The organism is Amycolatopsis nivea (genome assembly GCF_004522235.1).
Lineage (GTDB): Bacteria > Actinomycetota > Actinomycetes > Mycobacteriales > Pseudonocardiaceae > Amycolatopsis > Amycolatopsis nivea.
In genome coordinates this window covers 168,080-281,389 of sequence record NZ_SDLT01000001.1, presented here as the reverse complement: position 1 = coordinate 281,389, position 113,310 = coordinate 168,080, and the positions used below count along the sequence as shown (strand labels likewise).

Below are 113,310 nucleotides of genomic sequence, written 5' to 3'. Positions count from 1 at the left end.
CGCGTACCGCCGGGCGCCGCTGACCACCTCGGCGGTGTAGTGCAGCACCGGCGCCGCGACGACGTCCACCACCACTTCCCCGGTGCCCGGCACCGGCTCCGCGACCTCCTCGACCGACAACGGGCGCCCGAATTCCCTGAGCACAGCAGCCTTCACCGAATCCTCCTTCGTCCCGCCCCCATCGTCGACACAAACGGGAAGGGCAGCCAGGAGTCCGTCGCTACCAGGATGGTTCGTCCGTTTCGCACGAGTTGAACAGGCTAGGTTTATCAGTCTAGGCTGTCGATTGTGGCGGACCGGACGATCGACACCCAGGCACGGCACGGCGGGCGCTACAAGTGGGTCGCGCTCTCCAACACGACGCTCGGCGTGCTGATGTCGGCGCTGGACGGGTCGATCGTGATCATCTCGCTGCCGGCGATCTTCCGCGGCATCGGGCTCGACCCGCTGGCCCCGGCCAACATCGGCTACCTGCTGTGGATGATCCTCGGCTACCTGCTGGTGTCCGCGGTCCTGGTGGTGACGCTCGGGCGGCTCGGCGACATGTTCGGCCGCGTCCGGATGTACAACATCGGGTTCGTGATCTTCAGCGCCGCCTCGGTGGCGCTGTCGTTCGACCCGTTCCACGCGGGCGGCGGGGCGCTGTGGCTGATCGGCTGGCGGGTGGTGCAGGCCGTCGGCGGCGCGATGCTCACCGCGAACTCCGCCGCGATCCTCACCGACGCCTTCCCGCGCGAACAGCGCGGAATGGCCTTGGGCGTCAACCAGATCACCGCGCTGGCCGGGCAGTTCCTCGGCCTGGTCGCGGGCGGGCTGCTGGCCGAACTCGACTGGCGCGCGGTGTTCTGGGTGAGCGTGCCGTTCGGCATTTTCGGCACCGTCTGGTCGATCCGCAGCCTGCGCGAGATCAGCACGCCGCAACGGTCGCGGATCGACTGGGGCGGCAACGTGACCTTCGCGCTCGGCACCGCGGTCATCCTCGCCTCGATCACCTACGGCATCCAGCCCTACGGCGGCGCGGCCACCGGCTGGGGCAACCCGTGGGTGCTCGGCGGGCTCGGCGCCGGGATCGCGCTGCTGGCGGGGTTCTGCGTGATCGAGACCAGGGTGCCGTCGCCGATGTTCCAGCTGTCGCTGTTCCGCATCCGCGCGTTCACCGCCGGCAACCTCGCCGCGCTGCTCACCGCGATCGCGCGCGGCGGGATGCAGTTCATGCTGATCATCTGGCTGCAGGGGATCTGGCTCCCGCTGCACGGCTACGACTACGAGCAGACCCCGCTGTGGGCCGGGATCTACCTGCTGCCGCTCACCGCCGGGTTCCTGATCGCGGGCCCGGTGTCCGGATTCCTCTCCGACCGGTTCGGCGCGCGGCTGTTCTCCACCGGCGGCCTGCTGCTGGTCGCCGGGTCCTTTCTCGGGCTGCTCGCGCTGCCGGTGGACTTCAGCTACCCGGCGTTCGCGCTGCTGCTCGTGCTGAGCGGGATCGGCCAGGGCATGTTCTCCGCGCCGAACACCTCGGCGATCATGAGCAGCGTGCCGGACCACCAGCGCGGCGTCGCGTCCGGCATGCGCTCGACGTTCCAGAACTCCGGGACGTCGCTGTCCATCGGCGTGTTCTTCTCGCTCATGATCGCCGGGCTGGCCGGGTCGCTGCCCGCGACGCTCACCGGCGGGCTGCAGGCGCACGGCGTCCCGGCGGACGTCGCCGCGAACATCGCCCAGCTGCCGCCGGTGAGCACCCTCTTCGCCGCGTTCCTGGGCAGCAACCCGGTGGCGCACCTGGTCGGCCCCGGCGTGCTCGGCCAGCTCTCCCCCGCCGATTCCGCCGCACTGACCGGCAAGGAGTTCTTCCCCACCCTCATTTCCGGGCCGTTCCACGACGGACTGGTCACCGTGTTCGTCGCGGCCGCGGTGATGGCGCTGGTCGCCGCGCTGGCGTCCGCGTCGCGAGGGAAGCGGTACTTCCACCAGGACTAGGTCAGTCCATCGTGAGCACGATCTTGCCGTGGATGTTGCCCGCCTGATAGGTCCGCATCGCTTCGGCGGCTTCGGCGAGCGGGAAGGTCGCCATGATGCGATGCGTCAGCTCGCCTTTCGCGTACAGGCCCGCCAACCGCGCGAGGCGAACCGCCGAGCGGTCGTTCACGGTGAGCTTGATGCCCAGCTCGTCGGCGCGGTCGTGCTCGACCAGGGTGAGAATCCGGGACCGGTCCTCGATGAGGTCCAATGTGTACTCCAGCGCGCCGCCGCCGACCCCGTCGATCGCCGCCGTGACGCCGTGCGGAGCCACCCGTTCGACGAAATCCTCGCTGTAGGCAAGGGGAATCGCCCCGAGCGCCCGCACCTGCTCGTGCCACGCCGGACGCGCGACGCCGAGCACCTTCGCGCCACGCAACCGGGACAGTTGCACCGCCATCGCCCCGACGGAGCCTGCCGCGCCGTGCACCAGCACCGTGTCGCCGGGACCGACGTTGATCCGCTCGATCGCGATCTCAGCCGTCTGCGCCGCCGCAGTGAACGCACCCGCGACCTCCCACGGCATCTCCGGTGGCTTGGGCACCACCTGGTCCGCTCCGGCGACGACCAGTTCCTGATACGCGCCCAGCCGCCCGAAGCCGAGCACCTCGCCGCCCGCCGCGAACCCTTCGACGCCTTCCCCGACCTCGTCGACGATTCCGGCGAACTCGTTGCCCGGCACGGTGAACGCGCCCGGTTCCGGCACCGGGATGAGCCCCGCGAGCACCGCGATGTCGAACGCCTGCACCCCCGCCGCCTTCGCCCGGATCCGGACCTCCCCCGGCCCGGGACGCGGTTCCGCCACCTCCTCCAGCCGCAGCACTTCCGGCCCGCCCAGTTCGCGGAACCCCATCGCCTTGCTCATCGCCGCCTCCAGCGCTCGTGTCGATCACCGCCAGTGTTCGACATCAAGCGGACTTGACGTCAAGCCGCGGGGTCGACCGGCGCCGCGCGATGGGCTAGGTTGATCAGCGATGACTACCGGGACGGCCTCGCGCCACTCACGGATCGGCTACCCGGCGCTCTCCTGAGCGCCGCGCGGGCCCCGCCTGCTTCGTCGTGTTGACAGCCACCTCAACCGACGACAGGAGAATTCATGCCCGACAAGACTTTGCGGATCCCCACCCCTGACGGCCAGGCCGACGCGTTCGCCGCGTTCCCCGCCGACGGCGGGCCACACCCCGGCGTGCTGATGTACGCCGACGGCTTCGGGATCCGGCCCGCAATCCGGGAGATGGCCCGAGAACTGGCCGGACACGGCTATTACGTGCTCGTGCCCAACTACTTCTACCGGCACGGCCCGGCGCCAGTGCTCGAACTTCCGGAGTTCATCGGAGCGGAGGAGCGTCCCGGGGTTTTCGCTCGCGTGCTGCCCATGATCGAAGCGCACACCCCCGAACTGGTCCTTCGCGACGCCGCCGCTTATCTCGAATTCCTCGCCGCCCAGCCCGAAGTCAGCGCGGGGCCGGTCGGGGTCACCGGCTATTGCATCGGCGGCCTTCTCGCGGTTCGCACCGCCGCGGCCCATCCGGATCAGGTGGCCGCCGTCGCCGGATTCCACGCCCCGGTCGGCGCGGCCGGGCCGGACGTCTTCTCCCGGATCACCGCGGAAGCGCACTTCGGCCACGCCGCATCGGATCTGACGCCGGAAACTCTCGCCGAACTCAACCGCGCGCTCGATGCCGCAGGGGTCAGTTGCACGTCCGAGATCTACCCCGGCACGGTCCACGGCTTCACCATGGCCGACACCGACACGTTCGATCCCGCCGCGCTGCGGCAGCACTGGGAAAGCCTGGTGCCGCTCCTCGGACGCGCCTTGCCCCGCGGCTGAGGGCCTTGAACAGCTGACCCGGCGCACCGGTCTGGATCACGACCGGGCGCCGGGTCCGGCCGCTACTCGACCCACCACCAGCCGTCGCCGACCTCGACGGTGGGACGGAGGGCGCAGCCCAGGCCGTCGTCGAGGTAGTCGTGCGAGTCGATCACCACGCCGGGCATGTACTTCTCCGGGGAACCGTCGAAGTGCGCGTATCCGGCCGAGCACGCGAGAAACCCCTTCCAGACGCGGATATACCACACCCGCGGGCCGTTCCCGGTGTCGATCGACAAGACGTCTTCGGGCAACGGCTCGGTCGGCACGCGGTGTTCGGCATCGCGCAGCACGGCGGCGTACTCCGACCGGTGCATCGCGTACCAGGTCGTGGCATGGAAGTGCACCCAGTTGACACAGACCATCAGCGCGATCGCCGCAGCGGTGGCCACTGCCCACCCGGCCGTGCCGCGCCGGCCCAGCCTGCGCGTCGCCATCCGCGCGCTGACCGCGGTCCCGATCGCGGCGAGCAGCCACGCCGGAGCGAGGTACAGGATCTCGGGCAACGGAATAGCCCGGCCGAGACCGACGGCGAAGTACTTCACCGCGGCCAAGGGCAGCCAGCAACACCCGAAAACGACTGCAGCCCGCACCAAACCCGGTCTTCGATTTTCCTCGGAACTCCCCACGATCCCTGGACGGGCGACCGGCCGATCGGTTGCGCTACTCCGAGGACGGCGTGTACAGCGCGCCGAGGAACTCCACCAGCAGCCGCTCCCGCAACGCTTCCGGCGCGGCCGCCAGCAGCGCGTTGACCGGAGCCATCCGCCCCGGCAACCCGCCACCGCCGGTCAGGCCCGCCGCGGCGAACAGGCCACCGAACTGCTCAGACGTCAGCCACGTGCCGCGCCGCACGATGAACTAGTCGCGCGACGGCGTGTACAGCGCGCCCAGAAACTCCACCAACAGCCGCTCCCGCAACGCTTCCGGCGCAGCCGCCAGCAACGCGTTGATCGACGCCATCCGCTCCGGCAACCCACCGCCACCGGTCAGACCCGCCGCAGCGAGCAGCCCACCGAACTGCTCAGACGTCAATGTTTCCGGATCCAACGCGGCCACGAACGCGGCGACGTCCGGATCGACCCGCACCGGGCCTTGCGTCCGCGCCGCCTCGACCGAGGCCGTCAGATCGGCGAGGAATTCCGGCTCGCTGCCGTGGTTCGCGGCGGTGACGGTGAGGTGCAGGTTCAGCGGAGAAGTCCCGTGCGCGAACTGCGGCTGGACGTACCAGCCGCGTACCTTCATCTCGTCGGCGACGGTGAACAGGTCGAAGCCGTCCGAGCCGGTGAACGCGACCAGCGTCGACACCGGCTCGCCCAGCACGCGCAGGCCCGGAATCGAAGCCACGCCAGCACGAATCCGTCCGACGGCTTCCCGCGTCCGCGAGGCCAGTTGGAGGTAACCGTCGTCGCCGAGGTGGTGCACGACGGCCCACGCGGCGGCGAGCGGACCGCCGGAGCGGGTGCTCTGCAGCGTCGGGTTGAGCATCGTGTAGCCGGGCCAGGCGGCGCTTGCGAAGTAGTGAGTGCGCCGGAGTTCCGCCGACGCGTGCAACAGGACGGAGACGCCCTTGGCGCAGTAGGCGTATTTGTGCAGGTCCACGGAAATGCTGGTGACGCCCGGAACGCGGAAGTCGAACGGCGGCAAGTCCGCGCCCAGCTTCGCGAAGTACGGCAGCACCCAGCCGCCGATGCACGCGTCCACGTGCATGCGCACCCCGCGTGCCGAAGCGGCGGCGGCGATCTCCTCGATCGGGTCGACGACACCGTGCGCGTACGACGGCGCGCTCGCCACGACGAGCACGGTGGAGTCGTCGATGGCCGCGGTCATCGCCGCCGGGTCCGCGCGGAAGGTTTCCGGATCGACCGGCACCACGATCTTCCGCACGCCAAACAGATGCGCGGCCTTGTGGAACGCGGCGTGCGCGGTTTCCGGGAGCACGATCGACGGCGCAGCGAGGTCCGGCCGCGCCTCGCGGGCGGCGAGGACCGCCAGCAGACACGATTCGGTGCCGCCGGACGTCACCGTGCCGGCCGTCTCCGGCGTCCCGCCGAGCAGTCCGGCCGCGCGGGCGACCAGGTCGTTCTCCATCCGCAGCAGGCTGGGGAACGCGGTCGGGTCGAGTCCGTTGGCGGAGCTGGCCAGCGCGTGCGCGGCGGCGGCGATTTCGTCCACTTCGGACAGTCCGCTGTCGTACACGTAGGCGAGCGTGCGGCCGCCGTGCGTCGGCAGGTCGCCGGAGCGGAGTTCGCGCAGCCGCGCCAGTACGTCGTTCACGCCTGCTTCTCCAGGACCGAACGGCGCAGCAGCGGGATGCCGAGCGCGATCAGCACCGCGGGCAGCACCGACGCGCCGATCACGATGGCGGTGATCGCCGAATGCGGCTGCGGGACGGCGGTCGTGCCGGTGCTCGACACGTAGCTCCCGCCCTGCAGTACGAGCCCGAACAATCCCGGCCCGAGCGCGAGCCCGAGCGTTTCGGACGCGGTCCACACGCCGGCCGTCACGCCCGCCCTGGTCTCGCCGGTCCGCTCCTCCTCGGCGCTGATCAGGTCCGGCAGGATCGCCAGCGGGAACACCGAAATGCCCGCGTAGCCGACACCGGCGAGCGCGACGAACACCAGCGTCGCGGCGAACGGGAGCCGGTCGGCGAAGTACATCGCCACCAGGCCGACGAAGAACGACGTGGTGGCGATCCGGAAGCCGGCGAGCTTGCCCCAGCGCGCGCCCACCCGCGGCCACAGCGGCATCGTGACGAGCGCAGGCCCGACGAAGCCGACGAACAGGTAGGTGCGGTAACTCGGGTCGCCGAGGACGTGCTGCGCGAAGTACGGGATCGCGGCCAGCACGGTGCCGATGCCGAGCGCCTGGATGAAGTAGACGCCCATCAGCCACCGGAACGAACGCCACTGCGCGATGGTGCGCGCCAATTCCTTGAGCCGCACCGTGTTGGGCCGCAGCGAGCCGACCGGCGCGCCCTTCAGGCCGAAGTAGACGCCGAGCGTGGCGGCCAGGATGATCACCGCCATCACCAGGCCCATCACCCGGTAGCCCGCCACGCCGGGCAGCAGGTCGGTGATCGCCGGGGCGCCGCCGCCGGACACCAGCACCGCGACCGCCAGCACGCCGATCCGGACGCTGGTGAGCTTCGTGCGTTCCTCGGCGGAATCGGTCAGCTCGGCCGGAAGCGCGTTGAACGGCACCTGGAAGAACGCGTACGCGGTGGCGCACAGGAAGAACATCACGACGACGTACGTCGCGTCCCACACCGGCGTGCCGAAGCCGGGATGCGCGAACAAGGCGAAGAACAGGATCGCGACGCCGATCCCGCCGCGCAGCAGGAAGCGCCGCCTGCTGCCGGTGCGCGCGAGGTCGGCGTCGGACAGCCGCCCGGCGACCGGGTTGAAAACCACGTCCCACGCCTTGGGCACGAACACGATGATCCCGGCCGCCGCGGCGGGCACCGCCATGGTGTCGGTCAGGTACGGGAGCAGGAGCAGCCCGGGCACCGTGCCGAACCCGCCGGTGACGAAGGAGCCGAGCGAGTAGCGGAATCTCGTGCGGCGGGACAGCGACGCCAAAGGTCCTCCTCCAAGGCGGAACGACGAACGCATGCCTAATGGATCTTCGCCGGTTCCGGGTAGTGGTCGGGAGGAATCGTGCCACCGTCGTGATGCACTGGCCGTACCGGGCCGACTACCGCCTCGTGAGCGGGGTGCCGCTTCTGACCGGCCTCGCCGCTCACGACCTTCTCTCGTCAGGACAGCGCTTTCGCCGCCTTCGCCAGCGACCCGGCGTCCCCGCGCAGCAGCAGCGTCGTCACCACCGTCGCTTCCCACGCTGCCAGCTCTTCGCGGATCTTCTCCGCGGGGCCGATCAGCGACGTGTCCTCGACCAGCGAAGTCGGGATCGCCTTGACCGCTTCTTCCTTCCGCCCCGCCAGGTACAGCTCCTGCACCTTGTCCGCCACGTCCGCGTAGCCGAGCCGGGCGAACACGTCGTGGTGGAAGTTCACGCTCTTCGCGCCCATCCCGCCGATGTACAGCGCCAGCGCCGGCTTGATGAAGCTCGCCGCCTCCTCGACGTCGTCGTGCACGATCACCGGCACCGACGCGGCGACCTCGAACCCGTCCAGGCCGCTCCGCCGCGCGCCCGGGCGGGCGAAGCCCTCCTCCAGCGCGGCCCGGTAGAAGCCGTCGGACTTGGGCGAGAAGAACAGCGGCAGCCAGCCGTCGCAGATCTCCGCGGCCAGCGCGACGTTCTTCGGGCCTTCGGCGGCGAGGTAGATCGGCAGGTCGGCGCGCAGCGGGTGCACGGTCGGCTTGAGCGGTTTGCCCAGTCCGGTCCCGCCCTTGAGCGGCAGCTGGAAGAACTGCCCGTCGAGGGTCACCGGTTCCTCGCGGGCCAGCACCTTGCGCACGATCTCGACGTACTCGCGCGTGCGCGCCAGCGGCTTCGGATACGGCTGCCCGTACCAGCCCTCCACCACCTGCGGCCCGGACGCGCCCAGCCCGAGCACGAACCGGCCGCCGGACAGGTGGTCCATGGTCAGCGCGCTCATCGCGGTCGCGGTCGGGGTGCGCGCGGACATCTGCACGATGTTGGTGCCGAGCTTGATCCGGTTGGTCGCCGCGCCGACCCAGGCCAGCGGGGTGAACGCGTCCGACCCGTACGCCTCGGCCGACCACACCGAGTCGAATCCGAGCCGTTCGGCTTCGAGCACGGTCTCCTGCGCGCCCGGGATCGGCCCGCTCCCCCAGTACCCGAGGTGAAAGCCCAGCTTCATCAAGCCCTCCTGATCTCGAAGCCCGTGCAGGGCTCCTTCCGGGAACCAGAGTCCCGGAAGGAGTCCTTCACGGCACGTCCGGCGAGTAGTGCTCCGGTTTCCCGCGCTCGGCGAGCGGGGGAAGATTGCGGCGCGGGGTTTCGACCGGCGGCGTCCCCGGGGCCAGTTCGCCGCGGGCGCGCCGCCAGCCCGCCCGTGCCCGCGGATGGTAGCGGCGGTCGTGCGGAAGCAGCGAGAACGCCGCGTTGATCAGCTTGCCCACACGGCGGTGCCGGCGGGCGTCCCGTGCGGTCCAGCGGTAGCCGAGCAGGTCGCGCACTTCCTGGTCGTACAGCCCGACGGTCAGCCACACGAACTGTTTCGCGATGACCTTCGAGACCGGTTTCCACAGCGGATCCGGAAGCCACGGCAGGAACGGCGGTTTCGCGATGCCGCGGAGGTCGAGGACGTCGCGGGTGGCCTTGTTGTCCTCCAGCACCTCGGCGCACATGTGCTTCCAGTACCGCTGGAAGTCCTCCCACGATTCCGGCACCGGCCGCATCGTCATGTCGTACATCCGCCACCAGCGCACGTGCTCGTCGAACAGGGTGCGCTTCTCCTCTTCGCCGATGCCGCCCATGAAATGGTCGGCGATCAGGATGGTGCTGACGAAGAACGTCGAATGCGCCCAGTAGTACGTGTCCGGGTCGAGCGCGTGGTAGCGGCGGCCTTTCGCGTCCACGCCCTTGATCCGGTCGTGGTAACCGCGCACCTCCAGCGCCGTGCGGTGCGCGAGCGGGCCGTCGTAGACCACGCCGCCGATCGGGTACAGCGAACGGAACAGCCGCTGCCAGCGCTCCTCGAAGAACCTCGAATGCTCCTCGACGCCCGCGCCGAGGCCCGGGTGCATGTTCTGCATCGACCCGGCCCACAGCGCGATCAGCAGCCCGCGCCAGTCCCCGAAGTACTTCCAGGTCAGCGAGTCCGGTCCCAGCGGCTCCGGTGCGTCCCTCATCGCGGCTCCTCGGCGGGTCGGCGAAGTGACTACAGCTGTTGTCAGGTTAGGATGTGACAACATCTGTGGTCAACTCGGGACGGGAGCGGGGCATGCCGGGCCGCACGTGGGCGGGCACGACGCTGGACGACCGCAAGGCCCAGCGCCGGGCCCAGCTGCTGGCCGCCGGGCTCGACCTGCTGGGCGCGCAGGGCAGCGCGGCGGTGAGCGTCCGCGCGGTGTGCCGGTCGGCGAAACTGACCGAGCGGTACTTCTACGAAAGCTTCGCCGACCGGGAAAGCCTGGTCGCCGCTGTGTACGAGGACGTCGGAGACCAGGCGAGGAAAGCGTTGGCCGACGCGGTGTCCGGCGAAGCCGATCCGAGCCGCCGGGCCGAACGCGCCGTGACCGCTTTCGTGGAGCTGGTGCTGGACGACCCGCGCAAGGGCCGCGTGCTGCTGCTCGCGCCGCTGACCGATCCGGCGCTGACCCAGCGCGGCCTGCACCTGCTCCCGGCGTTCACCACGCTTGTCGGCGAACAGCTGTCGCGCGGCGACGAAACCGGCCGCCAGCTGGTGGCGATCGGTCTCGTCGGCGCGCTCAGCAACGTGTTCATCGCTTACCTCGACGGCACGCTGAAGGTGAGCCGCGAGCGTCTCGTCGAGCACTGCGTGCAGCTCGTGCTCGGCGCGGACGCTTTCGACCCGGGGGCTCACTGAGCGGCTGCCCGCTCGTCGCGCAGCCGCAGCGCGATGTCGATGATCATGTCCTCCTGGCCGCCGACGTAGCGTTCCTCGCCGACCTTGTACAAGATTTCGTGCGCCGGGACGCCGTAGCGCTCGGCGGCGCGTTCGGCGTGCAGCAGGAAGCTGGAGTACACGCCGGCGTAGCCCTGGATGATCGACGACCGGTCCATCACCGGCAGCCGGGTCAGGTACTTCTTCACCACGTTCTCCGCGGCTTCCATCAGCACGTCTTTGTCCACGCCGGTTTTGATGCCGAGCCGCTCGAACGTGGCCGCCAGGACCTCGGTCGGCGAGTTGCCCGCCCCCGCGCCGAGCGCGGCGAGCGAACCGTCGATCTGCCGGGCTCCCGCGCGGTACGCGAGCACCGAGTTGGCGACGCCGAAGCTCAGGTTCTGGTGCCCGTGGTAGCCCACCTGGGCATCGTCGCCGAGTTCCGCGACCAGCGCGGCGACCCGGTCGGACGCGTCGTCCAGGATCAGCGCGCCCGCGGAGTCCACGACGTACACGCACTGGCAGCCCGCGTCGGCCATGATCCGGGCCTGCTTCGCCAGGTCCTCCGGGGACGACATGTGCGACAGCATCAGGAAGCCGACGGTTTCCAGGCCGAGATCGCGGGCCGCGCCGAAGTGCTGGATGGACACGTCGGCCTCGGTGCAGTGGGTCGCGATCCGCACCGCGCCCGCGCCGAGGTCGGCCGCCGCGCGCAGGTCGGTGACCGTGCCTAGACCGGGCAGGAGGAGCACGGCGATCTTCGCCTGCTTCGCCTCGTCGACCGCGGCGGCGATCAGCTTTCGCTCGTCCACCAAGGAAAAGCCGTAGTTGAAGGTCGAGCCGCCGAGGCCGTCGCCGTGGGTCACCTCGATCAGCGAGATGCCCGCGTCGTCGAGCGCGCGGACGGTGTCGCGCACCTGCTTTTCGGTGAACTGGTGCGCCATGGCGTGGCTGCCGTCGCGCAGAGTGGTGTCGACCAGCCGGACGTCGGTGTTGTTCACGCGGCCACCTCCTGAGCGGCGAAGAGATCGCCGACGCGCGCGGCGGCGGCGGTCATGATGTCGAGGTTGCCCGCGTACTTGGGCAGGTAGTCGCCGTTGCCCGCGACCTCCAGGAAGACGCCCACGCGGGCCTTGCCGCTCCAGTCCGGCCGCGGCGGGTCGAACTGCGGGTCGGCCTTGAGCGTGTAGCCCGGCACGTACTGCTGGACGTCTTTCACCATGCGGTGCACGGATTCGCTGATCGCGTCGAAGTCGGCGTCCGGGTCGACCGCGCAGAACACCGTGTCGCGCATGATCATCGGCGGGTCCATCGGGTTGATGATGATGATCGCGCGGCCCTTGTCCGCGCCGCCGACCTTCTCGATCGCGTGCGAGGTGGTCTCGGTGAACTCGTCGATGTTCGCGCGCGTGCCCGGTCCGGCCGACCGCGACGACACCGACGCGACGATCTCCGCGTACGACACCGGCGTCACCCGCGAAACCGCGTGCACGATCGGGATGGTCGCCTGGCCGCCGCAGGTGATCATGTTGACGTTGCGGTCGGTCAGCTGGTCGGGCGGATTCACCGCCGGGCAGGTCAGCGGGCCGACCGCGGCGGGCGTCAGGTCGATCGCGCGGATGCCGGCCTCGGCGTACCGCGGCGCGTTGGCCTTGTGCGCCTTCGCCGACGTCGATTCGAATACCAGCTGCGGCAGTTCCGCGCGCGCCAGCAGCCAGTCGACGCCCTCGGCCGACGTCTCGAGCCCGAGCTTCGCGGCGCGGGCGAGCCCGTCCGACGCCGGGTCGACGCCCACCATGTAGCGCACTTCCACGTGCTCGCTGCGCTGGAGTTTTGCCAGCAAGTCCGTACCGATGTTGCCCGGGCCGACGATCGCGGCCGTCACCTTGCGTTCCGCCATGCCGCCACGGTGCTCGCCGGGATGGGGCACACTCAACCCATGCGTACCACTGGACGGAACGGCGACGGGCTCGTGACCGCACGGGTCGCCGCCGTGCTGGAAGCCTTCCGCCCCGGCGACGACGCGCTCGGCGTATCCGAGCTGGCGCGCCGGACCGGGCTGGCGAAGACGACCGTGCACCGGCTCGCCGGGCACCTGGCCGACACCGGCCTGCTGGAACGCGACGGCACCTCGGTCCGATTAGGACTGCGGCTCTTCGAGATCGGCCAGCTCGCGGTGCGCCGCCGCGGTCTGGTGGAGGCGGCGCGGCCGTACCTGGCGGATCTGCGGGAGGCCACGCGGAACACGGTGCATCTGGCGGTCCTGGAAGGCACCGAAGTGGTGTACCTGGACGTGCTGCGCGGTCCGGACGCACCGGATCTTCCCTCGCGCACCGGCGGACGGTTTCCCGCGCACGCGACCGGGGTCGGGAAGGCGATCCTGTCCTGCTCCCCCGACGACGTCGTGACGCGCGTAATCGACGCCGGGCTGCCCCGGGTCAGCCCGCGGACGATCACCGCGCCCGGATTGCTGCGCCGCCAATTGGCGCGGATCCGCGAGGACGGGATCGCCTTCGAGCGCGAGGAATCCGGCGTCGGCGTCGTCTGCGCGGCGAGCCCGCTGGTCGACGCGAACGGACTCGCCGTGGCCGCGGTGTCGATCTCCGGATGGGCAACGCGGATGCGCACCGAACGCGTCGCACCCGCGGTGCGGACGGTGGCACTGGCGTTGTCGCGGACGGTTTCCGAGACCTGATCAGCCCTTGCTCATCCGGAGGATCAACGCGACCGCATCCTCCGAATGGCCCTCCGGAGTCAGCACCTCCTGCAACAACAAACCACGAATCGCCGCGACGGCAACAGTCGCCATCGTCAGCGCATCCCTGGCACTCCGCCCCTCGCGTTCCGCGAGCGAAGCCAGCATCTTCGTCAGGTCGTCCAGCGACTCGACCAGCTCGCGGAAGTCCTCCGGCCGGTACGCCGCCAGCCCTGCGACATGAAAGAACCCGCGAACCCGAGACAGCTGCTCCGGGCGGGTATAGGTCCGCCAGATCGCCACGACGAACTCGTCGAAGGTGCTGTCGCGAGCCGTCTCGAACAGTGCCTCGTTGTCGCGGGTTCGCTGCGCCTTGAGCATCGCCGCCAGGACCCCCGGCAGCGATCCGAAGTGGTAGCGCAGCAGGGCATGACTGGTGTCGGCCCGGGCGGCGACCTCGCGCAGCGAGACCTCCGGTGAGGGAAGCGTCCCGTCGAAGGCGTCGAGAAGCCGCGCCAGAAGACGCTCGCGGGCGTCGCCCTGGGGTTCCGTGCTTGACAAGGTCACCTCCGCAGTTTATCCATTGGAAAAGAACGGTGCAACGGCGGAGGGACAGCTCGTGGGACGGTTTCAGGTAGTCGGCGCGACGGTCGTCGACGGGTCGGGGCGAGATCCCGCCGAGGTCACGGTCACGGTCGAAGACGGGGTGATCGCGGAGTCCGACGCGTCCGGCGAGCGCTTCGCTGCCGACGGGCTGACGATGACGCCCGGCCTGATCGACGCGCACGTCCACCTGGGGCTGTCGAGCCCGATCGAACCGCAGTTCGCGTTTCGGCTCAGTACCGCCGAGCTCGCGGCGGACATCTTCGCCACGGCCGGCGCGGCGCTCGACGCCGGGTTCACGACGGTCCGGGACACCGGCGGCATCGACGGCGGCGTCGTCACCACGATCGCCAAGGGGAAGGTCCGGGGGCCGCGCGTGCTGTCGTGCGGACCGGTTCAATGCCAGACCGGCGGCCACGGCTACTACGGAGCCGAATGGGAGCCGACCGAACGGTGGAGCGACCATCACATCCCGGGCCTGTGCGCCCTGTCCATGCAGTCGGGCAACGCGAACGAGCTGCGCAGCAACGTGCGCGAGGCCTTCCGTCGCGGAGCCTCTTTCTTGAAGCTTTGCGTGACCGGCGGGGTGGTCAGCTCGCATGACCAGCTGACCGACACCCAGTTCACCGGCGAAGAAATCGCTGTCGCGGTTCAAGAAGCCGCCGCGCGCGGCACCTACGTGACGGTTCACGCGCACAACAACGAAGGCATCCGGAACGCCGTCGAGGCCGGGGTGCGCTGCGTCGAGCACGGCACCGACATCGACGAGCCGACAGCCGCCTTGATGGCCGCGCACGACGTTGCCCTGGTGCCCACGTTCGCCGTCGTTGAACAACTGCTTCGAGACACCGCGAGCACTGGCCTCAACGAGTCGATCCGCGAGCGAGTGCTGGGCGTTCGCGAGCGGATGGCCGAGGCGCTCGCTGTCGCCAAGAAGGCCGGGCTGCGGATCGGGCTGGGGTCCGACCTCATCGGGCCGGCCCAGCACCACCGAGGCGAAGAACTCGCCTTGCGAGCCGGTCTGGAGACGCCGATGGATGCTCTCGTGGCAGCCACGAAAACCAACGCCGAGATCCTCGGCCTTGCCGGCGAAGTGGGAGTCATCGCTCCCGGCTTTCAGGCGGATTTCGTGCTCTGGAACGGAAATCCGCTCGAGAATCCGCAGCTTTTCTCCGACCCGGCCAACGCGATCGTCGTCGTCCAGGCCGGACGCGTAGTGAAGGACCTCCGATGAGCACCCTGTGGCACGGCTGCTTCGCCGACACCGAATACTTCGAAATGCGTTCCGGCAGCGGGTACGACTACGGCGTCTGGGTCACCACGCCGCCGGGCTACGACCCCGCCACGACGCGGGCACCGGCCGTCTACGTGCTCGACGGCAACTGGGCCGTGGGCCAGACCGCCCCGCTGATCGTCACGCAGGCGGATCCCATGCAGCAGATCCAGCCGTACCTGCAGGTCAGCGTCGGCTACGCGGGCGAGGACGCGCAGCATTGGGCGCGGCTGCGCAACCGCGACCTCGTGCCGCCCGGCGAACCCGTCGCCCCGGAATTCGTGGATGCCGTGGAGATGGGCGTCAGCACGGGCCGGATGACCCGCGAAGAGGCCGACGCCTACCTCGCCGAATTGCGCGACACCCGCGCCGACGCGTTCCTGGCCTTCCTCACCGAGGAACTCCACCCGCGCATCGAACGCGACTACGGCACGGCCGAGAGCGGTCACGGCCTCTTCGGCTACTCCTACGGCGGACTTTTCAGCCTCTACGCCTGGCTCAGCGGCTGCCCGCTCTTCGAGAGCGTCGGAGCGGGCAGCCCCGGCGTTATCGGTGAAGACAGTCAGGTTTTCGCCCAACTCCGCGAGCTTGGCGACCGGCGGCCCGCCGCCAAGCTGCACGTGACCGTCAACGACCGGGAGCTTTTCGGAGACCTGGCCGTCTACCAGAACCTCGCGAAACACGCGGCCACGTTCCTGCACCGCGTCACGTCGCCCGCCGTCACCAGCGAGGTCTTGCGCGAAACGCACGTGACCGGGTTGCAAGCGTCGTTCCTCAGCTACCTCAGGACGTGCCGGTCCCAGTAGCGGCGTGGACTGCGGGTCGCCGGGCTGCCCACGGCATCGCCTCTTCCAGGAACGCGGCGACCCGCAGCAGCAACGATTCCGAACACACCGGCCCGCCCAGCTGCACTCCGATCGGCAACCCCCGCGAGGACTCGCCCAGCGGAAGGCTGATCGCCGGAGCACCGATCAGGTTGAACAACGGCGTGAACGAGCAAACGTCGAAAAGCTGCTTCGTCCACTCGGCCGCGGTGAGATCCGCGTTCGCGTCCAGACGGCCCAGCGGCGGCGCCGGGGTGTTGATCGTCGGGGTCAGCAGCAGGTCGTATCCGGTGAAGAAGCGGCCTGCCTCCCGGGAAACGGCGTTCATCGCGCCCAACGCCGCGGTCAGTTCCATCGCGCTGATCGAACGGCCGTACTCGACGCACGCCCACGTGGTGCGTTCGAGATTCTCCGGACTCGCCGCGACCCCGGTCAGCTCTTCGATCCCGGCGACCGAACCGGCCAGGAATCCGGACCACAGCACCTGATTCGCGTGCAGGAACGCTTCCCAGTCGAAGACCGGCGTCGCGCGTTCGACGTGGTGGCCCGCCGCTTCGAGCACCTCGGCCACGGCTTCGACCGCGCGCGCCACCTCCGGGTCGACGTAGCTGCCCGCCCAGGATTCGGTGTGCAGGCCGATGCGCAGCCGTCCGGGATCGGCGCCGACCTCGTCGAGCCACGGGCGTGCGGGCGGGGCGAGGACGTACGGGTCGCCCGGATAGCTCACCGCGACCTCGTCCAGCAGGGCCGCGGTGTCCCGGACCGTCCGCGACACCGCGAGTTCGACCCCCATTCCGTACAACGGATCGGCGTAGTCCGGGCCGGTCGGCACCCGGCCGCGGCTGGGCTTCAGTCCGACCAGGCCGTTGCAGGCCGCGGGTACGCGGATCGAGCCGCCGCCGTCGTTGGCGTGCGCGATCGGGAGCGCCCCGGCCGCGACGAGGGCCGCTGACCCGCCGCTGGATCCGCCTGCGCTGTGCCCGGTGTTCCACGGATTGCGCGTCGAACCGTAGGCCAGCGCTTCGGAATTGCCGTTGAACCCCAGCTCCGGCGTGGTCGTGACCGCCAGCGTCGCCAGGCCCGCCGCGCGGAAGCGCTCCATCAGGTGAGTGTCCGCCGGCGGCACGATGCCTTGCCCGAGCATCCGCGTGCCCATCCGGGTCGGCACTCCGGCAGCGTGCAGCACGAGATCCTTGATCGCGAACGGGACTCCGGCGAACCGCCCGTCGGGCGAGTAGTCGAGCGGGCGCTCGAACGGGCCGTCGGCGACCGCGTTCAGCTCCGGATTCACCTTGCCGATCGCTTCGACCGCCAGCGCCGCGACCTCCTCGGCGGTGACCTCCCCGGAGGCGATGACCGCGGCCAGCGCGGTCGCGTCGAGGGCGGCGTATTCGTCAAGGTTCATCGAAGTCTCCTTCAGCCGGGGAACGGAAGGCTATGAGCGGGCGCGGGCGGCGGCATCGGCCGAAAAGCCGTTCCGTCGCCGCCGCGGATGTGCGTCCCGTTGACATCCGCGGCGGCGGCCGTTCATGCTCCGTCCGGCAGCGGAGGTGCGGAAATGACCGCGGATGTGCAGTGGTGGGCCCGGCTCGCCCGGGAAGTGCGCGCGGCGGGCCGCGGCGAACTGCCCGTCGAAACCCCGCTCCGCGCGGTGCGGGACAAACTCGGTTTCGCCTGCGTCGCGTTGGTGAGCGGCAGCAAACAGCACACCACGACGGTCAACCTCGGCTATCCCGCGGACATGCTCGGCTACCTGACCACGACCTACCGCTGGAAGTGCCCGATCCACCTGCGCGCGACCCGGCTGGGCCTGCCGTTGCGCTTCGTCGACATCCCGGAGGTCCACGAGACCAGGACGTACCGGGAAGGCATTCAGCCCTACGGTTTCCGCGAAGGCGTGACGCTGCCGCTCTCGCCCAGTTCAGGTCCGGAGCGCAGCTTCGTCGCGCTGAGTTCCCTTCACGATCGGCCGTTGGACGACGGATCCGTCCTCGCGCTCACGATGCTGTCTCATGATTTCGCCGCGCTGGCCGACCCCGGCGCGGAACCGGGCGATCCCGCGGCCGACGTCGTCCTGCTCGTCTCCCCGGGGAAGGTCGACGTGCGCTCGGCTGCGACGGAGTGCCTGCCGCTGAGCGAACACGAGGCCCGGCTCGCCGCGCGGTGCACCAAGGGCGAGCGGACCGGATTCCGCCATCGGGACGCGGACGGCGTCTGGTGGCAGGTGCTCGCCCGGATGCGCCGTCCGGACGGAGTGCTGCTGCGGATCTCCCGCCTGCCCGATCCCGGGCCGTTGACCGGGCGGGAGCTGGATGTCGTCGGGCTGGTCGCGCGCGGATGGTCGAACGAGCGGATCTCGGCGGCACTGGGGATCGCAGTTCGGACGGTGCGCAGCCACGTCGAGTCTTCGCTGGTGAAACTCGACTGCCCGAACCGGACCGCGCTGGCCCGGCACGCGCTCGAGCACGACCTCGACACGCTCGGCGCGCTGGAGGCCGCGCACCGCTGATTGTGTCACAATCCTTGCGCTCCCGATGGGGCCATGCTTCACTCCTCCTGCCCATGAATCGCACAAACGCCGATAGAGCACGAAGTTCACCGGCTCGCGATTGTGTACTGATCCCCGGCGGCCAGGAGGCAGCGGATGACCACGTTCGAACCCGAGCACCTGCCCCGGCGGGCGATCAAGCGGCGGCTGCCCCGACCCTCGGAGATCCGGCCGCTGCTCAAATTCCGGCAGCCCCGGTTCGACGTCCGCGAGCGCCGCCTCGCCACCGCGCACACCATCGACGACCTGCGCACCATCGCCCGCCGCCGCACGCCGCGGCCGGTTTTCGACTACGTCGACGGCGCGGCGGAGCAGGAAATCAGCCTGGGCCGGGCGCGGCGGGCCTTCGAAAACGTCGAGTTGCATCCGCGCGTGCTGCAGGACGTCACCGAGGTGGACCCGTCGACGTCTGTCCTCGGTGGACAGTCCGCGCTGCCGCTTGTGCTGGCACCGACCGGTTTCACCCGCATGATGCACCACGAGGGCGAGATCGCCGTCGCCCGCGCAGCCGCCCGCGCCGGGATCCCGTACGTGCTCTCGACAATGGGCACCACCGACCTCGAAGACGTCCGCGTCAGCGCACCGTCCGCGCGGCAGTGGTTCCAGCTCTATCTCTGGAAAGACCGCGCCGCGAGCGAAGCACTGGTCGAACGCGCAGCTCAGGCCGGGTACGAGGCGCTCGTTCTCACGGTCGACACCCCGATCGGCGGGGCGCGGATGCGCGATGTCCGGAATGGACTGACGATCCCGCCGACGCTGACCGTCCGCACCCTCGCCGGGATCGCGGTCCGGCCGTCCTGGTGGATGAACCTGCTGACCACCGAACCGTTGCAATTCGCCGCGTTGAACAACTTCGACGGCACCGTCGAGGAACTGATCGGCACGATGTTCGACCCGTCGCTGACCGTCGACGACCTGCGGTGGCTGCGCGGGCTGTGGCCGGGAAAGCTGATCGTCAAAGGGATTCAGAGCGTCGCGGACGCCAAGGAGATGGCCGCTTGCGGCGTCGACGCCCTGGTGCTCTCGAACCACGGCGGCCGCCAGCTCGACCGCGCGCCGACCCCGCTCGAACTGCTGCCGCGCGTCGTGGACGCCGTCGGAGACGACTGCGAGGTCATCCTCGACACCGGCGTCCGGACCGGCGCGGACCTCGTTGCCGCACGGGCGCTGGGCGCGTCGGCGGCGATGGTCGGCCGGGCCTACCTGTACGGCCTGATGGCGGCCGGAGAGCAAGGTGTCGAGCGCGCGATCGAGATCCTCCGCGCCGAGTACGTGCGGACGTTGCGGCTTCTCGGCGTCAAGCGCACCGACGAGATCACCGCGGAACACGCCTCTCTGCGGCTGCCCGCCCGGATTTGACGGCGGGCTCGGCTAAGATCGGCAGTCGCTGTGGGAAGTTCTGCTGAAACGAGTGGCGAAGTGCGCGAACAGGCGGGCAGTACGCCGGGAAGCATCGCGCAAGCCCTCCGCGACGACCTCCTGGACGGCCTCCTCGAGCCCGGGACGCGGCTCACCGAGGAATCGCTGAGCGCCCGCTTCGGCGCCGGACGGCATTCGGTGCGGTCCGGCCTGCAGACGCTGGTGTCCGAGGGCCTCCTCGAGCACCAGCGCAACAAGGGGATCGTCGTCCCCGCAGTGACGACCGAACGCATCGACGCGATGTGCTCGTACCGCTCCATCCTCGAACTCGGCGCACTCCGGCTGGCTCTGCTGCAGAACGCGAACTTCGACGCAGTGGACGAAGCGGTGCGGCGACTCGAAGCGATGACCGCGGAAACACCGTGGCGACACGTGATCGAGGCACACAGCGCGGTCCACACGGAAATCGTGAAGGCCAGCGGAAACCCTCGCGTGCTCGCCGCGCACCGGGCCTGCGAGAACGAACTGAACTGCATGCTCGCGACGATCCGCGCCGAGTCCTCCGCCGCCCACCTGGCGACGACGCACCGGCACCTCGTCGACCAGCTCCGCATCGGCGGCCAGACCGCCCTGAAGGCCTTGGAGGACGACCTCGAACTCGGCGGCCGCGCGATGATGCACCTCGCGCTGCGCCGCCGGAACGAGGTTCCCCACCTGCTTCCGTGAGCGTTCTTGCCGGGCCCCGGCTCCCCTACAGAGCAGCCACCGCCCGCTCCCCCGGCACCGCCCGAACCGCCACCGGTCCCGCGTCCAGCAACCCGCGCCGAGCCAGCTCCGGCCGCACCCCCTCGCCGAACCAGTACGCCTCCTCCAGATGCGGATACCCGGACAGCACGAACTCCGAGACCCCGGCCTCGCGGTACTCCTCGATCAAGTCCGCGATCTCCGCATAACTCCCCACAAGCGCCGTCCCCGCACCGCCGCGCACCAGGCCGATCCCGGCCCACAGCGCCGGATGGATCTCCAGCTCCCGCGCCGTCGTCCCGGCCCGGCCGCCGTGCAGCGCGACCATCCGCCGCTGCCCCACCGACTCGCTCGCCGCCAGCTGCGACTGCGCCTTCGCGATCTGCTCCGGGCTCAACGCGTCCAGCAGCTTCTGCGCCTCCGCCCAAGCCTCCGCCGACGTGTCGCGTGCGATCGTGTGCAGCCGGACGCCGAACCGGACCGTGCGCCCCTGCTGCTCAGCCAGTTCCCGCACCTTGCCGATCTTCTCCGCGACCTGCGCGGGCGGTTCGCCCCAGGTCAGGTAGACGTCGGCGTGCCGCGCGGCGACCGGGAGCGCCGCCGACGACGAACCGCCGAAGTACAGCGGCGGCACCGGGTCCGGCGCGGCGAGCGTCGTGGCTCCTTCGACGCGCAGGTGGTCGCCGGCGAAGTCGAACGGTTTGCCCGACCACACGCCGCGCACGATCGACAAGAACTCGTCGGTCCGGGCGTACCGGGCGTCGTGGTCGTGCCAGTCGCCGAACCGGCGCTGTTCGACCGCGTCGCCGCCGGTCACGATGTTCAGCAGGACCCGGCCGCCGGACAGCCGCTGGAAGGTGCCGGCCATCTGCGCGGCGAGCGTCGGCGAGATGACGCCCGGCCGGAACGCGACGAGGAACTTCAGCCTGCTCGTTTCGCGGATCAGCGCGGCGGTGGTCAGCCAGGCGTCCTCGCACCAGGTGCCGGTCGGGGTCAGCACGCCCTCGAAACCCAGCTGTTCGGCCGCGCGGGCGACCTGCGCGAGGTAGTCGAGATCCGCCGGTCGCTGCGCGCTGGGGCCCTGGGACTTGTTGGCGTGGAAGCGTTCCACGATCGTCCGGCCGTCCCCGGTGGTCGGCAGGAACCAGTGCAGTTTCAGGCTCATCCGTTCCTCCTCGCGGCCTCGATGTCGGGCCCGTAGCGGCGGTCGACGAACGCCGCGAAGTCGACCTTCCCGGGCAGCGTGCCCTCGTTCGTGAACGCGTCGGAGAGCTGTTGTTCGGACGCGACGACGGCGTCGTCCAACGGGATCGGCCGGTCCCGTCCGGCGGAGACCGCCTTCTTCGCCACCTCCGGTTTCAACCCGGTCTCCGCCGCCCACGCGCGCGCCCATTCGTCGGGGTGCGAATTGGACCAGAGCTGCGCTTTCACCACGCGCTGCACGAAATCCTTGATCGCCGAGTTCTTGCCCGGATCGGCCAGCGCGGTCGTGCTGGCGGTCTCGAAAGCGAGCCCGTTGGACGCGCCGCGGCCGTCGGCGAGCACGCGGGCGTGCGCGTCGATCTGGGCCTGTGCGGTGTAGGGATCCCAGATCGCCCAGGCGTCGATCTGGTGCTGGGTAAACGCCGCGAACGCCTCGGATGGCTGCAGGAACGAGATCTTGATGTCCTTGGTGGAAAGACCAGCCTTCTTGAGCGTGTTGAGCAGCTGCCCGTGCGCCGAACTCCCCTTCGCGACAGCGACCGTCTTGCCCCGCAGGGAAGCGACATCCGTCAGCGGCGAATCCGGCGGCACCAGAATGGTTTCCCGCTCCACATTGCTCTTCGCCACGCTCACCACGGAGATCTTCGCCTTCGACGCGGCCGCGAAAATCGGCGGCGTATTGCCGACGCGGCCGACGTCGATCGCTCCCGCCGAAGCCGCCTCCAGCAACGGCGGCCCGGAAGTGAACGTGGACCATTCGATCCGGTAGGGCGTGCCGGTCAGCTGATTCGCCGCGGTGAGCAGGGATTTCACCCCGCCCTTCTGATCGCCGACGCGCAGCGTGACCTTCTTCAGCTCCGCGGGCGAAACCGCGGCGGGAACCGGCGCGCGACCGTCCGAAGCGGACGACGAGCAGGCAGCGAGCCCGGTCAGCAGAAGCGCTGCGGCCAGGACGTTACGCAGGTGCACCTTCGGTCACTCCCAGATCGGCCAGGACGCGGCTGCGCACCTCGGCGTGGTCGGCGGCCTTCCGCGGACGCGGGTGGCCGAGAACGTGTTCGGCGACGATGTGGCCCTCGCCAAGGACGAGGATCCGGTCGGCGAGCACGAGCGCTTCGTCGACGTCGTGGGTCACCAGCAGCACGGCGGGCTCGTGCGTGCGCCAGAGGTCTTCGACGAGCCGGTGCATCGCCAGCCGGGTCAACGCGTCGAGCGCGCCGAACGGTTCGTCCAGGAGCAGCAGATCCGGTTCGCGGACCAAGGCCCGGGCGAGCGAAACCCGTTGCGCCTCACCGCCGGACAGCGTGAGCGGCCACTTGTCGGCATGCTCCGCCAGCCGCACCTCGGCCAGCGCTTTCTCCGCCACCGCACGGTCGTTGTCCGGACGCAGGCCGAGCACGATGTTGCGCCAGACCTTGCGCCACGGCAGCAACCGCGGCTGCTGGAACGCGACGGAAACCGTGCCGTCCACGGTGGCCGTGCCCTCGATCTCCTGGTCCAGCCCGGCCAGTACCTTCAGCAGCGTCGACTTCCCGGACCCGCTGCGCCCGAGCAAGGCGACGAACTCGCCGCGGCCGATGTCCAGGTTGAGTCTGGTGAGGACAGTGCGGTCGCCGAATTTCTTCGAGAGGTCACGGACCTCGACTACCGGGCTCGCCATCGCAAGGCCCTCCTTTCGAGCAGCCGGACGAGGGCGTCGGTGACGAGGCCCAGCACGGCGTAGACCACGAGCCCGACCACCACGACGTCGGTGCGCAGGAATTCGCGGGCATTGTTGATGAGATAACCGATCCCGGCGTCCGCGTTGACGGTCTCGCCGACGATCAGCGCCAGCCACGCGACGCCGAGCGACTGCCGCAGCCCGACCAGCGCCTGCGGCAACGCCCCGGGCAGGACGACGTGCCACAGCAGTTCGGCGCGGGTGAATCCCAGCGCCCGCGCGGCTTCCACGAGTTGCGGGTCGGCGGTGCGGATTCCCGAGTGGACATTCAAGTACAGCGGAAACGCCACGCCCAGCGCCACCAGGAAGATCTTGGTCTCTTCGCCGATCCCGAACCACAGGATGAACAACGGGATCAACCCGAGGAACGGCAAGGTCCGCAGCATCTGCACCGGCGGATCGACCAATGCCTCGCCCCAGCGGGACAACCCCGCGACGGCCCCGAGCAGCAGTCCGGCGAGCGCCCCGAGCGCGAATCCCGCGCCGACGCGGCCGAGCGAAACCGCGAAAGCGCTGCCGAGTTCGCCGCTGCGCGCGACATCGACCCCGGCTTGCAGGACAGTCCAGGGCGAGCTGAGTTTGTCGGGCGGCAACGCGCCGGTCGAGCTGGCGATCTGCCACGCCGCGACCAGCGCGACCGGGCTGATCCAGCGGCGCAGCGACGGCAGCCGCCGCGGCGCGCGCTTGGGCACGGCCGTTTCGGCGCGCGGCAGCACGCCCGTGGTGGAAATCGACACGGATTTCTCCCGGGTGGGGTTTTTCGGTTCAGGGAAAGGAATTCAGCGGCGGGTCGGACAGACCGCGCTCGCCTGCTGCCGGAGGTCGACGTGCAGGCGGCACACGAGGAGGACGCCGCGCTTCATGTCCCCGAGCTTCGATCCCCGGACGGGTGAAGTCAATGTCGGGCCGGACGGCTCTCACGCACTGGAATCCGCGCCGCGGTGTACGGGTTTTGTTCACCGGGCGGGCAGCCTTGTGCCCGGGATCCGGGACAGGTTTCCCGGTCCGCTGCCGAACACCGGCGCGCGGGCGTCACGAAATTGTCGGTGCCGTGGGGTACAAGATCACCATGTACTTTTTCCAGGCACAGCAAGCACTCTCCACCGAGCCGGACCGGCGGGGGGCCGGCTCAGCCGCCGAACATCATCCGCCATTCCTCGAGCGATCGGGGCCGGAACACGAAATTCGAGCTCTTCACCCGGGACAGCGATGCCGAAGACTCTGGCGAATACTGGTGTCCCGGATACACCACTGGGTCGCCGGGCAGCGTCGCCAGCCATTGCAGGCTGCGGAAAATCGCGTCCGCGTCGCCGCCGGGGAAGTCGGTCCGGCCGCAGCCCTCCAGGAACAGCGTGTCCCCGGAGACCAGCCGGTCGCCGGCCAGGAAGCACTGGCTGCCCGGCGTGTGCCCGGGCGTGTGGAGCAGCCGGATGTCGATCGAGCCGACCGTCACCACGTCGTCGTGGTCGTGTGCGCGCAGGTCGGTGTCCGACACGCCGGTCACCCGGCGCACCCACTCGCTTTCCTGCGCGTTGACGTGGATCGGCACCGGCCGCAGCGCGAGCAGTTCCGCGATCCCGGGCAGCGAGAAGCCCATCATGTCGCCGCCGACGTGGTCGGGGTGGTGATGCGTCGCGAGCACGCCGGTCAGCCGCATCCCGTCGGCTTCCAGCGTCTCGACCAGGTCGCCCACCGCGTACGCGGGGTCCACCAGCACCGCCTCGCCCGATTCGCGGTCCCCGATCAGGTAAGCGAAATTCACCATCTGGGTCGCGACGGGGTCCCCGACGGCGAAATCGCGGCCGGCGAGCAACTGGCGGAAGTAGAGCTGGTCTGCCATGCCCGCAGCGTAACGTCACTCCCCCACGGAGCCGTCGGCCAGTTCCCGCAGCGCGTCGAGATGCCCGACGTGCCGCGCGGTCTCCTGCACGACGTGCGCCAGCACCCAGCGGACGGTGAACTCCCCCGACCGGCGCGTGCGGTCCTCCGGCGCGAGCCCGGCCAGCGCTGCCGCCGCCCGTTCCCTTTCCGCCCGGTAAGCCGCGGCGACCGTCGTGACGTCGTCTTCCGGCGTCAAGTCCCAGCTCGGATCCGGCGAGCCCGGCCACAGCGAAGGCTCGTCGGCACCGCCCGCCTCGATCACCAGCCACCACCGTTCGACGGCGGTCAGATGCTTGAGCACGCCCAGCGCGCTGGTGCGCGGCGAACTCGGCAGCGGCGCCGCGGCCGCCTGTTCCCGGGTCAGCCCGGTGATCTTCTGCACCGCGGTCGCCCGGAGGAAGTCGAGGAACCGCGTCTGCACGGTCATCTCGTCGCCGTCGAGCGGATCGGGCCAGACGCGTTCTGCCTCCGCCATGGCCCCGACCCTACTGGCGCCGGAGAGGAATACGCTCGGCGTCATGGTGTGGGGATTTCTGTGCGCGCTGCTGTCCGCGGTGGCCTACGGCGTCGCTTCGGTGATGCAGGCGGTGGCCGCGAAGGCCGCGCCGGACGAGGGCGGTGCCGGGGTCGACCCGCGGTTGCTGCTCCGGGTGCTGAAGCAGTGGAGGTTCGTCGTCGGACTGCTGCTCGACGGCGTCGGCTTCGTCGCGCAGATCGCTGCCCTGCACGTCCTGCCGCTGTTTCTGGTCCAGGCGACGCAAGCCGCGAGCCTGGCGGTGACCGCCGTCGCGGTGCGGGTGTTCGGAGTCCGGCTCGGAGCGCGGGAATGGACCGCTGTCGGCGTCGTGGTCGCTGGGCTCGCGCTGCTCGGTTCGTCCGCGGAAAGCGAAGGTTCCAGCGAGGTCGGCCTCGGTTTCCGCCTGACGCTCGCCGGTGCCGCCGTGGTTCTCGGGATCGCCGGTCTCCTTGCCGGGCGCGCGGGCGACCGCGTACGCACCGCTGGGCTCGGGCTGGTCGCCGGGCTGTGCTTCGGACTGGTCGCGGTGGCGGGCCGGGTCATCCAGAGCCTCGCGCCGCTGGACCTGCTGCGCGACCCCGCGCTATACGTCGTCGCTGTGGCGGGCGCGCTGGCCATGCTGTTCTTCGCCACCGCACTGCAACGCGGCAGCGTTACCACCGCCACCGCGATGATGGTGCTCGGCGAAACGGTCATGCCGTCGCTGATCGGCGTCCTGCTGCTGGGCGACCGGACCCGGCCCGGGTTCGCCGTGGTCGCGCTGATCGGTTTCGTCCTCGCCGTGGCCGCCGCGCTGGCCCTGGCGCGCTTCGGCGAGCCCGAACCGGCCGTCGCCTCGGCCGGAGACCAGCCGCCGGAAGCAGAGCCCGCAGGTCGCGACGTCCGCCGATGACTGCGCCCGGCACGGTCTTGGTGAAAGGTTAGGCTAGCCTTCTTCAGTGGACGAAAGGGAGGAACCGGCGACCGGACCGGCCTCGTCCGCACGAACGGAGGCGCCGATGACCACCGGCCGGGACGTCCTGCGCAGTGCGATCGCCGGACAACGGAAATCCGTCCTCGCCGCAGCCGTCCTCGCGGCGGGGCACCAGGGCGGCGAGGCGCTCGTCCCGGTAGTGATCGGCGTGGTGCTGGACCGGGCCGTCGCCGACAGCTCCGTGCTGACGCTCCTCGGCTGGCTGGCCGTGCTGGCGGTGGTCTTCCTCGTGCTCTCCTCCAGCTACCGCTTCGGCGCGCGGGCCGCGGAGGGCGCGTCCGAGCGGGCCGCGCACGAGATCCGGCTCGCGGTCAGCCGTCGCGTCCTGCATCCTCGCGGCGGCGCGGAGAACGGTGCGCTCGCCGGGGAACTGGTGAGCGTCGGGACCTCGGACGCCCGCCGGGTCGGGATGATCAACGCGGTGCTTCCGTTCGGCATCGCCGCGCTCGCCGGGCTGGTCGTGAGCGCGGTGGTGCTCCTCCGGATGTCGGTGCCGCTCGGGCTGCTCGTCCTTCTCGGCACTCCTCCGCTGCTGTTCCTCGCCCACCTCATCGGGAAACCGCTGGAGAAGCGCAGCGAACTGGAGCAGGAACGCGCCGCGCACGCCTCCGGGGTCGCGGCCGACCTGGTCAGCGGGCTGCGCGTGCTGAAAGGCATCGGCGCGGAACCGGCGGCGACCGCGCGGTATCGGCGCACCAGCCGGGACTCCCTGCGAGCGACCATCCGCGCGGCGCGTGCGCAGGCGTGGCACAACGGCGCTCTGCTCGCGCTCACCGGGATCTTCATCGCGATCGTCGCCCTCGTCGGCGGCTCGCTCGCTGCGAACGGCGAGATCTCCGTCGGCGACCTCGTCGCCGCGGTCGGGCTGGCGCAGTTCCTGCAGACGCCGTTCACCATCTTCGCCTGGGTCAATGGCCAGCTCGCCCAGGGCCGCGCTTCCGCCGCCCGAGTCGCCGCAGTGCTCAGCACACCTCCCGCCGTCCCGGACGGCACCGGCGAAATGCCCGCCCCAGCGACCGGCAGCGTTGAGCTTTCCGCGGTATCGCACGGAAAACTCCGCGAACTCGACCTCACCGTCCCGCCCGGCGAACTGCTCGGCATCGTCACCACCGACCCCGCCACGGCCACCGATCTCCTTGACTGCCTAGGCCGCTTCGCCGATCCACGCGGAGGCGCTGTCCACGTCGACGCAGTGAATCTGTCCACTGTGGACCCCGACCGAGTCCGCGAGGTCGTCCTAGTCGCCGCGCACGACACAGACCTCTTCGAAGGCACCGTGGAAGACAACGTCCGCGGCGGCATGCCCGCCATCCCGGACGGAGTGCTCACCGCCTCAGCCGCCGACGAGGTCGCCGCGACTCTCCCCTCCGGCACCGCCACCACCGTCACCGAACGCGGCCGCTCCCTGTCCGGCGGACAACGACAACGGGTCGCCCTCGCCCGCGCCCTCGCCACCGAAGCTCCGGTCCTGGTGCTGCACGATCCGACCACCGCCGTCGACACCGTCACCGAAGCCCGCATCGCCGCCGGGGTCGCGGAACTTCGCCGCACCCGCACCACCATCGTGGTCACCACGAGCCCGGCGCTGCTCGCCGTCACCGACCGGGTCGTACTCCTCCAGGACGGCCAGGTCGCCGCCGAAGGCACCCACCCCGAACTCGTCCGCACGAACGCGACCTACCGAGCGGCGGTCCTCTCATGACCCAACGCGTCGCGGAACCTCGCCCCCACCGCACCACGATCGTCGTCACCGCACTCCTCGAACACGGCCACATCACCACCCAAGGCACCCACCCCGAACCCGTCCACACCGAACCCGCCTACCGAACGGCGGCCCTCTCATGAACCAACACATCGCGGAACCGCGCCCCCACCGCACCACGATCGTCGTCACCGCACTCCCCGAACTCGGCCACACCGAACCCGCCCACCGAACGGCGGTCCTCCCATGAACCAACACGTCACGGAACCGCGCCCCCACCACACCACGATCGTCGTCACCGCACTCCCCGAACACAGCCACATCACCACCCAAAGCACCCACCCCGAACCCGCCCACCGAACAGCGGTCCTCCCATGACCCAACGCGAACTCCTCCCCACCGCCCCCGGCCCGCGCATCCGGGCCGTCCTGCTCGACCTCCTGCGGCAAGCGAAAGCCCGCGCGATCGGGTCCTTCGCCTTCGTCGTCGGCGCGACCGCGATCGGCCTGCTCACCGCTCCCCTGCTCGGCCGCGTCGTCGACCTCGTCGCCACCCGGCAGCCCGCGGCCGCGCTCGCGTACCCGATCGCCGGTCTGGTCCTGGTCGCCGCGACGTCCGCGGTCGCCACCGCCATCGGCGTCTCGATGCTCGCCCGGCTCGGCGAAACCATGCTCGCCGACCTGCGCGAACGGTTCATCGACCGCGCCCTCGGCCTGCCGCTGGAGCAGGTCGAAAAAGCCGGTTCCGGCGACCTGACCGCCCGGGTCACCAACGACGTCTCCGTCGTCGCCGACGCGGTCCGGCAAGCGCTGCCCGCGCTCGCCCGTTCGGTGCTGACGATCGTGCTGACCCTGGTCGCGATGGCGATCCTCGACTGGCGTTTCCTCGCCGCCGCCCTGCTGGCTGTCCCGATCCAGCTCCACACCGTCCGCTGGTACGTCCGCCGCGCGACCCCGTTGTATGCCGCCCAGCGAACCGCCGTCGGCGCGCAGCAGCAACAGCTTCTCGACACCATCGGCGGTGCCAAAACCGTCCGCGTATTCCGGCTCGCGGACGCGCACGTCGACCGGGTCCGCGAACGGTCTAACGGCGCGGTGGAGCTGGCATTGCGCGGAGTCCGCCTCGCCACCCGGTTCTACGGCCGGCTGAATCTCGCCGAGTTCGTCGGCCTTTCCGCGGTACTGGCGGCCGGTTTTCTGTTGGTGGGCGCGAATCTCGCGACGGTCGGCGTCGCGACGGCGGCCGCGTTGTACTTCCACAGCCTCTTCGGGCCGATCAACACCGCCCTCGCGCTGGTCGACGACGCGCAGGCGGCCACCGCGAGCCTGTCCCGGCTGATCGGCGTCGCGGATCTGCCCGCACCGGCCGAACCGACCCGCGTCGGCCGTCCCGTCGACGCTTCGGTGAAGGCCGCCGATGTCGGACACTCCTATGTGGACGACCATCCGGTGCTGCGTGACGTCGACCTCGAGGTCGCGCCGGGCGAACGCGTCGCGCTGGTCGGGGCGAGCGGGGCCGGGAAGACGACGCTGGCCAAGCTGATCGCCGGGATCCACCAGGCCAGCAGCGGCACCGTCTCCATCGGCGGCGTTCCGCTCGACCAGCTCGGCCCGGCCGCCACCCGGCGCGCGGTCGCGTTGATCAGCCAGGAAGTGCACGTCTTCAGCGGGTCGCTGGCCGACGACCTCCGCCTGGCCGCGCCCGAAGCCAGCGACGAAGACCTCCAGGCGGCACTGGCCAAGGTCGGCGCGACCGAGTGGGTCGAGGCCTTGCCGGACGGGCTCGCGACGATCGTCGGCGAGGGCGGGCATCGGCTGACTGTCACGCAGGCTCAGCAGTTGGCGCTCGTACGGTTGGTGCTCGCCGATCCGCCGGTGGCGATCCTCGACGAGGCGACAGCTGAGGCAGGCAGCGCAGGGGCGAAAACGCTGGAAGCCGCCGCAGCCGCCGCACTCGAAGGACGCACCGGCCTGATCGTGGCACACCGATTGACCCAGGCGGCGGCTTCGGATCGCATTGTCGTTCTGGACGCCGGAGTGGTCGTGGAGTCCGGGACGCACGACGAACTGGTCGCGGCCGGAGGCCGGTACGCCACGCTCTGGACCGCCTGGTCCGGCCTGCGCAGCCACCGTCCGTGAGGGGAACCCTGGTCGAGTTCCCCTCACGGCCTTCAGGAGGTTCGGCGCAGCGAAAGCGGGCGCAGGTCGGTCCAGGTCCGCTCGATGTGGTCCAGGCAGGCCTGCCGCGCGTCCGGCCCGAAAGCGGTCCGCCACCCGTCGGGCACGGCCACGAAATCCGGCCACAGGCTGTGCTGGCCCTCGTCGTTCACGAGGACCCGGTAAACGCCGTCGGGGTTTTCGAACGGATTCGTCATCGCTCAGTCCTTTCCGTGCCTCAGCGGATCCCGCTGACCGCGTACTCCACCGGATCCGCTCCGGCCGCCCGCCGGTCCACAATGGACTGCAGGATCTCGCCCACCCGCACCGCGGTGTTCGACAGCAGCGACGACGTGATCCCGTGCGTGTGCTCGGTGCCGCCCTGCAAGTAGAGCCCGCCGCGCACGGACGGGTCGGTGGTGATCCGGTAGTCGCGTTCGACCTTCAACCGGCCCTCGCCGTCCCGGCGGCAGTGGCCGGCCAGGCCGCCGAGCAGCGGCGTCGGGTCCGCGGGCAGGTAGCCGGTCGCGTAGACGACCGCGTCGGCGTCCAGCACCGAACGTTCGCCGGTCGCCAGCGATTCGACCGTCGCGCGCACGTGCGTGCCCTGGTCGGCGACCTCGACCGGACGCGAGACGTTGAACAGCCGCAACCGTTCCACGCCGAGCACCTTTTCCTGGTAGCGCCGCCGGTACAGCTCGTCGATGAGATCGAGGTCGACCGCGGAGTAGTTCGTCGCGCCGTGGTAGCGCATCAGGCGTTCCTTGACCGGTTCGCTTGCCGCGTAGAAGGAATCGACCCCCTCCGGGTCGAAAATCCGGTTGGCGAACGCGCTGTCGTCGGCGGGGCTGTAGCCGTAGCGCGCGAACACCGCGCACACCTCGGCGCGCGGGAACTCGTCGTGCAGCAAGGCGGCGACCTCGGCCGCGCTCTGCCCGGCGCCGATCACCACGAACCGCCGCGCGTCCGTGCCGCGCAATGACTCGACGCGGTGCAGCAGCTCACTGTTGTGCCAGATCCGGTTTCCGGCGACGACCCCGTCCGGCAGCTTCGCGCGCAATCCGGTGCCCAGGACGAGGTTCCGCGCCCGCAGCTCGGTGATCTCGCCGTCCACGCGGGCACGTACGTCGAAGAACGCGACCTCGGCGCCGTCGTGCACCGGTTCGACCGAAACGACTTCGCTGCCGTAGGACACCAGGTCGTCGACCTTCGCCGCGGCCCATTCGAAGTAGTCGTGGAACTCGACGCGCAGCGGGAACAGGGTCTTGTGGTTGATGAAATCGACCAGCCGCCCCTTCTCGTGCAGGTAGTTCAGGAAGGTGAACGCGCTCGCCGGGTTCCGCATCGTCGCCAGGTCCTTGAGGAACGACACCTGCATGGTCGCGGTGTCGATCAGCATCCCGCGATGCCAGCCGAAGCGGGGCTGGCGCTCCAGGAAGTGCGCCGTGACCGTCTCCCCCGAGCCCGCGTTGTGCTCGGCGAGGGCGATCGCGAGCGCGAGGTTGGACGGCCCGAACCCGACTCCGACCACGTCGTACACCGGCACCTGGCTGTCCTCGGCCCCTGCTCGTGACATGAAAGTCCCCTAGCGCGGCACTGCCGCATCACCGTTCTCGACTGACCAATGCTCAAGAAACCCTAACCTAACTTAGGTAAGCCTCAACTAGTACTGTCTGGGTGATGTTCGTCCCGACCACGAAAGGTGCACCGCCGATGCGCGTGGCCATGTTCGGCTACCAGACCTGGGGACACCGCACCCTGAAGGCCCTCCTCGACGCAGGCCAGGACGTGCGGCTGGTGGTCACCCACCCGCCGAGCGACCACGCCTACGAACGGATCTGGAGCGATTCCGTCGCCGGACTGGCCGGGGAGCACGGAATCCGCACCCTGCTGCGCACCCGCCCGGACGACGCGGAACTGCTCGACGAACTGAAGGCGGCGGACCTCGACCTGATCGTCGCGAACAACTGGCGCACCTGGCTGCCGCCGGAGATCTTCGACCTCCCGCGCCACGGGACCCTCAACGTGCACGACTCGCTGCTGCCCGCGTACGCCGGCTTCTCCCCCATCATCTGGGCGCTCATCAACGGTGAACCGGAAGTCGGCGTCACGGCGCACATGATGAACGACGAACTCGACGCGGGCGACATCGTCGCCCAGCGCGCGGTCGCGGTCGGCCCGCGCGACACCGCCACGGATCTGTTCCACCGCACCGTCGATCTCATCGAACCGCTCGTGACCGAAGCACTGGGCCTGATCGAATCCGGCACGGTGGTCCCCATCGCGCAGGACCGGACCAAGGCGAGCTTCTTCCACAAACGCGCCCCGCGCGACAGCCTCATCGACTGGACCTGGTCGGCCGAGGAACTGGACCGCCTGGTGCGCGCCCAATCCGACCCGTACCCCAACGCCTTCGCCTACCACCGCGGCGAGCAACTGCGCATCGTGCGCGCCTCGGTTTCGGACGGCCGCTACGGCGGAACCCCGGGCCGCATCTTCATCCGCGAAGGCGAGGGCGTGGTGATCGTCGCCGGACGGGACGCACGGCGCGGCCAGTCGCCAGGGCTCCGGATCGAACGCGTCCGCACGGCTGACGACCGGGAACTGTCGGCGGCGGAGTACTTCACGACTATGGGCGGGTATCTCACCGACCGTCCGTAGCCGCCGCCCTCGGCCTCGGACCCCACCTCCGCGACGAGCCGGGTCCGAGGCCGAGATTCAAGTTAGATTAGCCTTACCTACCTCGCACCGCTAGCCTGTCGGCATGAGCGCTGTTCTGGTGATGGGCGCGACCGGAAAGGTCGGCCGGCACGTGGTGGCCCGCTTGCGGGAACTGGGGCACGCGGCGCGGCCCGTCTCCCGGTCCAGCCCGGTCCGCTTCGACTGGGCGGACCGTTCCACCTGGCAGCCCGCGCTCGCCGGGGCGGACACGCTGTACCTCAACGTATGGGGCGTGGTCGGCACGGCGGATCCCGCGGAGTTCACGGAACTGGCGGTGCGGTCGGGAGTCCGGCGGATCGTGGCATTGTCCGGCCGCGGCGACGACGGCGAGGACTACCTGCTGAAAACCCCTTACGGCCCCTGGGCGCAGGCGGTGATCGACGGCGAGCGCGCGGCCGGCGAGAGCGGCGCGGAATGGACGATCGTGCGCCCGTGCTGGTTCGCGCAGACCTTCGAGGAAGACCCGAAACTGTCCGAACTGCGCGACGGCGAAGTCGCGATCCCGGTCGGCGACGGCGCAGTGCCCTTCGTGGACGCCACCGACATCGCCGCGGTCGCCGTCGCCGCCCTCACCGAAGACGGGCATCAGGAGCAGACCTACGAACTTTCCGGACCGGAACCGCTGACGTTCCCGGAGGCGGTAGCCGAGATCGCGAGGGCGACCGGCCGGGAGATCAGGCAGATGCCGGTGGAGATACCGGAGTACGTGCGCCGCCTGATCGGCCGCGGCTACGACCGGGCGTCGGCGGAAATGCAGGCAGGCCCGTTCGAATGGCTGCACCGGGGGAAAACCGGCTTCCTCAGCGACGGCGTCCAGCGCGCGATCGGGCGCGAGCCGAGGGGTTTCGCCGACTACGCCAAGCGGGCGGCGGCGACGGGCGTGTGGTCCGCGGGCGCACCGAAGTGACCGCGGTTCCGTTCTAGCGCTCGGAAACCTTGCCCCCGTCGACTTCCAGCCGCCGCGTCACCGAAACTGCGTCCAGCATCCGGCGGTCGTGCGTCACCAGCAGCAGCGTGCCCGGGTAACTGTCCAAAGCGGACTCGAGCTGTTCGATCGCGGGCAGGTCCAGGTGGTTGGTCGGCTCGTCCAGCACCAGCAGGTTGACGCCGCGCGCCTGCAGCAGCGCCAGCGCCGCGCGGGTGCGCTCGCCCGGCGAAAGCGTCGCGGCCGAGCGCAGCACGTGTGCGGCCTTGAGCCCGAATTTCGCCAGCAGGGTACGGACTTCCGCGTCGGCGAGCGACGGGACCTCCTGCGCGAACGCGTCCGCCAGCGGGAGGTCGCCGAGGAACAGCCTGCGGGCCTGGTCGACCTCGCCGACCACCACACCCGGTCCGAGCGCGGCGTCGCCCTCGGCCAGCGGCAGCCGGCCCAGCAACGCCGCCAGCAGCGTGGATTTGCCCGCGCCGTTCGCCCCGGTGATGGCGACCTTGTCCGCCCAGTCGATCTGCAGGTCCACCGGTCCGAGGGTGAACTCGTCGCGCCGCACGACCGCGCCCCGCAGCGTCGCGACCACCGCGCCCGCGCGCGGAGCGGCCGCGATCTCCATCCGCAGCTCCCACTCCTTGCGGGGCTCCTCGACGACGTCGAGCCGCTCGATCATCCGGTCCGTCTGGCGCGCCTTCGAGGCTTGCTTCTCGGTGGCCTCGCTGCGGAATTTGCGGCCGACCTTGTCGTTGTCGGTCGCTTTGCGGCGGGCGTTCTTGACGCCCTTCTCCATCCACGCGCGCTGCATGCCCGCCCGGGCCTCCAGCGCCGCCCGGGTGTTGGCATATTCCTCGTAGTCCTCGCGCGCGTGCCGCCGCGCGACCGCCCGTTCCTCCAAATAGGACTCGTACCCGCCGCCGTACGTCTTCACTTGCTGCTGCGCCAGGTCCAGTTCCACCACGCGGTCCACCGTGCGGGCCAGGAACTCGCGGTCGTGGCTCACCAGCACGGTTCCCCCGCGCAGCCCGGTGACGAACCGCTCGAGCCGGGCGAGCCCGTCGAGGTCGAGGTCGTTCGTCGGCTCGTCGAGCAGGAAGATGTCGTAGCGGCTGAGCAGCAGCGACGCCAGCCCGGCGCGCGCGGCCTGCCCGCCGGAGAGCGAAACCATCGGCTGGTCGAGGTCGACCGCCAGCCCGAGGTCCGCGGCGACCTCGCCGGCGCGGTCGTCCAGGTCGGCGCCGCCGAGCGCGAGCCAGCGGTCCAGCGCGGTGCCGTATGCGTCGTCGGCGCCGTCCTCCCCCGCGGTAAGCGCATCCGTCGCCGCGTCGAGTGCGGTTTGCGCGGCCGCGACCCCGGTGCGCCGCGCGAGGAAGGCGCGGACCGACTCCCCCTCGCGCCGCTCCGGTTCCTGCGGCAGGTGCCCGACGGTGGCGGTCGGCGGGTTCAGCCGGACCTCCCCGGATTCCGGGCGGGCCAGCCCGGCCAGCGTCCGGAGCAGGGTGGACTTCCCGGCGCCGTTGACGCCGACGAGCCCGATCACCTCGCCAGGGGCGACGACGAGATCGAGACCGGAGAAGAGGACGCGGTCACCGTGGCCCGCGGCCAGGTCCTTCGCGACGAGTGTGGCGCTCATATCGGAGCCGAGTTTACGGGGGGCCCGCGCGCAGCGTGCCGCGTGTCGGCTCCGTCACTCCGAGTGGGTACTCTGGGCGGGTTGCCGGGTCCAACAAGAGCAGTGAGGTCGGTGAAAAGCGATGGCGGAACCCGCCCCGGTCCCGTTCGGACAGGGGAAGCAGCGGGCTCCCCGGCCGACCGTCAGCAGGCGGCGCGAGGTGAGCCACGCCAGCGCGCGGTCGCTGCTGATGACCGTGCTGGGCGAGTACGTGCTGCCCCGCGACCGTCCGGTGTGGACGTCGATCCTGGTCGAATCGCTCGGCATGCTCGACATCGAGGAGAAGTCCGCGCGCCAGGCGCTGGCCCGGTCCGCGGGCGAGGGCTGGCTGGTGTCCGAGCGCATCGGCCGCCGCGTCCGGTGGTCGCTGACCCCGCCGGGGCGGCGGCTGCTCACCGAGGGCGCCGAGCGCATATACGCCTTCGGCCGCGACGCGCACGCCTGGGAAAACCGCTGGCTGATGCTGATCGTCTCGGTGCCGGAGGCGAAACGCGACCTGCGCCACCGCCTCCGCACCCGCCTCACCTGGGCAGGTTTCGGTTCGCCGGTGGCGGGCGTCTGGGTGAGCCCGGACCCGAGCCGCGAGCCCGAGGCGCAGAAGATCGTCGCGGAACTGGGTCTCGAAGCGCAGGCCATGTCCTTCACCGCGGAGTACGGCGCGATCGGCGACCAGGAAAGCATGGTCGCGCGGTCGTGGGACCTGTCCGAGCTGACCGACCGGTACGAGGACTTCATCGACCGCTTCACCGGCGTGTCGCCCTCGGGCGCGCAGGCGGTCCTGCGCGCGCAGACCGAACTGGTGCACGAGTGGCGGCGTTTCCCGTTCCTCGACCCGCAGCTGCCCGCGGAGCTGCTGCCGGCGAGCTGGAGCGGAGCCAAGGCAGCCGAACTGTTCCACCGCAAACACGTGGAATGGCGGCCGGCCGCACAGGCGTACTGGGACGAACTCACCGCGAACGAGGAGCAAGCATGACGAGGCTGGAACGCGACGGCGGACTCGCCGTGCTCACCATCGACGAACCGCCGCTCAACCTGTACACGAAGCCGCTGCAGGACGCGCTCCTCGACGCGATCGGCTCGCTGGAGGAAACCCCCGCCCGAGCCCTCCTGATCCGCGCCGAAGGCCGCGTCGTCAGCGGCGGCGTCGATGTCGCACTGTTCGACGCCCAGTCTTCTGCGGCCGAAGCCAAAGTGCTGTTCGACGAGATGCTCAGCCTCCCGGATCGCCTTGCCGCACTGCCGTTCCCGACCGTCTTCGCCGCCCACAGCCTCTGCCTGACGTGGGCTTTCGAGGTCGCGATGGCCTGCGATCTGCTGCTGGCGTCCTCCCGCGCGAAGTTCGGCCTGGTCGAGAAGGTCGTCGGCCTGACCCCCACCATGGGCGGCACCCAACGCCTAGCCGCCCGGGCCGGGGTCGCCCGCGCGAAGGAGTTCGTCTTCACCGGCACTCCTTTCGACGCCGCCACGCTGGAGCGATGGAATGTCGTCAACCGGGTACTGCCAGACGAAGGCTTCGACGAGGCTGCCCGGGAATTCACGCGGCAACTCGCCGAGGGACCGACGCGGGCTCATGCCGCCACGAAGCAGATCCTGGCGCACTTCGAACACGGCGGGGTGCCGGAGGCGAACGAGCACGTGACTGCCATTGCAGCAGAGCTGTACAACACCGAGGACTTGCGGGGTGCGGTGAAGTCGTTCCTCGCTGAGGGCCCCGGGAAGGCTCAGTTCAGCGGCCGCTGACGCGGCTTCGCTGCCCCCTGTGCCGGGGTCGGTCTTTATGCCGGTTTGTGCAGGTCAGGAGATAAAGGAGACCTCGTTGCAGGGGCGGTTGGAGGACCCGCTAGAGTAGTCGCATCGCACTTCACGAGGGGTTCCTCGGGGAGTGAGGAGTCCGGGCTGTGGCGCAGTTTGGTAGCGCACTTGACTGGGGGTCAAGGGGTCGCAGGTTCAAATCCTGTCAGCCCGACCGGACGACGGGTTTCCGCAGCTCAGAGCAGCGGGAGCCCGTTTTTTCGTGTGGTCGCAGGTGTCCTTCCGGACTAGCACAGCGCTCGGTGACACCTTGACTGGAGGCTCTCCTCATGCCGACCAATGTGACCAAACAGGGTCTGCCCCGCCCGATCGACGACGCATGGCGCTCCTACGTCGAAGAGTGGGACCGCAGCCTCCGCGCCGCCAACCGCCCCCACACCACCCGCTACAACTACGAACTCGCCGTCACCCAGTTCGCGGACTTCCTCGGCGGCGACGAACTCCCCCGGTTCCTCGCCGAAATGGACATGGACTCCGCCGACGACAGCGACGCGGCTCAAGACCCTACAGACGTCGGCCGCAAGCACATCGAATGGTTCATCGCCTGGATGATCCACACCCGCTCCGCCTCGACCGCCCTGAACAAATACAAAGCACTCCAGCAGTTCTACAACTACCTGGTCGAGTCCGACGAAATGGACCGGCACCCCATGGCCAAACTCACCCAGCCGGCCGCCACCGAAAAGCTGGTGCCCATCGTCGACGACGACCAACTCACCCGCCTGCTCGACACTTGCCACGGCAAAACCTTCCGCGACCGTCGAGACACCGCCCTCATCCGGCTCTTCCTCGACACCGGCGCACGCCTCAGCGAGGTCGCGAACCTCACCACCGACGACCTCGACCTCTCCCGAGACGGCATCGTCGTCCGAGGCAAAGGCGACCGCATCCGCTTCATCCCGTTCGGCGAACGAACCGGCCAGGCCCTCAGCCGATACCTGCGGGCACGAACCCGCCACGCGGCCGCCGACGTCCCGTATCTCTTCCTCACCGCCCGAGGCGGCAAGCAGCTCAAACCGAACGGCATCAAGATCATGCTCCGCCGCCGCGGCAACCTCGCCGGCATCCCGCACATGCACGCTCATCGCTTGCGCCACACCCTGTCCCACACCTGGCAGCTCGAACAAGGCAACGAATCCGACCTCATGGCCATCATGGGCTGGCGATCCCCCGAAATGCTGCGCCGGTACGGCAAGAGCGCTGCCGCCGAACGCGCGCAGCACACTCACCGCACACTCAATCTTGGCAACCGCGTCTGATCCGCATGCCTCGCGAAGTTGCTGCCTCCGCCTCAAAGCGGCGGCAGCAGCTTCGATCCCAGCAGCTACTGCAAAAGGATCGACCCGCTGGTTCGCCGGGCCGCCCGCCTGCTGCTGACCCGGCCCGAGAGTCTCACCGAATCGCAACGTGAACGACTCGAAGCCCTGACCGCGGCCTGCCCCGAGATGACGGCGCTGGCCGCGGTCGTGCGTTCTTTCGCCGCCCTTCTCGTGCCTCACAAGGACAATCCGGCCAGTTGGCGGCGTGGACCACCGCCGCACGCGAGGCGGATCTACCCCACGTGCACTCCTTCGCCCGAGGCATCGAACAGGACACCGACGCCGTCACCGCTGCGATCACCCTCGATCACCACAATGGGCGCACCGAAGGCGTGAACACCATAAAAGTTACGTGGAATCTGGCCGGATGGGTGATCATGTCCGTCCGGTACGACCACGGACTTGGGAGATGGCTTGAGCGACAGCACAGTGCTGGAGCGGAAGTGGCCGGTGCTCGGCCGACACGGGCGGGCGGCTGAGTGGCTGGGGGTGTGGGCCGATCTCGGGCGGGCGCGGCGGACGATCGACGCCTACGCCCTTGGGTTGGCCGAGTACTTGCTGATGTGTGAGCGGGAGGGCGTCGACCCGGTTACCGCAACTCGTGCGCACATCGCCGTCTACGTCCGCGAGTTGACCGAGCGGCCCGGCCGCAGGGGCGTGAACGTCGTGTCGATCGACTCTGGATCGGGGCTGGCCAACGCGACCATCCAGCAGCGGTTGGTGCCGGTGCGGCTGTTCTACGACTACTTGATGGAGGAGGGGCTGCGGGAGGCCAACCCGGTGGGCCGGGGCCGTTACACGCCCGGGCGCCGCCGGGGCGGCCGCGAGCGCGGTCTGGTGCCACGGTTGACGAAGCTGCCGTGGATCCCGTCGGAGCAGGAGTGGGCGGAATTGCTTGCTGTGGCGTCGAAAGAGCCGGTTCGCAATCGGGTGATGCTCGCGTTGGCCTACGACGCGGCGTTGCCCAGGGAGGAGCTGTGCTCGTTGCGCACCGACGATCTGGACCCGGCTCACCGGACGCTGCGGGTGCGGGCGGAGACGACCAAGAATCGGCTGGAGCGCGTGGTGCCGTACTCGGCCTCCACTGGCGTGCTGTTGTCGGGCTATCTGGCCCATCGGGCGAGGATCAGCCGTGCGCGGGGGCCGCTGTTTTTGTCGGAGTCCCGGCGCAATCACGCGCAGCCGTTGAGCTTGTGGACCTGGTCGAAGGTTGTCCGGAGGATCGCCTTGGAGGCCGAGGTCCCGCGGTTTTCCACCCACACCACAAGGCATCTGTGTTTGACGGACCTGGCGCGGATGGGCTGGGAGCTGCACGCCATCGCGACCTTCGCCGGGCACCGCTCGACCGACGCGACCCTCGCCTACATCCATCTGTCCGGACGGGAGTTGGCCGACAAGCTCGCCAAGGGCATGGAGCACATCCACGCCTGGCGCGTCGCCGCGCTCACCGGCGGTCCGGCTGCGGGAACGCCGCGGTGACCGCGTCGCAGCCGGGGACTGCCGTGGCGGTTTCCGGGGCTCGGTGGCGCTCGCAGTTGGCCGGGCGACGGTTCGATACCACGGTCGAGGTCCGGGCCGAGGAGGCGGCGGCGATCCAGGAGCTGGGCGTGGACAACCTGCGCCGGCTGCAACGCCACGATGCGTCCGCGCCGGGCTGGCGTGTGATCAGGCGGCTGCTGCGCCCGATCGACACGGTCAACGCCGGCCTGGACTCGCCGCCGACCCCGCATCGGCGGCGCGCCATGCTGGATGTGGTCGCGGTGCTGTTGGTGCGCTCCGCCGAGCTCGGCCGGACCTTCTGGGGCTGGACCGCTGAGGAGTGGGTCTGCCTGTTGGGCCGCGATCAGCCGGAGTTCTGCCGCCACGCGCCCGCCTGGGCCGGCGACGAGGTCCGGCCCTACCTGGCGGCGCATGCCTATCTTTTGGGCTCCTTCAACGAGTTCCACGCGATGGGCGGCTTCCACCGGCTGAGGCTGTCCTGGCGAATCTTCGGGCAGGACCGCGTGAACGACGAGATCGCACGGGTCCGCGCGGTCCTGGCGCGGTGGGGCTACCAGCTCGGCCGCGAGGACGACCAGTTGCTGCCGAACGTGGTCTGCCAGCTGTTCCTGTTCAACCGCAGCCCTCACCTGGAGGACTTGGCCACGGAGCTGTTCGACCGTTTTCGCGGCGACCGGCTGTTGGAGGGATCTCGGCTGAACACCCTTTACGCGACGCAGCGGGCGGTGGCCGAGTTGGGGTTCTGCGACCCGCCCCGGCTGCGCATCGGCGACCACTCCAGCCGGGCGACCGGCGGAGCCCCGGCCTGGGAGCAGTGGGTGAACAGGTGGCACGAGACCTCGACGCTGACACCCCGCACCCGCGGCCACGTCCGTTCCAGCCTGCTCAAGGTCGGCCGCTGGATCGTCGCCGAGCACCCCGAGGCAGCTGACCCGGCCGACTGGACCCGCAAGACCTGCGCGGCCTGGGTCGCCGCGCTGGAGCGAATGCGGGTCGGCGACTACGTGCAACGCACCGCCGGGCTCGGCGACCGCCTTGGCAAGCCCATGGAGGCATCCAGCAAGGAGGGCCAGCTCGCCGCGATCCGCAAGTTCTTCACCGACTGCCAGGAATGGGAATGGCTGCCCCGCCGCTTCGACCCCCTGCGCGCGCTGGCCACCCCGCGCAGCATCGCCGCCCTGCTCGGCCCCGACCCCCGGGTGATCGCCGACGACATCTGGGCGAAACTGCTGTGGGCCGGGCTGAACCTCGGCCAGGACGACCTCCCCGTGACCGCCTCCGGGCACTTCTACCCGATCGAGCTGGTCCGCGCGGTCACCCTGGCCTGGCTGTTCTCCGGCCAACGCTCAGACGAGATCGCCCGGCTGCGCGTCGGCTGCATCCGCTGGCAGCACGACGGGGCCGCGATCACCGGCGACTCGGACCAGGTCCTGGCCCGCGACGCGGTCTGCCTGCTCGATGTCCCGACCCACAAGACCGGCACCGCCTTCGCCAAGCCCGTCGACCCGATCCTCGGCCAGGCGATCGACGCCTGGCAGGCGGCCCGCCCACCGCAGCCGCAGTTCACCGACCGGCGCACCGGCGAGCGTGTGAACCTGCTGTTCGCGTTTCGCGCGCGCCGGATCTCCACCGCCTACATCAACAACACCGTCATCCCGATGCTCTGTCGCAAAGCCGGAGTCCCTGCCGCCGACGTCCGCGGCAACATCACCAGCCACCGGGCGCGGTCCACCATCGCCAGCCAGCTCTACAACGCCAAAGAGCCGTTGACCCTGTTCGAACTGCAAGCCTGGCTCGGGCACCGCTCCCCGCAATCCACCCAGTTCTACGCCAAGATCAGCCCCAAGACGTTGGCCAAGGCATACAACGACGCCGGGTACTTCTCCCGCAACGTCCGCACCATCGAGGTCCTCGTCGACCGCGACGCGGTCGCCTCCGGGCAGGCCGCCGCCGGCGAGCCCTGGCAGTACTACGACCTCGGGCATGGACACTGCTCCTACACCTTCTTCGAGCAATGTCCACATAGGATGGCCTGCGCCCGCTGCGACTTCTACATCCCCAAGGCATCCAGCAAGGGACAACTGTTGGAGGCCAAGGACAATCTCCAGCGCATGCTCGCCACGATCCCCCTCAACGACGACGAGCAAGCAGCCGTCGACGAGGGGCAGGCCGCCCTCGACAGCCTACTGGGACGGCTAATCGACGTTCCCACGCCGTCGGGAAGCACTCCACGCGACATCGGTGTCCCGGCGACCGCCACCTTGCTGCCGATCGTCGCGGTCAACCAGGGCAAACCAGAATGAACTTGACAAATCAGATTCCACAGAAAAACGAAGCTGATCAAGCGGCAGATGTACGGACGAGCAGGTTTTGCTCTCCTGCGCTACCGCATTCTCCTCGGATAGCACCACCGAAAGTGCGCCAGAGCCACTCGTTTGACAGACCCACGGACTGCTGACGAGTGCGACCGTCGAATTGCGAAGAACCGTAGGACGGCTCCTCGACCCGGTGCACATCTCCTACTATCTGGCTAGGCGCACCCGCCGATACATTGGCTGCTGCTGGAGCAGGAACAGCTCCAGTCCTGCGGGAGCGGCTGTCCAATGTCGTCAATTGACGAGATCACAGGTCCGGCCGACACGTAATCAGCCAGGTCGCAACAGTTGCAGTCGCAGTGATCCGCTCCATATCGGATCGTGCGGGTCGATGTCGGTGCGCAGTCCCCGCCACGATGCTCTCCGCAACTGTCCATTGTGGTCGATCGCGCGGTAGTCGATGTCCGCGACGAGGGTGGGCGTGACCCAGCGTGGGCGGTTGCGGTTGCTGGCTGGGGGTCGGCGAGCGAATGGGCACGTGTCGGTGGACAGCTCGTTCAGGATCGAGCCGAGAGCGCGGCGGGAGGCGTCGGTGAATCCTTTGCCGACTCGTCCGATGTGGACTAGTCGCTGGGCCTCGTCGTAGACGCCCAGCAAGACCGATTCCAGTCGTTCGGTGTCGGCGGGGTCGGGCTGCCAGCCGCCGATGACGGCCTCGCAGCCGCGGAGCAGGTCGAGTTCGACCCAGTCCGGGGAGGCGTGCCCGGGCTGGTAGGGCGAAGTCAGGTGTTTGCCGATGATGCCCGGGGCGTCGTGTTCGCGCGCGAGCTGTGCCAATTGAGCCGGCGTGAGTTCTTGGTGGTGGGGCGGTACTTCGACGATGGCGGAGCGGGTGAGCGCGAGGCTGGCGAGCAGCCTCCGGCGGACGAGATACGGCTCGGCGACGAGGTCCTGCCCGTCGACGCTCAGCAGGTCGAAAACGCGGTAGCACGGGCCGTTTCGGCAGACCTGGCGGCAACCGTCGGCGAGCACGCCGTCGAGCACCATCCGCCGGCCGCCCAGATCACGAGCCAGCCTCGCCAGCGCGGGGTAGGCGCCCGTCACCGGTTCGCCCTCGGGCCCCAGCAGGTCGACCGCGTCGCCGTCGATCACCGCCAGTGTCCGGGAGCCGGGCTGTTTCAGTTCCCAGGCCCAGCCTCGTTGATTGACCGGAAGACGGCCAGGCATTGCCGTCATCGGACGGAGCACCGACCAGGTTCGCCATCTCAGCCACAAACGATCATGGCAATCCCTCGACCCGTCTCGGCCGCGGACCACCGGATCACACCACCGAAGGTGCGCCAGAGCCGCTCGTTTTACAGTCCCGGCAGTGCTCGCAGGCACAGAGCTGATCTTGCCACTCATGAGCTCTTGCACGATTTGGGCGACTTGCCTGTTCGGAAGGTGTTCGGTTAGGGGGCACCGTCGAAGACCCCGCCAGACGCGGCCACGACGGCGTGCGGTCGCCGTGTGCCACTGCTGGCATGCATGAGAACGTATCGCGGACCCGCCATCGCCGCGGCGGCTGAGCGCTCCGAGACATTGCCAGCCGGGAACAAAGCCGCCGAGAAGCCAGCCGCGGCGGCAGGTCCGCCCGCCCTCCTATGGGTGCTGCGTCATGAGCGCTTTGAACGCTCCCGGATGGCGTCGCGTCGACAGGACGACCGCCGCGAGGATCGCGACCGGGAACAGCGCCGTGACCACGTATCCGGCCGTGTACAGGGAAGCTACCGGGACGCCGGGCAGACCGGGAATGAAGGAAAGCGACAGGACGACCGTGATCACCGCGGCGCCGAACGCGGAGCCGATCATCATGACCGTCCCGGGCAGGCCAGCGGCCATTCCGGCCTGTTCGTCGCTGACGACGAGTTGCGGGACAGCGAACGATCCGCTGTAGCCGGCGCGGCTTCCGAGGCCGACGATCGCCGAGCCGACGAGGTACTGCCAGGTGTGCTCGTGCGCGACCGCCAGCCACAGCAGCCCGGCCATGCAGATCGCGGCCCCGCCCGCGAGAATCACGGCGGGCCTCCCCTGCTGGACCATCCGCTCGGCGGCCTTGCCGCTGATGAACATCGTCAACGCGAAGGGAAGCATCAGAAGGCTGGTGGAGAGCGCGTCCGCACCGAGGCCGTAGCCGACCTCGCTCGGGGTCTGGGTGTAGTACGTCACGAGGAGGACGAAACCCGCGTCGACGGCGCCGAAGAGGAACGAAGACACGCAGGCCGTCGTCGCGAAAGGCTTTTTGAGCAGGCTGAGATCGAAGATCGCGGCCTTCGAGTTGCGTTCCGCGCGGGCCCAGAACACTCCGAGCACCGCACCGGCCACGAATACCAGCAGGCTGACAACGCCCCAGACACTCACCTCGGAGACGGCGAGCAGCACCAGGCTCACCCACGCGATCATCCATGCGGTGCCGAGGACTTCGATGCGCGCGGACGAGGCGGGCCGCGACGGCGGCACCACGATCAGCAAGGCGACAGTCGTCACCGCGAAGGCCGCGGCGAGGATGTAGAAGAACGACTGCAGGGACAGATATTTCACGGCGAGACCGCCGCCGACCATTCCGGCGACCACGCCCGTGCCGGTAGTCATGATCAACACGCTGACGGCCGTGGCGATGGACGCGCCGGTCAGGTTGCGCCGCAAGAAGCCGAGCGGGAGCATCTGGGCAGCGCTGCCGAAGCCGAGCATCGCGGATCCGACGAGCAAAGCCGGATACGAGTCGCCGATCGCCGCGACGAGGGCGCCCGCGACGTTCAACAGCCCAGACCCGAGCAGCATCGTGCGGTCCTCGACGACGTCCTGCATCCGCGGGATGAGCACGAACCCGGCGCCGCTGCCCAGCGCCAGGACAGTGAAGACCCACGTCGCGGCCGAGACGCCGATCCGGAACTGGGACTCCATGGCCGGCAGCAGCGGAGCGAGCATGAAGGCGACCGCGATCGTCACGGTGCACAACAACCAGGAAACGCCGATCAGCGCTGTTCGCCGGGCGGCGCGCTCGGTGACCGGAATGGCGGAAACTACGGCGGAATCGTTGTCTTGAGTCATTCGGTTCATCCCTATTCGACAGTGAAGAACAGGCGTTCTTGGAAATAGGCCCGAGTGTCAAGCGCAATCGTCAGTCTCGTGGAATGGCGGTTGACGGCATTAGCGCGGATCCGCGCTAACCTGCCTGAGAACTCGTTCGAGAGCCGCCGCGGTCTGCTCGATGTCGGCGATCGAGTGTGCGGTGCTGAGAAAGATCTTTCCCGACGGCATGAAAACGGCGCCCGCGCCGAGCATTCCGCCGGTGATTTCGGCCCAGAGGCCGCCGGTGCCGTGCAGGCTCGTCTGCTCGCCGTGCGGGACGAATTGCAGCAGCGAACCGACGCGCCGGAGCGAGCCCGGGATGTCAGCCGAGAGCAGCACGTCGCCGATGACCTTTTCGAAGGCCGCACCCATAGCGTCGAGCCGGTCGAAGACGCCGGGCTCCGCCGCCAGTTCCATCGACGCCGTTACCGCGGCCAGTGCCACCGGGTTTCCGTTGAAGGTGCCCGCATGCGTGACGCCGTCTTCCACCAGGTCGATGATGTCGCAGCGTCCGGCGACCGCGCTTTGCGTGAAACCTCCGGCGATGGCTTTTCCGAAGGTGGAGAGGTCCGGGCGCACGCCGAACAGTTCGGCGGCTCCCCCGCGTGCGATCCGGAACCCGGTGATGACCTCGTCGAAGATCAGCACCACGCCGTGCGCGTCGCACAAACGCCGCAACGTTTCAAGAAAACCCGGTGCCGGGGCGTGCACGCCCGCGTTGCTCATGATCGGATCGACGAGCACGGCGGCGATCCGGCGTTCCTCCGCCTCGGCGAGCAGCGCCTCGATTCCGGAAATGTCGTTGAACTGCGCGATGATCAGGTCAGCACAGGCGTCTGGGCTTTGGCCGCGGCTGGCGGGAACCGCGGTTTCGCCAGTGTCTCCGGTGCCGAGGCTCGCGTAAACGCTGTCGTGCCAGCCGTGATAAGCCTTCGTGAACTTCACGACGCGATGCCGTCCGGTTGCGGCCCGGGCGAGCCGCAAGGCGATCTGCACCGCCTCCGTCCCGGTGTTGGTCCACAAGAGACGCTCGGCTCCCGGCACTGACTCGAGGACCGCTTCCGCGGCTTCATACTCGAGACGGTGGCCCATGCCGACGACCTGCATCGAGGTCATCGCCCGGGCGACCGCGTCGATCACGCGAGGGTGGCTGTGGCCGTGCACCAGCGGGCCCCAAGCCATGACGTAGTCGACGTAGCGGTCGCCGTCGAGGTCCCACAGATGCGCTCCGCGGGCGCTCTCGACGAACAACGGGACCGGCCGCATCGCGGCGCGAAGTCCTGAGCTGACTCCGCCTCCGACGCTCCGCTTCGTGCGTTCGTAGGCGGTCCTGGACGAATCGATGGCCATGAATCTTCCCTCGGGACAAGGGGTCCGGCCCGCCGGAGAGCGATCCGCCGCTCTCCGGCACCCGGGCCCGTCGTGCGAACCGGCCGGACGGGCTCACAGCCCGAGGTAGTCGCCCAGCTCCTCGTAGTCCACCTGCCAGAGGCCGGGCGAACCGATGGGGTACTGGGACCGGAAGCCGAGAATCCGCTGCACCCGCGGCGAAAGCGTGCGCGCGATATCCAGGTCGACGAGGAAAGGGTAAGCCTCCTCGCCGGTGAGAAACCCGAGGTTGAACGGGAAGGCAAGCCCGCGGCGGTACTCGTCGGTCGTGACGTTCGCGCCGCCGCCGTGCACGGTCTTGCCGCTGTAGAAGAACGCGTCGCCCGCGTTCATCACCGCGGGGATGGTGTCCTCGGGGCAGCCGCGGTCCTCGAAGTCGTCCCAGAGGTGGCTCCCCGGGATCACCCGCGTCGCGCCGTTCTCCTCGGTGAAATCGGTGAACGCGATCATGAAGTTCACGCACGCCTCCGGCCCCTGCGGCCCCATGCCGACGAACGGGTACCAGTTCTCCAGGTCCCGGTGCAGCATCTGCGCCTTGTTGCCTGGGCCGATTTCGATCAGCTGCGCCGTGGTGAGCCAGTAGGTGCCGGACTGTTCGAGGAAAAGGGCGTCGCAGAGCGAGTGGATCAGGTCCTTGTCGAGAACCTCCTCGCGGAACGTCTTGCTGTGCGTCACCAGGTTGGTCAGCCGCTTCGTGTTGCTCCCGTGGAATTCGGCGACCGTCTCGTCCTCGTGCTTCGACCCGGGCGACAGCGCGGTCATCGGCCCGTCGACTTCGGCGTTGAACCGGGCGATCTGGTCCGCCGACAAGAAGTTCTTGATGATCACGCCGCCGTCCTGCGCGACGATCTCGAGGATCTCGGCAAGCGGCGTCGCGACCTCGACGGAACGCAGTGCGGCCTTGGTCTCGGTAGTCATCGCTCTCTCCACTCCGACGCCCGACCAAGCGTCTTGGTCATTTGATCTGGTCGAGTGACCAAGAGTGTGAGCGGCGTCCCATGAGGTGTCAAGAGGCGAACCGCGAATCGTCGCGGAGGAATCGGACTACGAGGCGTCCGAGGCGGATTCCTCCCCGCGCGCACGGGCGCACAGCCCCGGAACGGCAGGGAGGAACGCCGCGACATAGGCGTCGACGTGCGCCTGGCCCCGCAAGGCCGCCCGCTGCACGACCAGCCCGTCGGCAACGCCCGCCAGCACTGACGCGAGGGCTTTGATGCGGTCGGCGGGCACGGACGGGCCGGCGGAGCGCTGCAGGACGTCCGCCACCGACCGGAGGTACACCTCGGCCGATTCGGCCGCGAGCGCCGGCCGGTGCCGGGCCATCCACAGGTACAGATCGACCTGCGCCAGCGCGTAGTCCGGGTGCTCGACGACCCAGCGCCCCATGAATTCGACGAGCCGCGTGACCGTCACCTCCAGCTCAGCCGGCTCCAGGGAGGCGAACGTCGAGGCGGCCTCGTCCGCGAGATGCTGGAAGACGGCGAGAAAAAGACCGTCCTTGTCCCGGAAGCAGTAGTGCAGCGACGCCAGCGGGGCGTCCGCCGCTTCCGCGATCCGCCGCGTCGTCGCGCGCGGCACCCCCTGCTCGGCGATGATGCGGACCGCTGCGTCGATGAACTGTTCCGAACGGACCTGCGTCGGCACGTGCGCCATCGGATCTCCCTCGTTCCCCCCTGGACGTCTCCGTCCTGGGCTTTTGACCAAGTCAATTGTACGAACGCGGCGAGACCGGAGCCGACCGACTCGCACTGGAAGCCGGAAATGTCCCGACTCCGCCGCGCCGCGGTCTGCACAGTTGATCTAATCAAACGGCTTGATCGGATGACCAAGCACGCCTACAGTCCGTGCGACAGGTCACAACCAGGGAAGCCCCAGGTGCCCCGCCCGCCGGCCAACAACGCCCGCGCGGCCGTCCCTGTTCGACACGCGCTCGCCGCTTCCCCGCTAATCCCGGTGAACCGATGTTGGGAGACTCATGGACGAGCAAGCAGAATTCGACGTCGCGCTCCTGGGCTGCGGGAACATGGGAGCCGCGCTCGGCCGCGCGGTTCTCGCCGGGGGACGCAGCCTGACCGCCTGGAACCGGTCAGCGGAGAAAGCCCAGTCCCTCGAGCGGTTCGGAGCGCGAACGGCGAGCAGTGCGCGCGAAGCGGTGGGCTCGGCCCGGACGACGCTCGCCTGCCTCAGTACTTACGAAGTTCTCGAGAACGTCCTTGAAGACGCGGACCTGCCGGCCGGGCACACCCTGATCAACGTGACGACCGGCGCTCCCGGCGACGCCAACCGGATGTCGCGATGGGCGGACAAACAAGAAGTGCACTACCTCGACGGCGCGGTTCTGGCGTTCCCCGAGCAGATCGGCGGCCCGGAGTGCCAGCTGCTCGTCGCCGGGCCGCTGGAGGTCTGGGAGTCGCACCGGGAACTGGTGCGCAGCTTGGGAGGAGCCTCCCGGCACGTGTCCAACGACGCGCACGGAGCGAACGTGCTCGACATCGCCGGGGTCGGCGCGTTCTACGGGACCAGCATCCTCGCCTTCATCGAGGCCGCGCGCTTCGTCACGGCGAGCGGGGTCGCCGTGAGCGAAATGGTTCAGCTGGCCCGGCAGTTGGAAGAGGTTCTGCACGCCGCGCAAGACCAGTTCGCCGAGGCGCTGGAGACCGGAGACTTCTCCACGGACCAGGCGACGATCGACGTGTACCACGCAGGCGTCGGGCCGTTCCGCGACGCCATCTCCGAGCGGCTGGAGTCGGCACCCATGTTCGAGGCCGCGACAGGTCTGCTCAAGCGCGGAGTCGAAGCCGGCTTCGGCGCCCAGTCCCTGTACGCGCTCTTCAATCTCTACCGCACGCGATAGACCGCCTCCGGTCGCGCGGGGCCTTGCTGACGGCCCGCGCGACCGGAGGTCGCCAACTGGCTACAAGTGTTCCTCGGCCGCACGGGCGCGGAGGAGAAACTTCTGCGTCTTGCCGGTCGACGTCTTCGGCAGGGGCCCGAAGACTACGAGGCGAGGAGCTTTGTAGCGCGCCAGCCGGGCCTTCACGTGGTCCACGAGTTCTTCAGCGGTGGCAGAGGCGCCCGGCGCGAGTTGCACGAACGCGACGGGGATCTCGCCCCACCGGGTGTCCGCCGCTCCGACGACCGCGGCTTCGAGCACTGCCGGATGCTCAGCCAGCACGTGCTCGACCTCGACGCTGGCGATGTTCTCGCCGCCGCTGATGATGACGTCCTTGCTCCGGTCGCGGATCTCGACATAGCCGTCGGGGTGGCGCACCGCCAGGTCGCCGGTGCGGAACCAGCCGTCCGGAATCGCCCCCCGGGTGGCCGCCTCGTCGCGGAGATAGCCGAGCATGACGTTGTTGCCGCGGAGCGCGATCTCCCCGACCGTCGCGCCGTCGGCGGGCACGTCGCCGCCGTGGCCGTCGACCACCCGGGGCGGCAGGGACACGAGGTTGCCGACGCCTTGGCGCGCTTTGAGCCGCACGACGGTCTCCTCGGCCAGGTCTTGCCACTCCGGCACGGGCTCGCAGACGAGCGCGGGACCGAAGCTTTCCGTCAGCCCGTAGAGATGCGTGACGTCGAACCCGAGCCGGGTCGTCCGGCGGAGCACGGCCGGTGCCGGGGGTGCGCCGCCGGTGCCCACGGAAACTTGCCGAGACAGCGGCGAAGCACCCTCGAAATGGGCGATCAGGTCGAGAACCGCCGGTGCGCCGTTGAGACTCGTGACCCCTTCCTCCTGGATCAGCCTCCAGATCTCCGAGGGCTCCACCTTGGGCAGACAGACGTGCGTGCCGCCGGCCGCGGTGACCGCCCAGGTGAAACACCAGCCGTTGCAGTGGAACATCGGCAGGGTCCACAGGTGGACGGTGTGCGGGCTGAGCGCGAATTGGTTCGCCATCGCCAGCGCCTGCAGATACGCCCCGCGATGGTGGTACATCACGCCTTTCGGGCGTCCGGTGGTGCCGGAGGTGTAGTTCACCGCGAGCAGGGACCGTTCGTCGGCGACTTCCTCCTGGACCGGCTCAGCCCCCGCGAGCAGGTCTTCGTAGGCGGAGCCCGCATCGATGGCCACGAGCGGAGTCTTCAGCGCCGCGCGGACCTCGCCGACGATCTCGGCATAGGACGGGTCGTAGACGAGAACTCCGGCGTCCGAGTGCTCCAGGATGTAGGTCAGTTCCCGCGTGCCGAGCCGGGTGTTGAGCGCTACCAACGGAACTCCGGCCCACGGCACGCCGTAGTGCGCTTCGAGGGCGACATGGGTATTGGGGGCCAGTACCGCCACCGGCCGTCCGGCCGCGACCGCGCGAAGCCCTCCGGCGAGCCTGCGACACCGGTCACGGAATTCCGTGTAGTTCCAACGCTGTTCGCCGTCGACGACAGCGATTCGCGAGCCGTGCGCCGCGGCCGCCCGGTCCAGGAACGCGGTGGGCGTCATCGCCGCCCACGCGTGCGAAGAGTCAGCCATAGCGGAGCACCCCGTCGTCGACCGTTTCGAAGAGCCGGACCGTCTCGGCGTAGTTCTGCGGGTTGACCCACGGCTCGCGGTCCCCCTGCGCCGGCACCCGGTCGGCAGCTCGCTGCATGTACCCGGAGGTGACGCCCGGGGTGTAGGGCAGCCGCGGCATCGCGTCGTCAGCGGGCACCGGAGTGACCCGCGTGGCGCCGGTCTTGTCCATGTGCTGGAGAACGCGGCACCAGAATTCGTTGACGATCTCGATTCGCAGGGTCCACGACGAGTTGACGAACCCGAAGCCGTAGACCAGGTTCGGCACGCCGGAGAAAGCCAAGCCCTTGTAGGTCCAGCTGCGCCCGAGGTCGACGGGCTCCCCGTCGACCTCGAACGTCGCCTCGCCGCCCATGACGACGTTCAGCCCGGTCGCCTTGACGATGAGGTCGGCGCCGACCTCTGTCCCGTCCCGCATGGCCAAGCCGGTCGGGGTGACTCGCTCGATGTGGCCGGTCACCACCTCCGCGGCTCCGTCGCGGATCGCCCGGAACAGATCGCCTCCCGGCACGACGCACACACGCTGGTCCCAGGGCTCGTAGTCCGGGGTGAAATGGGCTTCGCGCACGTCGGCGCCGACGACCTCGTCGATGGCGTCGAAGATCAGCTTTTTGAACTCCTCCGGATTCTCGCGCGCGTGCCGGTACGTTTCCTGCTGATTGTGAAGGTTGCGCAGGCGGATCTCGTGAAACGCCTTCTCCGCGCCGATCTCCTCGCGCAACTGCTCGGCCTCGGGGTCGACAGTCGGCGCGATGTAGACGTACGTGGGCGAGCGCTGGACCATCGTCACTTTCGCGGCCTGGTCCGCGAGACTGGGAATGAGCGTCACGGCGGTGGCGCCCGAGCCGATGACCGCGATGTTCCGGCCCCTGCAGTCGAGGTCGTCCGGCCACTCCTGCGGGTGCACGATCCGGCCCTCGAACGACTCCTCGCCGGGAAGCGCGGGGTTGAACCCGCCGCGGTAGCTGTAATAGCCGGTGGCGAGATAAAGGAACCGGCATCGCACCCGGTCCTCGCCGGACGCGTCGCGCACCCCGAGGGTCCACGTGCTGTCCGCGCTGCTCCAGGACGCGGACTCCAGGCGGGTCCCGAACCGGATCCGCTCGCTGATCCCGAACTGGTCGGCGGTTTCGGCCAGATAGCTCTTGATCGACGCGCCGGACGCGATCGCTTCCGGCTCGACCCACGGCTTGAACCCGAAGCCCAGCGTGTACATGTCGCTGTCGGAGCGGATGCCCGGGTAGCGGAACAGATCCCAGGTGCCGCCCACGGAATCGCGCATCTCCAGCACGGCATAGCTCTTGTCCGGGCAGGCGCGCTGAAGCTCGGCTGCCGCGGCGATGCCGGTGATGCCGGCGCCGACGATGACGACATCGACCTCTGGCGGGCTGGTCATGCTCGGCTCCCTGTCGTCGATGCCTGGTCGATCAGCCAGGCGAAGCACGGCTCAAGTCCTTCGGACGCCTCGGGATGCCACTGCACGCCGAGGACCGGACGGCCCGGTATTTCGATCGCCTCGGCCACGCCGTCGGGCGCTCGTCCGGAGATCACCAGCCCCTCTCCGGGGCGGTCGACAGCCTGGTGGTGCCAGGAATTGGCCGGTCGCTGTGCTCCGTAGAGCGCCGCGGCCAGCGATCCGGACGCGAAATCGACCGGATGTTCGCGGTCCGGCCGCCGATCCGGGACGGCGGCGAGGGAGTAGTGCGTGATCTCGCCGTCGATCAGATGCGGAACCAGCGTGCCGCCGAGGGCGACGTTGAGGACCTGAGTGCCCCGGCAGATCCCGAGGACCGGGATTCCGCGCGTGATCGCGTGGCGAGCCAGGGAAATCTCGTACTCGTCGCGGCGGCGGTCGATGACCAGGATTTCGCCGTCGGTCGGACTGTGGGCCGGGGGCGGCCCTCCCCAGTTCTCCGGATCGACGTCCTGGCCGCCGGTAAGGACCAGGGCGTCGACGCGTCCGATGACCTCCGGCCCCGCGCTTTCGTAGGGCAGCTGGACGGGAATCCCGCCCGCCTCGGCGATCTTCATGCCGAATTCCGCCCAGAACATGTCCGCCTGGCAGGCTGCCCACCGGCTGTCGACGCCGTTGAGCGTCCGCGCCGAGATCCGCCGCCCGGTAATCGCGATCACGGGTTTCACGCGTCTCCCCCGATCGCGACGAGAACCCTGGTGCCGCCGGCGTTTTTCATCAGTTCGAACCCCTCGTTGATCCGGTTGAGCGGGACGGTCGCCGAGAGCATGTCGTCGAGGTTCAGCCGGCCCTGCTCGTAGTAGCGGATGTAACCGGGGATGTCGGAGGGGAACTGGTTGGAGCCCATCAGCGCGCCCTGGAGCCGTTTTTCCCGCAGGAACAGCTCCGAGGCGCGGATCGAGACCGGCTGGCTGTCCGGCACCAGGCCGACGACGGTCGCGGTGCCGCCCGGGCCGAGCATGGCGAAGGCCTGCTCCACCGTGGCCGCGAGCCCGACCGCCTCGAAGGAGTAATCGACCCCGCCTTGGGTCAGCTCCCGGACTGCCTCGACCGCGTCCTCCTGTCCGGACCGGACAGTCAGGGTGGCGCCGAACCGTCTCGCGTCGGTCAAGCGGGCCTCGACCGCGTCGACCGCGATGATCTCGCGTGCACCGGCGAGGCGGGCGCCCTGGATCGCCGCGATGCCGATCCCCCCGCAGCCGACGACAGCGACCGTCGATCCCGGTTCCACCCGCGCGCTCCGGAACACCGAACTCAACCCGGTCACGACGGCGCAGCCCAGCACCGAAGCAGCGCCGAGCGGCATCCGTTCCGGGATGCGCACGACGGAGTGCTCGTGCACCACCATCGCCTCGGCGAACGCGCCGAGCCGTGCCGTCGGATGCACCGGCCGTCCCCGCTCGTTGACCAGAACCGGCCGGGAACGGCTCCCCAGCGAACCCCGGTGCGGGCACAGGGTCATCCGGCCCGACAGGCAGAACCGGCAACTGCCGCAGTAGATGCTCAAGCACGTCACGACGTGGTCGCCGGGCCGCAGCGAACGAACCCGCTCGCCCACGCGCCGCACGACGCCGGACGCCTCGTGCCCCAGCAGGGTCGGGCACGACGCAGGCCACGTGCCTTCGATCTCGTGCAGATCCGAACGGCACAGACCGGCGTAGTGCACGTCGATCAGCACCTCGTCCGGGCCGGGATCGTCCAGGACGAGCGTTTCCAGCTCGAGCTTGCCGGGCGCGTCGTTGAGCACCGCGGCGGTGACGGGTACGGGCATGGCTCTTTCAGCTCCCGGGCTCGAGGGCGATCCAGGTGGTTTTCAGCTGGCAGTACTTGTCCAGGGCATAGGTGCCCTTGTCCGCGCCGTTGCCGGACAGCTTCCGGCCCGCGAACGGAGTTGACGGCACGCCTTCCTCGTAGGAGTTGACCCAGACGTTCCCGGCGTTGATCCCGCGGGCCATCCGGTGGATGCGCGACACGTCGCAGGTCCACACCGACGCGCCGAGTCCGTAAACGGTGTCGTTGGCCAGCCGCAGCGCTTCGCTTTCCTCGCGGAACGGCTGGACGCAGACGACCGGCCCGAAAATTTCCTCGCGAGCGATCTGCATCGACGTGGTCGTGCCGGTGAACACCGCCGGTGCGACCAGAGAGCGTGCTTCGTCCAGCGCGTGTTCCGACCCGGTGCGCAATGTGGCGCCGTCGCGCAGGCCCGACTGGATGTACTCGAGAACTGTGTCGCGCTGGGTGCGGCTGCTCAACGGCCCGAGGTCGGTGCCCGGGTCCAGCGGATCGCCGATCGAGAGCACGGACACCCGCGCGCAGAGCCCTTCGACGACCTGGTCGTACACCGAGCGCTCCACGAACAGCCGTGACCCCGCGGTGCACATCTGCCCGGTGTTGAAGGTGAACGCCCAGGCCGCGGTGTCGATGGCGCGCTCGAGATCGGGCGCGTCCGCGAAGATGACGTTCGGTGACTTGCCGCCGAGTTCGAGCGAAACCGTTTTACCGTTGGACTCCGCCGCATAGCCGAGCAGCTGCAGGCCGATCTCGGTCGAGCCGGTGAACGTCACGCAGGAGACGCCGTGGTGCCGACCGAGCGCCGAGCCGACCGTCGAGCCGCGCCCGGTCACGACCTGGAGCACCCCGTCCGGAAGCCCGGCCTCGCTGCTCAGCTCGGCCAGCCGCAGCGACGACGCCGAGGTCTGCAAAGCAGGCTTGAGGACAACGCTGTTTCCGGCCATGAGGGCAGGGGCCAGCTTGAGCATCGCGAGGTTGAGCGGGAAGTTCCACGGAGTGATGGCCGCGACCACGCCCAGCGGCTCGCGGGTCACGAGAGCCACCGCGTCCTGGAGACCACGCGGGGAATCGTCCATCAGCTTGTCCGCCAGCTGGCCGTACCAGCGCAGGTTCCGCACCGCCGAGACGACCTCGAAATCGCGGGCTTGCTGGACCGGCTTGCCCATCTCGCGGGAGACCAGGACGGCCAGCTCGTCGGCGTTCCGCTCGATGAGGTCCGCCCAGGCCAGCAGGATTCGGCCCCGTGCCGTGGGTGCCAGGCGAGACCAGCTGCCGCCCTCGAAAACGGCCTGGGCCTCCCCCACGATCCGCGCGACGTCGACAAGCCCGGCGGCCGGGACCGTGGTGAAGTGTTCGCCCGACCAGGGATCGCGCAAGGGAAGCGTCTCGCCGCTGCTCGCCTTGGACCAGCCGCCGCCCTCCCACATCCCGAAGGACGCGGGGACGGCGGCGGCCAGCGCGCGCAGGCGTTCCTCGCCCGCCATCAGGCGAGCTCGAAGTAGCGCTGGAACTCCCACACCGAAAGCTGGGCGTCGTCGCGGTCGGCCTCGGTATGGAACGACAGCCATTCCCAGCGGCGCAGGCCGATCCAGTAGTCGATGAACTCTTCCCCGAGGTACTTGCGGAGCTGGTCGTCGGCCTCGAGCGCCGCGATCGCGTCGTACAGGTTCTTGGGAACCGGCGCGACGCTGCCGGGAGCCAGCGCCCACGCCATCCCGTCGAACGCCGGCGGCGGCGTGGTTTTCTCGTCCAGCCCGAGGAGACCGCCGGCGAGGAAGACGGCGAGCGTCGAGTACATGTTGGAATCCGCGGCAGGCAGCCGGTATTCGAGCCGGGTCGCCGCGGCGTCGGCGAGCACCGCGCGCACGGCGCAGGATTTGTTGGCCACGCCCCACGTCTGCGTGGTCGGCGGGCCTTCCAGCTCCATCAGGCGTCGGTAGGAAGTGATGGTCGGCAGCGCGAAACTGGTCGACGCTTCGAGAGTTCCCATTACGCCGCCGAGGAAATGCAGCATGCGCTCGGACGGTTCGGCCGGCGCGGCGGCGTTGAAAAAGATGTTGCCGTCCTCGTCGCTGACCGAGACGTTGAGGTGCGCGCCCTGTCCGTAGGCCGCGGACCATTTCGACATGAACGTCACCGACCGGCCGAGGGAATAGGCGACCTCGCGCATGATCTGGCGGGCCCGCGCCCAGTAGTCGGCGGCGGTGACCGGGTCGGCGGGGGCGATGTTGAACTCGATCTGGCCGGTCGCAGCCTCGTCCGACCAGGCCTCCCAAGGGATTCCGATCTCGTCGAAGCGCGCCGCGACCGCTTCCAGGTACTCCGTGTAGTCCGCGGACTTCGCGTGCACCAGCGCCGCTCCGGCAGTGCCGCCGAGCGGGGTGAGGTCCTGGTACTTCTGCGCGCGAGCCTGATGGACGGATTCCTCGAACACGGTCGCTTCGATCTCGACGCACGCCTGGATGCTCAGCCCGCGCTCGCGGTAGGCGGCGACGATCCGCTTGAGCGCCTGGCGCGGGTCGGCCCCGACCGGTTCCCCTTGCAGCGTCCACAAATCGCCGATCACCGAGGCCATGCCGGGCTTCCATTCGACCAGGGTGTCCTCGTCCGGCCGCAGCACGATGTCGGTGATCAGCCCGTCGCGCCGCCAGGCCGGATAGCCGAAGCCGAGCGCGGAATGGTTGTTGAGGTCCAGCCCCAGCGCCAGATCGGGCAGGGCGACGCCCTTGCCGCCGCCCGCGCGGTACTTCGCCGCGGAGAGCGTCTTGCCCATGAAGACGCCGTCGTTGTTGGTCGCCTCGAGGCGTACCCGTGAAACGGATGCCATCGCGCTCAGCCGGTCAGAGTTCACCGCACACCACCTTCAGGTTCGCGCCGACGAGCGCGGAAAATCCGGACAACGGGCCGTTGAGGGCCAGTTCGCCGCCCCCGAGTTCCTCCGACAGCAGCGAACTGCCGCCGAACATCCGGGCCAGCGCGGCGGCGGTGCCGAGAAGTCCGTAGCCCTCGTTCGCGACGTCGCCGAATTCGGCCGCCGCGTCCTCGTCGAAGCAGTACACCGACAGCCCGCCCGGCATACCGGGAAGCGTTTTCGCGCGCTCCCAGAACGTTTCCGCTGCCGAACGCCAGTCGACGTCGAGCCCGGTCAGCAGCGTCCGCACCTCTCCCGCGAAACCGTTCAGCGCCTCCGGGTCCGCCTCCGCCGGCACCGGATCCGGCCATCGCACGTCCCAGGCGACCTGAGCGGGCGCGAGGCTGTCCGCGGAGACCGTGACCTCCGTTCCGGTGAAGGTCACGAACGCCTTCTGGGCATCGGTGGCGGACGACAGACCGATCACTCGGGGTTCGTCGGCCGCCGTGAAAACTTCGCCGCGGGAGAACGCTTCGCGCAGCCGGCGCGCTACGGACAGCACCATCGGGGTCGGCCGGTCGAGCACACCCACCGCGGGAGTCGGGGATTCGGACATCGCTGCCTCACTTTCCGATCGGGCGACTTAATCATGTGATCTAATCAGAAGTCCTGTCAACACCCGCCGCCGTATTTCCGCGGCAAAACCCGAGATCAACGGCCTGAAAAGGGGACTCCGATGGGTTTGTCCGTTCTCGCGATGCTCGACCTGCTCGACGACGACGCGCGCGCGTTTGCGCAGACCTTGCTCGGCGACGCACCTCCCCCGCCGTACGCGCAGTACGGCGTTGAGGGCGTGCGCAGGCTCTTCGACGCCGCCGAGGCACCGCGCCACCCGATCCGCCCCGTGCACAGCGTCGACGAGCGCATGATCGACAGCCTGGCCGGCCCGCTGCGAGTGCGCTGTTACCGGCCTTCGCCCGCAGTCGATCTCCCCGTGCTGATGTACGCCCACGGCGGCGGATTCGTCGTGGGAACGCTCAACGGTGTCGACGACCTGTGCCGGTTCTTGTGCGCCGAAGCGGGCTGTGTCGTGATCTCAGTCGAGTACCGACGCGCTCCCGAGCATGTCTTCCCCGCGGCCGCGGACGACTGCTTGCGGGTCTATGACTGGATCTTCGAAGAAGCCGCGTCCCTCGGCGCCGACCCTTCCCGGATCGCCCTGGCCGGCGACAGCGCGGGCGGGAATCTCGCACTGTCCGTCTGCACCTCGTTGGCCGCGGCGGAACGCCCCATGCCGTGTGCATTGGTCCTCGCCTACCCCGCGACGTCCGATACTCATTCGGGACCGTCTTGGGATGCCTTCGAGGACGCGCCGATCCTCTGCAAGGCAGACGCTCTCTGGTTCTGGTCGCTCTACGGCGCAGACCAGGACTCGCGAGCGGTTCCCTGTTTGTCGGACGCACTGTCCGCCCTGCCGCCGACTTTCCTCGTGGCCGCACAGGTGGACGTGCTGCGATCGGACTACGAGGACTTCGCGACACTTGCCCAGTCCGACGGAGCCGACGTGGAACTCCGCCGATACGACGGTGTCCCGCACGGGTTTTTCACCGAGGTGGCGACGATCGGGAAGGCCGAGTCAGCGGCGACCGATGCGGCGCGTCACCTGCGGGCGCACTTCGGCCGGTGAAGAAATCAGCGGCCGATCGCGAAAGTCTGCGTCCTTGCCGCTGGCGGGGGCGGTGCCGTCTGCCCTCTCGGCGACGGCAACGTCCGCGAACTGACTGACGGGCATGCGCGTTCCCGCACGAATTTTGGCATTCACGCTCCTGCCCCGTGCTGAGCCGCGCGCCGGGCGCATGCCTGGTGATCGACGCCATCGCTCGCCGGCCCCGTACCCGCCGCCGGGATGCTCGGGCAGTCGTTGCCGACCACATCGACGCGGACATGGTGTGCCAGGCGATCGACGCGGCGGTCGCCTGCCGCGACACCGCCGCCGGCACGGTGCCGCATTCCGACCGCGGCGGGGAGTTCACCGCGGCATTGGCCCCCGAAGCCAGCGCCGCACACGAGCCGGCGCGGTCGATGAGCGATACGGGAATATGTTGGGACAACAGCCCTGCGGAATCGTTCTGGTCGACGTTCAAGCACAAGTACTACTACCGTCACACGTTTGCCACCAAGGCGGAACTCGTTGCTGCGGTTGACAATTGGATCGGACACTACAAAAACAAGCGGCGTCGCTCCTCGGTCGGGATGCTCAATCCCGCGTGTTACGAGCAGTCCTGATAGGCGCAGCGAAAGCTGCTTGAAGAACTGCCCACTGTTCGGGGAAACCTCAAGTCGACCCAACCGGTGCCCTGGACGCGGAAACCCGCGCGCAACGCGCGGAGTCTGCTAAAAGAGCTCACTTTCAGGCCTCGCCCTGCTTAGCTCCCGCGCCCGACGCCGGGGAACTCCTGAGACTCGATGAGCAAATGTGCGCGTATTCGAATAAATGGTACCGGCATGCCGCATGCCGTGACCGAACCAGTCTCGACTGGCATTCCACGAATCCAGATGAAATTGAACTGTGCCGCCTGATCTGCGCCTCTTGCACGGTGCGTACGGCATGTTTAAGAGAAGCAGTCGAGGAATGTGACGCGTGGGGCGTCCGGGGCGGCTTAACCCCCGACGAGCGCGAACTGATCGCAGGCACAGCCAAGGTTCGGATCCTGCCATCACACGGGACAAACGCCCGCTACGCGAAGCACGGATGCCGATGCAGAACCTGTCGCCATGCACACAGTCGCTACGAGCGAAGTCGTCGACAACTCCACTAGCCCCAAAGGCCGCGCGCCTCACGTCACGCAACCATCCCACCGCGACACTCGGAATCACGCGCCCACCTCCATGTCACCGCTTGACTAACCAGCGTCTATACCACGAACGCACCAGTTCGGCGCAGACTTCAAAACTGACTATGATATGCTCGACGCCGAGCTGGAAAGACACTGGCGAGCACAACGTCCAGCCTCCAAGTACTGGGGGTCAAGGGGTCGCAGGTTCAAATCCTGTCAGCCCGACCGGACGAACAAGCCGCTTGGCTTGGGTGAGAACCCAGGTCGGGCGGCTTTTTTGCTTCGGGGACTTGGTCTTGCCCACGACGTCCCCAGCAGCCGCTTGGGGACCAGATGGGGACCCCGCCGCGTCCGATGTGGAGGGTGATCCGGGCTCTCCCCCGATCAATGGGAAAAGCGGGTTGCGGGCCGGATAGCATTCCCGGGGTGTCGGATGTGGGGGACGAACCTTTCGGCTGGACCAATGATCCGTCGGTGGTCATGGTGTGCCTGACCTTCGTCCGGGATGCATCCCTGGACGAGATCTTCAGGGTGCTCGCCGCGCAGCCGTTCGGGACAGTGGCCACGCCCTTCTCGTTGGGCGACTTGACAAACAGCACCAACAGCGGCATTCGCATCGCGCAGGACGGTCAGTGGGCGGTGGTCGTCGAGCTGGAATCCCTGGCGGCTACCAAATCGGAGATCCTCGCCGCGCTGTCCCGCGGGCGTGAGGTCGTGCAGGTTTTTCGCACCGGATCGGGGATGGAGAACTTCAGCTACTGGCGCGACGGCGAACAGTGGTGCCAGTTCGACCCGATCAATCCCTCCGTCCGGACAGGAAGCCGCCCCGACAGTCTGGTCGCCGAGATGCGGGCCTGCGGCATCTCCCCCGACGGCGGGGCGATGGTGGAGGGCACCGGGCTATACAGGCTGGCTGCGACGCTGACCGGCCTGGTCGCTGACACGGCGCTCGTGCTCGATGCCGCGCTTCCGGCCGGATCGATTCCCCGGCGACGTCGCAGGCAGTTGCCGGACGGTCCATGATTGAGAACCACGGCCAGACTGGCTTCGTGGACAACAACATCGACCTCGACGCGGCCGAGCAGCAGATCGCACAACGGCGCGTCGGCTGGCGCACGCTCGGCATTCTCGCGGGCGAGACCACCTGGCGGGAGTGCGACGGATGGCCGCACCGGATCACGACTGATCGCGCGACGGTCGCCGACGCCGATTCGATCGGCGTTGAGCTCGCCAAAGGCACGCAGCTGGGAATCATCGTGCTGTTCGCCGGCGGCTGGGCGGACTTCATGTTCTATAACGGCGTCGACGACGGCATCGGCATCGTGGAGGCGCCCGGGTGGAACGATCCGCTTGACGTCGACAGATTCGGCCAGCTCCTTGATCGGCTCACCAAGCTGTTCTCGTAGCTGCGCACCCGGTGCCAAGCCGGAGAACAAAAGAGCTCGCCTGACGTCAACCGCGGGCGAGCAGTGCGTACGCGGTGGACGCGGCCTGCCGAAGGAGGCTCGCGTCCGAGCGGGCGCGGGCCAGGACGTAGCCGCCCTGGACTACTGACAGCACCATCGTCGCCAGCTCCGCCGCCGGGAGGTCGGCCCGTACGGCACCGGCTTCCTGAGCGTCCTGGATCGCGGGCTCGAGCAATTCGGCGACGCGGCGGAAGGCCTCCCCGACGGGCTCGGACAGGCGTGGGTCGTCGAGTACCGCGCGGTCGTACGTGAGACCGCCGATCTTGCATCCGGCGAGCGCGTCTCGCTCGTCCAGCAGGTAGCGGCGCAATCGGACTAGACCGGGTTCTGTTCCGGCGAGGGCGGACTCCGCAGCTGCGACGACGGCGTTCGCGTTCGCGGCGATCGCGGCTGCTCCCAGGTCGGTCTTCGCCGGGAAGTGGTGGTAGAAGCTGCCCTGGCCGACCCCGCTGGCGGCCATCACCTGGCGCGGGCTCGTCGCTGTGTAGCCGGACTGCCAGATCAGCTCTGCGCCCGTCTCGATCAGCTTCGTGCGGTTGTCGCTCACGCCCCAAGCATACCTACCTCTAGGTATGGTCGCTGCATGAGCGAAGACATCACTCCGGACCGGCACCGTTTCGCGATCGGCACGGTCGGAGGGCCGACGGCGGTCATCGACTACGGCGGGCTGCGGTTCGTGACCGATCCGACCTTCGATCCGCCCGGCGATTACGGCGCGTATCGCAAGACCGCAGGTCCGGCGGTTTCGCCCGCCGCGTTGGGGAGGGTGGACGCGGTTCTGCTCAGCCATGACCTGCACTGGGACAACTTCGACCGCGAGGGCCGGGTTTTCGCCCGGCGCGCTCCGTTGATCGTCACGGGCAGGCAGAGTGCCGAGCGCCTCGGGGCTCCGGCGATCGGGCTTGGCGATTTCGAGGTGCACGGGATAGCGGAGGTTCGCGTGCACGTGGTTCCGGCGCAGCACGGGCCCCTCGACGGAGAGCGCGACGACGCCGGCAACATCAACACCGAAGTCCACGGGTTCGTCCTGGAATCCGCCGGGCTGCCCACGGTGTACGTCAGCGGCGACAACGCGGGCATCGGGCCGGTCAAGGCGATCGGGGCGGCGTTTCCCGGCATCGACGTCGCGGTTCTGCACGCTGGGGCCGCGCGGGTGCCGGGCAAGAACGCGGGGCGGGCGCTGACTCTCACCTCCGCCCGGGCCGCTGACGTGGCCGCGTTGCTCGACGTCGGCCAGGTCGTCGCGGTCCATCACGAGGGCTGGTCCGTCTACAGCGAGAATTTCGCTGATCTGGAGCGCGAGTTCGCCGAAGCCGGGATCCGGTCTCGTCTGGTTCCGACGAAACCTGGCCGGTGGGCGCTCCGGTACTAAGGGGTTTCGTCCTGGGCGAGAGCCGAACTGGGTTCAGTGCTCGTCGGCCACGCGCTGCGCCCGGGCGGAGAGTTCGGTCTTGCGGATCTTGCCCGTCGCGGTCATCGGGAACTCGCCGACGACCTCCACCAGCGGCACTTTGTACGGCGCCATCGCGGTTTTCGCCCACGTGCGCAGGTCCGAGGCGGTCACCGACGCGTCCGGGGCGAGGCTCACGAACGCCACCGGCACCTGTCCCGATTCCGGATGCTCCGCGGGCACGACCGCGGCGGTGCGGACCGCGGGGTGCCGGGACAGCAGGAGTTCCACCTCGGCCGGGAACACGCTCATCCCCTTGACCTTGATCAAATCCTTGTCCCGCCCCAGATAGTGCAGGCAGCCGTTCTCGTCGAGGCGGCCGTTGTCGCCGGTGTGCAGCCAGCCGCCAGTCAACTGCGCGGCCGTCGCGTCGGGGCGGTTCCAGTAACCGGTCATCACCGACGGGCTGCGCACCACGATCTCCCCCGCTTCGCCGAGCGGGAGCGGGTCGAGGGTGCCGAAGCGGACCACAGCGAGGTCTGTGCCGGGCATCGGGACACCGCAGAACACTGGCTCCGCCAACAGGTCCTGGTCTTCGTCCGCCATGCCGTACGGCGTCGCGTCGAAGGTGTGCGTCTCAGTCATCCCGTACGCCGCTTCGCAAAGCACCGAATGCGCGCCGACGACCTCGCGCCACGCTGCGCGCACGTCCTGGGTCAGCTTGCGCACAAACGAAACCGCCATCGGCATCTTGAGACTGGACAGGTCGCGGGCCGCGAGGTCGGGGCGCTCCAGGAGTTCAAGGTAGTTCTCCACCGTGCCGACCATCGACGTCACGCCGTGCCGTTCGATCGCCGTCAGGGCGGCTTCCGCGTCCCACCGGGTCATCAGCACCGACGTGCCGCCGAGGACGAGCGGGTTCAGGATTCCCAGATCCTCGCCGGCGATCCAGAAAACCGGCAGATAGCACAACGGCACATACCCGGTCTCCACGGTGTGCCCGGTCGCCGCCACGGCCGTCGCCGCGGTGTAGAGCATGTGCCGCTGCGTGTGCTGGCAGCCTTTGGGCAGACCGGTCGTCCCGCCGGTGTAGTTCAAGGCCGCCAACGCGTCCAGGTCGGCCGGGTGCTCCGGCGCGGGCGGGTGCGCGGTCGCTTCCGCCCAGGCGGTGGCAGCGAAACCGGCGGGCAGCACCGGGGAACCGCCCGCCGCAGACAACTCCCCCAGCGCCGTCACGAGCACCTGCCGCACCCGCGTCTCCGGCAGCGCGGCCGCCACGACCGGCAGCACGGTGTCGACCGCGACCAGGACCGTCGCGCCGCTGTCGGCGAGTTCGTAGACGAGTTCCTCCCGCTGGAACATCGGGTTCACCGGCACGTGCACCGCGCCGAGCCGCAGAACCGCCAGCATCGCCACGGTGAACTGCGGGCAGTTCGGCAGGTCCACCGCCACCCGGTCCCCTGCCCGCACGCCCGCGGCGGCCAGCCATCCGGCGACCCGGGCGACCAGGTCGGCGAGCTCGCGGTAGTCGATCGTCCGTCCTTCGTAGACGATCGCGGGCTGGTTGGGCCGTTCCCGCGCCCAGTGGTCGACGTGCCCGGGAATGCTCAGTTCGCCGAGCGGCAGCACGAGGCGGTCCGGGGTGTTCGCCGGCCGTACCCGGGCCTGGCGAGCGCGGACGTCGTCGAGATAGGTCTCGAGGTCCATGTCGGGCTCCTTCGTCACCACGTGTCGATGCGCTTGCGGGGACCGGCCGTGCGCTCGCGCGGCAGCGTCCGGGTGATCCAGGCGCGGGTGTCGGCCGGGTCGATCACGTCGTCCATTTCGAACACGGTCGCCGCGGCCAGCGCTTTGCCGCGGCGGTAGCTCTCGGCGAGAAGCCGGTCGAACTCGCGCTGTTTCTCGGCGTGGTCGGAGATCGCGTCGAGTTCGCGGCGGTAGCCCAGCCGCACCGCGCCCTCCAGGCCCATCCCGCCGACCTCGCCGGTCGGCCACGCGACCATCGCTTCGGGCACCCGGAACCCGCCGCCCGCCATGGCCATCGCGCCGAGCCCGTACGCCTTGCGCAGCACCACGCCCACCATCGGCACGTCCAGATGCGCGCCCTCGACGAACATCCGGCCGAACCGGCGCACGGTCGCGGTCCGCTCGGCGTCCGGGCCGACCATGAATCCCGGTGTGTCCACCAGCGACACGACCGGGAGCCCGTGCGCGTCGCACAGCTGCAGGAACCGGGCGGCCTTGTCCGCGGCGTCGGCGTCGATCGCACCGCCGAGGTGGCGCGGGTTGTTGGCCAGCAAGCCCATCGGCCTGCCCTCGATGCGCACGAGTGCCGTGACGACGCCCGCTCCGAATCCGCGGCGCAGCTCCAGCACCGAATCCTCGTCGGCCAGCAGCTCGATCGCGCGCCGCACGTCGTAGACCCGGACCCGGTTTTCCGGCACCACGTGCCGCAACCGGCGCTGGTCCGCGACTGTCCATTCGCGACGGTCGCCCTGGAAGTACGACAGGTACCGCCGCGCCAGCTCCACTGCCTCGGCCTCGTCCGCGGCGACCAGATCGAGCACGCCGTTGGGTTCCTGCACCGAAACCGGGCCGATCTCCTCCGGCCGGTGCACGCCGAGGCCGCCGCCCTCGATCATCGCCGGGCCGCCCATGCCGATGTTCGCGTCCGCGGTCGCGATCACCACGTCGCACACCCCGAGCAGCGCCGCGTTTCCGGCGAAGCAGCGGCCGGACGCGATGCCGACAGTCGGCACCAGCCCGTTGAGCCTGCCCATCGCGGCGAACGTGTCGAGATCGAGCCCGCCCGCCGTCACCACGTCGGTGTCGCCCGGCCGCCCGCCGCCGCCCTCGGCGAACAGGACGAGCGGAAGCCGTTGCCGCGCAGCGAGATCCAGCATGCGGTCGGTCTTCTCGTGGTTCATGAAACCCTGGGTGCCGGCGAGCACGGTGTAGTCGTAGGAGAGCACGACGCAGCGCGCGTCGCCGGTGTGCTCGGCATTGACCGTGCCGATTCCCGCGACCAGGCCGTCCGCCGGGGTGGCGGCGATCAGGTCCGCTTCGCTGCGGCGCTGGCGTTGCGCGGCGATCACGAGCGCGCCGTACTCCAGGAAACTGCCGTCGTCGCACAGATCCGCGATGTTCTCCCGCGCGGTCCGGTGCCCGGTGCGCCGACGCTTCGCCACCGCTTCCGGACGTGCCTCGTCGAGACCGACCCGGTGCCGCTCCAGCACTTCTTCGAGGTCCGGCCGCACGTGCGCGGGGTCCGGTTCGGCCGGCCCGCTGCTCGCCCCGTGCTGGTCGGCGTCCGCGGTCAGTTCCACGAGCGGCTGCCCGGGCCGGGCGAGGTCACCGACTCCGATGTGGACAGACCGCACCACGCCCGCGACCGGCGCCGCGAGCACGTGTTCCATCTTCATCGCTTCGAGCACCACGACCGGGTCGCCAGCCGCGACGCGAGCGCCTGGCTCGGCGACGAAGACCACCGAACCGGCGAAGTCGGCCGCGATCCCGTCGCCTTCCGCCGCAGCCGGACGATGTTCCGGCACCAGCTCGGCGAGGTGTTCGTCCACAAAGGACGTCGTCGCCGATCCCTGCCGGACTTCGTCGCGGGACAACAGTTCCCGGAGGAAGTCCGTGTTCGTGCCCGGTCCGTCGACCCGCACCTCGGCCAGCGCCGAACGGGCGGCGTCGATCGCCGCGGGCAGCTCCGCCGACGGGACGTGCGTGACGATTTTCGCCAGCAGCGAGTCGTACGTCGTGGTCGCGACCGTGCCGGCGTGCGCGGCGGTGTCGACCCGCACCCCCGGCCCGCCCGGCAGGTCCAGGGCCTCGATCCGCCCGGCCGTGGCGTGCGCGGTGCCGTCCGGCCGCAGTTCCTCCAGGTTGACCCGGCACTGCACGGCCGTCCCGCGTGCGGGCGGGATGTCTTCCTGCGCGAGCCCGAGTTCCCCGAGCGCCGCGCCCGCCGCGATCCGCAGCTGGGCGACCACCAGATCCAGTCCCGTGACCGCCTCGGTGACGGTGTGCTCGACCTGGATCCGCGGGTTCGCCTCCAGGAACGCGAACCGCGCCGGATCGTCCGCGTCGACCAGGAATTCGACGGTGCACAATCCGCGATAAGACACCGCGGCTGTCATCCTCGTCGCCGCGTCGCGCAGGCTCGCCCGGCACTCTTCGGGCACCGTGCGGGCGGGCGCGACCTCGACCACCTTCTGGTGGCGGCGCTGCAGGCTGCACTCGCGGTCCCACACGTGGCTGACCGAGCCCGTGCCGTCGCCGACGATCTGCACCTCGACATGCCGCGCCCGCGGCACCAGCTCCTCCACGAACACGGTGTCATCGCCGAACGCCCGCAACGCCTCCGACCGGCACCGCTCGATCGCCCCCGGCAGTTCGGCCGCGTCGACGACTCGCCGGATCCCGCGTCCCCCGCCGCCCGCGACGGCCTTGACCATCACCCCGCGCCCCGCGCCGAGGCTCGCGAGGAACGCGCCAGCCTCGGCGACGTCCGAGGTCGAGCGGAGCACCGGCACACCGAGCTTCTCCGCCAGCCGCCGCGCGTCCGCCTTGTCCCCGAACGTCCGCAGCACCGCCGCGTCCGGCCCGGCGAACCGGACCCCGCGCGCCGCGCACAGTTCCGCCAGCGTGGCGCTTTCGGACAGGAAGCCGTAACCCGGATGCAGCAGCTCGCAGCCCGTGCGTTCGGCGGCCGACACGAGCTGGTCCGCGTCGAGGTACGGCCGGTCCCCGGCGAGTACCACGACCTCGTCGGCCAGCCGGTGCACCGGGCCGTCGGGCTCCTCGGCGGCTTTGACGGCCACCGCCCGCCAGCCGAGAGCGCGGGCGGCGCGCAGGACACGGAGGGCGATCTCGCCGCGGTTGGCGATGAGGACGGAAGGCAAGGGCTGCTCCTTCGGGACGTGAGCCGCCCTCATCCTGCGTTGACATTGACGTCAACGTCAATAGGTATGCTGGCGCCCATGGCATCCGGAACCTGGGCCGTGCGCGAGAAGCTCGACCGCGCCGACAGCGCGACCCGGCACGTGCTGCTGGCCGCCGCCCGCCGCGTCTTCGAAACGAAGGGCTTCGCGCTGGCCACGGTCGCGGACATCACCCGCGAGGCCGGGGTCGGGCGCGCCACGTTCTACGTGTACTTCGCGGCCAAGGAGGAGGTTTTCGCGGTGCTCGCGCGCCAGGTGCGCGACCAGCTGGTGCAGGCGCAGGAGCTGACCGGCCTCGACCCGGACGACCCGTGGGCGGTGGCGGCGGCGACCACCACCGCGTACCTCGACGCGTACGCGGAGAACCTGTCCTTCCTGACCGTTCTCGACCACCAGGCGATCGCGGACCCGGCGATGGCCGAACTGCGCGAGGAGATCCACGAGCTGCCCACGAAACGGGGCGGCCGCTACATCCGCCGGCTCGCCGAGCGAGGGCTGGCCGACCCGGCCGCCGACCCGGAGACAGTCTCGCTCGGCGGCGGCGGTCTCGTCGCGGTCCTCGCGCCCGTCCTGGCCCGGCACCCCGAACGCCGGGACCGGATCCTCGCCGATCTCACCCGGATGTACCTGCGGCTGCTCGGGCTGCCGCCGGAGAAGCCCGCCGGCCGGAGCTGACCCCGCCGCCGCGAAGCTTCTGTCATCTCGGCGCGCCGGATGCTAAACAGGACCTCCCTGGTTTCACCGCCGCTTTACCCGGTGCGCCCGGTCCGGGGTCCCGGGCGCACCGCCGAGAAAGGGTTGCCATGCCTGTGAAGCGCATCTTCACCTCCACAATGGCCACCGGGCTCGCCGCCGTCTGCGCACTGGCCGCGGCGCCCGCTGCCTCGGCGAGACCGGCGCCGCCGCCGACTCCGGTAGCGCAGGGTTCCGGAGGCGCGGTCGTCTCCGACACCGTCGAGTCCACCCAGGCCGGGATCGACGTGCTGCGCCGGGGAGGCACCGCCGCGGACGCCGCGGTCGCCGTCGCCGCGACGCTCGGCGTGACCGACCCGTACGTCGCCGGGCTCGGCGGCGGCGGGTACTTCGTCTACTACGACGCCCGCACCAAGACCGTGTCCACCATCGACGGGCGCGAGACCACGCCCGCAGGCGACTCGTCGTCGATGTTCATCGACCCGGCCACCGGCAAGCCGTACGCCTTCGAGACCGCTGTCGAGAGCGGCCGGTCCGTCGGCGTGCCGGGCATGCTCGCCACCTGGCAGCGTGCGCTGCAGCGCTGGGGCAAGTTCAGCCTCGCGGACAACCTCAAGCCCGCGGAAAAGGTCGCGCAGCGCGGGTTCGTCGTCACGCCCGAGTTCGAGCGGCAGACGCAGTCCGTGGCGGCGAAGCTGGGCCACTTCTCCCCCAGCGCCCAGCTGTTCCTGCCCGGCGGAGCCGCCCCGAAGGCCGGTTCCGTGCTGCGGAACCCCGATCTCGCCGCGACCTACCGGCAGATCGCGCGCGAGGGCATCGGCGCGTTCTACGGCGGCTCGGTCGGCCGCGATCTCGTGCGCACGGTGCAGAACCCGCCGGCCGCGCCGGGCACCACGACCCCGCTGACCGGCCCGATGCAGTTGTCCGACCTGCGCGCGTACCGGGCACTCGACGGCACGCCGACGCACATCAACTACCGCGGCTACGACGTGTACGGCATGGCGCCGTCGTCCAGCGGCGGCATCACCGTCGGCGAATCGCTGAACATCCTCGGCAACTTCCCGATGTCCACAATGGACCAGACGCAGGCGCTGCACCACTACCTGGAGGCGAGCCGGCTCGCTTTCGCCGACCGCAACCGGTACATCGGCGACTCGCGCTACGTCAACGTGCCGCAGCAGCAACTGCTCTCCAAGCAGTTCGCCGCGACCCGCGCGTGCCTGATCGACCCGGCCAAGGCGGGGTCGAGCCCAGTCGCGCCGGGCGATCCGTACGCGACCGGTTCGGGCTGCGCCACCGCTCCGGCGGCGTCGTCGGACAGCAATGAGCAGCACACGAACCACTTCGTCGTCACCGACAAGCAGGGCAACATCGTGTCCTACACCAACACGATCGAGCAGCTGGCCGGCAGCGGCATCACCGTGCCGGGACGCGGGTTCCTGCTGAACAACGAGCTCACCGACTTCAACTTCGCCCCGACGCAGGGTTCGGCGCCCGACCCGAACCTGCCCGCGCCGGGCAAGCGGCCGCGGTCGAGCATGTCGCCGACGATCGTGCTGCACGACGGCAAACCCTTCCTCGCGGTCGGTTCGCCGGGCGGCGCGACGATCATCACGACCGTCCTGCAGATCCTGGTCAACCGGCTCGACCTCGGCATGACCCTGCCGGACGCGATCGCCGCCCCGCGCGCCTCCCAGCGCAACGCGGCGACCACGGACGCCGAACCGGGATTCCTCGCCCTGCCCGTGGTGAAGGGTCTCGAGGCGCTGGGGCAGCAGTTCAAGAACGCCGGCAGCATCGGCGTGGCGGCGGGGATCGAATTCCTGCCGCACGGACAGCTGCTGGCCGCCGGGGAACCGGCACGACGCGGCGGCACTTCCGCGGCTGTGGTGAACGGGAAGCACTGACGCCTGGACGGCCCGCCGCCTTTCCGGGCGGCGGGCCGTCGCGCGGTGCGCTGTCGGACCGGCACCGATCGCGCGGCCGTCTCGATCGGCGTTGCCGCTCCCGGTGCTGAGCCGCGGCAGACCGCGACGGGTTCGCGCTCACACGGGAAGCAGCGATGGACGTTTCGCGCTGCGGCCGTCCCCGGAAGACCTGCCGAGCAACCGCCGGACCAGCCAAGGGCCGAGAAACTCCGCCAGCCACCGGAGTTCCGCGCCGACCGTGCGCCACACCGGTTCGCGGACGGCGGGCGGCAGCGGGGCGCTCCAGCTGTCGTCGCTGCCGGGGAGGCCGAGGCTGTGCGCGACGGCCGCCGCGATGCGGGCGTGTCCGATCGGGTTGGCGTGCAAGCGATCCGCGCACCAGAGGCGTGGGTCGCTGGCGACCTCGTGCCGGTCGCAGTCCACGACTGTTACCCCGTATCGGGCTGCCGCGGAACGGATCCGGCGGTTGAGATCAGCGACTCGCGGGCGCAACGGCGCGGCGATCGGCGCGATTCGGCCGAGGTCGGGGAAGGCGAGGGTGACCACTTCGGCGCCCGCGGCGGTGAGTGCGGCGAACATGGCCGTCAGGTGCGCTTCCACGGCGCCGGCGTCGTAGCCGGGGCGGAGCACGTCGTTCATTCCGGCGACCACGGTGGCCAGCGTCGGCCGCAGAGCCAGGGCCGGAGCGAGCTGTTCGGCACGCACCTGGCCCGCGAGGCGTCCGCGGACGGCGAGGTTGGCGTACTCCACCCGCTCGCCGGTCGCGGCGAGATGCTCGGCGAACCGGTCCGCCCAGCCGCGGTGGCCAGTGGCCTCGTCGCCGTCCCCGATGCCCTCGGTCTGGCTGTCGCCCAAGGCCACATAACGGATGGTCACGCACCGGCCTCCTGTTTGATCTGCTCGAACCGGGCGGCCATCGCTTCGCTCAGCGCCGTCGCCGCGGACAGCGGGCGCACCATGACCACGAAGTCGTCGATCAGCCCGTTGTCGTCGGTGTGCAGGAAATCGCAGCCGTTGATCTCCTTGTCCCCCACCTTCGCGGTGAAGACGAGGGCGTGGTCGCGCCCGTCGGCGCTGGAGATCTCCCGGACGTAGCGGAAGTCGGCGAAAACCCGGCTCACGGCGCGCAGGATGGCCGAGGTGACCGGCTTGCCGGGGTACGGCCGGTACGCGACCGGGCTGGTGAAGGTCACGTCGTCGGCGAGCAGGGCTTCGACGGCGGTGTGGTCGCCGCTTTCGACGGCCTTGCGGAACGGGTGCACGCTGCCTCCTACTAACTTTGTTGATTAGGTGCAGCCGAGATTAATCACCGGGGTGTTACCGTGTCCAGGTGTCCTTGAAGTTCGCGATCCTCGCCGCCCTGCTGGAGGGCGAATTCTCCGGGTACGACCTGGCCAAGTCGTTCGACGCGTCGGTCGCCAACTTCTGGCAGACGACCCCGCAGCAGCTCTACCGCGAGCTCGAACGGCTCTCGGCCGAGGGCATGATCGCGCCGCGCGTCGTCGAGCAGGAACGCCGGCCGAACAAGCGCGTGTTCCGCCTTACGCCCGCCGGGCGGCGCGCCCTGCACGAGTTCACCGCGACGCCGGTCCAGCCCACCACGATCCGGGACGACCTCCTGGTCAAGGTGCAGGGAAGCGACGCGGGCGACGCCGAGGCGGTGATCGCCGCCGTCGAGGAACGCATGGAGTGGAGCCGCGCCAAGCTCGCCCGGTTCGAGCGGCTGCGCGAGCGCATGCTGGACGGCCGGTCGGAAAGCGACTATTTGCGCGAGAACGACCGCGTCGGGCCTTATCTGACGTTGCTGCGCGGAATCTCGTTCGAGAAGGAGAACCTGCGGTGGGGCGAGCACGCCGCGCGAATCCTCCGGCAGCGCGCCGAATCGGGCGTTTCCAGGCCTGCCTAGCGCGGCGGTGGCGGAACCGTCCTGGGTGACGTATACCCGTGCGGTGACGGGTACGACGGTGGGGCTGTTGCATCCGGGCCGGATGGGTTCGGCGATCGCGGCGCAACTGATCGCGGGCGGGCATCGGGTGTTGTGGTGCCCGGCCGGGCGGTCGGCGGGAACCGCGCGCCGGGCCGAGGAGACCGGGCTGACCGCGGCGGAGACGATTCCCGAACTCCTCGAGCGGAGCGCGGTCGTGTTCTCGATCTGCCCGCCCGCCGCGGCCGAGGAAGTCGCCGGAAGCCTCGAGGACTACCGCGGGATCTGCGTCGAGGCGAACGCGATCAGTCCGCATCGGACGGTCGCGATCGCCGACCGGGTCCGCGCGACCGTGGTGGACGGATCGATCATCGGCCCTCCCCCGGACGAGCGCTCGACCGCCCGCGTCTACCTGTCCGGCCCGGACGAAGCCGTCGAACTGGTGCGGGGACTGCTGGCCGGCAGCAGAGCCGAACCGGTGCCGCTGGGCGGACGGATCGGCGCGGCGAGCGCGGTGAAGATGGCCTACGGATCGTTCCAGAAGGCCTCGCGTGCGCTGGCCGCGGTCAGCCATGCGATCGCCGACGACTACGGCGTCGGCGACCACCTGCTCAAGGAAGCGAACGCCTTCGGCGGCAACGCATTGGCGGACACCGACGGGCTGCCTTCCGCGGCCGCGCGGGCCTGGCGATGGGCGCCGGAAATGCTGGAGGTCGCCGAAACCGCACGGGCGCTCGGTCTCCCGGACGCCCTCGCCACCGGCGCGGCCGAGGTGATGTCGCGCTGGGCGGACGACAAGGACGACTTCGGCCTCGACCTTCCGGCCACGCTGCGCCGCCTGCATCGCGAGTGACCGGGCCGGGCCGCGCTCTTCCCCGACGATGCCGCAAAACCGAGTTCCAGCTCGCGTCCGCAGTCCACACGCGACCGACGGGGATTCTTGGCGGCCCGGGCGTCACCCGCGAGCCCCTCGGCCGATGCCGCGGTCGCCCGCCCCGCGTGACCGCGGCCACTCGGCCCGCGCCTTGCCAGACCCCAGTTGATCTGTTGTGCTTAGCCTTACCTAATCACCCGGACCGGCAAAGGGGTGTCGTCGGCGATGTACGCATGTGTCTGCGCGGCTGTGACGATGCCGCAGGTCGAGGCCGCCGTCATGGCCGGAGCCCGCAGCGTCGAGGAGATCGGCGAGCGCTGCGCCGCCGGGACCGGCTGCGGAACCTGTCACGAACGGCTGAACCGGATCCTTCTCGAGCGCGCCGCACCGCAGGACCTCGCGCACAGCGCCTGACCGGCACGTTCCGCTCCGGTTGTGAGGCGCATCACGCGTGGGTAGCATCCGGACCGGTCGAGGCCGGAGGTGCGGACGATGCAAGGCGACGACGAAGTTCTCGCGCTGCTCAACGAGCAGCTGACCAGCGAGCTGACCGCGATCAACCAGTACTTCCTGCACGCCCGCATGCAGGCGAACTGGGGATTCACGAAGCTGGCCGCGCAAACCCGCGCCGAGTCGATCGAGGAAATGCACCACGCCGAATGGCTGACCGACCGCATCCTGCTCCTCGGCGGCCTCCCGAACTACCAGCGGCTTCTGCCGATCAACGTCGGCCAGACGATCCCCGAGATGTTCTCCTCGGACCTCGCGATCGAAATCGACGTCCTCGACCGGCTCCGGCCCGGCATCCCGATGTGCCGCGCCCACGGCGACGCGGGCAGCGCGAACCTGCTCGAGAAAATCCTTCTCGACGAGGAGCATCACGTCGATTACCTGGAAACGCAGCTGGAGCTGATCGACAAACTCGGCGAGCAGCTGTATCTGGCGCAGCTCGTGGATCAACCGCCCACCGCGGGCTGACCTCCGCCCGGGTAACGAAACACCGCGGCACGGCGACTCACTGGCACAGAATCCGGCACTGCCGAACCCCGGAGGACGCCGTGTCCGACGACGACCGCACAGAGACGACCCCGCCGATCCCGGCCGCGCCGCCGTCCCCTCAGTCGGAATTCGACTATCCGGCGATCGGGACCGAAAAAGTCCTCGATGGCGGCATTCTTCCTGACCCCGCGGAAGACCGCGAAAAATGACCGCCGGGCCCGAACCGGCGGACAGCGCGAAGAAATCCGGGCCGGTCATCGCGAGCCTGATAGACAAAGAGATCGACAACGCTCGCGCGAACGCGAGTTCCCTGCAGGTCCGCGGACTGGCGGTGATCAGTTCTTCCGGAACGCTGGTCACGCTGCTTTTCGGGCTCTCCGCGCTGTCGACGAAAGCCCAGAACTTCGTGCTCCCGGACGCGGTCAAGCTTCCGCTGTACCTGGCGGCCGCACTGCTGGTGCTCGCCGCGGCCGCCGGAATCTTCACTAACGCGCCGCGAAGAAGCGACGCGATCGCGCTGAAAAACCTCACGCCGTTGATCGCCGAGGACCGCTACTGGAACGCGCCGTCGATTTACGCGGAAAGGGAAGTCGCCAAAACCCGGCTCACGGTGCTGCAGAACTCGCGAGCGATCAACATCAGCACCGCGCGGACCTTGCTCGTCGCGATCGTTCTCGAGATCGCCGGGGTCGCGTGCGTCACCTGGGCCGTCACGAGCCTCGTCTCGGCCTGAGCTCCGCGGGCGGGTCGTGCGCCCGGTCAGCCCTGGGTTTCCGCCGGGAAGCCGTGCCTGCGGGCGGCCACGACGACCACGATCACCGGCAGCATCAGCAGCAGTACGGTCCACGGGAACGAGCCGCTGCCCGCGAGGCCGAGCAGCACCCCGCCGACGACGCCGCCCGCCGCCATGGCGACGTTCCACAGGGTCACGAGCATCGCCTGTGCGGCGTCGGCGGATTCTCCGCCCGCCTCCCCCGCCGCGGTCTGCAGCAGGGTGGGCACGCCGCCCCAGCCGAGGCCCCAGAGCACCGCCGACGCGTAGATCAGCACCGGATCGTGCGCGATGGTGGCCAGCAGCAGCGCGGCCGCGGCGACGAGCAGCGAGCTGACGATGGTCAGCAGCCGCAGCCGCCGGTGGATCTGCGCGCCGACGAGCCAGATGCTCGCGATCGAGGCGATGCCGAAGGCGAGCAGGACGAGATCGGTGCTTCCGCCCATGCCGAGTCCGGCGAGGAAGGTGGCGATGTAGGCGTACAGGATCGTGTGCGCCAGCACGAAAACCAGCGTCACGAACAGCACCGGGAGGACCCCGGGCACCCGCAGTGTCGGCAGCAGCTTCGGCCGCTCGCCGCTGCGGTGGCCAGGAAAGTCCGGCACTGCGGCGGCGATCCAGACCAGCAGCACCGCCGTCAGGCCGGTCATGGCGAGGAACGCGGTGCGCCAGCCCGCGGCCTGGCCGAGGAAGGTCCCGGCGGGCACGCCGAGGCACAGCGCGACCGGGATGCCCGCCATCGCGATTGCGATCGCCCGGCCCTGCAAATGGGCGGGGACCATCCGCCGCGCGTACCCGGCGAGCAGCGCCCAGGCCAGCCCGGCTGCGACACCCGCGACGAACCGCGCGACCATCGTCAGGAAGTACTCGGACGACACCGCCGTGACCGTGTTGGCAACGGCGAACCCGGCCATCGCGGTCAGCAGCAGCGGTTTCCTTCGCCAGCCCGCGGTGGCTCCGGAGAGCGGGATCGCGGTCAGCACCGTGCCGAGCGCGTAGATCGTGACGGTCTGGCCGGTCGCGGACTCGCTCACACCCAGCGAACCGCTCATCGCGGGAAGCAGGCCGGCGGGCAAGGTTTCGGTGAGGCTTGTGATGAACACGGCGGTGGCGAGGGCGAGCAGCGCGAACAGCGGAAACCGCGGTCCGGCCGGGTCTTCTCCCGCTGCGGTCTCCACAGTGGATTCTGGTGTGGTGCTCATGCTCCGGCTTCTCTTCTGGAAGTGACTGCTGGTGGAGGTCGCTTCCGGGTCCGGTCGTCGGACCGTTCCTTCCGCGCCCCGGCGACCACTCTGCGGACGGGGGCTTCGGGATTGCTTACGATCGGCTGACGGCGATCTGACGACAGCGCGGGGGCGACGGGATGCGGTTCGGGGTTCTCGGCCCGCTGGCGGTGTGGGACGACACGGGGGAACCGGTCGCCGTGCCTGAGGCCAAGGTCCGCAGGCTGCTCGCGGTGTTGCTGGCCAGCGACGGCGGGCCGGTCTCCGCTGACCGGCTCCTTTACGACCTCTGGGGCAGCGAGCTGCCGGGCAAGCCCCTCGGTGCGCTGCAGGCGAAGGTGTCCCAGCTGCGCCGGGTCGTCGGCCGGGAGCGGCTGGAACGCCAGCCCGCCGGGTACCGGCTGCGGATCGAGCGCTCCGAAGACCTCGACGCCCGGCGGTTCCGCGAACTCGTCGCCAGGGCCCGCTCGACCCCGGACCCGCGCAGCCGGGCGGCGCTGCTCACCGAGGCGCTGGAGTTGTGGCGCGGAGCGGCGTACGCGGACTTCGCGGACGAGGATTTCGCGCGGGCGGACGCGCACCGGTTGACCGAGCAGCGGCTGACCGCGGCGGAGGAACGGGCGAAAGCCTGGCTCGACACGGGAGACCACGCTGCCGCAGCCGACGAACTCGCGGTCCTCGTGTCCGCGCACCCGCTGCGGGAAAGCTTGCGCGGGGTGCAGATGCGAGCCCTGTACCTGAGCGGGCGGCAGGGCGATGCGCTCGCCTCCTACGCGGAACTGCGCGAACGTCTCGCCGAGGAGCTGGGCGTCGACCCCGGCCGGGAGCTGCGGGCCCTGCACGAAGCGATGCTCCGGCAGGATCCTGGGCTCGCCGCCGGACCGCCGCCGCACGGCAACCTGCCCACCGGGCTCGCCGCCACCGCACCGCAGCTGCACGGCAACCTGCCCAACCCGCTCACCCCGCACGCCGCCGCACCGCGCCCGCACAGCAACCTGCCCAACCCGCTCACCCCGCTCATCGGCAGGGAGCAGGCACTCGCGCAGCTGACCGGCCTGCTGGGCACGACGCGGCTCGTCACCCTCACCGGTCCCGGCGGGGTCGGCAAGTCGCGCCTGGCCGTCGCGGCCGCAGCCGAAGCCGCTGCGGAATTCCCGGACGGCGTCCGGCTGGTCGAGTTCGCCGGGGTGCGCGACGGGACGGCCGACGACCTCGCCGAAGTTGCCGCAGCCGCGTTCGGCATCCGCGACGACTCCTCCGCGACACCGCCAAGCACCGGGGCCGCCGCACCGGCGCGGCGTCTCGCGGCCGCACTGCGCGACCGGCGCGCGCTGCTCGTGCTGGACAACTGCGAACACGTGGTCGACGCCGCCGCCGAACTCACCGAACTGCTCCTGCACTCCGCACCTGGACTGCGCGTTCTGGCCACCAGCCAGGAACCTCTCGGCCTCCCGGGCGAAGGCGTCTTCGCGGTGGAACCGCTGCCGACGACGGAAGCGGTGAAGCTGTTCGTCGAACGGGCCGCCGCGTCCGCGCCCGGTTTTCCCCGGCAACCGGAAGATTGCGCGCCCGCCGATCTCGAGGCCGTCACCGAAATCTGCCGTCGGCTCGACGGCATCCCGCTCGCGCTCGAACTCGCCGCCACCCGCGTCCGCGGCCTCGGCGTCCGTGAGCTGGCGACGCGGCTCAGCGACCGGTTTTCGCTCCTGACCCGGGGAAAGCGCGGTGCCCCGGCCCGGCAGCAGACTCTGCGCGCGGTGATCGACTGGAGTTGGGAGTTGCTGAGCGCACCGGAGCGGATCGTGTTGCGGCGGCTGGCCGTCCACCGCGACGGCTGCGACCTGGAAGCCGCCGAAGCGGTGTGCGCGGGAGACGGCGTCCGGCACGAGGAGGTGCTCGACCTCGTGACGCGGCTCGTGGACCGTTCTCTCGTCGTCGTGGCGAACGGGCCCGCCGGGATCCGCTACCGGCTCCTGGAATCGGTTGCCGCCTACGCCACCGAACGCCTCCACGAAATGTCGGACGCTGCCGAAACCCGCATCCGGCACCTGCGCCACTATCTGGCTCTCGCCGAGCGAGCCGAGCCCCGGTTGCGCGGCAACGAACAGCGAACCTGGCTCACGCGTCTGGACGCCGAAGCCGGGAACATGCGCGCGGCTTTGGACGAGGCGGTCCGCGCGAGCGCCGCAAAGGAGGCCGTCCGGCTGACGACGGCGCTCTCGTGGTGGTGGCTGCTTCGCGGCCGTCTCGCCGAAGGCCGCCGCGCCCTCTCGACCGTTCTCGACGCGGTATCCCCGGACGCGGAACTCGCTGTGCTGCACCACGCTTTCGCCCTGCTGACCGGCGACCAATCCGCCGCCCCCGCCGACGCCGCGGCCATTCGCGACCCGATCCGCCGCGGTCGTGCGCTGTGGCTGCGGGCCTACAGCCTGTTCAGCGTCGGCGACGCGACAGCCAGTGCTGAAACGAACGCCCTCGCCCTCGATCTCTTCACCGCCGAGGAAGACCAGTGGGGCGTCGCCGCGGCGCTGGGCTTGCGGGCCATGCTCGCATTGGTCCGCGGCGACCTCGCCAGTCTCGGCCGCGACGGCGTCCGCAGCGCCGCGCTCTTCCGCGCTCTCGGCGACCGCTGGGGCGAAATGCAGACCATTCCACCGTTGGCCGCCCTCGCCGAGATCAAGGGCGACTACCAGGACGCGGCGGACCGTCAGCACGCCGGCCTCGCGATCGCCCGCGAACTGGAACTGCAGGCGGAGGTGGCCGCCCGGCTGTCCGGCCTCGGCAGGCTCGCGCTGCTGGAGCGCGACTGGGAACGCGCTCGCGACCTGCACCAGCAGGCGCACCGCATCGCCGTCGAACACGGCTACACCTACGGCCAGATCCACGCCAAGATGGGCCTCGCCCTCGGCGCGCGCCGCTCCGGCGACCTCGACACCGCCGAGAAGCACCTACACCACATCCGCGACAGCTACGCCGGCCTGTCCTCCTTGGCCGGGGACCATTTGCTGTACGCGGAACTCGGATTCGTCGCCGAACTCCGTGGCGATGCCGGGCAGGCAACGGCTTTTCATCTCCGGAGCCTGGACATCGCCCGGACGCTCGACGAACCGCGTGCGCTGGCGCTGTCCTTGGAAGGCTTGGCGGGAGCGGCCGCCCGGAAGGGCACCGCCGAATGCGCCGCACTGCTGCTGGGCACCGCCGACGCCGCCCGCCGCCGGGTCGACGCGCCGCTCCCCCGCGCCGAACGCGGCGACACGGACCGCATTACCGCGGCCGCACAAGCGATCCTTTCGGAATCCGGCTTCGCCGAGGCGTTCCAGCGTGGCGCGGGGTTGTCCGTCGAAGCCGCGATCGCGGCGGGAACAGCTGAGTGCGCGAATTCCGCGCGGATGCGGAACTGCCCGGCAGGATAAAGTGCAGTCGGAGCGAGGGGGGCGTGATGACGGCAGGCGAGGGGCAGTCCCAGCTGCGCTCGGCTGTTCTCGCGCGGGCCTGGCAGCGGATCCCGGACGTCGAGGTGCTTTCGGCGGCCGACGGCGGGCCGCTGACGCGCACGATCAAGAAGATCATCGACCCGCTCGTGATCCGCACCTCGGCGCGGACCCGGCTGGGCCGTCCGCTGCTGGATCCGGCCGCCGCGGCGGAAGTGACCGATTTGCTGCTGGCCGATTCGGCGCGGCTGCGCGCCACGGCGGCGTGGTTCACCCACCTCAAGCGCCAGCGGCGGGCCTTGCGCATCACCGCGGGGAACGTTCAGGACGTGTGTTTTCCCCTCGCCTACGAACTCGCGACCGGCTTCGGCATGCCGGACGACTCCGCGCCGGAGCGGGCCGCGGCGGCGTTGCGCGAATGGCACGGCGAAGACGGTGCGGCCGGGGTCGATCAGGTGAGCCAGTACCTCGCTGATCCCCAGCGCGCCGCTGAACTGGCCGCTGAATTGCGCCGTCGCTGGGCTGCGGCACCGGACGGATCTCCCGCAGCATTCGTCGCGCTGCTCGACGCGGTCGCCGACGGCTTCACCGACGAGGCTTGGGAGAAGCTCGCCGACTCCCCCGCTGGGCACGCGTTCGGTCTCGCGTTGCGGCAGCCCGGCGGTGCTGCCGTGCTCACCCGGGCCGTCCGCGAGATTTCCGGTCTGCCCACGCCTGATCTCGGCCTGCAACGCGGCGAACGCACTGCTGTACCTCCGTTGAGCCAGCGCGACGAAACGGGGAACGGGCTTCTCGAACGCAGCATCGAACGCCGGGTCCGAGCGACGCTGCGCCGGGTGGACGGGCAAAGCGCCGTCGCCGACCTGGTCGACGAGGAACTCCGCCGTGCAGCCGCCGGGTTCGGGCTGGAATTACCCGTGCTGGCAACGTGTTTCGTGCTCGGGGTCGTCCTCGCGCCCGCGCTTCGGCCGCTCGACGGGCCCCGCGACCTCCCGGGCTTCGCCCAGCGGCTCAACGCTCAGGTCGCGCGGGAGGGATACGTCCTGTACGCACGCCGGGCGCTGGCCGGTTCGACGGCCCTCACCGCGCAGCCGGACGCCGAGATCCTCCGGGAACTGCGCGAATTCGCGAAGCGCTTCCTCGCCCGGTTGTGGGCGCGGCTGCACGGCTTCGACGTCTGCGGAGAGGTCCCGGACGACTTCCGAGACCTCCTCACCGGGGTGGTCCGGTCGACCTCGCTCGACCTGCGGACAAAAGTGCGCCGCGCACTCGTCGCCAACCTGCCGCGATTGGAGGCCGCCTCGTGACCCATCCAGTGCACACTCCGGTCCTCGCGGCGGACGGCGGCCTCATTCGCTTCGCGCTGACGGATCTGCTGGGCGCTTCGGTGCCGTCGATGCGAATCGAACTTACCGACGCCAGCGCGGCCGAACCATGGCTGACCAGGCTCGTCGGCGCCGAAGCCAGCTTGACCGCGCTCCGGGACGGATACGTCGACGTCCCGGCGAGCCCGGAGTTGGCCCGCCTCGCACTGCTGCTGTGGGCTCGGCGTTGGTGGCCTGCCAGCCCGTTGATCGGAATCCCGTCGCTTGATCCGGCGCTGCTGGATTTCGAAGCGGCCGTCGCGACCGCGGACGTCGCCGAGGGACTGCTCGACGGGTTCGAGGCCACCCCGGCTGAGCTGTTCGACCAGGCCGTCAGCGCGGGTCTGGTCGCCGTGGCCGGACCGGTGGCCGATGAAGTACGCCGTCTGTGCGAGCAGCTTTCGGCCTGGTTCAACCGCGAGGACGACCTCGAGCGGGCCGAAGCCGCGGCCTCACTGGCGGCGCGGGTGGCTCCAGGGCAACGTGCGTACGCCTTGGCGGCGGGTTCCGGCCCCGCCGCGTCTGGCGAGGGCGTACTGGCCGAGGGACGCGCTAGTGTCGACTGGGCGCGGGTGCCGCCCGGTGTTCTGGACGCCGCGGAGGACACGGTGGCCTGGCGGATCGTCGCGACCAGGACCGCTGCCCGGCTCGATGTCGAGGTCTCGGGCGCGCTCAACGACGCGTCGCTTACCGCGATGGCGACCCACGACGGTGAGCCGTTCGCCGAGGTTGCCCTGCACCTGGGCAGCGCAGGGTTCGCTGGAACGACCGACTTGGACGAAGCCGGTGCCAGGCTCGCAGCGACGTCCTCCGGCCGGATCGATCTCATCGTCGGCGCGGCAGGCCCGGACGTCGACGGCACCACGTCCGAGGACCGCGCAGAGGTGATCTCCCTGGTGCGGTCCCGCGAATCGTTGCCGCCGGAGGCCCGCACCTTGGCTGAGCGAGCCGCAGCCGACGAGGAGTTCTGACGTGCTCGTGGGGTTGCCGCCTCCGCTCGCGTCGCCGGACCGGCCGCTGCCTGCCGAACTCGCCGATGCGGTGTCGCACGGCTACAACTGCCGTTGTGTCGCAAGGCATTTCGGTCTCGACCCAGTGGCGTACCAGGAATTGCCCGCCTGCTCGCTGAGCCAAGCCGAGTACGATGCGCTGCTCGCCGAGGCCTTCGCCGTCCAGAACGAGGCCAAGAAACTCGCCTCGGCACGGGATGTCGCCGGTGCACAGCGGGCTTATGCACGGATGCGACAGCTCGCTCAGCAGCTCGACCGCGTCAGCCTCGAAGTCGCCGCGGTCAGCGATCTGGCCACGGTCTGCTACTCCGCGGGCGACCTCCGCAATGCGCGCCAGTGCGCGGAAGCCGTCCTCCACGTCTTCGCGGTCAGCACCGCCGCCATCGTCCACTTCGGACAGTACGCCGAACTGCGGATGATCGAAGGCTCTCGCGAGGTAGCGGAACGCGTCCTCATCTCACTGTCCACAGAGGAGGGCGACCTCGCCAGGGCACGCGAGTTGCTGGCGGATCAGCGGCGGCGCGCGGCGTTCCGGAAGGCCGCCGAACCCGGCCAGTTCCCGCGCGAACAACTCGACCCGCACGGTGCCGACGAACTGGAGTTGCGCATCCTCGAAGTGCGCGTGCAGGTGGCCGCCGGGGACCCGGCCGGTGCGCGGGACGCGATCGACGAGATCCTCACTAGCCTGGACCGCCTCGCGGACATAGCCGAGGTCCGTGACGAGGTGGCGGCGCTGCAAGCAATGGCGCGGGCCGAACGCGCCCGGATCCGCCAGGCAGGCGGCGAGGAAGCGGACGCGACGGCGGATTTCCTGCGGCTCAACGCCCGGCACGAAGGTCCGACAGCGGCGAAATTCGCCATCAGCCTGGCCGAAACCCGCGCGCTCGACGGAGATTTCCGCGGCGCGATGGCGGCGATAGTCCAGGCCCGAGACAAACTCGCTGCCGCAGGGGTGACCGGCGACGTCGCCGAGGCGAGCTACGCGCTGGGCAGCTTGCTCCTGCTCGCGGGTGCTGCAGGGCAGGCGCGAGAACAGTTCGAGCACGCGGGAAAGCTGTGGGCCGCGAACGGCGACACGCCCGGCGCGCGACGGCTCGCAGCGGCGCTGGCACGCTGTGCGGCGGCCGACGGCGACTGGACGTCGGCGGAAGAGCACGTGGCCCAGCTCCAGGCGGCGGCGCGCGAGTCGGGCGAATGGCTGGAGTGCCTGCGAGCCGATTATCTCGCGGCCGCGATCGGCTACGAACGCGGCGAAGACCCGCGAGCGGTGCTGGACCTGCTGTTGCCGGTGACCCTCGCCGCGCAGGAGTACCGGTTCGCGTTCGCGTCGGCTCAGGCCCGCACAGCGTGGGCGAACAGCGTCGCGGGTCCGGCGACGGAGTTGCTGATGGTCCTGCTGACCCAACTCGGCGAAACGCGACTGACCGCGGAGCTGATCGAACGCGCGTGCGCAGTCGGGGCGTACCCGGAGGACCGTTCGCTGAACCTCACCGGCGCGCTCCCTGCGCTGGCCCCGGCGGTCGAGGACGGTCAGCTTCCCTTGGCAGCATTGGGTTCGGTCACCTCGTCGCTACCGCTCCGGCTCGCCGCGCCGCCCGGGCTGCGGTGGTCGCCGTCCTCGCCGATGGAGCTGGACGCCTGGTCCCAGCTGGCCGCCGAACGTTACGGATGCGGATCGGTGCCGGGGACTGTCGAGACCTGGCCCGCCGCCGCACCCGGTCGCGAGACATTCATCCTGCGCTACGCCGACGCCGGGCACACCTACCTCAGCTGGCGCACCACCAGCGACCTCGACTCTGTCCGCACGCACCCCATCGACGCCGATCTCGTCGACACCGCGCGCGGCTTCCTCGCCGAGGCTTCCCCGACACCGCGGGAAGGCGAGCCGGTCGCGGCCGCGGTCCGTCGTTCGCTCGACGCTTTCGGCAGTTTCGCCGCGGAGCAACGCCTTGCTCGCGTCCTCGCGCTCAACCTCCTGCCCGCCGATCTCGTCGCGCAACTCCGGCGCGCCACGCGTCCGCTGTTGCGAATCCAGCCGTCCCCCGCGCTCGCCGCGGTCCCGTGGGGCCTGCTCGCCCTGCCCGACCGTCGCCCGGACCACGCGCTCGACGCCGACGACGTCGACACTTGCTTCGACAGCGACGTCCGAATCCTCGACCTCGCCGACGTCTCGCTGCTCGCCCCCGCCGGAATCCCGCGCCGCGAACCGGCTCCCGCCGGACCGCCCGTCTACCTGCTCGACCCGCGGATCCCCGGGCAGAGCGCGTTCGGCGAATTGGGCTCCGTGCTCGGCAAGCAAACCGCCGCTTCCCCGCTGATCCGCCACCTCGACGCACAACTCGCCGCAGGCCCCGTCCGCCCCGCCGCCGCGCGCGGCCTCGACCTGGTCCGCCGCACCGACACCGACCGCCAGCTCCTCGCCGACCTGCTGGCGGAACCGTGTTCGCGGCTGCTGTTCGCGGGGCACGTCAGCCGCATCCAGGACGTCCACGGTGCGCAGACCGCGCTGCATTTGTCGTGCTCGGCCGACCTGCCCGGCACCGCCGCACCGATCGGGGCGCACCGGCCGTTCACCGCTGCCGACCTGGCACTGTCCGAAGTGGACATGCCCCCGCGGGTCGCGCTGATCGGCTGCGCCAGCGCGAGCGACTTCGGCCTGCCGGAACCGTTCGGCGTCCTGCTCGCCGCGGTCGCCGCCGGGGCCGGGCTGGTGGCCGCAACGGTGTGGGCGCTGCCGACGTCGGCCGCGGTGCCGGGCGCGGATCCGATGGCTGAGTTGATCATCGCCGTGGACACCGCGCTTGCCGGAGCGGACCCGGTTGCTGAGGTGTGTGCCTGGCAGCGGGCCCGGCTCGCCCACTGGCGCGAACGACCCGAACCAGCCCATTCCCCGATCTTCTGGGCAGCCCTGACCTGCCTCGACGCCACCGACGACGCCAAAACTTGGGTTCGGTAGCAGCCCGCCCGCCCGAAGCTGTGTCCAGCACACCGGCACAGCGAAAGGCACCCGATGTTCAAGAAGATCCGCGACAAGATCAACGAAGCGACCCAGCAGGGCATGGCGAAGGGCGCGCAGGACTTCCAGCAGCACGCCGAGCAGTTCCGGCAGGCGGCCGCCGCGCAGGGGCACGACATCACCCCGCAGCTGCCGACGCCGCAGCTGGCCGCGCAGGCGTACCGGAACGTCGCGGCCGACCCCGAGATGGCTGCGTTCCTGGCGCTGCCGATGCAGGAGCAGCTGCGTCAGCAGCAGGAACTGCAGGCCTACGGCACCGAACTGCGCCGGCTGTACGACACCGGCGAGAAGGCCACTCTGGTGATCCGCGCGCTGGAGCCCACCGGCCGGACGGTCGCCGGGCAGGCGCAGTACACCGCCACTCTGGAGGTCACCCGCGCCGACGGCATGATGTACCGGACGGTCACCCCGCTGATCACCCCGCAGGCGACGATCCAGCAGTACGCGCCCGGCACCCGGCACGAAGCCCGTCTCGACCCCGCCGATCCGGCGAAGGTCGCCGTCTTCGGCCCGCTCGCGTAGGCGGCCGCGGTGTTCAACTCCTTGGCATTCGGGTTCCCGGACGACCCTGAACAGAACCGCGCGTCAAGCCGGCGGCTGTGGCTTCTCGGGATTCCCACGACGCTCGCCTGGGCGGTCGCCGGCTGGTCCGGCGCGCTCGGGCTGCTGGACGGCTTCCGCCTGATGTCGCTGAACCGCGTCGGCGCGTGGGGGGCCGACGCGGGACCCGCGGGTTCGCTCGTGTTGTTCTTCAGCCTGGCGGTCACGATCGCGTCGTCGCTGGGATTCGCGATGCTGTGGGGCGGCGGGATGTCGTTGCGCCGCATGGGGATCAGCTTCCGGGCCAGCTCACTGGCGGCAGCGCTCGGCGTGACGCTGGGCAGCGGCGTGGCGGCTCCGTCGTGGACACCGCCAGAATCGGTGGGCGAACGGCTGCCCTTCCTCGACGGCAAGGCCGAGCCGTGGTCCGATGTGGACTGGGTGATCTACTACGAGCCGTTTCTAGTGCCCGCGGTGTCCGGGCTCATCGCGCTGGTCCTGATCGTGGTGCTGCTGCGGTCTTTCCTCCGCGCGGCCGAGGCGGACGATCGCGAGCAGGCGCTGCGGCGGTGCGGCCGCCAGGTGACGGGCGTCCTCACCCGGGTGGATTTCACCAACGTCTGGGTGATGGGGAATCCGCGATTCAGCGTCCACGTGCGGTTTCCCACCGAGACCGGCGAGCGCGAGGCCGTGACCACGATGATCACGCCGCTCTTCCAAGCCCCTTCCGAGGGTTCGGCAGTGCGGGTCCGCTACGACCCGCAGGACCCGAAAGCCGTTCTGGTGGAACCGGTTTCCCGCTGACCAAGTCTGGAGCACGTCCATGCGCACGATCGCGCTCGGTTTCCTGACCGGCATCGTCGTCGGAGCGACCGTCTGCTCGCTCGTCGTCGGGATCATCGTCGAAAGTGTTCCGCTGTTCGTGGCCGGGTTCGGAATTCCGCTCGGCTACGGCGTTCTCGTCTGGCTCGGCGGCCTGCCGCGACGCGCCCGCGAGGCGGCAGTCCCGCCTACAGTGGCACTCGCCCGGATCGAAGGCCTCCGCGCCGGCGGCACCGAAACGGGCGATCTCCCGGTCGAGTTCGTCCTCACGGTGGCGCCGGACGGGCAGCCGGCGCATCGCGCGACGGCGACCCGCACGGTCAACCTGGTCGATCTCCCGAGCTACCGCAAGGGCGACGTCCTGGTGGTCGCTTACCCGCCGGAGCGGCCGTGGAAGGTCCGGCTCGTGGACAACCCGACGCCGGAATGGCAGCGCCGGGCGGCGGAAGCGGTCATCGAACCCGCTCCCGAGTCCGCTTTGGTCGCCCCGCCGCCGGAGGGGTGCGCGGCCGGCGCCCTCACCCTTGTCGGGATACTGCTCGGCGCGGGCGCCGTTCTCGGGCTCTTCCGCGCCGAACTGTTCGCTCCGGAAGCTCCGTCACCGCCGCCCGCGTCCTCCACGGAGACCACTTCCTCGGGGTCCGCGACGGTCGACGTCGGCCCCGACCAATCGTTGCTGGACGAGGGAGAACTGCGCCGCGCCGTCGACGGGCTGGCCCAGGCCACGGACGTCTCGCAGACGCTCACCGCAGTCGTCCAGGAGCACCGGCTGACGGTCGTCTTCGCCCCGCCCGGAGTCCAGGTCCCGCGATTCGACCTGCGCACCCTGCCCGTCACCGAGATCCCGCGCCTGGTCCGGAAAGCCTTGCAGACCCTCGACGTCGGAACACCGCAGACCTGGCAGGTCACCGTTGTGCAGCTGCCGTCCGCTCGCACCATCCGCGTTACGGTCACCGGCCCCAACGGCAGCGCTTCCCTCGCTGGGTGATCAGCCCGTCAGTCCCAGCGAGGCGCCGAGCAGCAAAAGTCCTTTGGCGGTGCGCGGATCCGCGCCGGTCAGGTTGGCGATGCGCGACAGGCGATTGTCCACTGTGTTCGGATGGACGTGCAGCTTCCGCGCGGTCTCGCGACGATTGAAGTCTGTCTCGAAATAGGTCCGCAGTGTCGTCGTCAGATCAGGCTCGCCATCCAGCCGCGCCGCCAGCGCGCGCAACTGCGGGGTGGCCGCGCTGTCGTGGTTCAGCTGGTATTCGAAGAGATGATCCGCAAGCACCGCAACGGTATCCGGGACTGCGTTCAACCGCAGCAGCCGCTCCGCTTCTGCCACCGCCGCCGGGATTTCCGACAGTTCGGCCGCGTGGGCGAACGCGCCGGTGATCTCCACGCCCGTGGTCTGATGCGCTCGCGGCACCGCCAACCGCGCCTCATCCAGCACCGCTTCGGCATTGTCCGAACCGGACGGAAGCAACAACAGGCCGCCGTCGGGATCCAGCGCGGCCAGCACGTCTCCGGAGAGTTCGCGACGCAGGTGCTGCAACAGCAACCGCACCTTCCGCTGCCCGGCGAGATGGCGGCCGACCGCGTCGCCGACGGAATCCGCTGGGTCCACGGCGAACCGCAGCGCCAGCACGCCGTACGCCGGGGCGAGCCGGACGTCCGCCGGCTCCGGGATCGACTCCCCCGCCGCCAGCCGCCGCACCAGCGCCCGCGCCGCCTCGCGTTGTTCGTGGTCCGCGGTCTGGAATTCTTTCTGGTGCGCCTGCACCGCCGCGTTCATCACCCGGTGCGTGCACTTCAGCAGCACCGCCGCCGCGCCGTCCGGCGGAGACCCGCCGGACAGGTCGTCGACCTCCGCCCACATCTCCTCGGCCACCAAGAGGTAGGCGTGCACGAACTCGCCGACCGGCAGCCCCTCCGCGCCTCGCTCCCGGCCGCGTTGCCGGAACAGCTCCAGCTCGTCCTCGCGCGGTCCGTCCCCCTCCCGCGCCGCGCGGGAGAACATCCGGCCGAACTCGCGGACCGTGTGCGCCATGTGCTGGTGCAGGTGCGCGGGCGCCTTGCCGCGGTAGTGCGGCGAGGTCTCGACGTACCGGCGGATCGTCCGCTCGGCCAGCTTCGGCAGCCGGTGCTCGAAGCTGCGCCACGACAGTTGTGACATGTCACAGCACGGTAGCCGAAAACCTGGGCAATGTGCGCTACCAGCTGGACAGGCCAGCGGCGACAGTTGGGGTTGTGTCCATGACCGCGATCACAGGAGGTCCCGCACCGATGCGCTGCGAGCCGCTGTTCCGCCCGAAATCGGTCGCCGTGGTCGGCGTTTCCGCGACCACCGCGCTGTCCTGGGGACGGATCGCGCTGGACCGGCTGCTGCGCGGCGGCTACGGCGGCGAGGTCTTCGCGGTCTCCCGCGGCCCGCTCGACCTGCCCGGCGTCCGCACGGTCGGCTCGCTCGCCGAGATCGGCTACGGCCCCGACCTCGTGGTCCTCGCGACCCCGGCGGAAACGGTTCCCGCGCTGGTCAGGGAGGCGCGCGAACTCGGCTCCGGAGCGGTCGTCGTCTTCGCGTCGGGTTTCGCCGAGGGCGGCAACACCGCGCTCGAAGACGAACTGCGCGAAGCTGCCGGAGACCTGCCGGTGCTCGGCCCGAACTGCCTGGGCGTGGTGAGCCACCCGGCCGGAGTGCAACTGTCGACGACGGTTTTCCTCGACCGCGAGCGCGTGCCGCCGGGTCCGATCGCGATCGTCACGCAGAGCGGCGCGATGGGATTCGTGCTCGCTGACCTGCTCGAACAGGCCGGGATCGGCTACTCCTACTACGCGAGCGTCGGGAACGAAGCCTGCCTGTCCAGCCACGAAATCGGCAGCGACCTGCTCGACCAGCCGGACGTCGAGGTGCTCGTGCTCTACCTCGAAGGCGTGCGCGACGCGGACGGTCTCCGTGCGCTCGGCCGTCAGGCGCGGGCGGCGGGCAAGACCGTGGTCGCGCTCGCGGTGGGCAGCAGCGCCGCCGGACGACAGGCCGCGCTGTCGCACACCGCGGCCGTCGCCGGTGATCACTTCTTGCTCGCTTCGCTGTGCCGTCAGGAAGGCATCCACCTGGTCACCGACGACGACCAGCTCGTGGACGCGGTGCTCTGCGCCCGCAAAGGCACGACGCTTCCTCCTGCACCAAGGCTCGCCGTGCTCACCATGTCCGGCGGCGCGGGCGGCATCCTCGCCGACAACCTGACCGCGCTGGGAGTGCGGATTCCGCCGCTTTCCAGTGCGACGCGCGCGAAACTCGCGGAGGTCGGCGGCGTCGAGGCCGCCGACGAGAACCCCGTCGACCTCGGCGGCAACATCGACCGCTGGCTCGACCGGGTCGGCGATCTGCTCGGCGCGCTCGACGAGGACCCGGAATTGGACGGCGTCGTGCTCTATCTGACGTTCGGCGACCGGTTCCGCGGGGCCTACCACCGGCTGGCCGCAGCCGCCGCCGCGATGCGGACGCCGACGTGGTTCGTCTGGGCCTGCGCACCGCCCGGCGAGCTGGCGAGCGTCGGACGGCCGGACACCGTGCTGCCCAGCATCGGCACTCTCGTGCGTCGGCTTCGGGTGCTGGTGCCCGAACGGGTCCCCGAGCCCGCGAGCCACACCACGGCCGATGACCGTCCAGTGTGGACTGAACTGCGCGCCATTCCGCTGTTGGAAGGCGCTGGCATTCCGCACGTGGACACCGTCGCCGGGGTCGATCTTGCCGCCAAGATAAGACAAAACGGCTGGCCGGGGCCGTATGTGGTCAAGGGCGACGCCGCCGACGTGCCGCACCGGGCCCGGGCCGGACTCGTCCGCGTCGGCGTCACGGCGGCTGAACTCCCCGCGGTGCTGGACACGCTCCAAGCGCGGCTGGCCGAGGTCTCCACCGACCCGGACCGCACCCTCGTCGTGCAACCCCTGCTGCCGCACACCGCCGAGCTCGCCCTCGGGGCGACACGAGACCCGTTGTACGGCACCGCAATCGTCCTCGGCGCGGGCGGCGACCGCGCCGAAGACCCCACCGCACCCCGGCGCGCGCTGCTGCTCCCGGCTACCCCAGAGCAGCGGACGGAACTGGCCGCGTGGGCCGGCGACGTCCTCGCCGCACCGGTCCCCGCCGTCGCCGCCGCGATCGACGGGCTCGTCCGCATCCTCGGCGACCATCCGGAATTCGCCGAAGCCGACCTCAACCCGCTCTGCGTCACCGGCGACGACCTGGTCGCCGTCGACGCGCTCTTCACCGAGAACGCTCAGGAGGCATCCCGTGACTGACCTGCTCGACTACGCCGACAAGGTCTGGCGAGGCGAGGCCGACACTCGCGTCTACCACACCGGCACGCTGCGCAAGGACGGTCTGCACGAGCTGGCCGAGGGCGTCTGGATGTGGCCGGCGTTCGGCAACGTCTTCCTCTTCCCCACCGCCGACGGCCTGTTCTGCTTCGACACCGGCGAACGCCGCACCGCGAAGGACCTGTTCGGCGCGACCCGCGCCCGCACCGACGCGCCGCTGCACACCGCCGTCTACTCGCACGGGCACATCGACCACGTCTTCGGCGTCGGCCCGTTCGACCTCGAAGCCGAGGAGCGCGGCTGCCGTCGCCCGTCCGTGCTGGCCCACGAGAACACGCCGCCGCGCTTCGAGCGGTACGAACGCACCCGCGGCTACAACACGGTGATCAACCAGCGGCAGTTCCAGTCGCCCGGATTCCGCTGGCCGGACCGCTACCGGCACCCCGACGTCACCTACCGCGACACCACGACCCTCCGGATCGGCGACCTGGACGTCCAGCTGAAACACGGCCGCGGCGAGACGGACGACGCGACGATCGCGTGGCTGCCCGACCGGAAAATCCTGTGCTGCGGCGACTTCTTCATCTGGTCCTCCCCCAACCCGGGCAACCCGCAGAAGGTCCAGCGCTACGCCGCCGAGTGGGCACGGGCGCTGCGCTGGATGGCTGGGCTGGGCGCGGAGCTGTTGCTGCCCGGACACGGCGTGCCGATCGTCGGCGCCGACCGGATCCGGACCGCGCTGTCCGACACCGCCGAGTTCCTCGAGACCCTGCACGACCAGACCGTGGACGCGATGAACGCGGGAGCCACGCTCGACGAGGTCGTGCACGGCGTCACCGCGCCCGCCGAACTGCTGGCCAAGCCGTATCTCAAACCGTCCTACGACGAGCCGGAGTTCGTCGTCCGCAACGTCTGGCGGCTCTACGGCGGCTGGTACGACGGCAACCCGGCCAACCTCAAACCCGCGCGCCGCGCCGAACTGTCCCGCGAACTCGCCGACCTGTCCGGCGGCTCCGACCGGCTGGCCGCGCGAGCACGGGAACTGCTCACCGCCGGCGAACACCGGCTGGCCGGGCACTTCGCCCAGCTCGCCGTGGACGCGGCCCCGGACGACGAAACCGCGCACACCGCCCGCGCGGAAGTGTTCACCGCACTGGAAAAAGCTGCGACCTCGACGATGGCCAAGGGCGTCTACGCCTGGGCCGCCGCCGAATCCCAAGCCGTGCTCGACGGAACCGACCGCGCCGAACAACTGCGCGCCCGCACCGCGGGCCGCACCCGCTGGGCCTTCTGACCCGCCTTCCGCACCACCCCGTCCGACAACGACGTTGAAATGGGGACCCCACGATGAACGCTCCCGCTCTCCCCGCCGAAACCGCCGCCGGCGGGCGCACCCGCGGCACCAGCGCCCGCGGCTGGGTCGTCACCGGGCTGCTGCTGGTGTTCATGCTGATCAACTTCGCGGACAAGGCCGTGCTCGGCCTCGCCGCGAAACCGCTGATGCACGATCTCGGCCTGTCGCCCGAGGCGTACGGCCTGATCAGCAGCGGGTTCTACTTCCTGTTCAGCATTTCCGCGATCGTGGTCGGCTTCGTGTCGAATCGCGTGCCGACCAAGTGGATCCTGCTGGTGCTGGGCGTCGTCTGGGCGCTGACCCAGGCCCCGATGCTCGGCACCGTCGGGTTCGGGGCGGTGCTGGTCAGCCGGATCGTTCTGGGCGCGGCCGAGGGCCCGGCGAACCCGCTGGCCATGCACGCGGCGTACAAGTGGTTCCCCAACGAGAAACGCGGCCTGCCGAGCGCGTTGCTGAACGCGGGTTCGGGCATCGGCGTGGCGCTCGCGTCGCCGCTGCTGACCGCACTGATCGTCGGGTACGGCTGGCGGTGGGCGTTCTTCGCGCTGCTCGTCGTCGGCCTCCTGTGGTCGGTGCTGTGGGCGATCTTCGGGCGGGAAGGCAAGGTCGCCGGAACCGCGTCGGTGCACGCGAACGCGGTCAAGTCCGAAGCGGACGAACCGCGTGTGCCGTACCGGCGGATCCTGCTGAACGGCACCTGGCTCGGCGGGTTCCTGGCCGGATTCGCCGCGTACTGGGCGCTGGCCGTGCTGGTCGCGTGGGTGCCGCATTACCTGGAAACGGCGTTGCACTACAGCACGGTGACCACCGGGACCCTGGTCGCGCTGCCGTGGATCGCCTCGGTCGTGTTCAACCTCGCCCAGGGCGCGCTGAGCGACCGGCTGATGCGGCGCGGCGTGTCGAGCCGGGTGGCGCGCGGCGTGCTCGGCGGGATCGCGGTGCTGATCTCCGGTCTCGCGATGCTGCTGTTCCCGCACACCGGCGGCTGGTTCCAGATCGCATTGCTGACCGTCGCCTTCAGCCTGGGCGGCGTCGTGTTCGCGCTCGGCGTCACGATGAACGCCGAGATCAGCCCGACCCGCCAGCGCGGCGCGGTGCTGTCCATCACCGTCGGCCTGGTCACGACCGCCGGACTGCTCGCCCCGTACCTCACCGGACGGCTGATCCAGGCCGCTTCGTCGCCGGTCAGCGGCTTCACGCTCGCCTTCACGATCAGCGGCCTGCTGTCCATTGCGGGCGGCCTGCTGGCCGTCTTCTTCGTCAACCCCGACCGCACCGCGCGGCGGCTCGGGCTCCGCACCGAGGTGGTTCGCTGATGCCTTTCCAGGACACCAAAAACCCGCTCTACGGCAGCGGCCAGGTCACCGAGGTCGCGCCCGGCGTGCGCTCGATCGGCTTGCAGGGCAACAGCCTGGCGGTGGAAACCGCGTCGGGCCTCGTCGTGGTCGACACCGGACCGTCCCCCGACCTTGTCGCGCCGGTGCTGGACCAGCTGCGCGAACCGGTGCGGTGGATCGTCTACAGCCACGGGCATCTCGGCTACAACTACGGCGTGCCAGGGTTCTTCGATTACGCGGCCGCGCACGGCGAACGCCGCCCGACCGTCGTGGCGCACGAGAACGTCGTCCGGCGCTACCAGCGGTATCTCGAGACGGCCGGGTTGCAGAACCACATCAACACCCGGCAGTTCCGCCGCCCGATGGACGACCTGTCGGCTCCCCCGCCGCTCACCTTCCCCGACCAGACCTACCGGGAAGCGCTGACGCTGACCCCGGACGTCCGGCTGTTGTGGGCGCCCTCCGAAACCGACGACGTGACCGCGGTGTGGCTGCCTTCCCAGCGGGTTCTGTACGGCAGTGCTGCCGTGATCAACGGCATCCCCAACATCGGGACGCCCATGCGGACCATGCGCGACACCGTCCGCTGGGCCGACACCCTGGACCGGCTCGCCGCGCTGAACCCGGCGGTCCTGGTGCCGGAATTCGGCCCGGTGGTGCGCGAGGATCCGGTGCGGCAGCTCACCATGACCGCCGCCGCGCTCCGGTGGCTGCGCAGCGCGGTGGTGGACGAGCTCAACCGGGGCCGGAGGATGGACGACATCGTGCACGATCTCCGGTACCCGGCCGAGTTGTTCGACGTGCCGTGGATGCGCGAGCACTACGGGCACCGGGAGTACATCGTCCGGGACATAGTCCGCTCGGAAACCGGGTGGTGGGACGGAAACCCGACGACCCTGCACCCGTCCCGCCCGGACGTCGCGGCCGCTGCCCGCGCGGAGGCGATCACGGACAAGCAGGCTGTGCTCGACCACGCCGAACGGCTGCGTCGTGACGGGCGGGTGCAGGAGGCGTTGCATGTCATCGATTTGCTGGCGCTCGCACCTGGCGATGATCCGTTGGTGAAGCAGGCGCGGGCGATGAAGGAGGAGCTGTGCGCGGTGCGGGCGGAGGAGGCCAGCAGTTACGTGTCGCGGAGTTTCTACCGCAGCGGCTGGTGATGCCGCGACGACAGTTGGCATCCGGCCAGCGCCGAGGGGATCACGGACAAGCACGCGGTACTCGACCACGCCGAACGGCTGCACGGCGACGATCCACTGATGAAACAGGCGCGGGCGATGAAGGACGAACTGTGCGCCGTACGGGCCGAGGAAGCCAGCAGTTACGTCTCGCGGAGTTTCTACCGCAGCGGCTGGTGATGCAGCGGCGACAGTTGGCCTCCGGCCAGCGCCGACCTTCGGAAGCACAGACCGCAGCAACCGAGGCAAGCGTGGTCGAGACAACCACGACAGGAACCTCCACATTCTTCGCCCTCGGCTAAGCAAGAGGAGCCCCCGACACCGCAGCCTCAGGTCGGCGCAAAGCCGCGAGCTGCAACCCGAGCACAACGCCGACCCCGATCGCTGCGGTGGACACAATCGCCTCCGCTACCGCGTCCCAGGCGCCGGGGATCCGTGCGAATACCTGCGACAGGCTCAAATACAGCGCAGGCCCCGGCAGCACCGCACCCGTCAAGCCCGGGATCGTGACCACCGCGGTCGGCACCTTCAGCGTCCGCGAAGCCACCCCCGCCAGCATGCCCAGCACCGTCGTGGCAAGGAAAATCGACACCGGAGCCGACAGGCCGAGCGCGGACCGGCCCGTCCAGTTGGCCAGTGACGTCACGATCCCCGCCCCGCAGGCGAGCAGCCACCAGCGCGCGGGCGTGCCCATCAGGATCGCGTTGCCCAGTGCACCCACCAGGGCCGTCACCGGGACCAGGGCCAGCGGCAGCGCGGCGAGCTGCACCCGGCTTGCCGCGCCGAGGATGTCGAGGTCGTTCGCCACCGACACCACGACCATCACGCCGGTCGCGATCGCCCCGGTGAGCAGCAGGACCGTCACGATCCGGGCGGCCGCCATCAGGTGGAAGTCGCCGACCGCGTCCTCGACCAGCGACACCAGCGACAGGATCGGCAGCAGCAGCACCAGGTTCGCCGCCGACAGGCTCGCCGCCTCGTGCCCGGTCAGCATCCCGAGCGACAGCAAGGAGATCGCGACGACCAGCACCGTGCTGGCTTTGGCCGCGACCTGGAAGAACTCCGCGATGCCGACCGTGCTCAACGCCCAACCCACCCGGTTGGCGAGAACGAACAGCCCGGCCGACACTGCCGCGGCGAGCACGGTTCCGTTCGCCTGAAGGCAGATCATCGCCGCGAGCAGGCAGCCGCCGAGCAAACTTACGTACCACGGCCAAGTCGGTCCGGCTTGAGCGAGGATTCCGGCGTCGCGCTCGGCTTCGGCAGGCGAAATCGTACCGGCGGCGGCACGGACGGCGAGCGCCTCCAAGTCTCCCATCCGGCCGATGTCGCGCGCGTCGTTCGCCTGCACGCTCCCGAACAGCACCAGCGGTTCTTCCCCGCCGCCGCAGTATTGGAGGTGAATTGCCCGTACTCCCACCGAAATCCGCAAATCCTCGACGCCGCCCGCCGCGGCCAGCCCGCGGACCGTGCGCACGACGACGGCAGTTTCGATGCCCTGCCGGAACATCTGCATCGCCACCTCGAGGGCGAAGCTCAGCACCCGTCGCGCCCGTTCGCGCTCCTCCACTGCCATGCCCCGCACTTTAAGCAGCCGCCCCGACAAGAAAGCGCCCGCGAACGCGCCGAACGGGACCCTTCGCCCGATCGTGGCGGATCCTGACTTCCGCTTAGCAGAACACCCCCGGACAGCCGCTTGCGCGAACGACCGCGAGGGCCACACTTTGGAGTGAACCGCCGCGAAACCTGTGACACGGCCCACATCTGAACCGATACACCTTCTGCCGTGCCTCGTACCGCATCGCGCGCCGAACGGCAGGACCCGGGGGAACCGCACGTGCTGACCGCCGCAGAACTCTTTGTCCGGCAAGCCTTCCGGCGACCTGCGGCGGGAACGGCCGTGCCGGAGCCGGTTGTCGCGCTGCTTGGGCCGAAAGGTTCGGGCAAGAGCACCGCGCTCAAAACGATCTCCGGAGCCTGCGGCGGCACGCTCGTCCACGCCCGGCTCGATTTCCAGGACGCCCAGGTCGCCGATCCGATCTCCGCCGCGGCGTACGTGTCCTTCCTACTCGCCCGGCACTGGGACAACCTGCCGCGCGACCCGGCCTTCCACCGCGTCGGGCTTTCCCTGCTGGCACTGAACGAAACCCTGCCGCAGGACCGGGACGCGGCCCGGGCGCACGTCCTCCAGCTCGTCGGGAGCTACTTGCACCAGGGCGACGAGCACCCGGTCGCGGACCTGGCCGGCGAGGCGGTCCGGTTCGCGCTGTCGCTGTCCGGGATCGGCGCGCAGGTGCCGGGACCCGCCGTCCAGCAAGCGGTCAGCAGCGGAATCGGCGCGCTGCTGCGGCTCGCGAACCGGCGGCGGCGAAGCGTGCGGCAGGCGCTGAAATGGTTCAGCGGCTTGCTGGAGGGAGCCAGCACGATCGACTCGCTGATCGACCTGAGCCAGCGCAGTTCGGACCCGGTCCCACACGTGCTGAACGCGTTCCTGACCGATTTGTCGCGCAGTGCCGATCAATGGACGACGCCGGTGCGCCGGTGCGAATGCCTGGCCCCGCACAGACAGGACGTCCCGCACGAGCACGCCTGGGCGCTGCTGATCGACAACGTCGATGCCACCCCCGCCGGCCGCGAATTCCTCTCCGCGTTCGTGCGTGCACGGCAGAATCGGCTGCCTGAACGCGATCCGCTGCTGATCGTGGCGGCGATGGACCGGTGGTCGTCCGCCTGGGGGCACTGGTGGCGGGAACCGTGGCGGACGAAGGCGGACTGCCCGGACAAGCGGCCGATCCCTCTGCTCTCCCAGGCCGATTTCAAGCAGTGGACCCATCATCTCGCCGCCACTGCCGACCGGGGCGACTCCCCGACCCGTGCGTGGTATCCAGTGTGGCTGGACCCGCCCGGTCCCGAAGTGCTGCGCAAGCTCGCCCCGACCCCGCCGGACGGCTGGGAACCGGCTGTCTTCGACGAGTTCGTCCAGCGGCTCTCCGGCGGCCTGCCCGCCGCCGCGCAGGAGATCGGCCGCCGCGCCGGCGAACTGCCGGACGACGCCGGCCCGCCCGCCCGGTCGCTGCTGTTCCAGCCGCACAACGGAATCGCGCTGTGGGAACGCGCGCTGACCTCTTTCCTGCCCCGGTCGCTGCTGGCGGACTCGCTGCCGGCCGTCGTTCCGCAGGCGGTCGCGGTGGGGGTGCGGCTCGGCCAGCCGGGACAGTCGGCCCCGCTGGATCCGGCCGCCTTCCCCGACGCGAACGACATCCTGCGCGCACTGCGGGAAAACCTGTGGGTCAGCACCTTCGCCGCCCGGCCCTCGCGGCTGTGGCCGGTCGCCGTCCCCGGGCGGGAACACCCGGCGGCCCTGCACCCGTGGCTCCTCGCCTGCCTGCTGGCCGGTCTGCACGCGCAGAGCGCCGCCGACCGCCATCCGGTAGCCATGACGTGGGCCGAGGTGTTCCGGCGGATGGCGAACACCTGCGCCGAGCCGACCGGCGAGGCCGAGGACCAGGCCCGGCGGCTGTATTACGCCCTCGCCTGCGACAACTTCGCGGCCGTCGTCGACGAATTGGTCACCGAATTCGCCAAGAGCGGGCACCCGGATTGGGTCCGGCTGGTCGACCAGATCACGCGGGCGCCGTGCCGCCTGGCCGCGGTCGAGCCGACCGACGACAGCGTCGCGAAGCTCGTGCCGGACGGGCAGCCGGGACGGGAGTCCGCCGAAGCCGCGATCACCAGCATCGTCGCGCGGCTCTGGCTCTACCACGATCCGCACACCGTTCCCAGCCCGGCGCACGACCAGCGGATCTCCAAGAACTTCACCAGATTGGCCGGCAATTACGCGGCCCGTGACGACACCGACGCGCTGACCGACGCCGCCGCGCAATTCGGCGGCCGGTGAAAGCCTCTTTCCCGACAGGAGCGTGATGGACCGCATTCGCAAGCTGCTGCGCTGGTTCACCTACCGATTCCCGCGGCTGGCCTACTGGGTGCTGCGGCGTCCGGTGCTGGCGACCAGTTTCGCCACGCTGACGGTGGTCGTCCTCGTCGCCGCGGGCCTGCTCGTCCCGCCGTTGTTCGCGCGGTGCGGGGAAGGCATGACCGCGGACGCGAACGACGCGTGCGTCGGCATCAACCTGGACAGCGCGCAGTTCCGGCAGAACGAGCCGGAGCACATGCGGGAGCTGGAAGCCGCGGTCCGGGCCAACAACGCGGCGATCACGGACAATTACGTGTCCGTGGTGCTGTTCCAGGACATGTCGCCGAACGAGGGCGTCGACACCCGGCTCTATCCCGATCTGTACCCGGACATCGAGGGCGCGATCGCCGGGGCGTGGCGGGCCAACCACACCGCCGCGTTCCAGGGCAGCGTGCCGAAGGTGAAGCTGTTCCTGGCGAACATGGGCAGCCAGTACGCGAGCTGGTCCGAGGCCGTCGACAAGATTTCCGAGCACGCGGCGGGCAACCACGTGGTCTCGGTGATCGGGCTCGGCCAGAGCATGGACAACACCCGCGCGGCGGCCGCGAAACTGACCGCGCAGGCGCATCTGCCGGTGATCGGCGCGACCGTCACCGGGGACACCATGAACCTCACCCCCGAGGGCAAGCTCAACACCGGGTTCTTCCGCACCTCGCCCACCAACACGCATTCCGTGGCAGCCGCCGCCCGGTTCATCGCGAGCATCGAGCCGGATCCGTCGCGGGTCGCGATCGTGCAGGACAACATCCCCGGCGACGACTACACCCAGACCCTCGGCTCGCGGGCGGTGAAGGAAATGCCCGCCGCGCACCGGTTCCCGTTCACCTCGCCGGGCGCGCTGCCGCACGACGTCTCCCGCGCCGACCCGCTGCTCACCCAGTTCGCGTACCTGAACCAAAATCTCTGCTCAGTCGCGCCGACGGTCGTCTACTTCACCGGCCGCGGCACCGACCTCGGGCCGTTCGTGCAGTCCTGGACGCAGGGGAACACGCCGTGCGCCAACGGAAAACTGACCGTCGTCACCGGCGACGACGGGGGCTCCGCGATCAACGAGGCCAGCCTCCGCGACGCCGTCCGCGGCGGCCATGTCCGGGTGCTGTTCACGTCGCTCGCCAGCCCGGACGAATGGGGTCCGTGCAACGGCAGCGCCGAACAGGCCGCCTACAACACTTTCCAGTCGGTCTTCACCGGCAAACCCGGCGTGTGCGACGGCCAGACCGTCCGCGCGGACGACGGCGCCGCCCCGCTGACGTTCTCCGTCGCCGACCTCGGCAGCGGCGAAGGCATCCTCGCCCATGACGCCATGATGGTCGCCGTCATGGCCGCCCGCCGCGCCGCGAACGGCAACGCCGACACGGTGGTGCGCACGCCGCTGTCCCAAATCGGCCTCATCGAGGAGATGCGCTGCCAGAACGCCGTCCAGGGTGCGAGCGGGACCATCCAGTTCAGCCCCGATCAGGCGCAGTACGGCAACCCGGTGGAGAAGCCGTTCCCGGTCGTCGAGATCAGGGCCGACGGATCCACCGCGACAGCGTGGAACAAGGCGGTCACGACTGCGGTGCCGAAAACGTCCTGCTGACGCCTCGGTCGTCGAGCCAGCCGCGGTAGCGACGCAACGCGCGTTGCTGCAGGACGGTCTCTTTCGCCAGCGCCAGCTTGGGATTCGTCCGCAACCGCGGCGTACGGCCCGCCCCGACCCGCCGTAGCTGCCGACGTACCCGAGCCATCCCAGCGGCCGAAGCCAGCGCTTTGTCCTTGATCGCCACTGGTGCCAGCTCCACCGCCGCATCCTCGCCGTGGAGCCACTTCTTCGGCAGGTCGGGATCCACCGCCAGCGCCGTCCCCATCCCGGCCAGGTCGATGCCCCCGGCCAGTACCTGCTCGGCGACCGGCCGCCGGACGATGCCGCCGGTCAGCATCAACGGCAGCGGGCTCGTCTGGGCGAGTTCCTCGGCCAGAGTCAGGAAGTACGCCTCTCGCGCCACCGTGCGCTCGTCGGCCGAACGACCCGACATCGCCGGACTTTCGTAGCTGCCGCCGGACAGCTCGACCACGTCGACACCGAGCGGAGCCAGCATCTCGATCACCCGGCTCGCATCCGCGGCGTCGAACCCGCCGCGCTGGAAGTCCGCCGAGTTCAGTTTCACCGCGACCGCGAACGCCGGGGAGACCACGTCGCGCACGGCTCGCACGATGTCGAGCAGCAGCCGCGCCCGGTTCTCCAGGCTCCCGCCCCACTCGTCGGTCCGCCGGTTGACCAGCGGCGACAGGAACTGTGACAGCAGGTATCCGTGCGCGGCGTGGATCTCGACCCCGTCGAACCCGGCCTCCTCGGCACGACGCGCGGTCTCGGCGAACCTCGCCACAGTCTGTCCGATCTGGACTGCTGTCATCTCGGTCGGCTGCGCGAGCCGTTTGCTCTGCTTGCCGAGGTTCACTTTGACCGCCGACGGACCCCACGCGACGCCGGGCATGTTCGCCATCACCTGGCGTCCGGGGTGGTTGATCTGCATCCACACCCGTGCACCGCCGCTCTTGGCCGCGTCCGCCCACGCGCGGAACGGCTCCAGCGGCGACTGGTCGTCCAGGACGATGCCCGCCGGCCCGGTCATCGCTTCAGCGTGGACCATCACGTTGCCGGTGATGATCAGTCCGGCGCCGCCTTCGCTCCAGCGCCGGTACAGGCGGCGGATGCGCTCGTCGGGCAGTTGCCCGGGGCCGGCCATGTTCTCTTCCATGGCCGCTTTGACGATCCGGTTGGCGAGCGCGGGCCCGTGGGCGGGCGCGAATGGCGTGAACAGCGGCGAGGTCGTCATGATTCCTTCGCTCCATGCGGTATGTTTGCAGTGCTCACATAAGAGTAGGAGGCGATGTAAGCAGTGTCAACTTCCACGAAGGACGGCTACCATCACGGCGATCTGCGGGCAGCCCTGCTGACGACCGCGATGGGGATGCTCGAGCAGGGCGAGCAGTTCTCCCTGCGGGCGGTCGCCCGGAAAGCGGGCGTCTCCCCGACCGCCCCGTACCGGCATTTCGCCGATCGCGACGCCCTGGAATCAGCGCTGGCCGCCCAGGGTCTGCGCGACCTCGATGCCGACCTGAACCAAGCCGACACCACGCCGAAAACGGTCGCCGAGCTGGCCGAACTGGGCGTCGCGTACGTCGACTTCGCCCTCCGCCGCCCAGCGCTGTTCCGGCTCATGTTCGGCAACGCCTGCGACGACACGAACGACGATCGCGTCACCGCGGCAGCCGCGGTGCACGAGACGCTCGCCCGCGCCGTCGCGAACGTGTTCCCCGACGCCGACCTGGCCAGCATCACCGTCGGCGGATGGGGATTGGTGCACGGACTGGCCTGCCTGCACCTTGACGGCAAGCTCGCCAGCACCTCCGCCGACGACGTCGCGAACCAGGTCCGAGCGTCCTTCACCGCAGTCTTCGCCGCCCGGCCGGGTGACTGACGACTCCCGGTGTTGACAGTGCTCACATCGCAGCCTACCTTGATGTAAGCACTGCACACATGACGTGAGGGAGCACCCCGATGGCACCGTCCAGCCAGGACAGCCCGGCGAGGACCGGAACAGTGGAGGTCGAGCTCGGCGGCCGCCGCGTCGCCGTTCCCGAGGGCGGGCTGTTCGACCGCTACCGGATGGACACCGACCTCGACGAGGTGGCCCGCGACCCGCGCGTCAGCGGCGTCGAGTTCTTCCGCGGCCTGCCCAAGACGAAGGTCGAGTCGCCGATCGGCCCGGCGCTGACGCCGAACTTCTACTACCGGATGTCCTCGGCCCGGCTGACCATGCTCGCCCGGTCCCGCGCGATCCGCGCCCGGCTGCCGCGGGAGCTGGCGCCGCTGGAGGTCGCGCCCGGCCTCGGCCTGGTGTCGGTGATGTTCTTCCGCTACGACGTGTGCGACATCGACTTCTACACCGAGGCCGCCGTAGGCGTCGCGGTCCAGCCCGCGCGGCACGGGAAGCTCGGGTTCGTGGACCTGGTCGCCGCGCTCAAGAACGACCACCTCGACACTTACGTCCTGTCGCTGCCGGTCAACACCGACATCGCGCAGGTCCGCGGCCACGACGGCTACGGCTTCCCCAAGTGGGTCACCGAACTGGACGTCGACATCGACGCGAGCCGCACCACCGCGCGGGTCGCCAACGACTCCGGCGAACTCGACCTCGCGCTGTCGGCCGCCACTCCCGCGCAGACGAGGCACCCCAGCGGCGAACGCGTTTCGACGCTCACCTCGTACACCACCATCAACGGCGCCTGGCACTCGACGCTGAGCCAGACCAACGCGCTGTCGTCCGGCAGCACGTCCTTCCCGCGCGACGTCGACCTCAAGCTCGGGCGCGGCCGGATGAGCGACGACCTGCGCTCGCTCAAGCCGACCCGCCCGGTCCGCCTGGACGTGCTCGCCGAAGGCCAGCTCGCCCTGCACCTGCCGGTCCCGTATTCGGTTCCCCAGCAAGGAGTTTCGCGATGACCAAGGTTCTGCAGGTGCTCTCCGCCGCCCGCGTGTGGACGCTGAAGGACGGCACCGAGCACCCCACCGGGTTCTGGGCCGAGGAATTCGTCGTCCCCTACACGCTGTTCACCGACGAAGGCTGGGACGTCACTGTCGCCACCCCCGGCGGCAAACAGCCCGTGGTCGACCAGCTCAGCCTCGGTGTCAAAGGCGGCGTGCTCCCGCACACCGCCAAGAAACTGCGCGCCGAACTCGACCGCCTCTCCCCCGTCCTGGAACACCCCGCCGATCTGTCCAAACTGGACCCGGACGACTTCGACGTCGTCTTCTACTCCGGCGGCCACGGCCCGATGGAAGACCTCGCCGTCGACCCGGTATCCGGCGCCCTGCTCACCAAACGGCTCTCCTCGGCCCGGCCGCTCGCGCTGCTGTGCCACGCCCCGGCGGCGGCGCTGGCCGCGAAAAACCCGGACGGCAGCTGGCCCTTCGCGGGCTACCGGATGACCGGGCTCTCCAACGTCGAGGAACGGTTCAACCCGTTTGCGTGGAAAGCCAAGTGGCTGCTGGAAGACCGGCTCAAGGAAGCGGGCGCGGACTACACCTCGGGATTGCCGCTAAAGTCGCACGTGGTCGTGGACCGCAACCTCTACACCGGCCAGAACCCCGGATCCTCAGCCGCGCTCGCACGCCGCATCATCAAGGACGTCTCCGCCGCCTAGCGCGAACGACGTTATGCCTTACGCTCATCGGCTGACAGCTCCAGGGCGTCGAGAACCAGCGCGGCCATCGCGGCCGGGTCGCCGTGTTCCGGGCGCAGCACGAAGTCCGGGGACACGGGGCGTTCGTACGGCGCGTCCACCCCCGTGAATCCGGTGATTTCGCCCGCGCGCGCCTTGGCGTACATACCCTTCGGATCGCGGTCCTCGCACACTTCGAGCGGAGTGTCGACGAAGACCTCCAAGAACGGCAAACCCGCGGTTTCGTGCACGGTTCGCGCGAGTTCGCGGTCCGCCTGGTACGGGCTGATCAACGACACCACCGCCACCACCCCGGCGTCGGCGAACAGCTTCGCGACCTCCGCGACGCGGCGGATGTTCTCGGCTCGTTGCGCCGGGGCGAAGCCGAGGTCGCCGTTGAGCCCGTGCCGGAGGTTGTCGCCGTCGAGCAGGTACGCGGGACGGCCCGAGGCGACCAGCCGGCGTTCCAGTTCCACGGCCACGCTCGACTTGCCCGAGGCGGACAGCCCGGTGAGCCACACCGTCCGGCCGCGGGTCGCGCGTTCGTCGCGGGAGACCGCCGCGGGATGCCAGACCACGTTCGGCGCGGTCGCGCTCGGGCCGGTGATCATGCCCACTCCGACGGTGTCGCCGGAGTGTTCGTCGACCAGCAGGAATCCGCCGGTCGGCCGGTTGCGGGCGTAGGGGTCGAACAGGAGCGGCTGCCGGGTCCGCAGCCGGATCCGGCCGATTTCGTTGAGCGACAACGACTCCGCCGTCTCGTCGCGGTGCAGCGTGGTGACGTCCAGCCGGTAGTCGAGCGCGCGAACCTCGGCCTTGGTCTCGCGCGTGGTGTGCCGGACGAGGTAGTTCGCGCCCGGAGCGAGCGAGGCCTGGTCGGAGAACCAGCACACCATGGCGTCGACGTCCTGGCCCACGTGCGGGCGGTTGCCCGGACGGCAGATCAGGTCGCCGCGGCTGAGGTCCAGTTCGTCGGCGAGCTCGATGGTGACCGCCAGCGACGCGAACGCCTCGGGCACCTCGACCCCGCCGGGTCCCCAGATCGCACGCACGGTCGTGGTGAATCCGGACGGCAGCACGGTCACCTCGTCGCCGGGCTTGAACACACCGCCCGCCACCGTCCCGGCGTACCCGCGGAAATCCCGGCTGTGCTCGCGAATCACGTACTGCACCGGAAAACGCGCGTCGACCAGGTTCCGGTCGGAAGCGACGTGCACCTGTTCCAGGTGGTGCAGCAGTGAAGTGCCTTCGTACCAAGGCATGCTCGCGCCCCGGTGCACCACGTTGTCGCCGTGCAGCGCGGACATCGGCACGAACGTCAGATCCGGGGTCTGCAACTTCATCGCGAACCGGCGGAAGTCCTCGCGGATTTCCTCGAACCGTTCCTGCGACCAGTCGACCAGGTCCATTTTGTTCACGCACACCACCAGGTGCCGGATGCCCAGCAGACTGGCGAGGAACGCGTGCCGGCGCGACTGTTCGAGCACGCCCTTGCGCGCGTCGACCAGGATCAGCGCGACGTCCGAAGTGGACGCTCCGGTGACCATGTTCCGGGTGTACTGCACGTGTCCCGGGGTGTCGGCGATGATGAACTTCCGCTTGGGCGTGGCGAAATACCGGTGCGCGACGTCGATAGTGATGCCCTGTTCGCGTTCCGCGCGCAGGCCGTCGGTGAGCAGGGCGAGGTCCGGGTACGCGTCGCCGCGGTCCCGGCTGGTGCGCTCGATCGCTTCGAGCTGGTCGGTGAACACCGTCTTCGAATCGAACAGCAGCCGGCCGATCAGGGTCGATTTGCCGTCGTCCACGCTGCCCGCGGTGGCGAGCCGCACCGTCGTGACCCGGTCCCCGGCGCTCATCAGAAGTAGCCTTCCTTCTTGCGGTCTTCCATTCCGGCCTCGGAAATCCGGTCGTCGGCCCGGGTCGCGCCGCGTTCGGTCACCCGCGTCGCGGCGACCTCGGCCACCACTTCCGCCGGTGACGAAGCGGTCGATTCGACGCACCCGGTGCAGGTCGCGTCGCCGATCGTGCGGAAGCGAACCGTTGCCGGATAAGAAACTTCGCCCTCGGCGACGGTGAGGAACCGGGTGTCGGCGAGCAGCATCCCGTCGCGCTGGACCACCGACCGGCGGTGCGCGTAGTACAGCGACGGCAGGGTCACGTCTTCGGCTTCGACGTACTGCCAGATGTCCAGCTCGGTCCAGTTCGACAGCGGGAATACCCGGATGTGCTCACCCTTGCGATGCCTGCCGTTGTAGAGATTCCACAATTCCGGACGCTGCCGCCGGGGATCCCATTGCCCGAACTCGTCGCGGAAGCTGAACACGCGTTCCTTGGCCCGGGCTTTCTCCTCGTCGCGGCGCGCGCCGCCGAACACCGCGTCGAAGGCGTTTTCGCGGATGCCCCGCAGCAATGTCGCTGTCTGGAGCCGATTCCGGCCCGCCTTCGGATCCTCGACGCTGCGACCCGCGTCGATGTCGTCCTGGACGCTCGCGACCAGCAGCCGCAATCCGTAGCGCTCAACGGTTTCGTCGCGGAACCGGATCACCTCGTCGAAATTGTGCCCGGTGTCGACGTGCATGACTGGGAACGGCAACGGCGCGGGCCAGAACGATTTCGCCGCGACGTGCAGCATCACCATCGAGTCTTTCCCGCCGGAGAACAGCAGCACCGGCCATTCGAAGGTGGCCGCGACCTCGCGGAAGACGTGCACGGCTTCGGCTTCGAGCGCACCGAGGTGGCTCAGCTCGTAAGCCGGGGGTGCCTGGGACGCCATCGGATCCGCCCTTCCGAGGTTCGAGGACAGAAAAGTAGAACAGGTTCTTGCACTCGGTCAAGCGGCGGAGGACCCTGAGCGCATGGACCTGGCCGCACTCGAAGACATCCGCCGCGTGAAATTCCGCTACCTCCGGTGCCTCGACCTGAAGCGCTGGGACGAGATGGCGGAGACGCTCACCGCCGACGCCCGCGTGCACTACGGCACGCCCTCCTACGGCGAACCGCTGAAGTTCGACACCCGCGACGCGCTGATGGGGTTCCTGCGCACCACCGTCGGCCCCGGCATCACGACGATGCACTTCGCCGGCCACCCGGAGATCGAGATCGACGGCGACACCGCGACCGGGCGGTGGCTGTTCCAGGACAAGGTGATCGTCGCCGAGCACCGGGTGGTGATCGAGGGCGCCGCGTACTACGAGGACACCTATCGGCGCGAAGACGGCGTCTGGCGGATCAGCAGCACGGGGTACGAGCGGCTGTACGAAACGCTGGTCTCGATGAAGGACCAGCCGGGCTGGAAGCTGACGGCGAACATGTGGGGTCAGCCCGCCTGATCCGGACGGACCCCGCCCGCCTCGGCGGTCACCGCGTCCGCGACCGCGGCCAGCGCCGCACCCCGCCGCGCGATTTCCGCGCCGGTGATCGGCTCCCCGACCGACAACGTCAGCACCAGCTCCTGCCGCCCCGACGCGTCGAAGGTCGGGGCGGCGACCAGGCTCACCGCGTGCTTCTTCCGCGGTTCCAGGTCCGCGCCGAGGTACACCCGCTCCCCCAGGCTCGACACCAGCTCGCCGACCAGTCCGCGCACCTCGGGCGGCAGATCGCCGGCCGCCACCCCGGCCATCAGGGTGTAGAGCCGACGGCCCGCCGACGTCAGGCTTTCCACCAGATACCCGTGTTCCCGGCACTCCGCGACCACACGCCGCAGGTACGTCTCGTCCAGCCGGACCGGCACCGCGGGCGGCGTCGCGAGCCACGCGTCGAAGGCGGAATCGGCGTCCCACAGCACGTACATCAGCCCGACCGGCGGCGCGAACGGATACGTCTCGCCGAGCCGCACCTTGCCCGGCCCGGCGCTCTGCAGCATCAGGATGCGCCCGTCGACCACCGCCGACGCGGTGCACGTCGCCTCGTACCGGGCGCTGAGTTCTTCCAAGTGCGTGCGGGCGATTTCGCTGGCGCCGAAGCCTTCTCCCGCCGCGCGTCCGGCCGCGATCATCGCCGGCCCGAGGCGATACGTCGTGGTCCTCGGGTCGCGGACCACGTAACCGCTCGCGGTCAGCTCGGTCAGGATGCCGAGGCAGGTCGGCTTGCTCAGGTCCAGTTCGCGAGCGAGCGCGGACAGTCCGAAGCGCTGGCCCGGCCGGGCCGCGAAATAGTCCAGCAGCCGCACGACCCGCTGCGTCGGCGGCGAGCGCCGGGTAACCGCCATTGACCCGTCCTTAGAACGCGTTCTAGTCTCAACCGACCGTGAACGTACCACTCCGGTACAGATCTGGACCAGTGAGGAGTCTCCGGTGCTGACCGAACCGCTCGCCGGCGCGATCGCCGAAGCCGAAAAGATCATCGCCGACGCGCCGCACGTCCGGACCGAACAGGACCTGGTCGAGGGGTACGACTACCTCGCGGGCAGCATCCGGGCCTCGGTGCAGACCGCGTGGGCCTACGACCGGGACTTCCCGTACTTCACCCTCTCCACCGGCCCGTACACGAAAATGGGCCTGGACAACCCGGACACCCTGTACTTCAACGCGAACATCCGCGAGGACCGCGAGTACGTCGTCACCGGCACCCGCGGCACCACCGCCGACCTCAGCTTCCAGGTCCTCAACGGGGACTACACGCCGGTCGAGGTGCCCGACAGCGTGACCGCGTTCGACGACCGCGAGATCCCCATCGCCGCCGACGGTTCCTTCGAAATCCGCTTCGGCCCGGCGAAACCCGACCCGGAGCCCGGCTATTTCGTGCTCGGCCCCGGGTCGTCGATGCTCGTCGTCCGCGAGGTCTACAGCGACTGGGCGACCGAACGCCGCGGCACGATCCAGCTCCGGTGCGCCGATACCACCGGCCAGGCGCCGCCCGCGCTGACCCGCACCGCGATGGAGAAACGCTACGGCGTCACCGGAAAGATCCTGCTCAGCCGGATCAAGACGTTCCTCGCCTTCCCCAAGTGGTTCTACCTGAACCTGCCGGTGAACACGATGACCGAACCGCGCAGCACGCCCGGCGGCCTGCCCACGCAGTACTCCTCGGCCGGGCATTACGAACTCGCCGACGACGAGGTCATGATCGTCACCGTGTCCCGTTCGGACGCGCCGTACCAGGGCATTCAGCTCGGCAGCACCTGGTATGTCTCGCTGGACTACCTGAACCACCAGACCAGCCTCACCGCCGACCAGGCCCGCGTCGACCCGGACGGCAAGATGCGGTTCGTGATCAGCGAACGCGATCCCGGCGTCGCCAATTGGCTCGAACGCACCGGGCACGACCGCGGCTACGTCCAGATCCGCTGGCAGCGGCTTTCCCGGGAGCTGACCGCAGAAGACGGTCCGGAGGTCGAGGTCGTGAAGTTCGACGAACTCGCCGACCGGCTGCCGTACCACAAGGAGGCTCGCGTGACCCCCGAGGAATGGGCGGAGCGGATCGCCGCGCGACAGGCTGCCGTGGCGGCCAGGATGCTGGGCTGACCCATGGACCTTTTGACCGGCAAAGTCGTTCTCGTGTCCGGAATCGGCCCCGGGCTGGGCCGCTCCATCGCCCTGCGTTCCGCCGCCGCCGGGGCCGACGTCGTGCTCGCGGCCCGCACCGAATCCCGGCTCGCCGAGGTCGCCGCCGAAGTCGAAGCGCTCGGCCGCCGCGCTGTCCAGGTGCCGACCGACATCACCGACGACGCCTCGGCAGCCAAGCTCGTCGAAACCGCGCTGAACGAGTTCGGGCGGCTGGACACCTTGGTGAACAACGCTTTCGCGATCCCGCCGATCACCGACCTCGCCGAAGTCGACCTCGACGCGGTCCGCGCCGGATTCGAGACCAACGTGCTCGCCGCGCTCCGGCTGACCCGGCTCTGCACCTCCGCGCTCGCCGAAAGCGCCGGTTCGGTCGTGATGATCAACTCGGCCGTGCTGCGGCATTCCCGCCGCACTTTCGGCGCGTACAAAATGGCCAAGGCGAGTTTGCTCGCCCTCGCGCAGAGCCTCGCGTCGGAACTCGGCCCGCAGGGGATCCGGGTCAATTCGGTCGCCCCGGGCTACATCTGGGCGGACTCGCTCAAGTGGTATTTCGCTTACCTGGCCAAGGAACGCGGCGTGCCTGCGGAGCAGGTGTACGCGGAGACAGCGGAGACGATCGACCTGCGCCGACTCCCGGAACCGGACGAGATCGCCGACACTGTCGTATTCCTCGCGTCCGCGCTGGCCCGCTGCGTCACCGGGCAATGCCTCGACGTCAACGCCGGCGAATACCATCACTGAGGGGAAGAGCATGCGTCCAGGACGAGACAGCGTCGGCACGGTCGAAGACCTCCACGCGTCCGCCGCGAAACTCACCGGCCTCGACGATTTCGGCGGCGACGACCACCTCGAAGGCCTCCGCGTGCTGCTCGATTCCTATGCCACCGAAGCGGATTTGACCCCGTACGGCAACAAAGTCCACCGTGCTTTCCTGCGTGGCGCGCTGGTCGCGCGGCTGCTGAGCGAAGCCTCGTGGAAACAGCATCCGCAGTATGCCGACGTGCCCATCGACCGGCCGATCTTCGTCACCGGCCTGCCGCGGACCGGGACCACCGCGTTGCACCGGTTGCTCACCGAAGACCCGGCGCACCAGGGCCTCGAGGTGTGGCTGACCGAAATGCCGCAGCCGCGCCCGCCGCGCGAGACGTGGCCGGACAACCCGGTCTTCCAAGCGATCCAGGCCGGATACGAACAGCACCACGTCGAGCATCCGGAGTTCATGGGCCTGCACCACATGTCGGCCGACCAGGTCGAGGAATGCTGGCAGCTCCTGCGGCAGTCGCTGAAATCCGTCTCGTACGAATGCCTCGCGCACGTGCCCGGCTACTCGCGCTGGCTCGACGGCCAGGACTGGACCGACGCTTACCGCAGGCACCGGCGCAACCTCCAGCTCATCGGCCTGCCCGACGCCGGCCGCCGCTGGGTGCTCAAGAACCCGAGCCACCTGTTCGCCCTCGACGCGCTGCTGGAGGTCTACCCGGACGCGCTGATCGTGCAGACCCACCGCGCGCCCAGCACCATCATCGCCTCGGTCTGCAGCCTCACCGAACAGGCGTCGGAGGGCTGGTCGGACACCTTCCGCGGCGAGGTCGTCGGACGCAGCCAGCTCGATCTGTGGGCCCGCGGCGCGGAACAGTTCGCCGCCGCCCGCGCCCGGCACGACCCCGCGCAGTTCTGCGACGTCCGGTACGAGGACTTCGTCGCCGACCCGATCGGCACCGTCGAGGGCGTCTACCAGCACTTCGGCCTGAATCTCGCCCCGCAAGCACGCGAAGCGATGACCGCGCTGCACGAGCGGAGCCGCACCGGAGACGCGAAACCGCGGCACCGCTACGACCTCGCCGACTTCGGCCTGACCGCCGGGGAGGTCGACGAGCGGTTCGCCGGATACCGTCCCGCGCACCGAAGTTGAAGCCGTTTCGAGACCGGGATGTTCGGCGAACCGGCCGCGCCGGACGGGGCCGCGCCCTAGGATCTGCCCGACGTTCCTCGAGCGGAGAGCAGGCATGACGACCTTCACCGACACTGTGCTCCAGATCCTCCCGCAGGCGTTGCTGCTGATCGTGGGGCTGTTCGGCCTGATCCTCTCGATCAACCGGCGCTCGCGCGGCGGCTCCGGGCTGACGGTGGCCGCCTTCGCGGTCATGCTCGTCACCACGGCGCTGGACATCGCCTGGCGGATCATGCTGGCGAACGCCGCGTCCTGGATGGCGTCGGACCACCTGAGCACCTCCGAGATGACGACGATCTTCACGATCGTGGGCCTCACGCTCAGCGTGCTCGAAGTGCTTTCGTGGCTGCTGGTCGTGCTCGGCATCGCGAAGGGCGGCCGCGCGCCGCAGCCCGGTTTCGCACCGGGCGGGTATCCGACGGGCGGACAGCCCGGGTATCCGCAGACCGGGTATCCGCAGGCCGGGTACGCGCAGCCGGGCTATCCCGCGCAGCCCCAGCCTGGTTATCCCCAGCCGGACCCCGGGCAGCAGTCCGGCTACTCCCAGCCGCTGCCGCCGCAGCCCAACCCGGGCGAGGGACCGCAGCAGCCGCCGAACTGACGCCGGTCAGACCGCCGCTTCGGCTTCGGCGCGGGCAAGAATCGCGTCCACGGTTTCTCCGACGGTCAGCTCCGACGTGTCCAGCCACAGCCCGACGTGCGGGGTCTTCTCCCGCAGGTACGCGTCCAGCCCGGCGATCCCGGTGTCGCCCGGCTGGTACGCGACCTTCCCCCGCGCCGCCTCGCGCTGCGCCACCACCTCAGCGCTCGGCGCCAGAACCACGACGTAACACGGGCGCGTGCGCAGCGCGCCGACCATCTCGCTCAAGTGCTCGCCGAGCACGATGTCCTGCAGCACCACGGTGAATCCGGCGTCGGCGTACCCGTCCGCGACCCGCGCCGCAAGCGCGTACCGGAGCCGCAGCTGGCGGACCGCCTCGGCGGGCGGGTCGGCCGGACCCATCTCGACCCGGCCGTTGACCACCATCCGCCGGAACACGTCGCCGCGCACGTGCACGGATTTCGGCAGCCGTTCGGCGAGCGCCTGCGCCACGGTCGACTTGCCCGCCGCTTGGATGCCGGTCACCAGGAAGATCGTCACGCCGCGGACCCTGCCTTCTTCACCGCCGGTCCGCCAACGATTTTCAGCTTCGCTTCCCGCGTCGTCGTGCGGCAACCAGCAGGACGAAGCCGGTGAGCAGGCTGAACAGCGAGCCGGACCCATCCGCGCCGGCTGGGTTTGGCCAGCCATCTCGGCGTCCTGA

Annotated in this window: 102 protein-coding genes, 1 tRNA gene and 2 pseudogenes (2 of these 105 only partly in view); 59 read left to right on the top strand and 46 right to left on the bottom strand. The window is 69.9% G+C overall.

The window, feature by feature from the left end; genetic code table 11:
* On the bottom strand, positions 1-156 hold the beginning of the coding sequence (locus EIZ44_RS01330) for a zinc-binding dehydrogenase (RefSeq protein ID WP_134727462.1). The gene continues 909 nt to the left of window position 1, outside the view; only the first 156 of its 1,065 coding nucleotides appear in the window; its start codon is at positions 154-156; the stop codon falls past the left edge of the window.
* A 132-nt stretch (positions 157-288) separates the two neighbouring features.
* Here EIZ44_RS01330 and EIZ44_RS01325 point away from each other — a divergent pair, with 132 nt between their 5' ends.
* A complete protein-coding gene (locus EIZ44_RS01325; RefSeq protein ID WP_205673007.1) occupies positions 289-1,977 on the top strand; it encodes an MFS transporter in 1,689 nt (562 codons plus the stop codon).
* Position 1,978: 1 nt separating this feature from the next.
* On the opposite strand, the gene EIZ44_RS01320 is transcribed toward EIZ44_RS01325, so the two are convergent.
* A complete protein-coding gene (locus tag EIZ44_RS01320; protein ID WP_134727461.1) occupies positions 1,979-2,881 on the bottom strand; it encodes an NADP-dependent oxidoreductase in 903 nt (300 codons plus the stop codon).
* A 231-nt stretch (positions 2,882-3,112) separates the two neighbouring features.
* On the opposite strand from EIZ44_RS01320, the gene EIZ44_RS01315 reads away from it, so the two are divergent.
* Positions 3,113-3,847 (top strand): dienelactone hydrolase family protein, encoded by a 735-nt coding sequence (locus EIZ44_RS01315; protein WP_134727460.1) that lies wholly within the window; start codon positions 3,113-3,115, stop codon positions 3,845-3,847.
* A 62-nt stretch (positions 3,848-3,909) separates the two neighbouring features.
* Here EIZ44_RS01315 and EIZ44_RS01310 read toward each other — a convergent pair whose 3' ends face one another.
* The 6 genes from EIZ44_RS01310 to EIZ44_RS01285 form a co-directional block, all read right to left on the bottom strand.
* On the bottom strand, positions 3,910-4,431 hold the full coding sequence (locus tag EIZ44_RS01310; protein WP_134727459.1) for a hypothetical protein: 522 nt from the start codon (positions 4,429-4,431) through the stop codon (positions 3,910-3,912).
* A gap of 118 nt (positions 4,432-4,549) precedes the next feature.
* Positions 4,550-4,741 carry a hypothetical protein gene (locus tag EIZ44_RS01305; RefSeq protein ID WP_276323718.1) on the bottom strand — a complete coding sequence of 64 codons (192 nt, stop codon included), beginning with the start codon at positions 4,739-4,741 and terminating at the stop codon, positions 4,550-4,552.
* Positions 4,742-4,747: 6 nt separating this feature from the next.
* Positions 4,748-6,163 (bottom strand): pyridoxal phosphate-dependent decarboxylase family protein, encoded by a 1,416-nt coding sequence (locus EIZ44_RS01300; protein ID WP_134727458.1) that lies wholly within the window; start codon positions 6,161-6,163, stop codon positions 4,748-4,750.
* On the bottom strand, positions 6,160-7,467 hold the full coding sequence (locus EIZ44_RS01295; protein WP_037805686.1) for an MFS transporter: 1,308 nt from the start codon (positions 7,465-7,467) through the stop codon (positions 6,160-6,162). Before EIZ44_RS01295 ends, EIZ44_RS01300 begins: the two co-directional genes overlap by 4 nt.
* 176 nt (positions 7,468-7,643) lie before the next feature.
* On the bottom strand, positions 7,644-8,672 hold the full coding sequence (locus EIZ44_RS01290) for an LLM class F420-dependent oxidoreductase (RefSeq protein ID WP_134727457.1): 1,029 nt from the start codon (positions 8,670-8,672) through the stop codon (positions 7,644-7,646).
* A 67-nt stretch (positions 8,673-8,739) separates the two neighbouring features.
* On the bottom strand, positions 8,740-9,666 hold the full coding sequence (locus EIZ44_RS01285; RefSeq protein WP_134727456.1) for an oxygenase MpaB family protein: 927 nt from the start codon (positions 9,664-9,666) through the stop codon (positions 8,740-8,742).
* A gap of 92 nt (positions 9,667-9,758) precedes the next feature.
* Here EIZ44_RS01285 and EIZ44_RS01280 point away from each other — a divergent pair, with 92 nt between their 5' ends.
* On the top strand, positions 9,759-10,364 hold the full coding sequence (locus tag EIZ44_RS01280) for a TetR/AcrR family transcriptional regulator (protein WP_134727455.1): 606 nt from the start codon (positions 9,759-9,761) through the stop codon (positions 10,362-10,364).
* On the opposite strand, the gene dmpG is transcribed toward EIZ44_RS01280, so the two are convergent.
* Together dmpG and EIZ44_RS01270 are read right to left on the bottom strand one after the other, a co-directional pair.
* On the bottom strand, positions 10,358-11,383 hold the full coding sequence (dmpG, locus tag EIZ44_RS01275; protein ID WP_134661637.1) for a 4-hydroxy-2-oxovalerate aldolase: 1,026 nt from the start codon (positions 11,381-11,383) through the stop codon (positions 10,358-10,360). The genes EIZ44_RS01280 and dmpG overlap by 7 nt on opposite strands.
* Entirely contained in the window at positions 11,380-12,282 is a 903-nt protein-coding gene (locus tag EIZ44_RS01270) for an acetaldehyde dehydrogenase (acetylating) (protein WP_037805678.1), read from the bottom strand. Before EIZ44_RS01270 ends, dmpG begins: the two co-directional genes overlap by 4 nt.
* A gap of 39 nt (positions 12,283-12,321) precedes the next feature.
* Here EIZ44_RS01270 and EIZ44_RS01265 point away from each other — a divergent pair, with 39 nt between their 5' ends.
* Positions 12,322-13,077: an IclR family transcriptional regulator gene (locus EIZ44_RS01265; RefSeq protein ID WP_037805676.1), complete on the top strand. Its 756-nt coding sequence runs from the start codon at positions 12,322-12,324 to the stop codon at positions 13,075-13,077.
* On the opposite strand, the gene EIZ44_RS01260 is transcribed toward EIZ44_RS01265, so the two are convergent.
* Positions 13,078-13,644, bottom strand: coding sequence for a TetR/AcrR family transcriptional regulator (locus EIZ44_RS01260; RefSeq protein ID WP_134661639.1), 567 nt, complete (start codon positions 13,642-13,644; stop codon positions 13,078-13,080).
* A gap of 52 nt (positions 13,645-13,696) precedes the next feature.
* Here EIZ44_RS01260 and EIZ44_RS01255 point away from each other — a divergent pair, with 52 nt between their 5' ends.
* Both EIZ44_RS01255 and EIZ44_RS01250 read left to right on the top strand, forming a co-directional pair.
* Positions 13,697-14,914 (top strand): metal-dependent hydrolase family protein, encoded by a 1,218-nt coding sequence (locus EIZ44_RS01255; protein WP_134727454.1) that lies wholly within the window; start codon positions 13,697-13,699, stop codon positions 14,912-14,914.
* Entirely contained in the window at positions 14,911-15,759 is an 849-nt protein-coding gene (locus tag EIZ44_RS01250) for an alpha/beta hydrolase (RefSeq protein ID WP_134727453.1), read from the top strand. The genes EIZ44_RS01255 and EIZ44_RS01250 overlap by 4 nt, the downstream gene beginning before the upstream one ends.
* On the opposite strand, the gene EIZ44_RS01245 is transcribed toward EIZ44_RS01250, so the two are convergent.
* Positions 15,737-17,182 (bottom strand): amidase, encoded by a 1,446-nt coding sequence (locus tag EIZ44_RS01245; RefSeq protein ID WP_134727452.1) that lies wholly within the window; start codon positions 17,180-17,182, stop codon positions 15,737-15,739. The genes EIZ44_RS01250 and EIZ44_RS01245 overlap by 23 nt on opposite strands.
* A gap of 153 nt (positions 17,183-17,335) precedes the next feature.
* On the opposite strand from EIZ44_RS01245, the gene EIZ44_RS01240 reads away from it, so the two are divergent.
* The 3 genes from EIZ44_RS01240 (at position 17,336) to EIZ44_RS01230 (ending at position 20,410) form a co-directional block, all read left to right on the top strand.
* A complete protein-coding gene (locus EIZ44_RS01240) occupies positions 17,336-18,286 on the top strand; it encodes a helix-turn-helix transcriptional regulator (RefSeq protein WP_167753938.1) in 951 nt (316 codons plus the stop codon).
* Between the two features lie 135 nt (positions 18,287-18,421).
* Positions 18,422-19,684 carry an alpha-hydroxy acid oxidase gene (locus tag EIZ44_RS01235; protein WP_134727450.1) on the top strand — a complete coding sequence of 421 codons (1,263 nt, stop codon included), beginning with the start codon at positions 18,422-18,424 and terminating at the stop codon, positions 19,682-19,684.
* A 60-nt stretch (positions 19,685-19,744) separates the two neighbouring features.
* Positions 19,745-20,410: a GntR family transcriptional regulator gene (locus EIZ44_RS01230; protein WP_051728480.1), complete on the top strand. Its 666-nt coding sequence runs from the start codon at positions 19,745-19,747 to the stop codon at positions 20,408-20,410.
* A 25-nt stretch (positions 20,411-20,435) separates the two neighbouring features.
* On the opposite strand, the gene EIZ44_RS01225 is transcribed toward EIZ44_RS01230, so the two are convergent.
* The 6 genes from EIZ44_RS01225 to EIZ44_RS01195 all read right to left on the bottom strand — a co-directional run bounded on the left by EIZ44_RS01225 (position 20,436) and on the right by EIZ44_RS01195 (position 25,707).
* On the bottom strand, positions 20,436-21,593 hold the full coding sequence (locus EIZ44_RS01225; protein ID WP_134727449.1) for an LLM class flavin-dependent oxidoreductase: 1,158 nt from the start codon (positions 21,591-21,593) through the stop codon (positions 20,436-20,438).
* A complete protein-coding gene (locus tag EIZ44_RS01220; RefSeq protein ID WP_167753937.1) occupies positions 21,590-22,600 on the bottom strand; it encodes an ABC transporter substrate-binding protein in 1,011 nt (336 codons plus the stop codon). The genes EIZ44_RS01225 and EIZ44_RS01220 overlap by 4 nt, the downstream gene beginning before the upstream one ends.
* On the bottom strand, positions 22,587-23,291 hold the full coding sequence (locus EIZ44_RS01215; RefSeq protein ID WP_134727448.1) for an ABC transporter ATP-binding protein: 705 nt from the start codon (positions 23,289-23,291) through the stop codon (positions 22,587-22,589). Before EIZ44_RS01215 ends, EIZ44_RS01220 begins: the two co-directional genes overlap by 14 nt.
* On the bottom strand, positions 23,276-24,088 hold the full coding sequence (locus EIZ44_RS01210; protein WP_134727447.1) for an ABC transporter permease: 813 nt from the start codon (positions 24,086-24,088) through the stop codon (positions 23,276-23,278). The genes EIZ44_RS01215 and EIZ44_RS01210 overlap by 16 nt, the downstream gene beginning before the upstream one ends.
* 392 nt (positions 24,089-24,480) lie before the next feature.
* Positions 24,481-25,191 (bottom strand): MBL fold metallo-hydrolase, encoded by a 711-nt coding sequence (locus EIZ44_RS01200; RefSeq protein ID WP_134727446.1) that lies wholly within the window; start codon positions 25,189-25,191, stop codon positions 24,481-24,483.
* A 15-nt stretch (positions 25,192-25,206) separates the two neighbouring features.
* Positions 25,207-25,707 carry a mycothiol transferase gene (locus tag EIZ44_RS01195; protein WP_134727445.1) on the bottom strand — a complete coding sequence of 167 codons (501 nt, stop codon included), beginning with the start codon at positions 25,705-25,707 and terminating at the stop codon, positions 25,207-25,209.
* 43 nt (positions 25,708-25,750) lie between these two features.
* On the opposite strand from EIZ44_RS01195, the gene EIZ44_RS01190 reads away from it, so the two are divergent.
* The 4 genes from EIZ44_RS01190 (at position 25,751) to EIZ44_RS01180 (ending at position 30,562) form a co-directional block, all read left to right on the top strand.
* Positions 25,751-26,641: a DMT family transporter gene (locus EIZ44_RS01190; protein ID WP_134727444.1), complete on the top strand. Its 891-nt coding sequence runs from the start codon at positions 25,751-25,753 to the stop codon at positions 26,639-26,641.
* 106 nt (positions 26,642-26,747) lie between these two features.
* Positions 26,748-28,424 (top strand): ABC transporter ATP-binding protein, encoded by a 1,677-nt coding sequence (locus tag EIZ44_RS01185; protein ID WP_134727443.1) that lies wholly within the window; start codon positions 26,748-26,750, stop codon positions 28,422-28,424.
* Complete coding sequence (locus EIZ44_RS44560; RefSeq protein WP_167753936.1) at positions 28,421-28,567, top strand: hypothetical protein; 147 nt, start codon at positions 28,421-28,423, stop codon at positions 28,565-28,567. The genes EIZ44_RS01185 and EIZ44_RS44560 overlap by 4 nt, the downstream gene beginning before the upstream one ends.
* Before the next feature lie 231 nt (positions 28,568-28,798).
* Positions 28,799-30,562, top strand: a complete 1,764-nt coding sequence (locus EIZ44_RS01180) for an ABC transporter ATP-binding protein (protein ID WP_134727442.1) — start codon at positions 28,799-28,801, stop codon at positions 30,560-30,562.
* Between the two features lie 32 nt (positions 30,563-30,594).
* On the opposite strand, the gene EIZ44_RS01175 is transcribed toward EIZ44_RS01180, so the two are convergent.
* The gene (locus tag EIZ44_RS01175) at positions 30,595-30,798 is read right to left on the bottom strand and encodes an MbtH family protein (RefSeq protein ID WP_043831019.1); all 204 of its coding nucleotides are present in this window, start codon (positions 30,796-30,798) and stop codon (positions 30,595-30,597) included.
* Positions 30,799-30,818: 20 nt separating this feature from the next.
* The gene (locus tag EIZ44_RS01170) at positions 30,819-32,156 is read right to left on the bottom strand and encodes a lysine N(6)-hydroxylase/L-ornithine N(5)-oxygenase family protein (protein ID WP_134727441.1); all 1,338 of its coding nucleotides are present in this window, start codon (positions 32,154-32,156) and stop codon (positions 30,819-30,821) included.
* 137 nt (positions 32,157-32,293) lie between these two features.
* Between EIZ44_RS01170 and EIZ44_RS01165 the strand changes: the two genes are divergently transcribed.
* Complete coding sequence (locus EIZ44_RS01165) at positions 32,294-33,241, top strand: methionyl-tRNA formyltransferase (protein WP_134727440.1); 948 nt, start codon at positions 32,294-32,296, stop codon at positions 33,239-33,241.
* Between the two features lie 103 nt (positions 33,242-33,344).
* The gene (locus EIZ44_RS01160; RefSeq protein WP_037805648.1) at positions 33,345-34,208 is read left to right on the top strand and encodes an NAD(P)H-binding protein; all 864 of its coding nucleotides are present in this window, start codon (positions 33,345-33,347) and stop codon (positions 34,206-34,208) included.
* 13 nt (positions 34,209-34,221) lie between these two features.
* On the opposite strand, the gene EIZ44_RS01155 is transcribed toward EIZ44_RS01160, so the two are convergent.
* The gene (locus tag EIZ44_RS01155; RefSeq protein WP_134661656.1) at positions 34,222-35,859 is read right to left on the bottom strand and encodes an ABC-F family ATP-binding cassette domain-containing protein; all 1,638 of its coding nucleotides are present in this window, start codon (positions 35,857-35,859) and stop codon (positions 34,222-34,224) included.
* 121 nt (positions 35,860-35,980) lie between these two features.
* Between EIZ44_RS01155 and EIZ44_RS01150 the strand changes: the two genes are divergently transcribed.
* From EIZ44_RS01150 to EIZ44_RS01120, 7 genes and pseudogenes are all read left to right on the top strand, one after another.
* The gene (locus tag EIZ44_RS01150) at positions 35,981-36,871 is read left to right on the top strand and encodes a PaaX family transcriptional regulator (RefSeq protein WP_078870119.1); all 891 of its coding nucleotides are present in this window, start codon (positions 35,981-35,983) and stop codon (positions 36,869-36,871) included.
* Entirely contained in the window at positions 36,868-37,638 is a 771-nt protein-coding gene (locus EIZ44_RS01145) for an enoyl-CoA hydratase/isomerase family protein (RefSeq protein WP_167753935.1), read from the top strand. The genes EIZ44_RS01150 and EIZ44_RS01145 overlap by 4 nt, the downstream gene beginning before the upstream one ends.
* A gap of 152 nt (positions 37,639-37,790) precedes the next feature.
* Positions 37,791-37,864 (top strand) — tRNA-Pro (locus EIZ44_RS01140).
* 115 nt (positions 37,865-37,979) lie between these two features.
* Positions 37,980-38,969, top strand: a complete 990-nt coding sequence (locus EIZ44_RS01135; protein WP_134727438.1) for a tyrosine-type recombinase/integrase — start codon at positions 37,980-37,982, stop codon at positions 38,967-38,969.
* A gap of 93 nt (positions 38,970-39,062) precedes the next feature.
* A pseudogene (locus EIZ44_RS45300) lies at positions 39,063-39,370 on the top strand (transposase); the annotation flags it as partial.
* A 73-nt stretch (positions 39,371-39,443) separates the two neighbouring features.
* Positions 39,444-40,508, top strand: coding sequence for a tyrosine-type recombinase/integrase (locus tag EIZ44_RS01125; RefSeq protein WP_134727437.1), 1,065 nt, complete (start codon positions 39,444-39,446; stop codon positions 40,506-40,508).
* Complete coding sequence (locus EIZ44_RS01120; RefSeq protein WP_240691193.1) at positions 40,505-42,832, top strand: tyrosine-type recombinase/integrase; 2,328 nt, start codon at positions 40,505-40,507, stop codon at positions 42,830-42,832. Before EIZ44_RS01125 ends, EIZ44_RS01120 begins: the two co-directional genes overlap by 4 nt.
* 342 nt (positions 42,833-43,174) lie before the next feature.
* On the opposite strand, the gene EIZ44_RS01115 is transcribed toward EIZ44_RS01120, so the two are convergent.
* The 5 genes from EIZ44_RS01115 to EIZ44_RS01095 form a co-directional block, all read right to left on the bottom strand.
* Positions 43,175-44,071: an ATP dependent DNA ligase gene (locus EIZ44_RS01115; protein WP_167753934.1), complete on the bottom strand. Its 897-nt coding sequence runs from the start codon at positions 44,069-44,071 to the stop codon at positions 43,175-43,177.
* Between the two features lie 414 nt (positions 44,072-44,485).
* A complete protein-coding gene (locus tag EIZ44_RS01110) occupies positions 44,486-45,934 on the bottom strand; it encodes an MFS transporter (RefSeq protein WP_167753933.1) in 1,449 nt (482 codons plus the stop codon).
* A 99-nt stretch (positions 45,935-46,033) separates the two neighbouring features.
* Positions 46,034-47,305, bottom strand: coding sequence for an aspartate aminotransferase family protein (locus EIZ44_RS01105; RefSeq protein WP_134727434.1), 1,272 nt, complete (start codon positions 47,303-47,305; stop codon positions 46,034-46,036).
* Positions 47,306-47,398: 93 nt separating this feature from the next.
* Positions 47,399-48,262 (bottom strand): phytanoyl-CoA dioxygenase family protein, encoded by an 864-nt coding sequence (locus EIZ44_RS01100; protein WP_134727433.1) that lies wholly within the window; start codon positions 48,260-48,262, stop codon positions 47,399-47,401.
* 126 nt (positions 48,263-48,388) lie between these two features.
* A complete protein-coding gene (locus EIZ44_RS01095; protein ID WP_134727432.1) occupies positions 48,389-48,997 on the bottom strand; it encodes a TetR/AcrR family transcriptional regulator in 609 nt (202 codons plus the stop codon).
* 322 nt (positions 48,998-49,319) lie between these two features.
* Between EIZ44_RS01095 and EIZ44_RS01090 the strand changes: the two genes are divergently transcribed.
* The gene (locus EIZ44_RS01090) at positions 49,320-50,198 is read left to right on the top strand and encodes an NAD(P)-dependent oxidoreductase (protein WP_134727431.1); all 879 of its coding nucleotides are present in this window, start codon (positions 49,320-49,322) and stop codon (positions 50,196-50,198) included.
* A gap of 60 nt (positions 50,199-50,258) precedes the next feature.
* Here the strand turns inward: EIZ44_RS01090 and EIZ44_RS01085 are convergent, their stop codons facing one another.
* The 7 genes from EIZ44_RS01085 to EIZ44_RS01055 are packed head-to-tail and all read right to left on the bottom strand — an operon-like array spanning position 50,259 to position 58,577.
* Positions 50,259-51,806 (bottom strand): AMP-binding protein, encoded by a 1,548-nt coding sequence (locus tag EIZ44_RS01085; protein WP_134727430.1) that lies wholly within the window; start codon positions 51,804-51,806, stop codon positions 50,259-50,261.
* Positions 51,799-53,241 (bottom strand): flavin-containing monooxygenase, encoded by a 1,443-nt coding sequence (locus tag EIZ44_RS01080; RefSeq protein WP_134727429.1) that lies wholly within the window; start codon positions 53,239-53,241, stop codon positions 51,799-51,801. Before EIZ44_RS01080 ends, EIZ44_RS01085 begins: the two co-directional genes overlap by 8 nt.
* A complete protein-coding gene (locus tag EIZ44_RS01075; protein WP_134727428.1) occupies positions 53,238-53,987 on the bottom strand; it encodes a gamma-glutamyl-gamma-aminobutyrate hydrolase family protein in 750 nt (249 codons plus the stop codon). The genes EIZ44_RS01080 and EIZ44_RS01075 overlap by 4 nt, the downstream gene beginning before the upstream one ends.
* A complete protein-coding gene (locus EIZ44_RS01070; RefSeq protein ID WP_134727427.1) occupies positions 53,984-55,090 on the bottom strand; it encodes a Zn-dependent alcohol dehydrogenase in 1,107 nt (368 codons plus the stop codon). Before EIZ44_RS01070 ends, EIZ44_RS01075 begins: the two co-directional genes overlap by 4 nt.
* A gap of 7 nt (positions 55,091-55,097) precedes the next feature.
* Positions 55,098-56,594 (bottom strand): aldehyde dehydrogenase family protein, encoded by a 1,497-nt coding sequence (locus EIZ44_RS01065; protein WP_205673006.1) that lies wholly within the window; start codon positions 56,592-56,594, stop codon positions 55,098-55,100.
* Complete coding sequence (locus EIZ44_RS01060) at positions 56,594-57,961, bottom strand: glutamine synthetase family protein (protein ID WP_240691192.1); 1,368 nt, start codon at positions 57,959-57,961, stop codon at positions 56,594-56,596. The genes EIZ44_RS01065 and EIZ44_RS01060 overlap by 1 nt, the downstream gene beginning before the upstream one ends.
* Complete coding sequence (locus EIZ44_RS01055; RefSeq protein ID WP_134727426.1) at positions 57,951-58,577, bottom strand: hypothetical protein; 627 nt, start codon at positions 58,575-58,577, stop codon at positions 57,951-57,953. The genes EIZ44_RS01060 and EIZ44_RS01055 overlap by 11 nt, the downstream gene beginning before the upstream one ends.
* A 120-nt stretch (positions 58,578-58,697) precedes the next feature.
* On the opposite strand from EIZ44_RS01055, the gene EIZ44_RS01050 reads away from it, so the two are divergent.
* From EIZ44_RS01050 to EIZ44_RS01030, 5 genes are all read left to right on the top strand, one after another.
* Positions 58,698-59,648: an alpha/beta hydrolase gene (locus EIZ44_RS01050; protein WP_134727425.1), complete on the top strand. Its 951-nt coding sequence runs from the start codon at positions 58,698-58,700 to the stop codon at positions 59,646-59,648.
* A gap of 176 nt (positions 59,649-59,824) precedes the next feature.
* Entirely contained in the window at positions 59,825-60,247 is a 423-nt protein-coding gene (locus EIZ44_RS01045) for an integrase core domain-containing protein (protein ID WP_167753932.1), read from the top strand.
* A gap of 188 nt (positions 60,248-60,435) precedes the next feature.
* Positions 60,436-60,780, top strand: coding sequence for a WhiB family transcriptional regulator (locus EIZ44_RS46140; RefSeq protein ID WP_134727423.1), 345 nt, complete (start codon positions 60,436-60,438; stop codon positions 60,778-60,780).
* A 444-nt stretch (positions 60,781-61,224) separates the two neighbouring features.
* Positions 61,225-61,821 (top strand): DUF6461 domain-containing protein, encoded by a 597-nt coding sequence (locus tag EIZ44_RS01035; protein WP_134727422.1) that lies wholly within the window; start codon positions 61,225-61,227, stop codon positions 61,819-61,821.
* A gap of 26 nt (positions 61,822-61,847) precedes the next feature.
* Entirely contained in the window at positions 61,848-62,204 is a 357-nt protein-coding gene (locus EIZ44_RS01030; protein ID WP_134727421.1) for a hypothetical protein, read from the top strand.
* 46 nt (positions 62,205-62,250) lie between these two features.
* On the opposite strand, the gene EIZ44_RS01025 is transcribed toward EIZ44_RS01030, so the two are convergent.
* The gene (locus EIZ44_RS01025) at positions 62,251-62,811 is read right to left on the bottom strand and encodes a TetR/AcrR family transcriptional regulator (protein WP_167753931.1); all 561 of its coding nucleotides are present in this window, start codon (positions 62,809-62,811) and stop codon (positions 62,251-62,253) included.
* 36 nt (positions 62,812-62,847) lie between these two features.
* Here EIZ44_RS01025 and EIZ44_RS01020 point away from each other — a divergent pair, with 36 nt between their 5' ends.
* Positions 62,848-63,636 carry an MBL fold metallo-hydrolase gene (locus tag EIZ44_RS01020; RefSeq protein WP_134727419.1) on the top strand — a complete coding sequence of 263 codons (789 nt, stop codon included), beginning with the start codon at positions 62,848-62,850 and terminating at the stop codon, positions 63,634-63,636.
* Between the two features lie 33 nt (positions 63,637-63,669).
* Here EIZ44_RS01020 and EIZ44_RS01015 read toward each other — a convergent pair whose 3' ends face one another.
* Positions 63,670-65,361: an AMP-binding protein gene (locus EIZ44_RS01015; protein ID WP_134727418.1), complete on the bottom strand. Its 1,692-nt coding sequence runs from the start codon at positions 65,359-65,361 to the stop codon at positions 63,670-63,672.
* Between the two features lie 14 nt (positions 65,362-65,375).
* On the bottom strand, positions 65,376-68,561 hold the full coding sequence (locus EIZ44_RS01010) for a carboxyl transferase domain-containing protein (protein WP_205673005.1): 3,186 nt from the start codon (positions 68,559-68,561) through the stop codon (positions 65,376-65,378).
* Between the two features lie 78 nt (positions 68,562-68,639).
* Here EIZ44_RS01010 and EIZ44_RS01005 point away from each other — a divergent pair, with 78 nt between their 5' ends.
* Both EIZ44_RS01005 and ggt read left to right on the top strand, forming a co-directional pair.
* Positions 68,640-69,275: a TetR/AcrR family transcriptional regulator gene (locus EIZ44_RS01005; protein ID WP_238605868.1), complete on the top strand. Its 636-nt coding sequence runs from the start codon at positions 68,640-68,642 to the stop codon at positions 69,273-69,275.
* Positions 69,276-69,403: 128 nt separating this feature from the next.
* The gene (gene ggt / locus EIZ44_RS01000) at positions 69,404-71,200 is read left to right on the top strand and encodes a gamma-glutamyltransferase (RefSeq protein WP_134727416.1); all 1,797 of its coding nucleotides are present in this window, start codon (positions 69,404-69,406) and stop codon (positions 71,198-71,200) included.
* A gap of 138 nt (positions 71,201-71,338) precedes the next feature.
* Here the strand turns inward: ggt and EIZ44_RS00995 are convergent, their stop codons facing one another.
* Both EIZ44_RS00995 and EIZ44_RS00990 read right to left on the bottom strand, forming a co-directional pair.
* A complete protein-coding gene (locus tag EIZ44_RS00995) occupies positions 71,339-72,097 on the bottom strand; it encodes an SGNH/GDSL hydrolase family protein (protein ID WP_134727415.1) in 759 nt (252 codons plus the stop codon).
* Positions 72,094-72,483 carry a nuclear transport factor 2 family protein gene (locus EIZ44_RS00990; protein ID WP_134727414.1) on the bottom strand — a complete coding sequence of 130 codons (390 nt, stop codon included), beginning with the start codon at positions 72,481-72,483 and terminating at the stop codon, positions 72,094-72,096. Before EIZ44_RS00990 ends, EIZ44_RS00995 begins: the two co-directional genes overlap by 4 nt.
* 68 nt (positions 72,484-72,551) lie before the next feature.
* Between EIZ44_RS00990 and EIZ44_RS00985 the strand changes: the two genes are divergently transcribed.
* The 6 genes from EIZ44_RS00985 to EIZ44_RS00965 all read left to right on the top strand — a co-directional run bounded on the left by EIZ44_RS00985 (position 72,552) and on the right by EIZ44_RS00965 (position 75,751).
* Positions 72,552-73,127 carry a PadR family transcriptional regulator gene (locus tag EIZ44_RS00985; protein WP_134727413.1) on the top strand — a complete coding sequence of 192 codons (576 nt, stop codon included), beginning with the start codon at positions 72,552-72,554 and terminating at the stop codon, positions 73,125-73,127.
* Positions 73,128-73,170: 43 nt separating this feature from the next.
* Positions 73,171-73,998, top strand: a complete 828-nt coding sequence (locus tag EIZ44_RS00980; protein ID WP_205673004.1) for a DUF1932 domain-containing protein — start codon at positions 73,171-73,173, stop codon at positions 73,996-73,998.
* 246 nt (positions 73,999-74,244) lie between these two features.
* Complete coding sequence (locus tag EIZ44_RS00975; RefSeq protein ID WP_037717597.1) at positions 74,245-74,433, top strand: (2Fe-2S)-binding protein; 189 nt, start codon at positions 74,245-74,247, stop codon at positions 74,431-74,433.
* 78 nt (positions 74,434-74,511) lie between these two features.
* The gene (gene bfr, locus EIZ44_RS00970) at positions 74,512-74,997 is read left to right on the top strand and encodes a bacterioferritin (protein ID WP_037811561.1); all 486 of its coding nucleotides are present in this window, start codon (positions 74,512-74,514) and stop codon (positions 74,995-74,997) included.
* An 80-nt stretch (positions 74,998-75,077) separates the two neighbouring features.
* A complete protein-coding gene (locus EIZ44_RS44555; protein ID WP_167753930.1) occupies positions 75,078-75,227 on the top strand; it encodes a hypothetical protein in 150 nt (49 codons plus the stop codon).
* Complete coding sequence (locus EIZ44_RS00965; RefSeq protein WP_134727412.1) at positions 75,224-75,751, top strand: hypothetical protein; 528 nt, start codon at positions 75,224-75,226, stop codon at positions 75,749-75,751. The genes EIZ44_RS44555 and EIZ44_RS00965 overlap by 4 nt, the downstream gene beginning before the upstream one ends.
* 26 nt (positions 75,752-75,777) lie before the next feature.
* Here the strand turns inward: EIZ44_RS00965 and EIZ44_RS00960 are convergent, their stop codons facing one another.
* Positions 75,778-76,992, bottom strand: coding sequence for an MFS transporter (locus EIZ44_RS00960; protein ID WP_134727411.1), 1,215 nt, complete (start codon positions 76,990-76,992; stop codon positions 75,778-75,780).
* Between the two features lie 161 nt (positions 76,993-77,153).
* Here EIZ44_RS00960 and EIZ44_RS00955 point away from each other — a divergent pair, with 161 nt between their 5' ends.
* Genes EIZ44_RS00955 through EIZ44_RS00925 form a run of 7 tightly spaced genes read left to right on the top strand, consistent with a single transcriptional unit; the run spans position 77,154 to position 88,184 of the window.
* Positions 77,154-80,426, top strand: coding sequence for an AfsR/SARP family transcriptional regulator (locus EIZ44_RS00955; protein WP_205673003.1), 3,273 nt, complete (start codon positions 77,154-77,156; stop codon positions 80,424-80,426).
* Between the two features lie 26 nt (positions 80,427-80,452).
* A complete protein-coding gene (locus EIZ44_RS00950; RefSeq protein WP_134727410.1) occupies positions 80,453-81,751 on the top strand; it encodes a hypothetical protein in 1,299 nt (432 codons plus the stop codon).
* Positions 81,748-82,779, top strand: a complete 1,032-nt coding sequence (locus tag EIZ44_RS00945) for a hypothetical protein (protein WP_134727409.1) — start codon at positions 81,748-81,750, stop codon at positions 82,777-82,779. The genes EIZ44_RS00950 and EIZ44_RS00945 overlap by 4 nt, the downstream gene beginning before the upstream one ends.
* A 1-nt stretch (position 82,780) precedes the next feature.
* Positions 82,781-85,774, top strand: a complete 2,994-nt coding sequence (locus EIZ44_RS00940) for a hypothetical protein (RefSeq protein WP_134727408.1) — start codon at positions 82,781-82,783, stop codon at positions 85,772-85,774.
* A gap of 54 nt (positions 85,775-85,828) precedes the next feature.
* A complete protein-coding gene (locus tag EIZ44_RS00935; RefSeq protein ID WP_134661689.1) occupies positions 85,829-86,356 on the top strand; it encodes a hypothetical protein in 528 nt (175 codons plus the stop codon).
* A gap of 9 nt (positions 86,357-86,365) precedes the next feature.
* Positions 86,366-87,178 (top strand): DUF3592 domain-containing protein, encoded by an 813-nt coding sequence (locus EIZ44_RS00930; RefSeq protein WP_134727407.1) that lies wholly within the window; start codon positions 86,366-86,368, stop codon positions 87,176-87,178.
* A 19-nt stretch (positions 87,179-87,197) separates the two neighbouring features.
* Positions 87,198-88,184, top strand: a complete 987-nt coding sequence (locus EIZ44_RS00925) for a hypothetical protein (RefSeq protein WP_134727406.1) — start codon at positions 87,198-87,200, stop codon at positions 88,182-88,184.
* Here the strand turns inward: EIZ44_RS00925 and EIZ44_RS00920 are convergent, their stop codons facing one another.
* On the bottom strand, positions 88,185-89,354 hold the full coding sequence (locus tag EIZ44_RS00920; RefSeq protein WP_134727405.1) for a PucR family transcriptional regulator: 1,170 nt from the start codon (positions 89,352-89,354) through the stop codon (positions 88,185-88,187).
* Positions 89,355-89,434: 80 nt separating this feature from the next.
* Here EIZ44_RS00920 and EIZ44_RS00915 point away from each other — a divergent pair, with 80 nt between their 5' ends.
* From EIZ44_RS00915 to EIZ44_RS00900, 4 genes are read left to right on the top strand one after another with little or no spacing between them, the layout of a single operon-like run.
* Positions 89,435-91,483, top strand: coding sequence for an acetate--CoA ligase family protein (locus tag EIZ44_RS00915; RefSeq protein WP_240691191.1), 2,049 nt, complete (start codon positions 89,435-89,437; stop codon positions 91,481-91,483).
* The gene (locus EIZ44_RS00910) at positions 91,476-92,795 is read left to right on the top strand and encodes an alkyl sulfatase dimerization domain-containing protein (protein WP_134727403.1); all 1,320 of its coding nucleotides are present in this window, start codon (positions 91,476-91,478) and stop codon (positions 92,793-92,795) included. The genes EIZ44_RS00915 and EIZ44_RS00910 overlap by 8 nt, the downstream gene beginning before the upstream one ends.
* A gap of 53 nt (positions 92,796-92,848) precedes the next feature.
* Positions 92,849-94,171 carry an MFS transporter gene (locus tag EIZ44_RS00905; protein WP_134727402.1) on the top strand — a complete coding sequence of 441 codons (1,323 nt, stop codon included), beginning with the start codon at positions 92,849-92,851 and terminating at the stop codon, positions 94,169-94,171.
* On the top strand, positions 94,171-95,352 hold the full coding sequence (locus tag EIZ44_RS00900; RefSeq protein ID WP_037811548.1) for an alkyl sulfatase dimerization domain-containing protein: 1,182 nt from the start codon (positions 94,171-94,173) through the stop codon (positions 95,350-95,352). Before EIZ44_RS00905 ends, EIZ44_RS00900 begins: the two co-directional genes overlap by 1 nt.
* Positions 95,353-95,668: 316 nt before the next feature.
* Here EIZ44_RS00900 and EIZ44_RS00895 read toward each other — a convergent pair whose 3' ends face one another.
* Entirely contained in the window at positions 95,669-96,946 is a 1,278-nt protein-coding gene (locus EIZ44_RS00895; RefSeq protein WP_134727401.1) for a threonine/serine exporter family protein, read from the bottom strand.
* Positions 96,947-97,156: 210 nt separating this feature from the next.
* On the opposite strand from EIZ44_RS00895, the gene EIZ44_RS00890 reads away from it, so the two are divergent.
* Positions 97,157-99,268, top strand: coding sequence for a P-loop NTPase family protein (locus tag EIZ44_RS00890; RefSeq protein ID WP_134727400.1), 2,112 nt, complete (start codon positions 97,157-97,159; stop codon positions 99,266-99,268).
* Between the two features lie 25 nt (positions 99,269-99,293).
* Positions 99,294-100,925: a type 1 periplasmic-binding domain-containing protein gene (locus tag EIZ44_RS00885; RefSeq protein ID WP_134727399.1), complete on the top strand. Its 1,632-nt coding sequence runs from the start codon at positions 99,294-99,296 to the stop codon at positions 100,923-100,925.
* On the opposite strand, the gene EIZ44_RS00880 is transcribed toward EIZ44_RS00885, so the two are convergent.
* Entirely contained in the window at positions 100,894-102,162 is a 1,269-nt protein-coding gene (locus EIZ44_RS00880; protein WP_037811539.1) for an NADH:flavin oxidoreductase/NADH oxidase family protein, read from the bottom strand. The two genes, EIZ44_RS00885 and EIZ44_RS00880, sit on opposite strands and share 32 nt — an antisense overlap.
* Positions 102,163-102,225: 63 nt before the next feature.
* Between EIZ44_RS00880 and EIZ44_RS00875 the strand changes: the two genes are divergently transcribed.
* The 3 genes from EIZ44_RS00875 to EIZ44_RS00865 all read left to right on the top strand — a co-directional run bounded on the left by EIZ44_RS00875 (position 102,226) and on the right by EIZ44_RS00865 (position 104,533).
* Entirely contained in the window at positions 102,226-102,807 is a 582-nt protein-coding gene (locus tag EIZ44_RS00875; protein ID WP_037811537.1) for a TetR/AcrR family transcriptional regulator, read from the top strand.
* An 80-nt stretch (positions 102,808-102,887) separates the two neighbouring features.
* Positions 102,888-103,832 (top strand): acetoacetate decarboxylase family protein, encoded by a 945-nt coding sequence (locus EIZ44_RS00870; protein ID WP_134727398.1) that lies wholly within the window; start codon positions 102,888-102,890, stop codon positions 103,830-103,832.
* Complete coding sequence (locus tag EIZ44_RS00865; RefSeq protein WP_134727397.1) at positions 103,829-104,533, top strand: type 1 glutamine amidotransferase domain-containing protein; 705 nt, start codon at positions 103,829-103,831, stop codon at positions 104,531-104,533. The genes EIZ44_RS00870 and EIZ44_RS00865 overlap by 4 nt, the downstream gene beginning before the upstream one ends.
* A gap of 11 nt (positions 104,534-104,544) precedes the next feature.
* On the opposite strand, the gene cysC is transcribed toward EIZ44_RS00865, so the two are convergent.
* Together cysC and cysD are read right to left on the bottom strand one after the other, a co-directional pair.
* Positions 104,545-106,407, bottom strand: coding sequence for an adenylyl-sulfate kinase (gene cysC / locus EIZ44_RS00860; RefSeq protein ID WP_134727396.1), 1,863 nt, complete (start codon positions 106,405-106,407; stop codon positions 104,545-104,547).
* Positions 106,407-107,324, bottom strand: a complete 918-nt coding sequence (cysD, locus tag EIZ44_RS00855; protein ID WP_134727395.1) for a sulfate adenylyltransferase subunit CysD — start codon at positions 107,322-107,324, stop codon at positions 106,407-106,409. The genes cysC and cysD overlap by 1 nt, the downstream gene beginning before the upstream one ends.
* An 82-nt stretch (positions 107,325-107,406) precedes the next feature.
* Here cysD and EIZ44_RS00850 point away from each other — a divergent pair, with 82 nt between their 5' ends.
* Positions 107,407-107,880, top strand: coding sequence for a nuclear transport factor 2 family protein (locus EIZ44_RS00850; protein WP_134727394.1), 474 nt, complete (start codon positions 107,407-107,409; stop codon positions 107,878-107,880).
* Here EIZ44_RS00850 and EIZ44_RS00845 read toward each other — a convergent pair.
* Positions 107,868-108,758, bottom strand: a complete 891-nt coding sequence (locus tag EIZ44_RS00845; protein WP_134727393.1) for a helix-turn-helix domain-containing protein — start codon at positions 108,756-108,758, stop codon at positions 107,868-107,870. The genes EIZ44_RS00850 and EIZ44_RS00845 overlap by 13 nt on opposite strands.
* Positions 108,759-108,843: 85 nt before the next feature.
* Here EIZ44_RS00845 and EIZ44_RS00840 point away from each other — a divergent pair, with 85 nt between their 5' ends.
* From EIZ44_RS00840 to EIZ44_RS00825, 4 genes are all read left to right on the top strand, one after another.
* Positions 108,844-110,013 (top strand): DUF1214 domain-containing protein, encoded by a 1,170-nt coding sequence (locus tag EIZ44_RS00840; protein WP_037811524.1) that lies wholly within the window; start codon positions 108,844-108,846, stop codon positions 110,011-110,013.
* 3 nt (positions 110,014-110,016) lie between these two features.
* The gene (locus EIZ44_RS00835; RefSeq protein WP_134727392.1) at positions 110,017-110,796 is read left to right on the top strand and encodes an SDR family oxidoreductase; all 780 of its coding nucleotides are present in this window, start codon (positions 110,017-110,019) and stop codon (positions 110,794-110,796) included.
* A 10-nt stretch (positions 110,797-110,806) separates the two neighbouring features.
* Positions 110,807-111,967, top strand: a complete 1,161-nt coding sequence (locus tag EIZ44_RS00830) for a sulfotransferase family protein (protein WP_134727391.1) — start codon at positions 110,807-110,809, stop codon at positions 111,965-111,967.
* 94 nt (positions 111,968-112,061) lie between these two features.
* Entirely contained in the window at positions 112,062-112,607 is a 546-nt protein-coding gene (locus EIZ44_RS00825; RefSeq protein WP_205673002.1) for a hypothetical protein, read from the top strand.
* A 6-nt stretch (positions 112,608-112,613) separates the two neighbouring features.
* Here the strand turns inward: EIZ44_RS00825 and EIZ44_RS00820 are convergent, their stop codons facing one another.
* The gene (locus tag EIZ44_RS00820) at positions 112,614-113,147 is read right to left on the bottom strand and encodes an AAA family ATPase (protein WP_240691190.1); all 534 of its coding nucleotides are present in this window, start codon (positions 113,145-113,147) and stop codon (positions 112,614-112,616) included.
* Between the two features lie 129 nt (positions 113,148-113,276).
* Here EIZ44_RS00820 and EIZ44_RS00815 point away from each other — a divergent pair.
* A pseudogene (locus EIZ44_RS00815) lies at positions 113,277-113,310 on the top strand (endonuclease V); its annotated part runs 299 nt beyond the window's last position; the annotation flags it as partial.

Bases quoted from the DNA above. Each gene is read 5' to 3' on its own strand.
- EIZ44_RS01320 (WP_134727461.1), bottom strand. From the start codon at position 2,881: ATGAGCAAGGCGATGGGGTTCCGCGAACTGGGCGGGCCGGAAGTGCTG.
- EIZ44_RS01315 (WP_134727460.1), top strand. From the start codon at position 3,113: ATGCCCGACAAGACTTTGCGGATCCCCACCCCTGACGGCCAGGCCGAC.
- EIZ44_RS01290 (WP_134727457.1), bottom strand. From the start codon at position 8,672: ATGAAGCTGGGCTTTCACCTCGGGTACTGGGGGAGCGGGCCGATCCCG.
- EIZ44_RS01285 (WP_134727456.1), bottom strand. From the start codon at position 9,666: ATGAGGGACGCACCGGAGCCGCTGGGACCGGACTCGCTGACCTGGAAG.
- EIZ44_RS01280 (WP_134727455.1), top strand. From the start codon at position 9,759: ATGCCGGGCCGCACGTGGGCGGGCACGACGCTGGACGACCGCAAGGCC.
- EIZ44_RS01270 (WP_037805678.1), bottom strand. From the start codon at position 12,282: ATGGCGGAACGCAAGGTGACGGCCGCGATCGTCGGCCCGGGCAACATC.
- EIZ44_RS01265 (WP_037805676.1), top strand. From the start codon at position 12,322: ATGCGTACCACTGGACGGAACGGCGACGGGCTCGTGACCGCACGGGTC.
- EIZ44_RS01250 (WP_134727453.1), top strand. From the start codon at position 14,911: ATGAGCACCCTGTGGCACGGCTGCTTCGCCGACACCGAATACTTCGAA.
- EIZ44_RS01245 (WP_134727452.1), bottom strand. From the start codon at position 17,182: ATGAACCTTGACGAATACGCCGCCCTCGACGCGACCGCGCTGGCCGCG.
- EIZ44_RS01240 (WP_167753938.1), top strand. From the start codon at position 17,336: ATGACCGCGGATGTGCAGTGGTGGGCCCGGCTCGCCCGGGAAGTGCGC.
- EIZ44_RS01235 (WP_134727450.1), top strand. From the start codon at position 18,422: ATGACCACGTTCGAACCCGAGCACCTGCCCCGGCGGGCGATCAAGCGG.
- EIZ44_RS01225 (WP_134727449.1), bottom strand. From the start codon at position 21,593: ATGAGCCTGAAACTGCACTGGTTCCTGCCGACCACCGGGGACGGCCGG.
- EIZ44_RS01215 (WP_134727448.1), bottom strand. From the start codon at position 23,291: ATGGCGAGCCCGGTAGTCGAGGTCCGTGACCTCTCGAAGAAATTCGGC.
- EIZ44_RS01200 (WP_134727446.1), bottom strand. From the start codon at position 25,191: ATGGCAGACCAGCTCTACTTCCGCCAGTTGCTCGCCGGCCGCGATTTC.
- EIZ44_RS01195 (WP_134727445.1), bottom strand. From the start codon at position 25,707: ATGGCGGAGGCAGAACGCGTCTGGCCCGATCCGCTCGACGGCGACGAG.
- EIZ44_RS01190 (WP_134727444.1), top strand. From the start codon at position 25,751: ATGGTGTGGGGATTTCTGTGCGCGCTGCTGTCCGCGGTGGCCTACGGC.
- EIZ44_RS01185 (WP_134727443.1), top strand. From the start codon at position 26,748: ATGACCACCGGCCGGGACGTCCTGCGCAGTGCGATCGCCGGACAACGG.
- EIZ44_RS44560 (WP_167753936.1), top strand. From the start codon at position 28,421: ATGACCCAACGCGTCGCGGAACCTCGCCCCCACCGCACCACGATCGTC.
- EIZ44_RS01180 (WP_134727442.1), top strand. From the start codon at position 28,799: ATGACCCAACGCGAACTCCTCCCCACCGCCCCCGGCCCGCGCATCCGG.
- EIZ44_RS01175 (WP_043831019.1), bottom strand. From the start codon at position 30,798: ATGACGAATCCGTTCGAAAACCCCGACGGCGTTTACCGGGTCCTCGTG.
- EIZ44_RS01170 (WP_134727441.1), bottom strand. From the start codon at position 32,156: ATGTCACGAGCAGGGGCCGAGGACAGCCAGGTGCCGGTGTACGACGTG.
- EIZ44_RS01165 (WP_134727440.1), top strand. From the start codon at position 32,294: ATGCGCGTGGCCATGTTCGGCTACCAGACCTGGGGACACCGCACCCTG.
- EIZ44_RS01160 (WP_037805648.1), top strand. From the start codon at position 33,345: ATGAGCGCTGTTCTGGTGATGGGCGCGACCGGAAAGGTCGGCCGGCAC.
- EIZ44_RS01155 (WP_134661656.1), bottom strand. From the start codon at position 35,859: ATGAGCGCCACACTCGTCGCGAAGGACCTGGCCGCGGGCCACGGTGAC.
- EIZ44_RS01150 (WP_078870119.1), top strand. From the start codon at position 35,981: ATGGCGGAACCCGCCCCGGTCCCGTTCGGACAGGGGAAGCAGCGGGCT.
- EIZ44_RS01145 (WP_167753935.1), top strand. From the start codon at position 36,868: ATGACGAGGCTGGAACGCGACGGCGGACTCGCCGTGCTCACCATCGAC.
- EIZ44_RS01135 (WP_134727438.1), top strand. From the start codon at position 37,980: ATGCCGACCAATGTGACCAAACAGGGTCTGCCCCGCCCGATCGACGAC.
- EIZ44_RS01115 (WP_167753934.1), bottom strand. From the start codon at position 44,071: ATGCCTGGCCGTCTTCCGGTCAATCAACGAGGCTGGGCCTGGGAACTG.
- EIZ44_RS01110 (WP_167753933.1), bottom strand. From the start codon at position 45,934: ATGACTCAAGACAACGATTCCGCCGTAGTTTCCGCCATTCCGGTCACC.
- EIZ44_RS01105 (WP_134727434.1), bottom strand. From the start codon at position 47,305: ATGGCCATCGATTCGTCCAGGACCGCCTACGAACGCACGAAGCGGAGC.
- EIZ44_RS01100 (WP_134727433.1), bottom strand. From the start codon at position 48,262: ATGACTACCGAGACCAAGGCCGCACTGCGTTCCGTCGAGGTCGCGACG.
- EIZ44_RS01095 (WP_134727432.1), bottom strand. From the start codon at position 48,997: ATGGCGCACGTGCCGACGCAGGTCCGTTCGGAACAGTTCATCGACGCA.
- EIZ44_RS01090 (WP_134727431.1), top strand. From the start codon at position 49,320: ATGGACGAGCAAGCAGAATTCGACGTCGCGCTCCTGGGCTGCGGGAAC.
- EIZ44_RS01085 (WP_134727430.1), bottom strand. From the start codon at position 51,806: ATGGCTGACTCTTCGCACGCGTGGGCGGCGATGACGCCCACCGCGTTC.
- EIZ44_RS01080 (WP_134727429.1), bottom strand. From the start codon at position 53,241: ATGACCAGCCCGCCAGAGGTCGATGTCGTCATCGTCGGCGCCGGCATC.
- EIZ44_RS01070 (WP_134727427.1), bottom strand. From the start codon at position 55,090: ATGCCCGTACCCGTCACCGCCGCGGTGCTCAACGACGCGCCCGGCAAG.
- EIZ44_RS01065 (WP_205673006.1), bottom strand. From the start codon at position 56,594: ATGGCGGGCGAGGAACGCCTGCGCGCGCTGGCCGCCGCCGTCCCCGCG.
- EIZ44_RS01055 (WP_134727426.1), bottom strand. From the start codon at position 58,577: ATGTCCGAATCCCCGACTCCCGCGGTGGGTGTGCTCGACCGGCCGACC.
- EIZ44_RS01050 (WP_134727425.1), top strand. From the start codon at position 58,698: ATGGGTTTGTCCGTTCTCGCGATGCTCGACCTGCTCGACGACGACGCG.
- EIZ44_RS46140 (WP_134727423.1), top strand. From the start codon at position 60,436: ATGTGCGCGTATTCGAATAAATGGTACCGGCATGCCGCATGCCGTGAC.
- EIZ44_RS01020 (WP_134727419.1), top strand. From the start codon at position 62,848: ATGAGCGAAGACATCACTCCGGACCGGCACCGTTTCGCGATCGGCACG.
- EIZ44_RS01015 (WP_134727418.1), bottom strand. From the start codon at position 65,361: ATGGACCTCGAGACCTATCTCGACGACGTCCGCGCTCGCCAGGCCCGG.
- EIZ44_RS01005 (WP_238605868.1), top strand. From the start codon at position 68,640: ATGGCATCCGGAACCTGGGCCGTGCGCGAGAAGCTCGACCGCGCCGAC.
- ggt (WP_134727416.1), top strand. From the start codon at position 69,404: ATGCCTGTGAAGCGCATCTTCACCTCCACAATGGCCACCGGGCTCGCC.
- EIZ44_RS00975 (WP_037717597.1), top strand. From the start codon at position 74,245: ATGTACGCATGTGTCTGCGCGGCTGTGACGATGCCGCAGGTCGAGGCC.
- bfr (WP_037811561.1), top strand. From the start codon at position 74,512: ATGCAAGGCGACGACGAAGTTCTCGCGCTGCTCAACGAGCAGCTGACC.
- EIZ44_RS00965 (WP_134727412.1), top strand. From the start codon at position 75,224: ATGACCGCCGGGCCCGAACCGGCGGACAGCGCGAAGAAATCCGGGCCG.
- EIZ44_RS00960 (WP_134727411.1), bottom strand. From the start codon at position 76,992: ATGAGCACCACACCAGAATCCACTGTGGAGACCGCAGCGGGAGAAGAC.
- EIZ44_RS00955 (WP_205673003.1), top strand. From the start codon at position 77,154: ATGCGGTTCGGGGTTCTCGGCCCGCTGGCGGTGTGGGACGACACGGGG.
- EIZ44_RS00950 (WP_134727410.1), top strand. From the start codon at position 80,453: ATGACGGCAGGCGAGGGGCAGTCCCAGCTGCGCTCGGCTGTTCTCGCG.
- EIZ44_RS00935 (WP_134661689.1), top strand. From the start codon at position 85,829: ATGTTCAAGAAGATCCGCGACAAGATCAACGAAGCGACCCAGCAGGGC.
- EIZ44_RS00925 (WP_134727406.1), top strand. From the start codon at position 87,198: ATGCGCACGATCGCGCTCGGTTTCCTGACCGGCATCGTCGTCGGAGCG.
- EIZ44_RS00920 (WP_134727405.1), bottom strand. From the start codon at position 89,354: ATGTCACAACTGTCGTGGCGCAGCTTCGAGCACCGGCTGCCGAAGCTG.
- EIZ44_RS00915 (WP_240691191.1), top strand. From the start codon at position 89,435: ATGACCGCGATCACAGGAGGTCCCGCACCGATGCGCTGCGAGCCGCTG.
- EIZ44_RS00905 (WP_134727402.1), top strand. From the start codon at position 92,849: ATGAACGCTCCCGCTCTCCCCGCCGAAACCGCCGCCGGCGGGCGCACC.
- EIZ44_RS00900 (WP_037811548.1), top strand. From the start codon at position 94,171: ATGCCTTTCCAGGACACCAAAAACCCGCTCTACGGCAGCGGCCAGGTC.
- EIZ44_RS00895 (WP_134727401.1), bottom strand. From the start codon at position 96,946: ATGGCAGTGGAGGAGCGCGAACGGGCGCGACGGGTGCTGAGCTTCGCC.
- EIZ44_RS00885 (WP_134727399.1), top strand. From the start codon at position 99,294: ATGGACCGCATTCGCAAGCTGCTGCGCTGGTTCACCTACCGATTCCCG.
- EIZ44_RS00880 (WP_037811539.1), bottom strand. From the start codon at position 102,162: ATGACGACCTCGCCGCTGTTCACGCCATTCGCGCCCGCCCACGGGCCC.
- EIZ44_RS00870 (WP_134727398.1), top strand. From the start codon at position 102,888: ATGGCACCGTCCAGCCAGGACAGCCCGGCGAGGACCGGAACAGTGGAG.
- EIZ44_RS00865 (WP_134727397.1), top strand. From the start codon at position 103,829: ATGACCAAGGTTCTGCAGGTGCTCTCCGCCGCCCGCGTGTGGACGCTG.
- cysC (WP_134727396.1), bottom strand. From the start codon at position 106,407: ATGAGCGCCGGGGACCGGGTCACGACGGTGCGGCTCGCCACCGCGGGC.
- cysD (WP_134727395.1), bottom strand. From the start codon at position 107,324: ATGGCGTCCCAGGCACCCCCGGCTTACGAGCTGAGCCACCTCGGTGCG.
- EIZ44_RS00850 (WP_134727394.1), top strand. From the start codon at position 107,407: ATGGACCTGGCCGCACTCGAAGACATCCGCCGCGTGAAATTCCGCTAC.
- EIZ44_RS00845 (WP_134727393.1), bottom strand. From the start codon at position 108,758: ATGGCGGTTACCCGGCGCTCGCCGCCGACGCAGCGGGTCGTGCGGCTG.
- EIZ44_RS00835 (WP_134727392.1), top strand. From the start codon at position 110,017: ATGGACCTTTTGACCGGCAAAGTCGTTCTCGTGTCCGGAATCGGCCCC.
- EIZ44_RS00830 (WP_134727391.1), top strand. From the start codon at position 110,807: ATGCGTCCAGGACGAGACAGCGTCGGCACGGTCGAAGACCTCCACGCG.
- EIZ44_RS00825 (WP_205673002.1), top strand. From the start codon at position 112,062: ATGACGACCTTCACCGACACTGTGCTCCAGATCCTCCCGCAGGCGTTG.